Annotated in this window: 91 protein-coding genes and 11 pseudogenes; 50 read left to right on the top strand and 52 right to left on the bottom strand. The window is 69.1% G+C overall.

Annotation, left to right across the window (positions count from 1 at the left end; translation table 11 throughout):
• Window positions 1–182: 182 nt before the first annotated feature.
• Window positions 183–1741: pseudogene (locus tag ACFYW8_RS33965) on the bottom strand (NF041680 family putative transposase).
• 642 nt (window positions 1742–2383) lie between these two features.
• Between ACFYW8_RS33965 and ACFYW8_RS33970 the strand changes: the two are divergent.
• Both ACFYW8_RS33970 and ACFYW8_RS33975 read left to right on the top strand, forming a co-directional pair.
• Window positions 2384–2662, top strand: a complete 279-nt coding sequence (locus ACFYW8_RS33970) for a hypothetical protein (protein ID WP_389086811.1) — start codon at window positions 2384–2386, stop codon at window positions 2660–2662.
• A gap of 78 nt (window positions 2663–2740) precedes the next feature.
• Window positions 2741–3004 carry a hypothetical protein gene (locus ACFYW8_RS33975; protein WP_389086816.1) on the top strand — a complete coding sequence of 88 codons (264 nt, stop codon included), beginning with the start codon at window positions 2741–2743 and terminating at the stop codon, window positions 3002–3004.
• A gap of 16 nt (window positions 3005–3020) precedes the next feature.
• Here the strand turns inward: ACFYW8_RS33975 and ACFYW8_RS33980 are convergent.
• The 3 genes and pseudogenes from ACFYW8_RS33980 to ACFYW8_RS33990 form a co-directional block, all read right to left on the bottom strand.
• Window positions 3021–3292: pseudogene (locus ACFYW8_RS33980) on the bottom strand (IS5/IS1182 family transposase); the annotation flags it as partial.
• A 227-nt stretch (window positions 3293–3519) separates the two neighbouring features.
• A complete protein-coding gene (locus ACFYW8_RS33985) occupies window positions 3520–4119 on the bottom strand; it encodes a hypothetical protein (protein WP_365882684.1) in 600 nt (199 codons plus the stop codon).
• A gap of 407 nt (window positions 4120–4526) precedes the next feature.
• Window positions 4527–5012 (bottom strand): hypothetical protein, encoded by a 486-nt coding sequence (locus tag ACFYW8_RS33990; protein WP_389086824.1) that lies wholly within the window; start codon window positions 5010–5012, stop codon window positions 4527–4529.
• 737 nt (window positions 5013–5749) lie between these two features.
• Here ACFYW8_RS33990 and ACFYW8_RS33995 point away from each other — a divergent pair.
• Together ACFYW8_RS33995 and ACFYW8_RS34000 are read left to right on the top strand one after the other, a co-directional pair.
• Window positions 5750–6249 (top strand): annotated as a pseudogene (locus tag ACFYW8_RS33995) (hypothetical protein); the annotation flags it as partial.
• Between the two features lie 69 nt (window positions 6250–6318).
• Window positions 6319–6708, top strand: coding sequence for a hypothetical protein (locus ACFYW8_RS34000; protein WP_389086829.1), 390 nt, complete (start codon window positions 6319–6321; stop codon window positions 6706–6708).
• A gap of 154 nt (window positions 6709–6862) precedes the next feature.
• Here ACFYW8_RS34000 and ACFYW8_RS34005 read toward each other — a convergent pair whose 3' ends face one another.
• Together ACFYW8_RS34005 and ACFYW8_RS34010 are read right to left on the bottom strand one after the other, a co-directional pair.
• On the bottom strand, window positions 6863–7519 hold the full coding sequence (locus ACFYW8_RS34005) for an ISAs1 family transposase (RefSeq protein ID WP_389087362.1): 657 nt from the start codon (window positions 7517–7519) through the stop codon (window positions 6863–6865).
• Window positions 7520–7554: 35 nt separating this feature from the next.
• Complete coding sequence (locus ACFYW8_RS34010; RefSeq protein WP_389086834.1) at window positions 7555–8088, bottom strand: transposase family protein; 534 nt, start codon at window positions 8086–8088, stop codon at window positions 7555–7557.
• Between the two features lie 242 nt (window positions 8089–8330).
• On the opposite strand from ACFYW8_RS34010, the gene ACFYW8_RS34015 reads away from it, so the two are divergent.
• The gene (locus ACFYW8_RS34015) at window positions 8331–8822 is read left to right on the top strand and encodes a hypothetical protein (protein ID WP_389086840.1); all 492 of its coding nucleotides are present in this window, start codon (window positions 8331–8333) and stop codon (window positions 8820–8822) included.
• A 159-nt stretch (window positions 8823–8981) separates the two neighbouring features.
• Window positions 8982–9605 carry a histidine phosphatase family protein gene (locus ACFYW8_RS34020; RefSeq protein ID WP_365882868.1) on the top strand — a complete coding sequence of 208 codons (624 nt, stop codon included), beginning with the start codon at window positions 8982–8984 and terminating at the stop codon, window positions 9603–9605.
• A gap of 200 nt (window positions 9606–9805) precedes the next feature.
• Here ACFYW8_RS34020 and ACFYW8_RS34025 read toward each other — a convergent pair whose 3' ends face one another.
• Window positions 9806–10621, bottom strand: coding sequence for a MerR family transcriptional regulator (locus tag ACFYW8_RS34025; RefSeq protein ID WP_389086848.1), 816 nt, complete (start codon window positions 10619–10621; stop codon window positions 9806–9808).
• On the opposite strand from ACFYW8_RS34025, the gene ACFYW8_RS34030 reads away from it, so the two are divergent.
• Window positions 10620–10841 carry a hypothetical protein gene (locus ACFYW8_RS34030; RefSeq protein WP_389086853.1) on the top strand — a complete coding sequence of 74 codons (222 nt, stop codon included), beginning with the start codon at window positions 10620–10622 and terminating at the stop codon, window positions 10839–10841. The genes ACFYW8_RS34025 and ACFYW8_RS34030 overlap by 2 nt on opposite strands.
• Window positions 10838–11746, top strand: coding sequence for an IS3 family transposase (locus tag ACFYW8_RS34035; protein ID WP_389086858.1), 909 nt, complete (start codon window positions 10838–10840; stop codon window positions 11744–11746). The genes ACFYW8_RS34030 and ACFYW8_RS34035 overlap by 4 nt, the downstream gene beginning before the upstream one ends.
• A gap of 128 nt (window positions 11747–11874) precedes the next feature.
• On the opposite strand, the gene pqqE is transcribed toward ACFYW8_RS34035, so the two are convergent.
• From pqqE to ACFYW8_RS34085, 10 genes are all read right to left on the bottom strand, one after another.
• Window positions 11875–12951 (bottom strand): pyrroloquinoline quinone biosynthesis protein PqqE, encoded by a 1077-nt coding sequence (pqqE, locus tag ACFYW8_RS34040; protein WP_389086863.1) that lies wholly within the window; start codon window positions 12949–12951, stop codon window positions 11875–11877.
• The gene (pqqD, locus tag ACFYW8_RS34045; RefSeq protein ID WP_389086866.1) at window positions 12948–13184 is read right to left on the bottom strand and encodes a pyrroloquinoline quinone biosynthesis peptide chaperone PqqD; all 237 of its coding nucleotides are present in this window, start codon (window positions 13182–13184) and stop codon (window positions 12948–12950) included. Before pqqD ends, pqqE begins: the two co-directional genes overlap by 4 nt.
• A gap of 29 nt (window positions 13185–13213) precedes the next feature.
• Window positions 13214–13972, bottom strand: a complete 759-nt coding sequence (gene pqqC, locus ACFYW8_RS34050; RefSeq protein WP_389086873.1) for a pyrroloquinoline-quinone synthase PqqC — start codon at window positions 13970–13972, stop codon at window positions 13214–13216.
• Window positions 13969–14865, bottom strand: coding sequence for a pyrroloquinoline quinone biosynthesis protein PqqB (pqqB, locus tag ACFYW8_RS34055; protein WP_389086878.1), 897 nt, complete (start codon window positions 14863–14865; stop codon window positions 13969–13971). Before pqqB ends, pqqC begins: the two co-directional genes overlap by 4 nt.
• Before the next feature lie 11 nt (window positions 14866–14876).
• Entirely contained in the window at window positions 14877–15008 is a 132-nt protein-coding gene (pqqA, locus tag ACFYW8_RS34060) for a pyrroloquinoline quinone precursor peptide PqqA (RefSeq protein WP_389086883.1), read from the bottom strand.
• 273 nt (window positions 15009–15281) lie between these two features.
• Entirely contained in the window at window positions 15282–16274 is a 993-nt protein-coding gene (locus tag ACFYW8_RS34065; protein ID WP_389086888.1) for a ThuA domain-containing protein, read from the bottom strand.
• A 189-nt stretch (window positions 16275–16463) separates the two neighbouring features.
• Window positions 16464–18617, bottom strand: coding sequence for a PQQ-binding-like beta-propeller repeat protein (locus ACFYW8_RS34070; RefSeq protein WP_389086892.1), 2154 nt, complete (start codon window positions 18615–18617; stop codon window positions 16464–16466).
• Between the two features lie 179 nt (window positions 18618–18796).
• The gene (locus ACFYW8_RS34075) at window positions 18797–19639 is read right to left on the bottom strand and encodes a citryl-CoA lyase (protein ID WP_389086897.1); all 843 of its coding nucleotides are present in this window, start codon (window positions 19637–19639) and stop codon (window positions 18797–18799) included.
• On the bottom strand, window positions 19636–20841 hold the full coding sequence (locus ACFYW8_RS34080) for a CaiB/BaiF CoA transferase family protein (protein ID WP_389086902.1): 1206 nt from the start codon (window positions 20839–20841) through the stop codon (window positions 19636–19638). Before ACFYW8_RS34080 ends, ACFYW8_RS34075 begins: the two co-directional genes overlap by 4 nt.
• Window positions 20842–20895: 54 nt before the next feature.
• Window positions 20896–21666, bottom strand: coding sequence for an IclR family transcriptional regulator (locus tag ACFYW8_RS34085; RefSeq protein WP_164369215.1), 771 nt, complete (start codon window positions 21664–21666; stop codon window positions 20896–20898).
• Between the two features lie 209 nt (window positions 21667–21875).
• Here ACFYW8_RS34085 and ACFYW8_RS34090 point away from each other — a divergent pair, with 209 nt between their 5' ends.
• The 9 genes from ACFYW8_RS34090 (at window position 21876) to ACFYW8_RS34130 (ending at window position 34624) form a co-directional block, all read left to right on the top strand.
• Entirely contained in the window at window positions 21876–23378 is a 1503-nt protein-coding gene (locus ACFYW8_RS34090; protein WP_389086910.1) for an aldehyde dehydrogenase family protein, read from the top strand.
• Entirely contained in the window at window positions 23375–25123 is a 1749-nt protein-coding gene (locus ACFYW8_RS34095; protein WP_389086915.1) for a thiamine pyrophosphate-binding protein, read from the top strand. Before ACFYW8_RS34090 ends, ACFYW8_RS34095 begins: the two co-directional genes overlap by 4 nt.
• Before the next feature lie 5 nt (window positions 25124–25128).
• Complete coding sequence (locus ACFYW8_RS34100; RefSeq protein WP_389086920.1) at window positions 25129–26283, top strand: ABC transporter substrate-binding protein; 1155 nt, start codon at window positions 25129–25131, stop codon at window positions 26281–26283.
• A 66-nt stretch (window positions 26284–26349) separates the two neighbouring features.
• Entirely contained in the window at window positions 26350–27219 is an 870-nt protein-coding gene (locus ACFYW8_RS34105) for a branched-chain amino acid ABC transporter permease (protein WP_164369211.1), read from the top strand.
• On the top strand, window positions 27216–29054 hold the full coding sequence (locus tag ACFYW8_RS34110) for an ATP-binding cassette domain-containing protein (protein WP_389086929.1): 1839 nt from the start codon (window positions 27216–27218) through the stop codon (window positions 29052–29054). Before ACFYW8_RS34105 ends, ACFYW8_RS34110 begins: the two co-directional genes overlap by 4 nt.
• Window positions 29051–29803, top strand: coding sequence for an ABC transporter ATP-binding protein (locus ACFYW8_RS34115; RefSeq protein ID WP_389086933.1), 753 nt, complete (start codon window positions 29051–29053; stop codon window positions 29801–29803). The genes ACFYW8_RS34110 and ACFYW8_RS34115 overlap by 4 nt, the downstream gene beginning before the upstream one ends.
• A 210-nt stretch (window positions 29804–30013) precedes the next feature.
• Window positions 30014–31744, top strand: coding sequence for an FAD-dependent oxidoreductase (locus tag ACFYW8_RS34120; RefSeq protein WP_389086938.1), 1731 nt, complete (start codon window positions 30014–30016; stop codon window positions 31742–31744).
• A 172-nt stretch (window positions 31745–31916) separates the two neighbouring features.
• A complete protein-coding gene (locus ACFYW8_RS34125) occupies window positions 31917–32786 on the top strand; it encodes a shikimate dehydrogenase (protein WP_389086943.1) in 870 nt (289 codons plus the stop codon).
• A 17-nt stretch (window positions 32787–32803) separates the two neighbouring features.
• Window positions 32804–34624: a bifunctional sugar phosphate isomerase/epimerase/4-hydroxyphenylpyruvate dioxygenase family protein gene (locus ACFYW8_RS34130; RefSeq protein WP_389086948.1), complete on the top strand. Its 1821-nt coding sequence runs from the start codon at window positions 32804–32806 to the stop codon at window positions 34622–34624.
• A gap of 186 nt (window positions 34625–34810) precedes the next feature.
• On the opposite strand, the gene ACFYW8_RS34135 is transcribed toward ACFYW8_RS34130, so the two are convergent.
• Window positions 34811–35197: an ArsR/SmtB family transcription factor gene (locus ACFYW8_RS34135; protein ID WP_389086953.1), complete on the bottom strand. Its 387-nt coding sequence runs from the start codon at window positions 35195–35197 to the stop codon at window positions 34811–34813.
• Window positions 35198–35291: 94 nt separating this feature from the next.
• Between ACFYW8_RS34135 and ACFYW8_RS34140 the strand changes: the two genes are divergently transcribed.
• Complete coding sequence (locus ACFYW8_RS34140) at window positions 35292–37289, top strand: heavy metal translocating P-type ATPase (protein ID WP_389086958.1); 1998 nt, start codon at window positions 35292–35294, stop codon at window positions 37287–37289.
• Window positions 37286–37692: pseudogene (locus ACFYW8_RS34145) on the top strand ((2Fe-2S) ferredoxin domain-containing protein). The gene ACFYW8_RS34140 and the pseudogene ACFYW8_RS34145 overlap by 4 nt, the downstream one beginning before the upstream one ends.
• Window positions 37693–37863: 171 nt before the next feature.
• Here the strand turns inward: ACFYW8_RS34145 and ACFYW8_RS34150 are convergent.
• Both ACFYW8_RS34150 and ACFYW8_RS34155 read right to left on the bottom strand, forming a co-directional pair.
• The gene (locus ACFYW8_RS34150) at window positions 37864–38883 is read right to left on the bottom strand and encodes an aldo/keto reductase (protein ID WP_389086963.1); all 1020 of its coding nucleotides are present in this window, start codon (window positions 38881–38883) and stop codon (window positions 37864–37866) included.
• 29 nt (window positions 38884–38912) lie between these two features.
• Window positions 38913–39800 carry a helix-turn-helix transcriptional regulator gene (locus tag ACFYW8_RS34155; RefSeq protein WP_389087367.1) on the bottom strand — a complete coding sequence of 296 codons (888 nt, stop codon included), beginning with the start codon at window positions 39798–39800 and terminating at the stop codon, window positions 38913–38915.
• A 487-nt stretch (window positions 39801–40287) separates the two neighbouring features.
• On the opposite strand from ACFYW8_RS34155, the gene ACFYW8_RS34160 reads away from it, so the two are divergent.
• The 7 genes and pseudogenes from ACFYW8_RS34160 (at window position 40288) to ACFYW8_RS34190 (ending at window position 46403) form a co-directional block, all read left to right on the top strand.
• Window positions 40288–40659, top strand: a complete 372-nt coding sequence (locus ACFYW8_RS34160; RefSeq protein WP_389086968.1) for a DUF2255 family protein — start codon at window positions 40288–40290, stop codon at window positions 40657–40659.
• 58 nt (window positions 40660–40717) lie between these two features.
• On the top strand, window positions 40718–41755 hold the full coding sequence (locus ACFYW8_RS34165) for an alcohol dehydrogenase catalytic domain-containing protein (RefSeq protein ID WP_389087372.1): 1038 nt from the start codon (window positions 40718–40720) through the stop codon (window positions 41753–41755).
• Entirely contained in the window at window positions 41752–42552 is an 801-nt protein-coding gene (locus ACFYW8_RS34170) for a carboxymuconolactone decarboxylase family protein (protein WP_389086972.1), read from the top strand. Before ACFYW8_RS34165 ends, ACFYW8_RS34170 begins: the two co-directional genes overlap by 4 nt.
• On the top strand, window positions 42549–43388 hold the full coding sequence (locus ACFYW8_RS34175; RefSeq protein ID WP_389086977.1) for an SDR family oxidoreductase: 840 nt from the start codon (window positions 42549–42551) through the stop codon (window positions 43386–43388). Before ACFYW8_RS34170 ends, ACFYW8_RS34175 begins: the two co-directional genes overlap by 4 nt.
• Before the next feature lie 73 nt (window positions 43389–43461).
• Window positions 43462–44438: pseudogene (locus tag ACFYW8_RS34180) on the top strand (aldo/keto reductase).
• A gap of 293 nt (window positions 44439–44731) precedes the next feature.
• Window positions 44732–45034 (top strand): zinc-binding dehydrogenase, encoded by a 303-nt coding sequence (locus tag ACFYW8_RS34185; RefSeq protein ID WP_389086982.1) that lies wholly within the window; start codon window positions 44732–44734, stop codon window positions 45032–45034.
• 127 nt (window positions 45035–45161) lie between these two features.
• Window positions 45162–46403 (top strand): IS701 family transposase, encoded by a 1242-nt coding sequence (locus ACFYW8_RS34190; protein WP_389086987.1) that lies wholly within the window; start codon window positions 45162–45164, stop codon window positions 46401–46403.
• Between the two features lie 232 nt (window positions 46404–46635).
• Here the strand turns inward: ACFYW8_RS34190 and ACFYW8_RS34195 are convergent, their stop codons facing one another.
• Window positions 46636–46938, bottom strand: a complete 303-nt coding sequence (locus ACFYW8_RS34195) for a hypothetical protein (RefSeq protein WP_389086992.1) — start codon at window positions 46936–46938, stop codon at window positions 46636–46638.
• Window positions 46939–47124: 186 nt separating this feature from the next.
• Between ACFYW8_RS34195 and ACFYW8_RS34200 the strand changes: the two genes are divergently transcribed.
• The 3 genes and pseudogenes from ACFYW8_RS34200 to ACFYW8_RS34210 all read left to right on the top strand — a co-directional run bounded on the left by ACFYW8_RS34200 (window position 47125) and on the right by ACFYW8_RS34210 (window position 50341).
• Complete coding sequence (locus ACFYW8_RS34200) at window positions 47125–48246, top strand: FAD-dependent oxidoreductase (protein WP_389086997.1); 1122 nt, start codon at window positions 47125–47127, stop codon at window positions 48244–48246.
• 143 nt (window positions 48247–48389) lie between these two features.
• Window positions 48390–49436, top strand: a pseudogene (locus tag ACFYW8_RS34205) (IS701 family transposase); the annotation flags it as partial.
• Window positions 49437–50077: 641 nt separating this feature from the next.
• On the top strand, window positions 50078–50341 hold the full coding sequence (locus tag ACFYW8_RS34210; protein WP_389087002.1) for a hypothetical protein: 264 nt from the start codon (window positions 50078–50080) through the stop codon (window positions 50339–50341).
• Window positions 50342–50587: 246 nt separating this feature from the next.
• Here ACFYW8_RS34210 and ACFYW8_RS34215 read toward each other — a convergent pair.
• Window positions 50588–51082: pseudogene (locus ACFYW8_RS34215) on the bottom strand (DNA polymerase III subunit alpha); the annotation flags it as partial.
• Between ACFYW8_RS34215 and ACFYW8_RS34220 the strand changes: the two are divergent.
• Window positions 51018–51362, top strand: coding sequence for a hypothetical protein (locus tag ACFYW8_RS34220; protein WP_389087382.1), 345 nt, complete (start codon window positions 51018–51020; stop codon window positions 51360–51362). The pseudogene ACFYW8_RS34215 and the gene ACFYW8_RS34220 overlap by 65 nt on opposite strands.
• A 29-nt stretch (window positions 51363–51391) precedes the next feature.
• A pseudogene (locus tag ACFYW8_RS34225) lies at window positions 51392–51565 on the top strand (hypothetical protein); the annotation flags it as partial.
• A 76-nt stretch (window positions 51566–51641) separates the two neighbouring features.
• Here the strand turns inward: ACFYW8_RS34225 and ACFYW8_RS34230 are convergent.
• The gene (locus ACFYW8_RS34230) at window positions 51642–51773 is read right to left on the bottom strand and encodes a hypothetical protein (RefSeq protein WP_389087387.1); all 132 of its coding nucleotides are present in this window, start codon (window positions 51771–51773) and stop codon (window positions 51642–51644) included.
• Between the two features lie 606 nt (window positions 51774–52379).
• Window positions 52380–52886, bottom strand: a complete 507-nt coding sequence (locus ACFYW8_RS34235) for an RICIN domain-containing protein (protein WP_389087007.1) — start codon at window positions 52884–52886, stop codon at window positions 52380–52382.
• A 610-nt stretch (window positions 52887–53496) separates the two neighbouring features.
• On the opposite strand from ACFYW8_RS34235, the gene ACFYW8_RS34240 reads away from it, so the two are divergent.
• Window positions 53497–56196, top strand: a complete 2700-nt coding sequence (locus ACFYW8_RS34240; protein WP_389087010.1) for a LuxR C-terminal-related transcriptional regulator — start codon at window positions 53497–53499, stop codon at window positions 56194–56196.
• 307 nt (window positions 56197–56503) lie between these two features.
• On the opposite strand, the gene ACFYW8_RS34245 is transcribed toward ACFYW8_RS34240, so the two are convergent.
• Entirely contained in the window at window positions 56504–56836 is a 333-nt protein-coding gene (locus ACFYW8_RS34245; RefSeq protein WP_389087015.1) for a hypothetical protein, read from the bottom strand.
• Window positions 56837–57564: 728 nt separating this feature from the next.
• Here ACFYW8_RS34245 and ACFYW8_RS34250 point away from each other — a divergent pair.
• A complete protein-coding gene (locus tag ACFYW8_RS34250; RefSeq protein ID WP_389087020.1) occupies window positions 57565–58275 on the top strand; it encodes a DUF4232 domain-containing protein in 711 nt (236 codons plus the stop codon).
• Between the two features lie 125 nt (window positions 58276–58400).
• Here ACFYW8_RS34250 and ACFYW8_RS34255 read toward each other — a convergent pair whose 3' ends face one another.
• The gene (locus ACFYW8_RS34255; protein ID WP_389087024.1) at window positions 58401–58661 is read right to left on the bottom strand and encodes a hypothetical protein; all 261 of its coding nucleotides are present in this window, start codon (window positions 58659–58661) and stop codon (window positions 58401–58403) included.
• Between the two features lie 169 nt (window positions 58662–58830).
• Here ACFYW8_RS34255 and ACFYW8_RS34260 point away from each other — a divergent pair, with 169 nt between their 5' ends.
• Entirely contained in the window at window positions 58831–59694 is an 864-nt protein-coding gene (locus ACFYW8_RS34260; protein WP_389087030.1) for a transposase, read from the top strand.
• A gap of 314 nt (window positions 59695–60008) precedes the next feature.
• Here ACFYW8_RS34260 and ACFYW8_RS34265 read toward each other — a convergent pair whose 3' ends face one another.
• From ACFYW8_RS34265 to ACFYW8_RS34300, 8 genes are all read right to left on the bottom strand, one after another.
• Entirely contained in the window at window positions 60009–61694 is a 1686-nt protein-coding gene (locus ACFYW8_RS34265; RefSeq protein ID WP_389087036.1) for a ribonuclease J, read from the bottom strand.
• Window positions 61695–62049: 355 nt separating this feature from the next.
• A complete protein-coding gene (locus ACFYW8_RS34270; protein WP_389087041.1) occupies window positions 62050–62775 on the bottom strand; it encodes a hypothetical protein in 726 nt (241 codons plus the stop codon).
• Between the two features lie 506 nt (window positions 62776–63281).
• Complete coding sequence (locus tag ACFYW8_RS34275) at window positions 63282–63632, bottom strand: hypothetical protein (RefSeq protein ID WP_389087046.1); 351 nt, start codon at window positions 63630–63632, stop codon at window positions 63282–63284.
• 209 nt (window positions 63633–63841) lie between these two features.
• Window positions 63842–64276 (bottom strand): YdeI/OmpD-associated family protein, encoded by a 435-nt coding sequence (locus ACFYW8_RS34280; RefSeq protein WP_389087051.1) that lies wholly within the window; start codon window positions 64274–64276, stop codon window positions 63842–63844.
• A 160-nt stretch (window positions 64277–64436) separates the two neighbouring features.
• The gene (locus ACFYW8_RS34285; protein WP_389087056.1) at window positions 64437–64850 is read right to left on the bottom strand and encodes a VOC family protein; all 414 of its coding nucleotides are present in this window, start codon (window positions 64848–64850) and stop codon (window positions 64437–64439) included.
• A 107-nt stretch (window positions 64851–64957) separates the two neighbouring features.
• Window positions 64958–65623 (bottom strand): glyoxalase, encoded by a 666-nt coding sequence (locus ACFYW8_RS34290; protein WP_389087061.1) that lies wholly within the window; start codon window positions 65621–65623, stop codon window positions 64958–64960.
• Window positions 65623–66144 carry a helix-turn-helix transcriptional regulator gene (locus ACFYW8_RS34295; protein WP_389087066.1) on the bottom strand — a complete coding sequence of 174 codons (522 nt, stop codon included), beginning with the start codon at window positions 66142–66144 and terminating at the stop codon, window positions 65623–65625. The genes ACFYW8_RS34290 and ACFYW8_RS34295 overlap by 1 nt, the downstream gene beginning before the upstream one ends.
• Window positions 66145–66451: 307 nt before the next feature.
• Window positions 66452–66862, bottom strand: coding sequence for a VOC family protein (locus ACFYW8_RS34300; RefSeq protein WP_365880229.1), 411 nt, complete (start codon window positions 66860–66862; stop codon window positions 66452–66454).
• A gap of 389 nt (window positions 66863–67251) precedes the next feature.
• On the opposite strand from ACFYW8_RS34300, the gene ACFYW8_RS34305 reads away from it, so the two are divergent.
• Complete coding sequence (locus ACFYW8_RS34305; protein WP_389087073.1) at window positions 67252–68166, top strand: recombinase family protein; 915 nt, start codon at window positions 67252–67254, stop codon at window positions 68164–68166.
• 301 nt (window positions 68167–68467) lie between these two features.
• Here the strand turns inward: ACFYW8_RS34305 and ACFYW8_RS34310 are convergent, their stop codons facing one another.
• Together ACFYW8_RS34310 and ACFYW8_RS34315 are read right to left on the bottom strand one after the other, a co-directional pair.
• Window positions 68468–69163, bottom strand: coding sequence for a LuxR C-terminal-related transcriptional regulator (locus ACFYW8_RS34310; RefSeq protein WP_389087077.1), 696 nt, complete (start codon window positions 69161–69163; stop codon window positions 68468–68470).
• 82 nt (window positions 69164–69245) lie between these two features.
• Window positions 69246–69812, bottom strand: a complete 567-nt coding sequence (locus tag ACFYW8_RS34315) for a TetR family transcriptional regulator (RefSeq protein WP_389087083.1) — start codon at window positions 69810–69812, stop codon at window positions 69246–69248.
• A gap of 277 nt (window positions 69813–70089) precedes the next feature.
• Between ACFYW8_RS34315 and ACFYW8_RS34320 the strand changes: the two genes are divergently transcribed.
• Complete coding sequence (locus ACFYW8_RS34320; protein WP_389087087.1) at window positions 70090–70563, top strand: LuxR C-terminal-related transcriptional regulator; 474 nt, start codon at window positions 70090–70092, stop codon at window positions 70561–70563.
• A gap of 874 nt (window positions 70564–71437) precedes the next feature.
• Here the strand turns inward: ACFYW8_RS34320 and ACFYW8_RS34325 are convergent.
• Window positions 71438–72244 (bottom strand): alpha/beta fold hydrolase, encoded by an 807-nt coding sequence (locus ACFYW8_RS34325; RefSeq protein WP_389087092.1) that lies wholly within the window; start codon window positions 72242–72244, stop codon window positions 71438–71440.
• Between the two features lie 640 nt (window positions 72245–72884).
• Window positions 72885–73244: a helix-turn-helix domain-containing protein gene (locus ACFYW8_RS34330; RefSeq protein ID WP_365880217.1), complete on the bottom strand. Its 360-nt coding sequence runs from the start codon at window positions 73242–73244 to the stop codon at window positions 72885–72887.
• Window positions 73245–73322: 78 nt separating this feature from the next.
• Here ACFYW8_RS34330 and ACFYW8_RS34335 point away from each other — a divergent pair, with 78 nt between their 5' ends.
• The 4 genes and pseudogenes from ACFYW8_RS34335 to ACFYW8_RS34350 all read left to right on the top strand — a co-directional run.
• A complete protein-coding gene (locus ACFYW8_RS34335) occupies window positions 73323–74027 on the top strand; it encodes an SDR family oxidoreductase (protein WP_365880215.1) in 705 nt (234 codons plus the stop codon).
• A 139-nt stretch (window positions 74028–74166) separates the two neighbouring features.
• A complete protein-coding gene (locus ACFYW8_RS34340) occupies window positions 74167–75522 on the top strand; it encodes an MFS transporter (protein ID WP_389087101.1) in 1356 nt (451 codons plus the stop codon).
• 286 nt (window positions 75523–75808) lie between these two features.
• Window positions 75809–76006: a hypothetical protein gene (locus tag ACFYW8_RS34345; protein ID WP_389087107.1), complete on the top strand. Its 198-nt coding sequence runs from the start codon at window positions 75809–75811 to the stop codon at window positions 76004–76006.
• Between the two features lie 4 nt (window positions 76007–76010).
• Window positions 76011–76480, top strand: a pseudogene (locus tag ACFYW8_RS34350) (IS5 family transposase); the annotation flags it as partial.
• Here ACFYW8_RS34350 and ACFYW8_RS34355 read toward each other — a convergent pair.
• Window positions 76468–76761 (bottom strand): annotated as a pseudogene (locus ACFYW8_RS34355) (mini-circle protein); the annotation flags it as partial. The pseudogenes ACFYW8_RS34350 and ACFYW8_RS34355 sit on opposite strands and share 13 nt — an antisense overlap.
• 243 nt (window positions 76762–77004) lie before the next feature.
• On the opposite strand from ACFYW8_RS34355, the gene ACFYW8_RS34360 reads away from it, so the two are divergent.
• The 4 genes from ACFYW8_RS34360 to ACFYW8_RS34375 all read left to right on the top strand — a co-directional run bounded on the left by ACFYW8_RS34360 (window position 77005) and on the right by ACFYW8_RS34375 (window position 81581).
• Window positions 77005–78051, top strand: a complete 1047-nt coding sequence (locus tag ACFYW8_RS34360) for an LLM class flavin-dependent oxidoreductase (RefSeq protein ID WP_365880205.1) — start codon at window positions 77005–77007, stop codon at window positions 78049–78051.
• A 618-nt stretch (window positions 78052–78669) separates the two neighbouring features.
• Window positions 78670–79731 (top strand): hypothetical protein, encoded by a 1062-nt coding sequence (locus ACFYW8_RS34365; RefSeq protein WP_389087115.1) that lies wholly within the window; start codon window positions 78670–78672, stop codon window positions 79729–79731.
• A gap of 405 nt (window positions 79732–80136) precedes the next feature.
• The gene (locus tag ACFYW8_RS34370; protein ID WP_389087118.1) at window positions 80137–80715 is read left to right on the top strand and encodes a carboxymuconolactone decarboxylase family protein; all 579 of its coding nucleotides are present in this window, start codon (window positions 80137–80139) and stop codon (window positions 80713–80715) included.
• Window positions 80715–81581 carry an RNA polymerase sigma-70 factor gene (locus tag ACFYW8_RS34375; RefSeq protein ID WP_389087122.1) on the top strand — a complete coding sequence of 289 codons (867 nt, stop codon included), beginning with the start codon at window positions 80715–80717 and terminating at the stop codon, window positions 81579–81581. Before ACFYW8_RS34370 ends, ACFYW8_RS34375 begins: the two co-directional genes overlap by 1 nt.
• A 465-nt stretch (window positions 81582–82046) precedes the next feature.
• On the opposite strand, the gene ACFYW8_RS34380 is transcribed toward ACFYW8_RS34375, so the two are convergent.
• Window positions 82047–82340: a hypothetical protein gene (locus tag ACFYW8_RS34380; protein ID WP_389087127.1), complete on the bottom strand. Its 294-nt coding sequence runs from the start codon at window positions 82338–82340 to the stop codon at window positions 82047–82049.
• Between the two features lie 182 nt (window positions 82341–82522).
• Between ACFYW8_RS34380 and ACFYW8_RS34385 the strand changes: the two genes are divergently transcribed.
• Entirely contained in the window at window positions 82523–83338 is an 816-nt protein-coding gene (locus ACFYW8_RS34385) for a hypothetical protein (protein WP_389087132.1), read from the top strand.
• A 37-nt stretch (window positions 83339–83375) separates the two neighbouring features.
• Here ACFYW8_RS34385 and ACFYW8_RS34390 read toward each other — a convergent pair.
• Window positions 83376–84331 (bottom strand): annotated as a pseudogene (locus tag ACFYW8_RS34390) (transposase); the annotation flags it as partial.
• Between ACFYW8_RS34390 and ACFYW8_RS34395 the strand changes: the two are divergent.
• Window positions 84312–84524 carry a hypothetical protein gene (locus ACFYW8_RS34395; protein ID WP_389087393.1) on the top strand — a complete coding sequence of 71 codons (213 nt, stop codon included), beginning with the start codon at window positions 84312–84314 and terminating at the stop codon, window positions 84522–84524. The pseudogene ACFYW8_RS34390 and the gene ACFYW8_RS34395 sit on opposite strands and share 20 nt — an antisense overlap.
• 355 nt (window positions 84525–84879) lie before the next feature.
• Here ACFYW8_RS34395 and ACFYW8_RS34400 read toward each other — a convergent pair whose 3' ends face one another.
• Window positions 84880–85380 carry a hypothetical protein gene (locus ACFYW8_RS34400; protein ID WP_389087136.1) on the bottom strand — a complete coding sequence of 167 codons (501 nt, stop codon included), beginning with the start codon at window positions 85378–85380 and terminating at the stop codon, window positions 84880–84882.
• Between the two features lie 45 nt (window positions 85381–85425).
• Window positions 85426–85683 (bottom strand): hypothetical protein, encoded by a 258-nt coding sequence (locus tag ACFYW8_RS34405; protein ID WP_389087141.1) that lies wholly within the window; start codon window positions 85681–85683, stop codon window positions 85426–85428.
• 24 nt (window positions 85684–85707) lie between these two features.
• On the opposite strand from ACFYW8_RS34405, the gene ACFYW8_RS34410 reads away from it, so the two are divergent.
• Entirely contained in the window at window positions 85708–86136 is a 429-nt protein-coding gene (locus ACFYW8_RS34410) for a hypothetical protein (protein ID WP_389087147.1), read from the top strand.
• 286 nt (window positions 86137–86422) lie between these two features.
• Here ACFYW8_RS34410 and ACFYW8_RS34415 read toward each other — a convergent pair whose 3' ends face one another.
• Window positions 86423–87046 carry a TetR/AcrR family transcriptional regulator gene (locus tag ACFYW8_RS34415; RefSeq protein WP_365880191.1) on the bottom strand — a complete coding sequence of 208 codons (624 nt, stop codon included), beginning with the start codon at window positions 87044–87046 and terminating at the stop codon, window positions 86423–86425.
• 115 nt (window positions 87047–87161) lie between these two features.
• Between ACFYW8_RS34415 and ACFYW8_RS34420 the strand changes: the two genes are divergently transcribed.
• Window positions 87162–88340, top strand: a complete 1179-nt coding sequence (locus tag ACFYW8_RS34420; RefSeq protein WP_389087377.1) for an FAD-dependent monooxygenase — start codon at window positions 87162–87164, stop codon at window positions 88338–88340.
• Between the two features lie 1015 nt (window positions 88341–89355).
• Here ACFYW8_RS34420 and ACFYW8_RS34425 read toward each other — a convergent pair.
• The 8 genes from ACFYW8_RS34425 to ACFYW8_RS34460 all read right to left on the bottom strand — a co-directional run bounded on the left by ACFYW8_RS34425 (window position 89356) and on the right by ACFYW8_RS34460 (window position 97962).
• Entirely contained in the window at window positions 89356–90651 is a 1296-nt protein-coding gene (locus tag ACFYW8_RS34425; protein WP_389087154.1) for an MFS transporter, read from the bottom strand.
• Window positions 90648–91187: a helix-turn-helix domain-containing protein gene (locus ACFYW8_RS34430; RefSeq protein ID WP_389087158.1), complete on the bottom strand. Its 540-nt coding sequence runs from the start codon at window positions 91185–91187 to the stop codon at window positions 90648–90650. Before ACFYW8_RS34430 ends, ACFYW8_RS34425 begins: the two co-directional genes overlap by 4 nt.
• Before the next feature lie 291 nt (window positions 91188–91478).
• Window positions 91479–92354, bottom strand: a complete 876-nt coding sequence (locus tag ACFYW8_RS34435) for a PhzF family phenazine biosynthesis protein (RefSeq protein WP_389087163.1) — start codon at window positions 92352–92354, stop codon at window positions 91479–91481.
• Between the two features lie 7 nt (window positions 92355–92361).
• The gene (locus ACFYW8_RS34440) at window positions 92362–93237 is read right to left on the bottom strand and encodes a phytanoyl-CoA dioxygenase family protein (protein WP_389087167.1); all 876 of its coding nucleotides are present in this window, start codon (window positions 93235–93237) and stop codon (window positions 92362–92364) included.
• 183 nt (window positions 93238–93420) lie between these two features.
• On the bottom strand, window positions 93421–94170 hold the full coding sequence (locus ACFYW8_RS34445; RefSeq protein WP_365880183.1) for an iron-containing redox enzyme family protein: 750 nt from the start codon (window positions 94168–94170) through the stop codon (window positions 93421–93423).
• 47 nt (window positions 94171–94217) lie between these two features.
• Entirely contained in the window at window positions 94218–95534 is a 1317-nt protein-coding gene (locus tag ACFYW8_RS34450) for an acetyl-CoA carboxylase biotin carboxylase subunit family protein (RefSeq protein WP_389087174.1), read from the bottom strand.
• A gap of 32 nt (window positions 95535–95566) precedes the next feature.
• Window positions 95567–96661: a DUF1611 domain-containing protein gene (locus ACFYW8_RS34455; RefSeq protein ID WP_389087179.1), complete on the bottom strand. Its 1095-nt coding sequence runs from the start codon at window positions 96659–96661 to the stop codon at window positions 95567–95569.
• Between the two features lie 59 nt (window positions 96662–96720).
• Window positions 96721–97962 carry an acetyl-CoA carboxylase biotin carboxylase subunit family protein gene (locus tag ACFYW8_RS34460; RefSeq protein WP_389087183.1) on the bottom strand — a complete coding sequence of 414 codons (1242 nt, stop codon included), beginning with the start codon at window positions 97960–97962 and terminating at the stop codon, window positions 96721–96723.
• Window positions 97963–98625: 663 nt separating this feature from the next.
• On the opposite strand from ACFYW8_RS34460, the gene ACFYW8_RS34465 reads away from it, so the two are divergent.
• Complete coding sequence (locus ACFYW8_RS34465) at window positions 98626–99099, top strand: flavin reductase family protein (protein ID WP_389087189.1); 474 nt, start codon at window positions 98626–98628, stop codon at window positions 99097–99099.
• A 309-nt stretch (window positions 99100–99408) separates the two neighbouring features.
• Window positions 99409–100758 carry a 3-phosphoshikimate 1-carboxyvinyltransferase gene (gene aroA / locus ACFYW8_RS34470; protein ID WP_389087194.1) on the top strand — a complete coding sequence of 450 codons (1350 nt, stop codon included), beginning with the start codon at window positions 99409–99411 and terminating at the stop codon, window positions 100756–100758.
• Window positions 100759–100948: the final 190 nt, after the last annotated feature.

The following is a 100948-nucleotide window of genomic DNA, read 5'->3' on the forward strand; positions in this document are numbered from 1 at the left end:
AACTTCCACTGATCGTCGGTGAGTTGCCTACGAGTCACAACCAACGTCTTACCGGATTCCACCGCCCGAAGAGGGCAGAACCCACCAGCTGATCACGACGTCACACAGGCCCTAGCGCCAAGCCCACCACAAAGAACGTGAACAATCCCTTCCCCCTTGTCTCTGACTGTCACGCCACATTGCTATCCAACCCGACTGCCGGGGAGGGCTCGGTGCCGGGGCGGTGGTGACGTTCGACGTCGGGGCTTGGCGCCCACTTTGTGGTGGGCCGGGCGGTGTATGCCTCAGCTTGACGTTTAGTCTCGGCGGGCTTGATGCTCCTTGATCGACTCGGCGCTTTTGACCGTCTTGCCGACGTCGTGGCGCTTGGCTCGCTGTTTGTTCTTCGAGCCGGGAGGTCGCCCTGGGCCTGGCCGGACGGTTTCGGTGCGGCCGCCGGCCAGGCGCTGCCGTCGCGCGGACGTTGCGAAACCCCCGGCGAACGCGGGCGGGGGTGAGTCGGCCGGGCTCGGCCGGCTTCTCCCAGGGGCGGCGGAGGTCCGCGGCCAGCGGCCGGGCGAGGCGGAGCTGGGTGTGGGCGGCGATGACCAGCCAGGTCCACAGGTCGGCGGTGTTCGCGCGGCGGACCTTCGGGCACGTCCAGCCGAGCGTCTGCTTATCAGCCTAAAGGCGTGCTCAAGATCGAATCTGCGGAGGAATGACTGCCACCAGCGGTCCACGTCCGCGGGTGTGGCGCCGGTGGCCGAGCACCACAGCCAGACCGGTTTCGGATCGAGGTCGCCCGGCAGGCGCTCGACCCGCAGTCGCACCAACATCCCATGCAGGATGGGTAGTTCCTCTTCCACGTGCTCCAGCCAGGGCCTCGGTGGGTGAGCCGTGGGTGTATCCGGTCCCAGGCCGTCGCCTCGGCCTTGTCGTAGCGGGTGGTGTCCGTTGTGGTGGTGACGTCGGGGTGGTGCCAGGTGTCGGGCTTGGCGAGGGTGAGGACACCGCCGTGCCGGAGTGGCCGGGCCGCCCTTCGGCCCGGAGCGGGCCGGGTCCGGGTCGCGGAGCATGACCCGGTCCGAGCGCAGGCGCCCGACCATGACGGTCGGCAGGTCCGCCAGGGCGTGGGAGAGGTAGGCGACGTCGTAGCCGGAGTCCATGACGATCAGGATCTCCGGATCGCCCGGCTGCCAGTGCCCGGCCTGCATCAACGGCTCGACGACGTCGCGTAGTTGGGCGGCGGTCACGGCGGTCGCGTCGTCCTCGGGGCCCAGGCGGTCTGCGTCCAGCAGCGCAACCCAGGAGGTGCGGCCGGACTCCAGCGCGGCGACGAAGGAGTACGGCCAGCCAGGCATGAACTGGTCCGTCTTGCGGTCACCGTGTCCGTAGACGTGGCAGAACAACTGGTCCTCGCTGGTCGGTGCGTCGGGGCGAAGCCAGTAGCTCACGTCCACGGCCGGCACAACCCTGCCGTCGGCGGCCTTCGGCAGCGGCAGCGAGGCCAGGGCGCGGCGCAACCTGGTCAGGCTCCAGCCAGCCCCGGTCCAGCGCAGCGCACAGGGCGCCGTGCCCGCGCCGGTGTCAGCCGCCAGCGACAGCTCGACCAGGTCTTCACCGGTCCGTCCGTGCACAGCACCGCATCTGTGAGCTCGAAGAGCGCGTCCGCTCGGGCGTAGAGGCATTCGTGGAACTCGACCCGAGAGCGGGACAAGACACCCAACGCGTCACTTGCGGGCGCGTCGACCGGGAGACTCATGAGCAGCGGCCGTTCTCTCGTACTTCGTTACTCGACATCTCGAAGCGTGGAGAGCGACCGCCTCCGCTGTCCCGGGAAAAACTGCGGATCAGCAGGTCGGGTGACCAGCAGGGGTTGCTGACTTCGGCTCGTCAGTACCCAACAGATTTCGCATGATGAATTCACGGAAGTTTTCCGGGGTTTTCCGAACATAGCCGCACGGAACGAATGGCGCGCGCAGTTCGGGCCCTTCCTGGAGGTGTCAGGGGCGCTGGAGTCGTATCTCCCGCTGACCTTCGCGGGTCGGACCGTCCCGGACGAGTACGCCGCAACCCTGACCGCCAACTATGGACCTCCGAGTGGTAGGCGGCCGTAACGTCACGGAGGGTCTCGCCGGAGTTTCGGCGGGATGCTTCGTTGGCGTCATGGGGACCAAGGCTCCTTGTCGAGTTCCATGATCCGGCCCACGTGCTGAGCCCCGCACAGTAGTATGCTTGTGCAAATTTGAAGCCCCGTCGGGTGGTACCTGGCGGGGCTTCTCTGTGGGGCAAGGCTTCGGCGTAGTGGTGTGCTGTCCGGTTCACGCTGATTTGCCGCGCCTCGCGGTGCTCCGAGATTGGGTGGGTACATGTGTCCAGGCCTTGACCAGCAACAATGACCCTCATGGACATTGTCGTTGAGATCCATGTGCCCCTTCGGGAAGCCCCCGGCGCTCTGGAAGGTTCGTATCCCTTCCCGTGGATCGACCAGGTCGAGGACTTCCTCGCTGAGCAGGAGGCAGCGGAGGTGTATGACGATGGCGAGGAGTGCGACGAGGTGTACGTCTTCTTCATCACCGGGGCCGCTGAGGAGGTTCTCCTTGCCGTGGCGTCTGGCGCGGCTGGGCTTCCGGGCATCCCGAGCGGAGTGTTCGCGATGGTTACGAACGATGAGGCGGAGTAGACCGGCCTCGGACGACGTGTCGAGCTGCCGCTCGGTTAGGGCCTGTCCGGCCGATCATGGTCTCGTCAGGGTTCTGGCGTGTCGAAGACCAGCGTGAGCAACGAGACCGAGAGCAGGCTCTGCCTGTGGGTGGAACCTTGGGGAACTGACCATTGGATGCGTCCCGGCGAGGAGTTCACTGTGGTGACGGACCTGGAGCCTGAGGATTCACCGTTCAACGTAGTTGTTCATGCTCAGGGCATCACGGTGTGGGTGAACTCAGCCGACGACGCCACGGTCGTCGACAAGAACGGCAGCCTCGTGGCGTGCGGACATCAGCGCCCCGCCGATCTGGGATGGTGACCGGTCTCAGTGCTCGTCAGGACCGCAGCCAGATGATGAGCGCGGCCGCAGTGACGGTGCCTAGGAAGACGTAGCCGCGCTTGTCGTATCGGGTCGCGACGGCGCGGGAGTTCTTCAGCTTGTTGATGGCCCGCTCGACGGTGTTGCGCTTCTTGTACCGGTCCTCGGTGGCCGTCCGCCTCGCGATCCTTTCCGGAAGCGGGCGGCCCGGCTGTCGGCCTTCTCCGGGATCGTGTGCCGGATGCCGCGCCGCTGCAGGTACTGACGGCAGGGGCCGTTGCTGTAGGCCCAATAGGCACGTGGGTTGGCCGTTGGTCAATCCAGGCAGGGGCCGGAAGCCGACGCGCCTGATCGGCGAATACGCGGAACGCTCCGCAACCTATGCGGGGCACGCGGGGCGGGGCGTCGGCACCAATGCCCCGTCCCGCCCCGAGCCGGTTGGCTCATGCTGCGTGCAGAAATCGGACTGTGAGAGATCGCAGCCGTCGGCGTACCTTCTCCGGGCTGCTGTCAGCTCAGATCGTCGGCGTGTCGTCGATCGTCTCCTGGTGCGGTTCGACGATGAACTTCCAGCCGACGCTGGGCTCCATGAACCGCACTCGGGTGGGGTAGATGTCCAAGGCGCGGCGGTCGCGGTTCTGGCTGCTCGTGCCCTTTCGCCCGCGGGCCGGCTCTTCGAACAGGTCGACCTTGACGTCCGGCACCGCCACGACTTCCTCGTTCCAGCGCTGAACGATTCCCGCGCCGAACGCTTCTCTTGCTGCGGTGTAGAGCGACTCCAGAGATTCCTTGTTCCCGTTGGGCACGAAGAGAGCGAGGTTCAGGAGGACGCCAGCACTCTGGAGAACCTCGATTTCTTCCCCGGCCTCGTCGGCAACCCAGATCCCACGCTCTTCAACATTGTTCGGAAGAACATGAATTTCCTTACCGAAAATTGTCCTTGCGATAAAGGATCCTCCATCGAAATACTTTCCCGGCTTCGTGAGGAAGGCCGGAGCGTAGCAGTCGAGAGAAAGATCGTCCAGCTCTGCCGCGACGAAGATTTCCTCCTGGAGGCCCAATTCTGAAACTTCCTCGGATGTGAGACGTCGAGCCGTAACCTTTTCGATGTTCACGCTATTTCTCCTTCTTCGTATGGCCATGGACAGTCCGAAGATCCGCTGCTCGCGGCTTGGCCACGGCTCCACCAGTAGGCCTGGGTTGAGGCCGAGGCGAGTGGTGCCGACGGCTGAGCGCGTTGCTTGAGATCGCCGCCCCGGACAAGATCCCAGACACGGGACCCGGGCGGCAAATCTGCATGAGGAAAGGCGAAGGTGACAGCATCGCGTCCGGACACCGTGGGCTTCCCGACCCACCCCTCCGTCCCAGCGCCGATATCAGGTGATTGCCCTGCCTGGAGTGAAGGAGTAAGAGACAGGCGGGATGGGCGATACGGCCGCGGCCGGGGGAAAGGGTGCGCTCAGTCGGCTTGTGGGCCATGGCCCGGTTGAACGACTTCTTGATCGAAGCGCGGCGGAGCTGGTCAGGCGAGGGACGACCGGATCCGGTCGATGGCGCGCAGAACCTCATCTCTGTTCTTCGCGCTCTTGATCCAGGTTGGTAGCCGCGCGACGAGGGTCATCTTTTTTACCTGCGCATCCCATGGTGCTCGCTCACGCAACGGCGCCTGTACGAACTTCCGGATCAGCTCCAAATGTTCCGGGTTGTAGGCCCACAGCCAGCCTTGTCGCATCTCTGTCTGCAACCTCAACGGCAGACCGAAGTAGGGATCTGCCGCTTCGTCTCGCCCCCGGAAGAGGCGGAAGCCTCCCCCAGCAGCATCTCGCGACAGACCGCACGCCCTACAGACGAGACGGCGGCGCGCGAACACGGAAGGAACCTCGTCCGCCGCCGACGCCACCGGGGCAATGTGTGCAATCCCAGTGCACTTCGGACAGCTCACGAGTACATGATCAATGAAGTGGTACTTCGTGTGCTGGGCATCTCGGAACCGCTGTGGCGAGAGCATGACGCCAGTGTGCGACCCCTCTGCCTGACCATGCTCACGCACGGAAGAAACCGTGCCCCTTCCGTGCCCGGTCAGGCGGGGAACCTCGGGGAACCACGGTCGCTCGCGGCGACAGGACCGAAGAGAGCCCTCGACCGATCCTGCTGGTCAGAGGCTCTCCACCACTGCGGTGGGTGTGGGATTTGAACCCACGGTGACTTGCGCCACGACGGTTTTCAAGACTGTGCCCCACGTGGTGAAGTAGCCAAGACATCTGCGCGGCACTGGGTCGTAGGCTGTGCGCTGGAAGATGAGAGGGAAACGCGTGCCACGCTGGCGGTTCAGAGTCGCCGGCGTCGTTGCTGGGATCAACGTGCTGGTTCAAGCCGCGACTGCTTCCAACGTATTTCGTGCGAGTCACCGCGATCTTTCTTCTCGTCGTCGCAGGATTCTTTGCAGGCACCTTGTTCCACCTCGTGAGGAAACGCCGGGAGCCCAGCGCCGCAGCCCTCGAGGCCTGGTCCACCCCTGTGCCAGGGCGGTTTCAAGTTCCTGGCAGGGGCGGGCTGTCGGTGATGCCCCAGATCCAGACGGCGTGTTCTGGTGCGTCCCGGATCGCTCGGGTGGTCTTGGCGATGTTGTCGACTCCCAGCAGTCGTAGCCTGCCGACGCTCGGCCTCGGGATCGACCACCGCGGCGTAGCCGCGGATGACGCCGCGCGGTTCGAGCGTGCGCGAGGGGCAAACGTAGTACTGGTTAGCCCGTGTCGACAGACATCCGGCTACGACCTGTCCGGCACCGCACACCACCGTGACGCCCAGATGCGGCACGCACTCATCCGGCTCCTGCACTGGGCGAAGCGGCACAACCTGGCTATCGCCGTCGAGGATTTGGACTTCACGGCGGACAAGACCCGGGAGAGGTACGGCCACCGCAAGAAGTTCCGCAAGCTCATCTCCGGTATGTCCGGCGGCGGACGGCACGCCCCCGCACGACCGGAGCGATCGTGCGGGGCGTCGGAGCGTCCAGGCCGGACCGGGTACCTGAGGACACCGGCCCCCGTATCCCTGGACCACGGACACGATCCGTGTCACGGGACACGGCGCGAAAGTGGGCGACCAGGACATCCAGCACCGTTCGGGATGCCCGCAGCGACCAGGCATGGGTTCAAGACCCTCTCCTGCTCACTGATGAGGAACGACAGGCCCTTGATCACGATATGAATACCCGGCAGTCTCGTTCCGTCTTCACGCAGTGACCTTCATTACGTGATCGCTAACATGTTCGCCCTCCCCCCTGCCCGCTGCGGCTGACCTTCGAGGAACCAGTGACAACACCGCCTGCCTACCAAGATCCTGCCTACTCCGTACCGCCGCAGGCTCCGGTGCCGGAACCGCCCAAGAAGGGCGCCCGCGCCCTCAAGAAGCTGCTGATCCGCTTGGGTATCGGGCTGATCGCTCTCGTGATCTGGATGATCTACGACGAGGTGACCGGTGACCCCTCTACCGCCAACGCCGGTGACTGCGTCCAGGTGAGCGGTACGGACGACAACCCGGATGTGCACGTGATCGATTGCAAGGACCCCAAGGCCGCGTACAAGGTCTTGCGGGAGGACACCGGCAACGGTGACCAGTGCAAGAGCGTTCCCGGTGTGGTGGCCTGGTACACCGAGACCGGCCGCGCCGACGTGGTGCTCTGCCTGGGCAAGAACCAGTAGGCATTCGCGTGACGGAGGTTGCGAGGCCGACACCGTCGGCCTCGCAACCTGCCGAATCGCTCGTGCTCCGTTATTGCGGACCTCGTTTTCCGCAGCAATGCGATGACGACGGGTTCGGGAGCTGCACACCGTCCTGCTGTCCACCAGCGCGGTTTCAAGTTCCCGGCAGGAGCGGGCTGTTGGTGATGCCCCGGATCCAGACGGCGTGTTCGGGTGCGTCCCGGATCGCTCGGGTGGTTTTGGCGATGTTGTCGGCTCCCAGCAGTCGTAGCCTGCCGATGGCCAGGTTCCGCAAAGCGGCCATCGCGCGCGGTGCGCTGCCGGTGTGGACGGTGGAGGCGTCCTCGGCGAACACCACGTCTCTGACATGGTGGCTGGAATTTACGGTTCCCCAGTGCTCGCGTACGTATCCGCCCAGATCGGCAGGGCTGGCCTGGTGGGTGTCGAGGCTGGTGACGGCGTAGACCGTCTCCCGGGTCTGCCGCCTGCCGCTCTCCTGGCGGCGCCGGTGGATACGCAAGGCGAGCCGTGCTTCGGGGAAGGCGATCCCGCCCAGGTTCGCCGCGATGGCCATGGTCTTGACCGAGCGGGACTCCCGCCGGCCGTGCCCGGTCCCGGAGACGGTGTGCGCCACCGGCACCTGCTCCCACGGCAGGGCTTTGACCTGGGCGGACGCGGTCGGCTGGTTTCCCTTGATGACCGCGATGCAGTGGGCTTTCTTCTCCTGCACCAGCCAGCGCACCTGGTCCTTGACGCTGTGCAGGGCGTCGAAGGTGACCACGGTGCCGGCCAGATCGAGTGGTTCCAGCAGCGGGCGGAAGGCGGCTGTCTCGTTGGTCTTGGCCCCTACCCCCCCCGCTGGGCCAGGGTGACGGTGGGGGCGTGGGTGACGGCGGACAGCAGGTGCCGGTGGCGCTGCTGTCGGTGCGCGGAGCCGGACAGCGCCTTGCCGTCCACGGCGATCGTCGGCCGCGGCGTCGAGCCGGTGGCGCCGACGTCGGTGTGGTCGCGTTCGGCCAGGTAGGCGCCGATCGCGGCGTCCAGGGCATCGCCGTCGAGGGCGGCCAAGAGCCGGGGGAGGGTGGCCTGGGACGGGGCGCGGCGACGTCCGGGCAGGTGGCGGCGGATGCCGAGCAGTTCCAGGACCGTGGTGGTGGCGCGCTGTCCCCACTCGGTGATCTCGGTGATGGTCCGAGCGCCGGAGACGACTGCGCAGGCGCAGATCAGCAGCAAGCCGACCAGGGGATACCACCGTCCGCGACGTGAACGCGGGTCGGGTACGCGATGGAGGTGGGCGCGCAGGCGGCCGGTGTCGTGCTGGTGGAGGGGACCCAGTTTCGCCAGAACGGCAGGGACCGGGGAGGACGGAGCGGCAGGCACGGGACCTCGATGTGATCAGCTGGCGTAGACACCCTGACGATCACCGGTCTCGTGCCTATGTTGCCACGTCAACTCCTGCTGAGCGTGGGCGATCTACGCGATCCCGGAACTTGCAACCGCCCCGGCAGCCCGTCCGCTTCCCGCCGCGCGTGAAGTTCGCGATCATGTCCTCGCCATGATCGTTACCTCCGTCGATCCCCTGAACGATGTGGTCGTTTTCCTCAAGGAGTGCGCGAAGAGCATTGACGCCTCCCTCTCAATGCGGCGGCTGGAACGCACAGTTGACACCGGTCCCCCTTCGATCGACGACCGTCGGCCTGCGCGTCCACGCCCCGGAACAGCAGCTCGATCTGTTCCGCACTCCCGACGTCCTTCGAGCCCACCAGCAGTACTGGCGCATTCGCCGACGTCACGGCCCGGCCCTCATCGACATTTGCGAGGAGGCCACCTGTGGACTCTGGGCCGGCCTCGCCCACCGGGCCGAGATCCTTCACGACCTGGTCCGGAGCAAAGGACCCGAAGTCGAGCCGGACATGAAAGCACCCTGGCTCGCAGCAGCCGGATTCCCCGAACGCGTCGCCCTGATCCACATGTTCACCTCGCCCCACTGGGGAAAGCTGGCGATGAACGACGACTTCTACGTCTCCGCCGAAAGCATCGCCAAGTTCCTTCTGCGCTTCCCCAGCGAAAGCGCGATTCGCGGGACCAGCCGCGTCTGGCTCACGAAGACATGAAGTCGTCAGCCGCGGAGATCGAGTATCGGCTCGGCAACCCCGAAGGCGTCCCCACACTCATCGCCAACTGAGCCAGCGAAGCCGCGACGGAACTATCCACAACGAGCTCAGCGTCCATCCCGACATACAAGATCACGGATGGCGACAGAGAGCCGGGACATGACAGACACAGCCACTCGATACCTTTACCTCGCTCGGCACGGTGAAGCGTCGGAAGACGAGACGACCCTGACGGAGAGCGGCCGCCGCCAAGCCGTTCTGCTCGGTGAACGGCTCCAGAACACCCCACTTTCGGCGATCTGCCACGGGCCGCTGCCCCGGGCGGAGCAGACGGCCCGGCTGATCAGCGCACAACTTGGCGACACCCCACTGCACCAGTCAGAGTTGGCAGGCGACTACGTCCCCTACATGCCGACGAAGGAGGAACTGCCGCCGGATTCGGCCGACGCCATGCTCGCCTTCCTCGCCCAGGTTCCGGAGGAAGAGCGCAACCGCGGTCCAGCACTGGCCCGGGAAGCACTTGCAGAATTCACAGGTCCGGTCGACGGAGATCGCCCCCGCCATGAACTGGTCGTCACACACAACTTCCTCATCGGCTGGCTGATCCGAGCCGCCCTCGACGCACCCGAGTGGCGCTGGATGGGCCTCAATCACGGCAACGCAGCTCTGACGGTCATCCGATACACACCTGGCAGGCCTTCCTCCGTGCTGTTCTACAACGACATGCGGCACCTGCCCGCAGAACTGCGATGGACCGGCTTCCCGCCCGAACTCCACATCTGACCAAGAAGGCCGTTTGCCCGGACTTGAGTGAGACGACCTTGCGAAACCCATCTCACTCAAGTCCGGGCACCGCAGCTCAGTGCCGGCCCTCCGTCTGTGCGAGGGCGGGTGCAAGTGTAGGGAACCACTCCAGACTGGTGTGACAACCTGCGACTTTCATGTGGTTCAGCAGACACATCAGGGCCGCTGTCGCGCATAGTTCAGCAGTCTGGGGTTGGCGCCGAGGGCGTCGACCCTTCACTAGGGTTGAGCCTGTCGGCAGGCACTCGCTCGATGCGGGTCCAGCCCTTCCAGCCACGCTCCTTCAGAATCGCCAGCACCAGTTCGGCGCCCGGTGCGGACTTGAGCATGGTTGAGTCCATCAGGGCGACGAACTGATCGTCGAAGCCGTCGGCCCCCACCTCGCCGGCCTCCACGGCGCGAATCATCAGGCGCTCCAGGATGTCGGCGATCTCGACGATCCGTGGATCGTCGGCCTGCCAGTCGAGCGCCCCGGTGAAGAAGCTGTAGAGCCTCACCATGTCGGGGTCGTCCAGCTCCTCGTGCTTCTTGGCGATCACGGAGTCGATCAGGTGCGGCACCTGGGCGGCGATCATGATCCAGGCATCCCGCTCCAGCTCGATGTACCGCTCCCCGACGCCGAGACCGCGCAGCCGGTCGAGGTAGTCCACGACGCTCTGCGGGAGTGCCAGGTGCTCTCCGGCGGCGAGCCGGGCGAGTCGTCTGCGGGTGTCCTGCAGCCGCCGGATCTCGGCGCGCAGATCCTTGTCGATCTCCTGGACGCCCCCGGCGAACTCCTCCGGGCCGGCGTCGAGGAGTTCCTGCACCCTGGCCAGCGGCACGCCGGCATCGGCCAGGGTGCGGATCCGGATCAGTCGCACGACCGCGGCGGCATCGTAGGTCCGGTACCCGGACCGGTCGCGCTCGGACTCGGGCAGCAGCCCGATCTTGTGGTAGTGGCGTACCGCCCGTACCGTCACCCGGGCGTACGCCGCCAGCTGGCTTATGGTGAGCATGGGTGTCAGCCTGCCTCAGGCGATCTTCCGGCGAACCGCCGCGGTTGCGAAGCCGGGCGCCCGGCCGCGGGAGGCGGTGCCGTCCGCTGATCCGGACGAGCGGGTGCGGCAGTTGGAGGCCCGGGTGGCCGAGCTCGAGGCAAGTGAGCGCAAGCTCGCCACCGAGCGGGACATCCTCCGCAAGGCGGCCAAGTATTTCGCCGGAGAGACGAACTGGTGAGGAGCCGCTTCCAGTTCGTCGACGACCATCGCAACACCTACGAGGTGAAGCGGCTCTGCCAGGTCCTGGACGTGAACCGGTCCAGCTACTACAAGTGGCTCGCCGACGCCGACGCCGACGCCGAGGCCCGGGCCACCCGGCAGCGGGAGGACCGGATCCTGGCCGAGGAGATCCGCGAGGTCCACGGCGAGTCCGGCGGCGCCTACGGCTCCCCGCGAGTGACGGCCGAGCTCCGCGAGAAAGGGCGACGGGTCAACGAGAAGCGGATCGCCCGGATCATGCGGACGTTCTCCATCACCGGCATCCGCCTGCGCAGACGCGTGCGCACCACCGTCCCGGACCCGGCCACCTCACCGGTCCCGGACCTGTTCCACCGGGACTTCACCGCTACCGGGCCGGGGCGCGAATACATGGGTGACATCACGTATCTCCCGCTCGCGGGCGGGGAGTTCCTCTATCTCGCGACCGTGCTGGACTGCTTCAGCCGCAAGGTCGTCGGCTGGTCCATCGCCGACCACATGCGCACCGGCCTGGTCGCCGACGCACTGCGGATGGCAGCCTCGACCCGAGGTGGCCTGGACGGCGCCGTGTTCCACACCGACCACGGGGCCCAGTACGGATCCCGGGCCTTCGCCGGCCTCTGCGACCAGCTCGGGGTCGCACGGTCGATGGGCGCGGTCGGCACCAGCGCCGACAACGCGGCCTGCGAAAGCTTCCATGCCTCCCTGAAACGCGAGACCCTCCGGGGTGCCCACCACTACGGCGACTCAGACACCTGCCGCAGGACCGTCTTCGCCTGGCTGACCCGCTACAACACCCGCCGCCGGCACTCCGCCAACGGCCACCTCAGCCCCAACGAATACGAACACCGACACCACGCCGGTAAACTCATGCTCGCCGCGTGATCAATAACTGCGTGCCCACCTTCATGGGGGAAGGCCCGGCAACCCGCTCTGGAGCTGGCGCCTCGCCATGGGAATCGTGCTGTCAGCTGGTAGGTGCTGGGGGGTTGTCCCCTTCAGGCTGACCGTTTTTACGGCCGACGTGGGATCAGTTCGGTGACGCCGCTCGTTGCCGGCCGAGCCAAGGTTGACAGTGTCGCGTGGTCTGGAGACAGAGAGCAGGCCGGGTCGGTGCGGGTGGCATCGCCGGTCAGAGCGAAGGCCTGGCACCGGCAGCCGCCGAAGTCCTGATCGCGCCGGTCGCACGTTCGGCACGGGGAGGACATCCAGTCAGTGCCTCGATAGAGGTTGAACGGCTTGGATTTCTCCCAGATCCAGCGCAGTGGGTGATCTTTGACGTTGACCCCGTCAAGGCCGGGCAAGGTGGCAGCCGCTGGGCAGGGCAAAGCGGTGCCGTCCGGGGTCACGGTGAGGGAGACGGCCCCCCAGCCGCCCATGCAGGGTTTTGCCACTCCGTCGAAGTAGTCCGGGGCCACCCATACGATCTCCAGCTGCCCGTCGAGCCGCTCCCTCCATCTGCTGACGGATTCCACGGCTCGGGCGAGCTGGTCTCGCCCGGGCATCAGCGCCTCCCTGTTCAGGAGGCCCCATCCATAGAACTGCGTGTTGGCCAGCTCGATACGATCGGCACCCCAACGCAGCGCCAGTTCCACCAACCCGTCGATGGCGTCCAGATTATGCCGGTGCAGTACAGCATTGACACCCAGAGGCAGTCCTACGCCTTTGACGAGCCCCGCAGCAGACTCCTTGGCTGCAAACGCCCGGCTACCGGCGATCAGGTCCGAAGTATCGGCGTCGGAGTGCTGGACAGAGAGCTGGACGCTGCGCAGTCCGGCATCGGTCAAGGAGCGCAGCCGATCCGCGTTGAGGCCTGAACCACTGGTGACCAACTGGCTGTACAGGCCTGCCGCTTCGGCACCGGCAACAATGACATCGAGATCCTTGCGGAGCAGCGGCTCTCCACCGGACAGGTGGGTCTGCAGAACTCCGAGCGCTGCGGCTTGACGGAACAGCTCAACCCATTGTTGTCCGCTCAGTTCTTGTGATCGGTGCGTCAGTTCCAGGGGATTGGAGCAGTAGCCGCAGTGCAGGGGGCAGGCGTGGGTCAGCTCTGCTAGTAGGCCCCACGGGGGTGGGATCGTGCTCACCGGATCCAGCCTTTCTCACGCATCCGTTCTATGAACGGACCGACCTCCGTGTCGACGGGCGCGTGAGGGAACCGCTCCCGGAGCTCTTCGATGATTTGTTCAACCGCTCGGGTTCCGTCGCACAGTTCCACCACCTGCCGGGCACTGCCCTCCAACACCACGACCCTCTCCGGCATGAGGAGGACGTGGTTGCCGCGTGCCCTGTCGTGGCGCAGTACCACGGAGGGTGACATCTGCGGACACCATGGGCGCTCCGGGGCGCTCACCGTGTTCTCTCCGGTGTGCCGCCGTGTTCCACGCTGTCGAGCAGAGACCAGAGGACGTCACATTTGAAAGCCAGTGCCGACAGAGCCTTGTGCTGGTCGCTGCGGGTCTGCGCCCAGTCGATCACCCAGGCGAGTGCCTCGACGCCGTCCCGGCTCCCTTGCGGAACCCTGCTGCGAAAGTAGGCAAGGCCCGCTTCTTCGATCCACGGGTAGTGAACCGGGAAGGTTTCCAGACGGGTCATCATGATGTTCGGTGCGCACAGTTCGGTGAGTGAGGAGGCGACGGCCTCCAGCGCAGGGCTGAGCCGGCAGAAGTTCACGTAGCCATCGACGGCGAGTCGCACGCCAGGCAGTACATGTGCGCCCGAGACTACTTGGCTGCGGCTCAGGCCAACCGCCTCACCGAGGCGCAGCCAGCGCTCGATGCCGCCCTCGCCGTCGACCAGGCCGTCGTGATCCTGGATCCTGCGCAGCCAGGAGCGCCGCATCGACGGCTCGGGCAGCTTCGCGAGGATCAGCGCGTCCTTCACCGGGATGCTGCGCTGGTAGTGGAAGCGGTTGGACACCCAGGTGCGTAGCTCGTCGGGTGAGAGCTCGCCCCGGTGCATTCGCAGGTTGAACGGGTGTCTGTCGTGGTAGCGGCTCCTGGCCAGGTCCCGGAGCTGGGCTTCGAACAGGGTGGGGGACAAGGGCTCGTCGTCCGGTTCCTGCGCGCCTGCAGCTTCCGCGGCGTCTCGCAGCGGTGCCGTCGTCATAGGTCGATCACCATCCCGTCCTGCGCCACCTCGAGTCCTCGCTCGGCCAGAACGCCGTGCTCGGGAGCGGAGGGGTCGACCAGGGGATTCGTATTGTTGAAATGGGTGTAGAGGCAGCGGGCGGGCAGTGCGGCGAGCCGTTCGGCGGTTCCGTCCGGGCCGTCGATGGGCAGATGTCCCATGCCGGTGGATGTCCGAGTGGAGATGCCCATCCGGCGCGGCTCCTCGTCGTCCCAGAACGTTCCGTCGATGAAGGCGCAGTCGGCTCCGGCCACTGCCTTTGAGAAGTCCTCGCTCCATCCGGCGAGTGCCGGCGCGTACAGCGCAGTCGTGCCGCGGGCGGGATCGTGCAGAGTGACCGCCGAAACCCAGGCACTGTCTTCAGGTGCGTCCGCCGCGTAGCGGGGACGCTTGGTTGACAGATGTACGGCCGCGATCTCAATACCCGCGACAACTGCTGGACTCTGGTCGACCTCGGGTAGGTCATGCCAGGTGAGTGAGGTGTACGGGGTGAGGACAGTGTCCAGCGCCAGACGCTCGCGCACGGCTTGGCGCACGGGGGCGGTGGCGTAGATCTCGATGTGACGTGCCTCGCGGAGCCTCAGCAAGCCGCTGGTGTGGTCGAGTTCGGCGTCGGTGAGCAGGACTCGGACGACCGGTGTGCGTTCCTTCCCAGGCCCTGGCTGCAGTTCGCTGTGTGCCTCAAGGTGAGCTGCCACATCGGGGCCGGCGTTGACGAGGAACCAGGAGGACGGATTGTGACCCAGGACGGCGAGGGAGTCGTGGCTGCGGCGACGGTCAGGGTGGGTGCGTGCCCCGGAACAACCGGGGCACGCGCAGTTCCATTGAGGAACGCCTCCACCTGCTGCCGTGCCCGGCGTGAGCAGGCGCACGGGGCCTTCTTCTAGAGGGCGTTGAGGGAGTAGGCGGTGACCTCCATGGCCGTGTCGACGACCGTGAAGTCAGGGGTCACCCAGGCGGTGGTGGCGTTGATGGTGGTGTCGGCCTGCGGGTCTGGTGTGGTGTTGTCGAGCATCTCGGTGTCCCTTCGGGAGCGAAATAGGGGGGTCGTGGCAACTCTGTGGCTGGCTCGTGGTGGGGTGGAGGCGGGGCAGAGACCCGAAGAGCTAAGACCGCTAGATGGTCCTCATGGGCCGCCAGATGGGTTGCCTCATACGCTAGGCAGGGTGGGCTGCAGTGGCAAGGGGCGGGACGGATGCGATCCGGATTGCCGTCGGCCTCACTGCCCCGGTGGGTTGGTTGGCGGTACGGCAGGCTGTACCGCCAACCAACCCGCGCCTGATCGCCGCTACTTGCAGAAGGGCTTCATGCCGGCGGCGGACTGGATGCCGCCGACGATGAGCTTCTGGAACTCGGCCGCACCGGCGAACGAACCGTCGGTGGTGAACTCCTTGGCGTCGTGGCCGAGCGTGGTGACCCAGGAGCGGCCGCCGTCGTAGTACTGGCACCAGGCCACCGGGTGGTTGTCTCCGTGGCCGGGGTGGTTGTAGTTGCCGGCCACGCCCTTGGTGAGGGTGCTCTCGTCCACCTTGGCGAGAAGGCGCACCTTGGTCGGAGCGGGCACCAGGTTGTACCACTCGTCGGTGAAGTTCCAACGAGCGGGAAGCTCCTTGGTCGAGTTGTCCTTGCGCTCCACCGTCTGCACGGTTCCCGGCTGCGCGGCACCGTGGTCGTAGAAGTTGGCGTTGCCCAACAGGCCCTCGTACCAGGGCCAGTTGTACTCGGTGCCGAAAGCGTTGTGGATGCCCACGAAGCCGCCGCCGCCGCGGATGTACTGGCGCAGGGATGTCTGGGCGGCGTCGTCCAGCGCGTCCCTGCTGGTGGAGAAGAACACCACTGCGTTGTACTTGAACAGGGTGTTCGGCGAGGCGAGCTGGCTGACGTCCTCGGTGTAGTCGACCTGGAAGCCGCTCTTCTCACCCAGCTTGAGCACGGCGTTCTGGACCACGTTCGCGTCGGTCAGCGGCGGGTTCAGGCCGGCGCCCAGCGCGGGGCCCAGGTTGGCGTGACGGGGCCCTGCGGTGCGGGTGTAGAGGAGCACCTTGTAGCCGCTGGCCGAGTCGAAGTTGCCCCAGTCGTGGTAGCAGTCGTCGTCGAGGCCGCGGCAGACCCCGTAGTCGGGGTCGCCGAGTTCCTGGGCTCCGGTTCCGATCCGGCCGTGGGCGAAGCTGAGAGTCCCTGTCGCGAGGAGCGCCGCGACCATGGCGAGCGTCATCCCGATGGTGGCCAGGACGGCTGAGCGAGTGCTCAGGGCTCTGGCCCGGAGCGTTCTTCCTGTCATGAGAGTGCTTCCTTCTGGTGCGGATGGCATGCCGAACCGGCACGTCGGCAGGCGTGCTGAAAGAGAGGGGCTGGCGGTGGCCGCGCGCTGTCACCGGGTGCGGCGGACTACAGGGGCACGGACCGTTACGAAGGGGCGGCGGGCGGCGCCGGGATGAGGGCCGCGGCCTGGCCGAGCGCAGCGAAAGCGCTAGGAGACGACGATCTTGCCGGTGCTCTGCGGGGACACCGGGTCGTTGTAGAAGAACTCGCCGGGCGTGTCGAAGGTGTGCGTGTACGAGTCGCCGGGCATGAGCAGGCCGGTGTCGAACTCGGCCTCGAAGAAGGCGACCGCGCCGTGCGCCGTCTTGTTGGAGGCGGGGTTGGTGAAGGTCACCGTGGTGCCCTTGGAGATGGCGAGGTGCTGCGGAGACATCGCGTTCTGAGCGACCAGGTTCTCCGTGGCGCCCGGCGCGGCTTTCGCGCTGTCCCAGACGCGGCCCAGCGTGACGGTGTTGCTCGCCGTGGCGCCGCTGACCGCCGCCACACGGATCTGGTTGCGCTTCGAGGGCGGCACGGGGGCGGCCGCCGGCCCGACCTTGCCGCCGACCTTGAACGCCCAGAGGTGGTCACCCTTGGGGATGTCCGGGTAGGGCAGACCGTTTCCGCCGGCCAGGACCGCGATGTACTGCTCGCCGTCCACCTCGTAGGTCATCGGGCTCGTGTTGACGCCCGCGCCGCACTGCCAGGTCCACAGTTCCTTGCCGGTCGCGTCGTCCAGAGCGGTGAGGACGCCGTCGGGACGTCCCTGGAAGAGCACGCCGCTGGCGGTGGACAGGACGCCGTTGCCGTGGGCGAGCGACCAGTCGCCCTCCTGCCGCCAGGAGACCGTGTTGGTGCGCGGGTCCACCGCCACGACGCCGCCGGCGAAGTATTCGCCCAGTGGCCGCGCGGTGTTGACCCGGCCGCCGTGGGTGTTGGAGTACGCGGAGTTGATCAAGCCGTACCCCACGTAGACGAGCCCGGTGCGGTGGCTGAAGGAGGGAGAGGACCAGTCGGCGCCGCCTCCTGCTCCGGGGTAGAGGATGGTCGGCCGGTCCCAGTGCACTTCGAAGAGTCCGCCGGTCGCGTAGAACGGCACGGGGCGGGTGGCCTTGTCGATCCGGGGTTCCGTCTCGACGAAGGGCTCGCCCCCGGGGAAGGGCTGGGTGGGGGCGGTCTTCTGGGCCTCGTGCTGCGGTACCGGGCGCTCCTCCATGCCGTGCACGGGGTCGCCGGTCGCGCGGTCGAGGATGTAGTACATGCCGGTCTTGCTGCCGTAGACGACGACCCTGCGCTTGCGTCCTTCGATCTGGATGTCCGCGAGGACCGGCGACATCACGCCGTCGTAGTCCCAGATGTCGTGGTGGACGGACTGGAAGTGCCAGCGCCGCTTGCCCGTCTTGGCGTCGATGGCCACCAGGCAGTTGGCGAAGAGGTTGTCCCCGCCCCTCGTGGAGCCGTCAGTCCGCGGGTAGGGGTTGCCGAACGTCCAGTAGACGAGGCCGAGTTCGGGGTCGACTGCGGGGTGGATCCAGCAGACCGCACCGCCGGTCTTCCAGGTGTCGCCTTCCCAGGTGTCGTGCCCGTACTCGCCGGGGCCGGGGGTTCCCCAGAACGTCCAGACGACCTCGCCGGTGGCCGCGTTCAGCGCGTAGCCGCGGCCGCGGGCGCCGGCTGTGCTGCCCTGGGTGCCGACGTAGATGAGGCCGTCCCAGTAGACGACCGCGCCGGCCAGGCTGCCCCTGCTGCCGCCGCACTGGCCGCTGGCCGGGTCGCAGTCGGGATCGCCCTGGTCTTCGATGAGCATGGCCTTGGTCCACACGACCGTGCCGGTCTTCTGGTCCAGGGCGTAGACGGTGTTCTCGCCCGAGATGGTGAAGGCGAGACCCTGGCCGAGGGCGACGCCGCGCATGTTGGTGGTCTCGGCGCCGACGTTGGTCTTCCACCTGACGGCGCCGGTCCGCCCGTTGACGGCGAAGATGTTCTGCTGGGTGGTGGCGATGTACAGCACGCCGTCCTGTGCGACGACGGCGCACTGCTGGGCGCTGCGTGTGTCGCCGCCCTCCAGGTTGATGTGCCACGCTCCGCCGAGCTGCTTCACGTTGCGCGGGGTGATCTTCTTGAGGGCTGAGTAGTTCTGGTTGGCCAGGTTGCCGCCGGCCTTGGGGAAGTTCTTGCCCGTCGGCGTGAAGGCCTGCCGGGGAACGGGAGTTGCCAGCGTCCCGGTTCGTGATTCCGCGGCCTGGGCGGGGGTGTTGAGCATGGCAACGGTCGCTGTCGTGCCTGCTGCCGCGGTGGTGGTGAGGAAACTGCGTCTGTCCATGAACCCTCTTTCGTGGCATGACCCTGCCAGTTCCGGATCCACCTGATGGTCCGGTGGGGGCGAGGGGAAGAGAGAGCGGGAGAGCGGATCTTGGTCCGCTGTGCGGTTTACTAGACCCGCACGATGGTCGCCCGGAGGCGGTTCCATACGTTATGGACGCTGCCGACGCCTGACAAGGGCTACGACGCGGATTCCTCGACGGAGAGCGGTTCCGCGGATGTCAGACGGGCGGGAAGGACGGACCGCGGAATGGGGCCCTTGTTCCGCCGGCCCTGCCCCGTCTCCTCCCACGCGTGAGCCAGGATCCCCACCGACCGGCTCAGCACGAACAGGCCTCTGGCCAGCGGCGCAGGGAAGCCGAGTTCGGCATAGATGACGGCCGTGGCACCGTCGATGTTCATCGGTACAGGGCGGGCGCCGGCCCGGCGCTGCTGCAGTGCGCGCTCGACGGCAAGAGCGGCCTGGAGGTGGTCTCCCGCCACGACTCCGGCGGCCACGGCTTCCTCGGTCAGCCGCAGCAGCGGATCGCGGCGCGGGTCCACCGGATGGAAGCGGTGGCCGAAGCCTGGAAGGTAGCGGGATCGGGCCTGCCAGAGCGCCATGACCTCACTGGCCGCCGTGTCCCAGTCCTCTCCTGCCAGATGGAGGGCCCGGATCTCCTCCAGCATCTGCACGCACTGCTGCCCCGCGCCGCCATGAACGTCGCCGAGCATGTTGACGCCGGTGGCGATCGCACTGTTGAGGCCGACACCGCAGGTTGCGGCCATGCGTGCGGCGGCGATCGAAGGCGCCTGCGGCCCGTGGTCCACGCCCGCCACCAAAGCTGCCTCCAGCAGGGCGGACTGTCTGAGGGAGGGAAGGTCGGCGCGCAGCAGCAGCCAGATCATGTCCACGAGACCGACCGAACCGATCAGGCTCTGGACGGGCCGGCCACGCAGTTCGATGGAGCCGGGTTCGATGTGGCTGACGTCGGTGGCCCACCACTGCGCGGTCTCGTTCTGTTCCGGTGTGGGTGCACTCATGTGCGGGTTGTCTCCTTCGCCGCGCTTGTGTTGGCGGACCAGCGCGAAGCGAGTTCATCCCGTTCGTGGTTGTGTTCACCCAACAGGGGCGGCGGGGTCCGCGGCAGGAAGGCCTCGCCGTCGAAGAGCACTCCGCTGCCAAGCACCGGGAGAGCGGTGCCCGACCCGTCGGGCCTGCTGAGTTCGGCAATGAACCCCCGGTGCCTCAACTGGGGCTGATCCAGGGCCTGCGGCACGGTGAGAACCCGTGCGGCAGGCACACCGGCGGCCGTGAGCATCCGTTCCCATTCGGCTGCCGGACGCCGGGAGAGCGCGGTGTTGAGAGCTGCGTTCAGTTCCTCACGCCGGGCCTTGCGGCCTTCCCGTTCGGCGAAACGGGGATCCGTGACCAGTTCCGGGGTTCCCGCCAGCTCGCACAAGACCTCGAACTGGCGCTGCTGGTTGGCCGCGATATTCAGAGGTCCGTCCGCGGTGCGGAACGTGCCGGACGGCGCGGCGGTGGCGTTCTGGTCCCCCATCGGTTCCGGGGGAACTCCGCTGATCATGTAGTTCGACACGGCCCAGCCCATGGCGGACAGGGACGTCTCCAGCATGGAGACGTCCAGCCTGCTGCCCTGTCCGGTGCGTTCCCGGTGCAGCAGGGCAGCACTGACCGCGAGAGCGGCGGAGAGCCCGCCGGTCGTGTCGCACACCGGGAAGCCGACCCGCAGAGGAGCTGTCTCCAGCGTGCCGGTGACACTCATCATCCCGGAGAGCCCCTGGATGATCTGGTCGTAGGCCGGGGCGTCGCTCATCGGCCCGGTCTGCCCGAAGCCCGAGATCGAACAGCAGATCAGACGCGGGTTGATCCGGTCGAGCTCGTCCTGTCCGTATCCCATCCGGGACAGGACGCCGGCCCGGAAGTTCTCCAGAAGCACGTCCGCACCGGCCAGCATCTCCTCGAAGACGGCGCGATCCGCCGGGTCCTTGAGGTCGAGCTCCACGGACTTCTTGCCGGCGTTCTGGGCCAGAAAGGAGGCACCGACGCCAGCGCGGTTCAAGTCGGCGTCCGGGCCGAGGTTGCGAGCCAGATCGCCCTGCCCGGGGCGCTCCACCTTGATCACCTCCGCCCCGAGCAGCATGAGGTGGTAGCTGCAGTACGGGCCGGCTAGAACGTTCGTCAGGTCCAGCACTCTTATGTCATCGAGCGGTCGCACATCCATAGGTGGTTACTCCTCACGCGGTGCCCTCTGAGGGCACCGTCATCGACACGACGGTCAGCCCTTCGGTCCCAGGGGGTGATCGACGAATCCTTGCGACATGATCTGAGCGGCCACCTGGAGGAGGTCCTGGGCGAAGTCCTCGACCAGGTCCTGGGTGATGCGAGCGCTGGGGCCGCTGAGGGAGAGCGCGGCGACAACCACGCCCGACCCGGTACTGAGCGGTACCGCCACGGCCGTGAGGCCGACCTCGCGCTCGCCCTGACTCACCGCGTAACCCTGTCGAGCCGCCTCATCCACCCGCTCCCGCAGCCGTTCCGCGTGAGGCGCCCCGTACGGCGAGGCCTGCGCGATCCGTGTCAGCAGCGCATCGCTCGCACCGCGCAGCAGCACCTTGGACGACGCACCGGCCCACAGGGGGAGCTCGTCGCCCACCCGCACCACGTGGCGCAGCGGCTTGGGGCTCTCCTGCTGGGCGACGCACACGCGGTGGATGTCGCGGCGGATCATGACATTCGCGGTCTCACCACGCCGATTGGCCAGATCCCGCAGCACTTTGACGGTCTCTGCCGGCAATTCCCAGCCCTGACGCGCGAGATGGGCCCAGCGCCACAGCCCGGGGCCTGCGGTGAACCCCGCGTCCGTCAACCACAGCAGACCGTAGCCCTCAAGCGTCTGCACCAGCCGCACCACGGTGGTCTTCGCCAGACCGGTCGCCTCCACCATCTGCTTCAGCGAGACGACAGGCTGATCCTCAGTCAGCAGCGAAAGGATGTCCAGGGCGCGCCGGACGCTGCGCACACCATTCGGTCCCTGCTCAAGATCCATGGTTTCTCCTTCGTGGGGGTTGCCGGGTGCCCGCCGTGGGTGCGCCGCGACAGCGTCAGGTCGTCGGGAGCGGCACCCAACTGGTGCGCTACCTCAGGGTTCAACTTCTTCCGTGCTGACTATTGCCAAGCCCAACTGGCGCCCGTACGTTACACGCCAGTCCACAAGGCGGTCTATGCAAACCGCTAGATGGCTTATCTGGAGAAGTGATGCTGGAAGTCCTCCTCAAATCCGTCGCCGATGCAGACGTCGTCGACGCACCACCATTCCTCGCGGGGACATGGTCCGGTGAAGGACCAACCGCAGAACGCGCCGGCCCCTACCTGCGGCGAACCGTCAGCCGCGCCCCCACCGCCCTGCCTGCTGAGATCGAGCAGGCGGTCGCCGACGCCCGCCGGTACGCGCTCCAAGTGGCCTCACTCGCTCCTGCGGCGCGGGCCGACATTCTGCAGCGAGCTTCCGCCCTTGCCTTGGCCAACCGCGATCAACTCGCCCAGCTGCTGGCCCTCGAGCTCGGGAAACCGGTCAAGGACAGCCGCGTAGAGATCGAGCGAGTCGCCTCCACCTTCGAGGTCTGCGCCGCGGAAGCCCGCCGCATCGACGGAGAGACACTGCCGGTGGCGGGCTGGAACACCGGTGTCGGCAACAGCGCCTTCACCTACCGGGCGCCGGCCGGAGTCGCGCTGGCCATCACACCGTTCAACGCTCCCGCCAACCTCCTGGCCCACAAGCTCGGAGCCTCCTTCGCGGCGGGCAACACCACCCTCGTGAAGGCCCCGCCGCAGGCGCCCGGCATCTCCGCCGCCATCGTGGCCCTGCTCCTCGACAGCGGAATGCCCTACCAGGCCGTCCAGTTGCTGCACGGCGGGGGAGAGGTCGGTGCCGCCTTGTGCGGTGCCACCGAGGTCGACGTCATCAGCTTCACCGGAAGCGCCGCCACAGGGGCGGCCGTCGCACGCGCCGCCGGCGCCAAACGGCTTGCCCTCGAACTCGGCGGCAACGCCGCCACCATCATCTGCGAAGACGCTGACATCGACGCTGCAGCCAAGACCGCGGCACGCACCGGGTACAGCAACTCCGGCCAGAGCTGCATCTCCGTCCAGCGGGTCTACGTCCACCGCAGCCGCTACCCCGACTTCCTGGACGCGTTCGCCGCGGCCGTCGACACGCTGGTCGTCGGCGACCCGATGGACTCCGCCACAGACATCGGATCCATGGTCGATGAGGACGCAGCCGACCGCGTGGTCCGATGGTCTGCCGAGGCCCGCGAGCTGGGAGCCAGCGTGCTGCGCGGCGGCACCCGGGACGGCGCCACGGCTGCCCCGACCATCATCGCCGGCCCGCCCGCACACGCCTCGGTCGTCGTCCACGAAGTCTTCGGTGCTCTTGTCGCCGTCATGCCGTACGACGACTTCGACACCGTCCTGGGGGAATGCAACGCCAGCCGCTACGGACTGCAGGCCGGCCTCTACACCCACGACATCAACCGCATCTTCACTGCCTGGCGCCGCCTCGAAGTGGGCGGGCTGATCGTCAACGGAACGTCGAACTTCCGTCTCGACCACGTCCCCTTCGGCGGGGTGAAGGACTCCGGATTCGGGCGCGAATCGCCGCGCTGGCTCATCGACGACTACACGGTCGTCAAGACCCTCATACTCCGCGGCCTGTCCATCTGGGGCGATCGCCATGACCTCACGAAAGAGAACCAGTGACCACCGTAACCGCGGCTGAAGCCCTCGTCACCCAGCTGGAGTCGTACGGCGTCGAGTACGTCTTCGGCACCTGCGGCCACACCAACATCGCACTGCTCGACGCCCTTGGCCCCAGTCCGATCCACTTCGTCATCGCCCGGCACGAGCAGGCAGCCGCCCATGCTGCCGACGGCTACGCCCGTGCCTCGGGAAAGCCCGGCGTCCTGCTCACGCACGTCGGCCCCGGCATGATGAACGCGGTCACCGGTGTCGCCACCGCCGCCATGGACTCCGTCCCGCTCATCGTCATCTCCGGCGACATCCCCTCTTATTACTACGGCCGTCACCCGCATCAGGAGGTCAACCTCCATGCGGATGCCGACCAGACCGCGATCTACCGGCCCTTCTGCAAGCGTGCCTGGCCCGTCCAGCGCACCGCCGACCTGCCGCGGACCCTGGAGCGCGCCTTCTGGACCGCAACGTCGGGCCGGCCGGGCGCCGTACTCGTCAACGTGCCCATGGACCTTTTCTCGCGCCAAGTCGAGCCCTACACCCCCGGAACCCACGCCATACCCGACAGCGCGCTGCCCGGACTGACGGAAGAGACCGCCGAACGCATCGCCCAGGCCCTGGTCAACGCCGAACGGCCGCTCATCTACTTCGGTGGGGGACTGCGCACCCCCGAGGCCAAGCAAGCACTGCTCGCACTGGCCGACCACCTCGACATCCCCCTTGCGCACTCCCTCATGGGCAAGGGCGCCATCCCCGACCGCCATCCCCTGCTCCTTGGCATGCCGGGCTTCTGGGGCCTGGACTCCACCCACGCCCACACCAAGGACGCGGACGTGGTCCTGGCCCTCGCCACCCGCTTCGCGGAGACCGACGCCAGTTCCTGGGAGGCCGCTTACACGTGGAACTTCCCGCCGAGCCAGCTGATCCAGATCGACATCGACCCGGCCGAGATCGGCCGCAACTACCCGGTTGAGATCGGGGCCGTCGCCGACGTCGGCCACTCCGTGCGCGCCATCGACGCCGCCGTCCGAGCCCTACAGCCCGAACCTACGCGCCGCCCCGGCCTGCGAGACGCCATCGCCACGAGCCGCGCTGAACTCTTCCAGAACGCGGACGAGAACGGCGCGAGCGACAACTTCCCGCTGCGTCCTCAGCGCATTCTCGCCGACCTGCGGGCAAGCCTGCCCGCCGACACGATCCTGGTCACCGACGTCGGCTGGAACAAGAACGGCGTCGCACAGTCCTACGACCTGCCGCCCCAAGGACGGTTCATCACGCCAGGCGGAGCTTCCACCATGGGCTTCGGACCGGCCGCGGCTGTCGGCGTCCAGATGGCCCAGCCGCAGCGCACCGTGGTCGCCCTCATCGGCGACGGCGGAATGAGCGCCCAACTGCCCGCCGTGCCGATGGCGGTGGAACAAGGGCTGCCGGTCATCTTCGCCGTCATGAACAACCGCGCCCACGGCACCATCTCCGACCTCCAGCGCTCCAACTACGGCCGAGGGTACGGATGTGACTTCACCGGTCCGGACGGCCAGCCCTACAGCCCCGACTTCGCCGCGTACGGAAGGTCGTGCGGCGCCGACGGCTACGAGGTGGCAACCGCGGAGGACCTGGCCAAGGTGATCTCCACTGCGGTGGAGCGCCGACGGCCCGCAGTCATCGACATTCCCATGGTCAACGAGCCGGTCCCCACGCCCGGTCACTGGAACATCAACGACATCTACCAGGGCACGTTTCAGGACGAAGGATGATTTCCATGCGCGCAAGACTCCGTCACACCGTCACCGTTCCTGCCGTCGCTCTCAGCGCCCTTCTCGCCGCGTCCGCGTGCAGCGCCCCGGGTGACTCCTCGTCGGACGAGGCGGGCAGCAGCGGGCCGATCAAGCTTGCCGTAGTGGACGCGCAGAGCGGTCAGCTCGCTTCCCTGGGGGACTGGGAGGCCAAGGGCGCCAAGCTCGCGGTCGACGAGTGGAACAAGAAGGGCGGCATCAACGGCCGCAAGATCAAGCTGACGGTCTTCGACGACCAGGGAGACCCGACCACCGGCACCAACATCGCGCGCAAACTGGACAGCGGGAACTACATAGCGATGATTGGCACCGCCGAGAGCGCCGTGACCGTCGCCATGGCCCCCATCCTCAAGCAGGCCCAGATCCCCAATATCACCTCCGGTCAGGCGACGGCCCTGGTCGACGTCAAGAGTCCCTTCCTCTTCCTCAACGGGCCGACCAGCACCACCTACGACTCCACGCTGGCCGACTACCTGATCAACACCAAGAAGTACAAGAAGATCGCACTGATCTCCAACAACGGCTCCTACGGCAAGGGCGAGCACGACGCCTTCACCGCCGCACTGAAGAAGGCCGGCATCACCCCCGTCGCCGACCAGGTCGTCACCACCGACCAGAAGGACTTCAGCGCCTCCCTCTCGCGCATCCGTCAGGCCAAGCCCGACGTCATCTTCCTCGGATCCGAAGAGGTCGAAGCCGGCCTCATCGTCAAGCAGGCCCGCGACCTCGGCATCAAGGCCCCCTTCGTCGGCGCGGCCCCCCAGGGCACACCCGTCTTCACCGACACCGCCGGCGCCGCGAACGCCGAAGGCACCATCGTCAGCTCCCCGTACCTGAGCAACGACATCAGCGACGCCAGCCGGTCCTTCGCCGCCGCCTACAAGGCCAAGTACGGCAAGGACGCCGAACTGCACGGAGCCAAGGCCTACGACGGCACCAACATCGTGCTCACCGCTCTGAAGAACACCAAGGTGGCCACCGGCAAGAAGCTCGCCGACGAGATCCGCGCCACCAAGTACCAGGGCCTGCTCGGAGACTTCGCTTACGACGACACCGGCGTCGGCATCTTCAAGACCACCATCGGAGTCATCAAGGACGGAAAGCTCTCCGCAGCTCAGTAGGGCCGCCTCGCCCGCCAGCCCGTCGAGCCGAGAGCCGGGCTCCGCAACCGGCTTCAGGGAGCCACCATGCAAGTCACAATGCAAACCCTCGTCGGAGGGCTCAGCCTGGGCGCGATCTACGCGCTGATCGCTGTCGGCTTCTCCGTCGTCTACCGCACCATGGGCCTCGTCAACTTCGCACATGCCGACGTTGCGATGATCGGCGCCTACGCCTGCTCCACGTTCTACCTCACCTCGCACGTCCCGTTCGCCGCGGCCATCCTCATCTCGATCGTCGTCACGGGCATCATCGGTCTGGTCATCGAGCGGGTGCTGCGCCCGCTGGAGAACAAGGACTTCGACCTCATGCTGATCGGCACCATCGGCTTCGGCACCGTCCTCCAGGCGGCCGCGACGCTGATCTGGGGGACCACCGGACGGGCCATGCCCTCACCGATCACGTCCGGCCCCCTGGAGATCATGGGCGTCCGTATCCGCACCTACGACCTGATGGTCATCGCCATCACCGCGGCCTCCGTGGTCCTGCTCACGCTCTTCCTCCAGCGCACCAAGCCAGGAGCGGCGATGCAAGCGGTGGCCATGGACCATGAGGCCGCCACCGCCGTCGGCATCCACGTGGGCCGCAGCAACGCCCTCGCCTTCGCGATAGGCGCCGGCATCGCGGCGCTCGCCGGAAGCCTCGCCGGACCCATGCTCTACGTGGACGCCACCCTGGGCGGGGCCCTGGGCGTGAAGGGCTTCGCCGCAGCCATGCTCGGCGGATTCGGCAGCATTCCGGGTGCAGTGGTGGGAGGCCTGGCCATCGGGGTCCTGGACTCCTACGCAGGAGACCACTTCCAGGGCTACAGCGTTCTCGTCACCTTCCTCGTCTTCACTGCGGCCATCATGATCCGCCCGACCGGCATCTTCGGCGAGAGGACGGTGAGCCGAGCGTGAGCATCCTCAAATCAAAGCTGACGCTCATCCCGCTGGCCTGCGTCCTGGCCTACGCGCTCCCGTACGGCCTCAACAGCTACTCCATCCATGTGGTGGACGTCGCCATCATCTTCGCCCTCCTCGCCGTCGGCATGGGTCTCGTCATGGGTGTAGCGGGCCAGATCAACCTCGCCCAAGTCGCGTTCTTCGGGGTCGGGGCCTATACCACCGCCATCCTCACCACCCACTCCGGATACGGCTTCTGGACAGCCGCGATCGTCGGCATAGGGACGACGATGCTCGTGGGTCTGCTCGTGGGCCTGCCGGCCCTGCGCATCCAGTCCCACTACCTCGGCATCGTCACGCTCGGACTCGCGCTGGGATTCGTCAACTGGATCACCAACGCAGAGATCACCGGAGGGGCAGACGGGATCTCGGGCATCCCCGTGCCACCGCTCTTCGGGATCGACCTTGCCGACGAGTACATGTACTACTACCTCGAGATCGTGGTCTTCGCCCTCGCGCTCGCCTTCGGTACCTTCGTGGTGCGCACCAGGCTGGGACGCCGCCTGCGTGCAATGCGGGACGACTCCCTCGCCGCCGGCGCCATGGGCGCGGAAATTCCCCTGCTGCGTATGACTGCCTTCCTTCTCGCCAGTGCCTATGGGGGAGTGGCCGGCATCCTCTATGCCGGCCTCATCCGGTACGTGGCACCTGAGACCTTCAGCCTCAGCAACATGTTCCTGCTGCTGGCCATGGTCATCATCGGCGGCCGACGCAGCCTCATCGGCTGCGTGGTCGGCGCGGTCGGCCTCGTACTGATCCGCGAGGCCCTCGTCGACTTCGCCGTCTACGCCCAACTCGGCTACGGCATCGTCGTCGTCCTCATGGTGGTGTTCGCCCCCACCGGCATCGCGGGGATCCCGGAACGCATCGGGGAAGCCATCAACCGCCGCAGGAAAGGCGACGACGTACGCGCCCCAGAACTTGGCCTCTACCTGCCGAGCGTCATCCCCGAAGTCCAGACACCCGATAGCGGACAGGGCAACGGGCCAGCGCTCGAGATCAGCCACATCACCAAGCGCTTCGGCGCACTGACCGCGCTCAACGATGTGACGCTGACCGTGGACCGCGGAGAGATTCGCGGCATCGTCGGACCCAACGGGTCCGGCAAGACAACCCTGTTCAACGTGATCAGCGGGCTCTACCGGCCGTCGGGCGGCAGCGTCACCGGCGTCGGCCGCGACATCAGCCGGGCACGTCCCTACCAGTTGTCCCTGGCGGGAATGGCACGCACCTTCCAGAACCTGCGCCTCTTCTCTCAGATGACCGTCCGCGAGAACATCCTCGTCGTGCTCGACCGGTCCCGCACCAGCACGGTCTGGCAGTACGCCGTGTGGCCTGTCGGCGTTCTCGCCAACGAACGACGGTTGCAGGCAGAGGCCGACCACATTCTGAAGGAGTACGGGCTCACCGCTTTCGCCGACGCCCACCCTCAGGCGCTTCCGTACGGGATCCAGCGGCGTATCGAGATTGCGCGGGCCATGGCAGGGCGGCCCAGCCTCCTTCTCCTGGACGAGCCGGCAGCCGGCCTGAACGGTGAGGAGGTCGGCCAGCTCTCGGCGATCGTTCGCTCGATCCGCGATCAGGACGTCACCGTTGTCCTCATCGAACACAACATGGGGCTGGTCATGTCCCTGTGTGAACGGATCACCGTTCTCGCTGCAGGCAACGTCATCGCTGAGGGAACACCCGCCGAAGTGGCCGCGACCCCCGAGGTCATCGAGGCCTACCTGGGCGATTCAATGACGGCCGACGACATACACGTTGATGCCGCACCGGAGGTTTCACGATGACCACCACAGCTGCCCAGCCGTCCGCGGCCGACGCCGGCACGGACAGCCTCGCCGTCACCGACCTGACCGTCCACTACGGCGGAGTCTGTGCGGTCAGGTCGGTAGCCCTCAGTGTCGCCCCCGGCGAGTCCATGGGGATCATCGGTTCCAACGGTGCAGGAAAGACCTCCACGCTCAAGGCTCTTATGGGGCTTGTCCCGCGCAGCAGCGGGCGCATCACCCTTGGGAATACGGACCTCAGCAAAGTACGAGCGCGGGACATGGTCCGCCACGGCGTCGGCTACGTCCCCGAGGGCCGCCACGTCTTCCCGGGACTCTCCGTCGAGAAGAACCTGCTGCTCGGCGCCTACCACCGCTCGTGGAAGGGGGAAACGCGCGACACCCTCGCGCACGTCTACGACCTCTTCCCCATCCTGCGGGACTTCCGGAACCGGGCCGCCGGCGACCTGTCAGGAGGACAGCAGCAGATGCTGGCCATCGGCCGAGCACTCATGTCCAAGCCGAGGCTGCTGCTGCTGGACGAACCCTCGATGGGGCTTTCACCAAAGCTGATCGAAAACGTCCTGGAGATCCTCATCCACCTACGCGGCGAAGGACTTGGCCTCCTTCTGGTCGAACAGAACGCCAAACTGACCTTCGGCGTCACCAGCCACTGCCTGGTGATGGAGAACGGCTCTGTAGCCATGTCCGGCACTTCCGAAGAACTCGCACACGACGAGCGGGTACGACAGATCTACCTCGGGCTATGAGCTGCCCCAAGCAGCAGCCTTCCTGCCCGACCCGTTCGGTCTGAACACCGACCGCCGATCGGCCATTGGGCCGCGTCCTACCCGACGCGGCCCAGGCGACCAGCTGATCTACGACGAGAGTCGGCGAAGCCCGCGGCGTCCGAGCGGGGCACGCGTCCGCCCGACCCTGCCCAGCGCGGGCCCCCACGGCACCTCGATAGGAATCACCCCATGACCGACTCCTGGGACCACCAAGTCGACCTCCTTGTCCTCGGCTCCGGAGCGGGTGGCCTCGGCGCTGCCCTCGTCGGCGCCCAAGAAGGCCTCGACGTCCTCGTCCTGGAAAAGAGCGAATGGCTCGGCGGCACCACCGCATACTCGGCGGGCACCGTCTGGGCCCCCGGCCACCGCCACCAGACGGATCCTGCCGCGGATACCGCTGCAGCCCAGGACTATCTCGACACCCTCGTCGGTGACCGCGCCCCCAAGGAACTGCGCGAGAGCTACCTCATCCACGGACCGGCAATGATCGACTACCTGGAACGCGCCGGGATCAGGTTCTGGCACTCCGCGACGGCCGTCGACTACCACCCCGAAATACCCGGCCACGGCATCGGACGCGCCCTCGAACCCCGCACCTTCGATGGGCGCAAGCTCGGCAAAGACCACTTCAGCCGGATCCGCCGCCCGGTGAAGGAGTTCGCCCTCTTCGGCGGCACGCTCATGGTCCGCCGCTCGGAAGTCGACGACCTCCTTTCCGTGTTCCGCGGCTCGGCGCGCGGCACGGCCCTGGCACTACGCCTCGGCGCCCGCTGGGCAACGGACATGCTCCGCTACCCTCGCGGTACCCGACTCGCCATGGGCAACGCCCTCACTGCAAACCTCTATCACCATCTTCTGCGTCGCGACGGTGATGTGTGGTTCACGGCACGGACCACCGAACTGATCACTGATGCCGGCCGAGTAGTGGGCGCACTCATCTCACAGCGGGGACGCACAATGCGGATCGCCGCACACGCTGGTGTCGTCCTCGCCACCGGCGGATTCTCCGCCAGCCCGGAACTGCGTGCCCGCCACCTGCCCACGCCCACTGCGCAGTTCACCCGCGCGGTCGAAGGAGCGACCGGCGATTCGATGAGGCTTGCCCGGGCCGTGGGCGCCGCGACGACAGAACCCGATGGCGACAACGCCCTATGGTTCCCGAGCTCCATCGGGTGCCGACGTGACGGATCCACCGCCGTCTTCCCCCACATCTGGGACCGGGCCAAGCCGGGGATCATCGCGGTCAACGCCGCGGGCCACCGGTTCGTGGACGAGTCAGTGTCCTACCACCGCTTCGTCCGCGCCATGTACGCAGAACATGCCTCTGTCCCGACGATCCCTGCCTGGCTCGTGACCGATGCACGGGCCCTGGCCGCGTACGGACTCGGCATGATCCGCCCTCACACACCGCGCCCGCTTCTCACACGCCACCTGCGATCCGGCTACCTCCGCACCGGACAGTCGATCCACGAACTCGCAGCCGCAATCGAAGTCGATCCAGCCGGTCTCGCCCGCACCATTGCAGACACGAACGGTTTCGCCCGCACCGGTCGCGACGAAGCGTTCGGAAAGGGATCCCATCCCTACGGGCATCAATACGGCGATCCAGTCCACACACCCAACGTGAACCTCGGCCCGATCGAGCGACCACCGTTCTACGCCATCGCCGTCGTCCCGACGCCCCTCGCGACCACACTCGGCCTGCGGACCAACCACGAAGGCCGGGTACTCGACGACAACGGCGCACCCGTTGACGGCCTCTACTCGTGTGGCAACGACGCCAACTCTCCGACCGCATCGGAGTACCCAGGAGCCGGATGCCAAATAGGCGCCGCACTCACCTTCGGCTACTTGGCTGCGCGCCACGCGGCAAGATCGCTTCCAGCGTTGCCCGTCAACCATCACGACGGCCGCTCGTAGCGCATCCCCGTCCAGCCCATCGTGTCGGAGACCGCATCCCGCCCCACCGCACACAAGTCCTCGGCAAGCAGGTATGTGTCTGCCGTCCCGGGGCCCAGGCGCCATCGTGCGCGCGGAGATCCGCAAATGCACCGCCCCGACCACGTCGCCTCCTGCTGGAAGAGAGCGCACCATGCCCCCGCCTCCGACCTCGTATCTGATCGGTCTCATCGGATCCGGTATCGGCCCCTCCCTCAGCCCCGCCCTCCACGAGCAAGAAGCAGACCACCACGGCCTGCGGTTCCTCTACCGCATCCTCGACCTTGACCAACTCGACCTGGGGGCCGACGACGTCGGACACCTCGTTCACACGGCCCGCCGACTCGGCTACGACGGGCTCAACATCACGCACCCCGGCAAGCAGACGGTCATCCCACACCTTGACGACCTGTCCGAGGACGCCAGCCTGCTCGGCGCGGTGAACACCGTAGTGTTCGGTCCGGACGGCAAGTCCTGCGGCCACAACACGGACTGGAGCGGGTTCGCCACGTCGTTCGCTCACGGCCTGAAGCACGCCCCTACCCGGCAGATCGTCCAGCTCGGTGCCGGAGGCGCGGGTACGGCCGTGGCGCACGCGATGCTCACGCTCGGCGCCGGCCAACTCACCTTGGTGGATACCGAGGCGGGCCGAGCCTCGTCGCTCGCCGCCGAACTCGTCGCCCGCTTCGGCCCGGGCCGGGCGGCAGCCGCCCCCCACGAGGAACTCGCCGACCTGCTCGCGACGGCCGACGGCCTGGTGCACGCCACCCCTATGGGAATGGCGCATCACCCAGGACTTCCGCTCCCCGCAGAACTGCTGCATCCACAGCTCTGGGTCGCCGATGTGGTCTACCGGCCCCTCGACACCGAACTGCTGCGCCGGGCGCGAGCCCTCGGCTGTCGAACGCTGGACGGCGGCGGGATGGCAGTCCACCAGGCGGCGCAGGCATTCAGGCTCTTCACCGGCTGCGAGCCCGATGCCGGCCGCATGCTCGCCCACATGGCCACCCTTGTCGCCACCTAGCCAGCCAGGAGCCCTTCATGCGCACGTCCATTGCCACTGTCTCCCTCAGCGGCTCCCTGACCGAGAAACTGGAGGCCATCGCCGAGGCCGGGTTCGACGGTGTGGAGATCTTCGAGAACGACCTGCTGGGATGCCCGCTCTCCCCGGAGCAGATCCGCGCGCGGGCAGCGAGCCTGGGGCTCTCCATCGAGTTGTACCAGCCGTTCCGAGACCTCGACTCGACATCGCCCGAACGACTGCAGGCCAACCTGCGCAGGGCCGGGCACAAGTTCGAACTCATGGAACGTCTTGGCGCCGATACCCTGCTGGTCTGCTCGAACGCCTCCTCCGACGCGGTCACCGACGATGAACTCGCCGCGGAACAACTACGTCTGCTCGCCGAGAGGGCGTCGGACCACGGCATCAAAGTCGCCTACGAGGCACTGGCGTGGGGCCGGCATGTCAACACATATCTGCACGCCTGGAGGATCGTCCGGGCGGCCGATCATCCCAACCTCGGAACCTGCCTGGACAGCTTTCACGTCCTCTCGCGAGGCTCGGACCCGGGCGGCATCGAAGCCATCCCCGGCGAGAAGATCTTTTTCCTGCAACTGGCCGACGCACCGCTTCTCGCCATGGACGTGCTCCAGTGGAGTCGTCACTACCGATGCTTCCCAGGCCAAGGAGGCTTCGACCTGACGAGGCTGCTCGCACACGTCCTGCGCACCGGTTACACGGGTCCCCTGTCACTGGAGATTTTCAACGACAACTTCCGACAGGCCGACACGAAGCGAACCGCTGTCAATGCGATGCGATCTCTGATCGCGCTGGAAGACTCCGTCTCCGATGCCCTCCCCACCAGTTCCTCGCTTCCCCCGTCAACACAGCCCCACGGGTTCGCCTTCGCTGAAATCGGCACAACAGACCCTGTACGGCTCGGCAGTCTGCTTGCCGCGTTGGGCTTTGCCCGTACCGGAGAGCACGCCACCAAGCCGGTCGAGCTCTGGGAACAGTCCGGAGCAAGGGTCCTCCTCAACCGTGCGCTCCCGAACGCAGCCGGCGAAGCCGCCACCTCGCTGGTGGCTCTCGGACTCGACTCACCGGACCCGGAGCTCTCCGCCGCGCGCGCGGACGCCCTGCTGTCACCGATACTCCCGCGGTATCGGGCCCCCGATGAGGCAATGCTGAACGCCGTGGCAGCGCCAGACGGCACGGCGCTGTTCTTCTGCGACGCGGCGAAGCCGACATGGCGACAGGATTTCTCCCCACCCACCCCAACTCAGGACGGTATCGGATCCCTGCGAGCCATCGACCACGTCGTGCTTGCGCATCCCTGGGACCAGTTCGACGAGGCTGCGCTCTTCTACCGCGCGGTGCTCGGCCTGAGGCCGCACGAAAGCGTCGAGGTCGCAGACCCGTACGGGCTGCTGCGCAGCCGGGCCATGACCAACGGGGCGGGCACTCTCCGGCTGGTGCTCAATATGGCGAAGGTGGGCACGCGCACCTTGCCCGGCCAGCACATCGCCCTCGCTGACAACGACATCCGCGCCACTGCCCGTCGCCTCCTCGACCTGCCGGAACAGGTGACACTGCCGATCCCCGACAACTACTACGACGACTTACGGGCCCGCTTCGAGCTCGGTGAAGCGCGTCACCGGGAACTGCGCGAACTCGGCCTGCTGTACGACCGGGATGAACAAGGCGAGTTCTTGCACCTGTACACGACGACGATCGGCCAAGTCTTCTTCGAACTGGTGCAGCGTATCGGTGACTACCGGGGTTTCGGCATGGCCAATGCGCCAGCCAGGTTGGCTGTGCAACACGCCTCAACCCCTGCGGACCCGTCGCTCGAACGGTAGGAACTAGGCGTCCAGACCGCCGGAACGGTCACGGATACCACCGTACGGCGGCTCGACGCACACCATGGGGGCCACCACGGATGCCCCCTGAGCTCCGCCTGGGGAGTGCCCGGTACACCACCTCTGCCCCGCACGATCACACAACGACGTCCTGGACCACCTACGGGAACTCGCAGCAGCGACTGTCTAGGTGTGGGCAGCGGCCGAGACGTCTGTCGCAGGGACATCCCGCAGGCCGAGTCGCAAGTGTTCGACGTGGAAGAGGGCCTGTTCCAAGAGTTCTGCCACGTGGTTGTCGTAGAGGGCGTAGACGATGGAGCGCCCACGACGTTCTCCGGTGACCAGGCCGAGGTTGCGGAGCAGGCGGAGTTGGTGGGAGCAGGCGGAGGCCTCCATACCCACGGCTTGGGCGAGGTCGCCGACCGCGCAGGGGCCTTCCTGGAGGCGGGCCAGGATGTACAGCCGCGACGGGGTCGCGAGAGCCTGGAGGGTGGCGGCGACGTCGGTGGCCCCCGCCGCGTCCAGGCGTTCGCGGGCGGTGGCGGGGTTCTTGTCAGCAGCTCCGTGACCCATGGCGTCCCTCCTACCGGCCACACATGAAGACCTGTTCATGTGTTCCTGTGCTGTGTTGGTGTCGCCTTCTTCCGCCCTGAAGGGTCTTTTTGTCATGCCTTCTGACCTGCTTCAACGGTCCGAACGGGCAGCCCCGGCCGCTCCGCGCACGGCACCGAAGCGCCGCACCCGGGTCTTCGCCCTGGCCGAGGCCCGCTGGGCCGCCGCGGCCCTGGTGCTGTTCCTGGTCGCGCTCCCGCTCCAGCTCACCGGCGCACCCGCCTGGACCTGGGGACCGCTCTACGCCCTCGCCTACGTCACAGGCGGGTGGGAGCCGGCCTGGGCCGGACTGACGGCCCTGCGGGAGAAGACCCTGGACGTCGATCTGCTGATGATCGTGGCCGCGATCGGTGCGGCCGCAATCGGGCAGGTGATGGACGGCGCGCTGCTGATCGTCGTCTTCGCCACCTCCGGAGCCCTGGAGGCTCTGGCGACCGCCCGCACCCAGGACGCGGTCCGCGGACTGCTCGATCTCGCCCCCACCACCGCGACCCGGCTCGCCGACGACGGCAGCGAAGAGACCGTCTCCACCGCGGACCTGGCGGTCGGGGACATCGTCCTGGTGCGCCCCGGAGAACGGGTCGGCGCGGACGGCCAGGTACTGGAAGGCGCCAGCGAGGTCGACCAGGCCAGCATCACCGGTGAGCCGCTGCCGCTCGCCAAGGGCACCGGTGACGAGGTGTTCGCCGGCACCCTGAATGGGACCGGAGCCCTGCGCGTCAGGGTCGAGCGGGACGCCTCGGACTCCGTCATCGCCCGGATCGTGGCCATGGTCGAGGAAGCCTCCGAGACCAAGGCACCCACCCAGTTGTTCATCGAGGAGGTCGAGCAGCGCTACAGCCTCGGCATGGTCGCCGCGACCCTCGCCGTCTTCCTGATCCCCCTGGCGTTCGGCGCGGACCTCACTGGCTCCCTGCTGCGGGCGATGACCTTCATGATCGTGGCCTCACCGTGCGCGGTCGTCCTGGCCACGATGCCGCCGCTGCTCTCGGCCATCGCCAACGCCGGACGCCACGGCGTCCTGGTCAAGTCCGCCGTCGTCATGGAGCGGTTCGGGCAGGTCGACGCGGTCGCCCTCGACAAGACCGGCACCCTCACCGAGGGCACCCCCCGCGTCACCGACATCCGCCCCATGCCCATGGCGGGCCGGGGACTGGACGAAGACACCGTGCTGGCTCTGGCGGCCGCCGCCGAGCGGCCCAGCGAACACCCCCTGGCCCGCGCCGTCGTCGACGCCGCCCGCGCCCGTGGCCTGGCCATCGCCGGCACGCGGGACTTCACGTCCACTCCCGGAGTCGGTGTCACCGGCACCGTCGACGGCCACACCGTCACGGTCGGTGCCCCCGCCCGTCTCCTCGACGGCCACACCGACGCTGATTCCGCCCGTGCGGCGAAGGACGCGGCCAGCCTGGAGGACGGCGGCCGCACGGCCGTCGTGGTCCTGCGCGACGGCGCCCCGGTCGGCGTGCTCGGCATCGCCGACCGCCTGCGCCCCGACGCCGCCGCGACCGTCGCCGCCCTGACCCGCCTGACCGGCCGAACCACGATGCTCGTCACCGGCGACAATCCACGCGCGGCCGCCCGTCTGGCCGCCGAAACCGGCATCACCGGCGACGACGTCCACGCAGGGCTCCTGCCCCAGGACAAGGTGCACGCCGTACAGCGGATGGAGGCCAGCGGCCGCAAGGTGCTGGTCATCGGCGACGGCATCAACGACGCTCCCGCCCTGGCCGCCGCCCACACCGGCATCGCCATGGGCCGCGCCGGGTCCGATCTCGCCCTGGAGACCGCCGACGCCGTCATCGTCCGCGACGAACTCGCCACTGTCCCCAAGGTCATCGCCCTCTCACGGGCAGCCCGACGGCTGGTGGTCCAGAACCTGGTCATCGCCGCAGTCTTCATCTCCGGCCTCGTCATCTGGGACCTCGCGGGCCACCTGCCGCTCCCGCTCGGCGTCCTCGGACACGAGGGCTCCACCGTCATCGTCGGCCTCAACGGACTGCGCCTGCTGCGCGACGCCGCCTGGAACCGCGCCGCAAGGGACACGCAATGAGCCGCCGGACCAAGAAGGCGGCCTCCGCGCCGGGGGCGGCCAGGCCCACCGTCACCGTCTGCCGCGGCTGCTGCTGCGGCACCCCGGCCAAGGTGCCGCGCCTGGACCACGAGGCACAGCTCACCGACCTGCGGACCCAACTGGCCGGCGTCGCGATGGTGCGACGTACCGACTGCCTGGACGCGTGCGAGCGAGCCAACGTCATCGTCATCCAGCCGTCCGCCGAAGGTCGCAAGGCCGGCGGACGCCCCGTCTGGCTTGGGCAGGTCAACGACCCCGACGCCGCCACCGACATTGCACCTGGGTCAAGAACGGGGGCCCCGGCCTCGCCGAGGCGCCCGACATCCTCGACCTCTATACGTTCAGCCCGTCCCGACGTGTCCGCCACGAATTCGAAGACTGAGCACCGCAGCCGAGAACCAAGGTCTCACTCCACAGCGAGGACACGGATGACGGTGGCCATCCGGTGCTGCGTACTGCCCGCGAGCGCCTCCGCAGCGACCCCGGACCCGCCCTCCGCCTCGTGCTCGCCGTCCCGCGTCGACCCGTACCGGTATCTTCTTGCCCTTAACCGTCAGCGGCGTCGCTGGTCGGGGCGGAGGTCGAAGTCGCCGTAGCTGTTGTCGACCGGGTTGACGGTGACGCCGGGGGCAACGATGTCGTCGATGGCGTCGAGTACGTCTGTGGGGAGCGTGACGTCGGCGGCGGGCAAGAACGCCTCCAACTGGTCCATGGTGCGCGGGCCGATGATGGCCGAGGTGACGCCCGGGTGGTTGACGACGAAAGCGACGGCGAGCTCGATCAGCGAGAGGCCGGCCTTCTCCGCCAGGACGGCCAACTGTTCGACAGCGTCGAGCTTGCGCTGGTTGGCAGGTGTGCCCATGTCGAAGCGGGCTGTCGGGCGGGCCGCGGAGGCGGGACCCTCGGCGGCGTTCTTGCGGTAGCGGCCTGAGAGCCAGCCCCCAGAGAGCGGGCTGTAGGTAAGGGTGCCCATGCCGTGGCGGCGCACAGCGGGCAGCACGTCCTCCTCGATGCCGCGGACCAGGATGGAGTACGGCGGCTGCTCGGTTACGAACCGTTCCAGGTTCCGCTCGCGCGAGGTCCACTGGGCCTCGACGATCTGGGACCCGGAGTAGGACGAGGAGCCGATGTAGCGGATCTTGCCCTGGTGTACGAGGTCGGACAGGGCGCCGAGGGTCTCGGCCACGTCCGTGTCCGCGCTGGGACGGTGGACCTGGTAGAGGTCGATGTGGTCGGTGCCCAGGCGGCGCAGAGAGTTCTCGACTTCGCGGATGATCCAGCGCCTGGAGCCGCCCCGCTGGTTGGGATCGTCCTGGTCCATGGGCATGAAGAACTTGGTCGCCAGGAACACATCCTCGCGGCGGTCCTTGAGCGCCTTGCCGACGATCTCCTCGGAGACGCCGGCGGAGTACACGTCGGCAGTGTCGACGAAGTTGATGCCCGCGTCGAGGGCACGGTGGATGATTCGGATCGAGTCGGCCTCGTCCTCGTTGCCCCAGGGGCCGAACATCATGGCGCCCAGGCAGAGCGGGCTGACCTGGACGCCGGTGCGGCCGAGCGGACGGTAGCGCATGAGGCTGTACTCCTTGGTGAGTGGTCGGTTCAGTCGGTCCGGGAGGGAACGATGGTGCCGGCGCCGGCCCAACTGGCGAGGAGGCCGATGGCCTCTTGGTCGTGCGAGTCAGGTTCGGGCGTGTAGACGTTGATGCGCAGGCCCGGGTCAGCGGGCAAGTCCATCGCCTCGTAGGGCAGGGCGAGGTCGCCGACCAGCGGATGGTGAAGGTGCTTGATGCCCGCGCGGTGGAACTTCACGTCGTGGCGGGCCCACAGTCGTGTGAACTCGTCGCTTTTAGTGGTGAGTTCGCCGATCAGGTCGGTCAACGCCTTGTCTTGAGGTGCCCGCCCGGTCTCACTGCGCAAGAAGGCGACCGCATCGTCGGCGGCCTTGTTCCAGTCGGTCCAGAAGTCGTGGCTTGCCGGGTCCAGAAAGAGGAAGCGGGCGGTGTTGACCGGGCCGCGCTGGGCGAACAACGGCGAGTCGAAGACCGGAGCGTACAAGGCTCGCCCGAGGACGTTCGCGGCCAGGATGTCGAAGCGGCCGTTGCGCACATATGCGGGGACGCCGGTCATGGCATCGAGCATCCGCAAGATGGTGGGCCGCACGCGTGAGGCGGTCACCGTGGGCCGCCGTCCCGAAGGAGCGGCGGCACGGGCGAGATCGTAGAGGTGAGCGCGTTCGGCCTCGTTGAGTTGCAGGGCGTGTGCAAGGGATTCGAGTACCGCCTCCGAGACGCCGCTGAGATTGCCGCGCTCCAGGCGGACGTAGTAGTCCACGCTCATGCCCGACAGCAGGGCGACTTCCTCGCGTCGAAGTCCCGCGACGCGGCGATTCCCGCCGTATACCGGCAATCCGGCCTGCTGGGGAGTGATCCGTGCCCGCCGCGTGCTGAGGAATTCGCGGACCGCAGCGGCCAGGTTCTCTTTGTCGATGCCGGTCACGGTCAGGTCCCCTCGCTCGGAGGCGCAAAGCCGGGCAGTGCTTCCCCAGGAAGCCTTCGCAGCGGTGCTGGCCGAGGAGCCGGGGCCATGAGTGCCTCCTGGTCGTTGATCTGTCGGTCTTCCCACCGTAAGTCCGCCGGCCACCGCCCCGGGAGGTACTGCTGTTACCTGTAAGAGCAGTGACTCCCATACGCGAAGGCCAGCGTGTTCCCTTGGAAGGGCCAGCACGGGACGACGCAGAGACCCCAGGCGTACAACCTCCCGGTACGGCGCAGACAGCCTGGGCGGCGAGCCTGCGCGCGGCTCCTGTGGGGCCGAGCGGCGTGCCGCTCACTGCTGACGCGGGTGAAGGCCTGCCCCTGCCGGGCGAGCCGCTGCAGAGCCGAAGTCGCCGCACGGTAGCTGTGTGGAGTCGAGTGCATGCCGCCTGTACGCCGCAGGTTCCGCTGTCGTGGAAACGACGCAGATGGGAGTGATCATGACGAACTGGGAAGAAAGCGAGTTGGTTGCGGTCGGAGCGGCCGAAGAACTGGAACTCCGCTCGCAGCGGGCGGACGGCTCGTTGCGGGCTGCGGTGACGATGTGGGTGGTCCGCTCCGGCCGTCACCTGTACGTGCGGTCGGTCAAGGGCACCGCCGGGCCCTGGTACCGCGGTACACAAGCGCGACACCAGGGCAGCGTCGCAGCAGGTGGAGTGCTCCGGGACGTCGCCTTCCGCGAGGCCGACCCCGACGAATACCAGCAGGTGGACGCCGCTTACCGCACGAAATACGGGCGCTACCCGGCCATCGTCGAGCACGTCCTGACCGACCAGGCCCGCGCGTCCACGCTGCGCCTGGAACCGCGCTGACCTTCTGCGACACCGGCGCCCAACGCCAGACATTCTTTACTTGAAAGGCAAGATCAGCATGCGCGCGACCTTCATGTACGGCCCCGGAGATGTCCGGGTCGAGAACGTTCCCGACCCAAAGATCGTGGACCCGACGGACGCGATCGTTCGGATCACCCTGGCCTGCGTCTGCGGCTCCGACCTGCACCCCTATCACTCGATGGACAAGACCGACGAGGGCGCCCCGATGGGGCACGAGTTCCTCGGCGTCGTCGAGGAGACCGGCTCTGCGGTCACCGGTCTCAAGCGCGGCGACTTCGTCGTCTCGCCGTTCGCGTTCGCCGACAACACGTGCACGATCTGCCGGGACGGCTTCCACACCGCCTGCCCGCACGGCGGCTGGTACGGCGCCGGCGGCGTCGGAGGCGCCCAGGCCGAAGCGATCCGCGTCCCGCAGGCCGACGGCACCCTGGTGAAGCTGCCCGCAGACGTCGACACTGCACTCCTGCCCTCACTGCTCGCCCTCAGCGACGTCTACCTCACCGGCTACCACGCCGCCCACATGGGCCACGTCGAGCCCGGCAAGACCGTCACCGTGATCGGCGACGGCGCGGTGGGCCTGTCCGCGGTGCTCGCCTCCCGCCGCATGGGCGCCAACCGGATCATCCTCATGGGCCGCCACACCTCCCGCACCGACCTGGGCAGGGAGTGGGGCGCCACCGACGTCGTCGCGGAACGCGGCGACGAGGGCATCGGCAAGGTGATGGATCTGACCGGCGGCGAGGGGTCCCACATCGTGCTGGAGGCCGTGGGCCTGATGCCCGCCTACGAGCAGGCCTACGGCATCGTCCGCCCCGGCGGGATCATCTCTCGCGTCGGCGTCCCGCAATACGAGGAGGCTCCCGTCGGCTTCGGCTCGCTGTTCGGGAAGAACGCACAACTCGCCGGCGGTCCCGCCCCCGTGCGCGCCTATCTCGAACCCGCGATCGAGGACGTTCTCGCCGGCCGTATCGATCCCGGCCGTGTCTTCGACGCCGAGGTCAGCCTCGACGCCGTCGCCGACGCCTACAAGGCCATGGACGACCGCACCAACCTCAAGGTCGTGGTGCGCCCGTGACCGCCCGCAAGCCCAACCCGGTCGCCGCGGCCGCGCACGAGCGCCTCTTCCCCGGTCACGTCTCCACGCTCGCGGTCACGGATCCGGAGCTGATCGAGTACTTCGACAACTTCGCCTTCGACGAGGTCCTGCGCCACACCGGCGGGCTCGATGAGCGCACTCGGCTGATGACCCAGCTCGCGGCGATGATCGCGGTCGGTGCGGTCGCCGAGTACCGGGTGATGCTCGGCGCCGCCCTCACCGTCGGCGTCACACCGGTTCAGGTGAAGGAGATCGTCTACCAGGCCGTGCCGTATGCCGGGATGGCCCGCGTCTTCGACTTCCTGCACGCCACCAACGACGTCCTCACCGACCGCGGCATCGAACTGCCCCTCGAAGGCCAGTCCACCACCAGCCCGGACACCCGGATGCAGCAGGGCCTTGCGGTGCAACAGCAGATCGTCGGCGAGAAGGCCGTGGACGCCCTGTACGCGAGCGCGCCCGCGGACGAGCAGCACATCCAGCATTTCCTGAGCGGAAACTGCTTCGGCGACCACTACACCCGCACCGGCATCGACGTGCCCGTCCGAGAGTTGCTCACCTTCGCGATGCTCGCCGCGCTCGGCGGCGCGGACGCCCAGGTCAAGGGGCACGTCGCCGCGAACCTGAACGTCGGCAACACCCGCGCCGCCCTCCTCGCCGTACTGACAGGCCTGCTGCCGTTCATCGGCTACCCCCGCACCCTCAACGCCCTGGCCGCCGTCGACGCCAACGCGCCGGCCGATGCCGCCCCGACCAGGAAGAAGGACGAAGCATGACCTCCCGTACCTGGCTCATCACCGGCGTCAGCAGCGGCTTCGGCCACGCACTGACCACCCAGCTCCTGGAGCGCGGCGATACGGTTATCGGCACCGTCCGCGACCTGGACAAGGTTGCCGACCTGACCGCGAAGTACCCCGACCTCTTCCGTCCGGAAATCCTGGACGTCACCGACAGCGCCGCCGTCCGTAAGACCGTGGACGCCGCGTTCGCCGCAGGCCGCGTCGACGTGATCGTCTCCAACGCCGGATACGGCCTGTTCGGCGCCGCCGAGGAAATCTCCGACACCCAGGTCGACCACATCATCGCCACCAACCTCACCGGCTCCATCACCCTGATCCGCGCCGCTCTGCCCCACCTGCGCGCCCAAGGCGGCGGCCGCATCGTGCAGATGTCCACCTACGGCGGACAGGTCGCCTTCCCCGGCAACTCCATGTACCACGCCACCAAGTGGGGCATCGAAGGGTTCGCCGAGGCGGTCGCCCAGGAGGTCGCTCCGTTCGGCATCGGTGTGACCATCGTCGAACCCGGCGGCGCCCGGACCGAGTTCCGTTACGGCAGCGCCCAGGTCGCCGACCTGATCGACGCCTACGACGGCAACCCCGCCCACGCGTTCCAGGCCATGCTCGACCCGGCCAACGGCCTCGCCCCTGGCGACCCGCATCGGATGGCCGCCCGCATCATCGAGTCCGTCGACGTCGAGCCGGCCCCGCTGCGGATGGTCCTCGGCTCGCAGGCACTGGACGCCACTCTCGGCGTGCTGCGCAAGCGCATCGACGACTTCGAGGCCCAGCGCGACCTGGCGCCGTCCACGGACTTCCCCGCCGGGGAGTAGCTGGCCCCGCCCCGGTCCGGCGCCCGGCGGCGCCGGATGACCGCGCGTTCCAGCCGTCAGGAGAAGCACGATCATGAAGCACATCAAGCTGGGTGACCTGGAGGTCTCCCGGATCGGTCTCGGGGCGATGGGCATGTCCCACGGCCTCACCGGCGCCGGAAGCGACGACGCCGAGTCGATCCGCACCGTGCACCGGGCCATCGACCTCGGCGTCACCCTCATCGACACCGCCGAGATCTACGGCCCCTACATCAATGAAACCCTCCTCGGCCAGGCGCTCACAGGGCGCCGCGACCAGGTCGTCCTCGCGACGAAGTTCGGCCTGGCCGACCATGCCGGCGCCGGCGCGTGGAACCTGAATTCCACCCCCGCCAACATCCGCAGGTCCGTGGAGGGCTCGCTGAAGCGGCTGGGCACCGACCACATCGACCTCTACTACCAGCACCGCGTCGACCCGAACACGCCCATCGAGGAGACCGCCGGCGCCGTCGCCGAGCTGATCGCCGAGGGCAAGGTGCGTCACTTCGGACTGTCCGAGGCCCGCCCCGACACCATCCGCCGCGCCCACGCCGTCCAGCGCGTCACCGCCGTGCAGTCCGAGTACTCGCTGTGGACGCGCGGTATCGAAGACAGAGTCCTGCCCGTACTGCGGGAACTGGGCATCGGCCTCGTCCCGTTCTCGCCGCTAGGACACGGCTTCCTGACCGGCACCGTCCGCGACGAGAACGACTTCGAGGAGGGCGACTTCCGGCGCGGCAACCCGCGGTTCACCGGCGAGAACTTCCAGCGGAACCTGGCACTCGCCGACGAAGTCCAGGCCATCGCCGCGCAGGTGGGCGCCACACCCGCACAGGTCGCCATCGCCTGGCTCCTCGCCCAGGGCGACGACATCGCCCCCATCCCCGGCACCAAGCGCGTGACCGCATCGAGGAGAACACTGCCGCCGACAGCCTCCAACTGGCCCCCGAGGTTCTGGCGAAGCTCTCCAGCCTTCTCTCGGCCGCCGGCGACACCCACAACGAAGCTGGCCTGGCCATGCTGGAACGCTGACCCGCGTCCGCCCACCCCACCCCCACCTGCACGAGAGCAAGGAGCAACCGTGGAGTTCGTCAAGCCGCAGCCCACCGGCAAGGGCCCCGAGAGCTGGTTCAACGGAGACGTCTGGTTCGACGTCATCCACGCCGGCACCGAACCGTCCCGCCTGCGCGCCAACATGGTGCGCTTCGCCCCCGGCGCACGCACCGCCTGGCACCACCACGCCGTCGGCCAGACCCTGCACGTCGTCGCGGGCGTCGCCCTGATCGGCACCCGCGACGGGATCGTCTTCGAGGCCCACCCAGGCGGTGCTGGAAGCCACCGGCGGGAACGGCGTCGACGTAGCCCTCGACCACGTCGGCGGTCCCACCTTCGCCGCCTGCCTGCCCGCCACCCGCACCGACGGCGCCGTGGTCAACGTCGGCCGCCTCGACACCGCCGAATCCACCATCGACCTCGACGCACTCGCCTACCGCCACCTGCGCATCAGCGGAGTCTCCTATGGCTTCACCCGCCCCGCCGAACTCGGCGCCGTCATCGCCAGCGCAGGCGAACACCTGCTGGCCGCCGTCGCCGACGGCCTAGTACTCCAGCAGGATTTCGCTGTCTGACCTGGTCTTTCGCCGGGTGGCGGGAGTGTAGCGGGACTTCGACCGTGCGGGGGCGGTCTCACGGAGACCGCCCCCCGATCGTGCGACAACGCCGCAGGTAGTGACAGCGGCGGGGCAATCACCGAGGGTGATCACCGAGTATGCCGCCGCGCAGTGGGACCTCGAACTGGACGATCTCTTCCTGACTATCGGGCACCGCTTCGGCCGAGTCGAGCTTCGTCGCCGCATGCGCGACTACGTACGCGGGCCGCTCGCCCCGGTGGCCCGCAAGAACAGCTGGCAGTTGGCCGAGCAGGCCGGCCACCGCACGCCCGACGGCCTGCAGCACCTCCTCGCCGGAGCGAAGTGGGAGCCCGATGACATCCGCGACGACCTGCAGGAATACGTCGCCGACAAGCTCGGCGAGAACGACGGCGTGCTGATCATCGACGACACCGGGTTCATCAAGAAGGGCACCACCTCCGCCGGGGTCCAGCGCCAGTACTCCGGAACCGCCGGCCGCACCGAGATCCCCCAGAGGGGTACCCCCAGCCAGATCGGCGTCTTCGCCGCCTACGCCTCCGCCCGCGGCCGGGCTCTGGTCGACCGCGAGCTCTACCTCCCGAAGTCGTGGACCGAGGACCGGGAACGCTGCCGCACCGCAAGGGTCCCCGACGAGCGGGAGTTCGCCACCAAGGGCGAACTGGCCCGGCACATGGTGCTGCGGGCCCTCGCCTCACCGCTGCCCATCGCCTGGGTCACCGCGGATTCCGCCTACGGTCAGGACAGCCGATTCCGTCGGCTGCTGGAGCAGTCGGGTGTCGGCTACGTGCTGGCTGTGCCCAAGTCGCAGTTCAGCGTGGGCTGTTCACGGATCGAGGGTCTGTCCGCGCAGGCCCCGGACGAGGCGTGGGAGAAGATCTCATGCGGCAACGGCGCGAAGGGGCCCCGCGTCTACCACTGGGCAGCAGTGCGGCTGCCGACCGTCGCCGAGTTCGACTATCAGGGCGAGGTCCCCCATCGAATGCGATGGGCACTGGCCCGGCGCAGCATCAGCAAGCCCGACGAGATCGCCTACTACCTCGCCTACGCACCGCTTCAGGTCACCGTCCAGGAGCTGGTGCGGGTCGCCGGCACACGCTGGGCGATCGAGGAGTGCTTCCAGGCCGCGAAGAACGAATGCGGCCTGGACCAGTACGAAGTCCGCCGCTACGTGGGCTGGTATCGGCACATCACTTTGGCCATGCTCGCGCACGCCTTCCTGTCCGCCACGGCACACCAGCCCTGGGAAAAGGGGGCGGAACAGGTGAGACAACCGGGGCCGTCGGGCTCACAGTGGCGGAGGTTCGGCGACTCCTGGCAGCTTGTCGTGCCCGACCCCCGCACCTGAGCGGACACCGCGGACGACACCACGCGCTGAGCTGGTCGAACTGGCGCCGCCGACGCCAAGCAGTCGCCCGCCGCTGTCACTACCTGCGGCGTTGTCGCACGATCGAGGGGCGGTCTCCGTGAGACCGCCCCCGCACGGTCGAAGTCCCGCTACACTCCCGCCACCCGGCGAAAGACCAGGTCAGACAGCGAAATCCTGCTGGAGTACTAGTACTCCAGTCTGGTTTCGTGATCTACCCGGCGGATTCGTCGGGGGTTCGTCGTCGGTAGTGGCTGCGTCGGGCTGTTGCCTGGTGGCGTCTGCGCCAGATGGACCAGTGCAGCAGTCTGGCCGTCGACACGGCAGGCGGGTTGCAGATGGCACCGAAGAGACGGCGGATCTCCGGCACGGTCAGCGTGATTGGATCGAGGCTGTGGTCGAAGTGGTGTGGACCGGCTGGCCGCTGTGGTGCCGCGTCGGCGGCGCCGGCGGTCAGGAAAGCCAGGGCAAGCATGGCGAGCGTGATGTGCCGGTGCCAGGAGGCCCAGTGCCTCACCTGATGCCGAGTTATAGTCACAAAGTCGCGAAAAACGATGTTCCGCGGGCCCACCCGCCGGACATCGCTCGTACATCGATGCAGATGGTTCTGATCGGTGAGCGTCTCCTTGCCGAGATCGGACGTCCCGTCCGCTTTCGGCGCTGACCATCGCCGACGCGTGTCGGCGCGACAGAGGAGCGCAGCATGCAGAAGACCATCGTCATTGTCGGAGCGGGACTGGGCGGACTGACGCTCGCCCGGGTGCTTCAGGCTCACGGTGTCGCCGCGACGATTTACGAGGGTGAGGCTTCGGCGACGACCCGTGCGCAGGGCGGCCTGCTCGACATTCACGTAGAGACCGGACAGGTCGCGCTTCGCGCAGCCGGTCTCTACGACGAGTTCCTCACCCTGGTCCGCCCGGGCGAGGACGCCAAGCGCGTGGTCGACCGCCACGGCACCATCCTGTTCGACATGCCTGCGGACCCCGGTTCGGCCCGTCCAGAGGTGGATCGTGGCGAACTCAGGCGCCTGCTCATCGACTCGCTGGCGCCCGGAACGATCAGGTGGGGTCACAAGCTCGCCTCGGTCCGGCACCGTGTGGAGGGTGGTTACGACCTCACCTTCGCGGAAGGTTCCGCCACGCGCGCGGACATCGTCATCGGCGCGGACGGTGCCTGGTCGAAGGTGCGTCCGCTGCTCACCCCCGCCAAGCCTCTCTACAGCGGAACCTGCTTCATCGAGATCGCCCTCGCCCCGGGCGGCCAGGACTGTCGGGCGAGCGTGGCCGCGATCGGCGGCGGCACGCTGATGGCGGTCGCGCCGGGCAAAGGCATCATCGCCCATCGCTACGCCGACGGGCATATGCGCGGATACGTGGCGCTGAACAAGCCCGAGGGGTGGATGAGGTCGATCGACTTCGGCGACCCGTCCGCGGGCCTGCGTCAACTTGCCGACGAGTTCGATGGCTGGTCGCCGCTGCTTACCGCCTTCGTGACCCAGAGCGACGCGGAACCGTGGCTCCGACCCATCTATGCCCTGCCCGTGGGCCTCACATGGGACAGGGTGCCCGGCGTGACGCTCGTCGGCGACGCCGCGCATCTGATGTCGCCCTTCGCCGGCGAGGGTGCGAACCTTGCCATGTACGACGGCGCTGACCTGGCGAGCAAGCTGGTTGAGCAACCTGACATCGAGGTCGCGCTCACCGCCTACGAAGAGCGGCTGTTCCTGCGTAGTAGCGACGTCGCCGGCCGCTCGGCGAAGAACCTGGAGATCTTCTTCGGCCGGGAAGCACCGCAGAGCGTAGCCACTCTGTTCGATCACTCCTGATACTTCAGTCCGGGTTCGCGATCTTGTCGTGGACCCGGTGGGGAACGGGTACGGCCACCGCGTGACCATCGGGGGTTGTGTGGACTCCTGAAGATCGTGCGGTGGCCGCACGGCATAACGTAGATCCTGCCCGTTGGCGGGCGATGTTCGACCAGGTCATGGACCGGATCGCGGGCCAGTTCGGGCGAGTTGAACCCCGGGCCACGGCCCGCGCCTACCTGCTCGGACTGCTGTCGAGCGTCGGGCGGAAGAACTGTTGGCAACTGGCCGAACAGGCCGGCCATGCCCGGCCCGGGCCGATGCGGCGCCTGCTGCGCTACGCCCGCTGGGACGCCGATGCCGTCCGCGACGACCTGCGTGCCTACGCCGTCGAACACCTCGGCGCCGACGGCGGCGTTCTCGTGGTCGACGAGACCGGCTTCCTGAAGAAGGGCCGGTCCTCGGCGGGAGTGCAGAGGCCGTACACCGGCACCGCGGGACGCATCGAGAACGCCCAGGTCGGCGTGTTCCTCGCCCTGGCCACCGAGCGGGGACGGGCCCTGATCGGCCGTCGGCTCTACCTGCCCGAGCACTCCTGGTCCGATGATCCCGAACGCCGCACCGCGGCCGGGATACCCGAGACGGTGCAGTTCGCCACCAAGCCCCGTCTGGCCTCGGAGATGATCGCCGCTGCGCTGGACGCCGGCATCACCGCCTCCTGGGTGACCGGCGACGAAGCCTACGGCCAGGACCCCCAGCTCCGCGCCGCCCTGGAAACACGCGGCACCGGCTACGTGATGGCCGTTGCCTGCTCGATGCGGGTGAGGATCAAGCACGGCCGCACGCCCATCCGCGCGGACACCGTCGCCGGCCGCCTGCCCGCCACGGCCTGGCAGCGCCACAGCGCCGGAAACGGTGCGAAAGGCCCGCGGTACTACGACTGGGCCTGGATCCACATCGGCACCGACAGCCACCGGCACCTGCTCATCCGCCGCAACCGGTCGACCGGCGAACTCGCCTTCTACCTGTGCTGGTCACCCACCGAAGTGCCCCTGTCCGAACTGGTCCGCGTCGCCGGTGTCCGCTGGAGCGTCGAGGAGTGCTTCCAGGCAGCCAAGGGCCAGGTCGGTCTCGACCATTACCAGGTCCGCAACTGGACCTCCTGGCACCGGCACATCACCCTCGCCATACTTGCCCTGGCCTTCCTGGCCTTCCTGGCCTTCCTGGCCGCCCTCGCCGCCGACGCGGCCCCCGAACGGCCCGATGACGCATACCACCCCGTCCGCAGCCGCGATCCGATCACGCTGACCGTCCCGGAGATCCGACACCTACTCGTCGCCGTCTTCGACCCACCAGCCGTGACCGTGGCCAGACTGCTGCACTGGTCCAACTGGCGTCGGCGCCACCAGGCAACAGCCCGACGCAGCCACTACCGACGACGAGCCGCCGATGAACCCACTGGATAGATCACGAAACCGCACTGGAGTACTAGGCCGGTTCGTTTGGATCACTTCCGCTGGCCGAGGTTGTCGTTGATGATGTCCGTGTGACTCACCGCATCAGCGCTCTGATCTCGGCCTTCGGCGTTCTTGCCAGCGTGATGTTGCTCATTCTTGCCGTTCGTGAGTACCGCGCTGGGGCGTCGGTCCTCTGGCTCGTGGCTTGAGCCGGGATCTTTCTCAGTGCTTTGTACACGCTCGTGCGGGACGCGCGGCGGCTCCGCGCTGGGCCCACCGGCTGACAAAGCTGGACGAGCCCCGATGTCTAGCCTTACCACATGAGACGCCGCCGAAGACCGTTCGAAAACACTCCATACCAAGCCCAAAATCTCCCTTCCTAAGGAAAGGCCACCATGCCCAAGTGGATAATCACTGCACACACGTTTGACCCGCCGCCCGCGATGCGCACGGTTTCGAATATCGAAGTAAATGAGGCGGAAGCTCTCAAGGAGCTTGATGTGGTCGTAAGTACGTACAATCCCGACATCATGAAGAATGTCAACCGTCGCGAGATATACAGATACTCCGAACGCCAGTATTTTGTGCGCATTCACGGGAGTTGGAACATAGTTGAATACTTTATTCAATTGGGTGAACTAATCGCCGATTCGGAATGACCGCACCTGTTGAGTAAGACACGCTCCCGTAGCCGGTGAAGCCGCCGCCGACGGCGCGGAACTCCAGGAGCTTCTCTTCGGCGCAAGTCCGGCCCTCCCAGGAATTCAGACCGCGACATCCGCCCGGCCGCAGCGGCCCTGGCCGTCCGGGACGCTGAACCCATCGCAGATAGCCCTTAATCCGCCCCGAGGACCAGCGGGTTCCTACTGAGACTCCTCCAGGAATGCGGGAACCCGTCCACTTCGGTCGGCGTACGGATGGAGGCGGGCCCCGGCGGTCCCGTCGGCGAGGGGGCGCTGCGGCGCGGCCGGCTGGGCGGGTATCGGGGCGGGGGAGGGCGGCCGAGGAGATCGAGGACGGCCTGCGGGCCGTAGCCGCGGCGGGCGGCGGCCACCTCGTCCAGATCCCACACCATCCGTCCGACCACCGTGCGCCTCGGTGTGCGCACGCCTGGTGGGAGTCCTCGACGTCGATCGACAGGGTCTCCAGCTCCGCACTGAGCTCGTCCGGCCGGTCATCTCCGGCAGACCGCTCGGCTCCGCCGTCACCAGATCCCCACCCAGCGGCAGCTGCCCTTCGCCCGCATGGCGATTGCGGGACTGTCGGTGCAGCTCGGTCGCCTGCAGCAGCAGATCCCTGCGGGTCAGCTCACCCGCGTGCGGGCCGAGCGCGCCAATGCGGATGAGGCTCTGCGCGAGGGGCAGGGATGCCTGCCTGCCCTGCGACAAGTTCGTCACGGACGCCAGCCGCCAGGACGAGCTCACGCTCCAGCTCGACCAGACCAAAGCCCTGATCGCACAACGGCAGGCTCAATTCACGTCGCGCTACGGACAGCCCATGGGAGAGGACAATGTGTGGCTCTCCGGACGGCTCGCCGAGACGAACGCCCTGTCCAAGGTCCTCGTTGCGCTCGATCGCGTCGGCGTTCAGGAGAGCGGGATGCTTCGCGCGGTGCGCGGAGCCGGCACACCGGATCGGGCGAAGCCGTCCGCTGCCCAAGGTGAGGAAATCAAGTGGTGAGCCCTCTGCCGGAGTATCTGCACCAGGCGGTGAAAGCGCGCACCACGGACGCCGACAAGGGAGCCCGAACCGCCCTCGCTCACATGGTCAAGACCGGCCGGGCCGTCAGTTTCACCGCCGTTGCCCGTGAGGCAGGCGTGAGTACCGACTTCCTCTGCAGACACCCTCAGCTTCGAAGTGTGATCGAACGCCACCGCGCGAAGCACGGCCAGGTTCCAGGGGTGCGCCGGGCTGATGCTGAGGCGCCGCCGTCGACCTCGGCGGCCGTGCGCGCGCCTGTCACAACAACAGCAGGCCCACCGCGAGGAGATCACCCGGCTGCGGAAGGCCCTGGAGGTGGCCCACGGTGAGAGCCTCGAACTTCGGCGCCGTCTGACCCAGTACGAACCGGACTGGATAGTCATTTCCCATCTTGAATTCGCAGGCGGGAGGGGCTGGCTTGGCGGCGGTCGGGGACGAGTGCGCAAGCGGCGGGTCGTGATCATCTGTCGTGTCTCATGGGGTGGTCGTTGGAGGGTACTTCTTCGGTGCTCGGTGGGTGCCTTCCACCGTGCTCGGTGACATGGCAGCGGTTTCGATGCCGGTGGCTGGTCGGGGCAGGAGCGGGATGGATTTGCCGGTAGCGAGCCAGCAGGCGAAAGAGGACAGTCGGTTGTCCCGCCTTCGGCTGCCGCATGCGGAGGTTCGGCCGGATAACCGGCCGAACCTCCAGGAACTCCGGCCGAACCTCCAGGAATAATTTTCCATTGGCGAGTGCCTTAGGCACTCAACTCGAACAGAGCGTCCCCGCGCCCGGGGAGGCACTCGACGAAGTCGTCCCGAAGTGTGACGCCACCACCAACGCTTTCCGCCGGGCATCGTGATGCAGGAGACTCATCCCCCACGGCCTTCGTACTGGTCAATTGCCTCTTTGGCTGGAGCACAGGATCAGACAAAGACCGTGTTCACGCTCCCAGAATCCCCGTACGAGCGATCATATTCGGAGCATCGTTCTCGGTCAGAGCGTAAGGAACAGGTTCACCGCCGGTCCCACCAATCATAGGCATCGGAGGGGGCGCAGGTCTGAGTCTGCGGGATCGTGTGATTGCCGACGCTCGGGGTGGTCAGACACAGGTCGTTTTCCGCGCTCTGCCACACCGTCACGTTCGGGTTCCCTGACAGCGTGTTGCGGACTCGCCAGAGCTGGACGGCCCTGGTGCTCCCGAAAGGATCGCAAGCCGACAGCGTGACCGCTCCCGCGCTGAGTCCCGAAGGCCCGGTGATGCACCATCCAGTCCTCTGGTTGATGAAGCGGTACATGCCGCTTCCCCAGAACTCCGTGATCCACTCCTCGTCGGAACCGCTGTCGCAACTCCACATCTGGAGTTTCGCGGCGTTGTCGACGTCGCTGTCGAGGCAGTGACTCGAATTGAAGATGCGAATGTTGGTCGCACCTGCAGCCTCAGCGGGCGCGCCGGTCAGCGCGATGGCCGACACCATCAGCGCGGTGGTGACGAGCGATATCAGAGTCCGTCGTGCGGACATGAGTCAACTCCCGTTTCTCGTATGGCGGTTGATGGTACTGACGTGCAGATTCGCCGAACTTGCCCGGTGCATGCCATCCATGCCGGAAGCTTTCATTCACTGGTGCGCAGCACCCGCCAGATGGAACTGACGTTTGTCCTCACGTTGATCCTTTCTCTAACGGGAAGGCGGAAGCGGGCGGCACCGCCATGACGCCCGTCATCGGGCGGCGGCCGGTCCGGGTCCTCTCATATTTCCCACTGTTGATCCGGAAAGCGGCCACCAAAGCTGCCGCCGTGGAAAGCGTGCCCGCGCTGCCGTGGCGCGGCATGAGTAGCCGGTACTCGACCGCCCCTGCAGGCCCGTCCATCGCATCGAAGGACCCGGGTCCGTGGTCCTGACGCCGCCACGTGCGACGCGGTGTCTTCCGGACAAGGAGTGAGTAACAATTACTCAGGTGCCGCGGATACCGTCCGGCGAAGATGACTTGGGGGAGAAACAGCACGACTCCCATGCCGGTGGCGTCGGCGCAGGCGACGCAGCGGTCCGCCAGGAAGACCCACCGGGTGGTTTGGCATCCGCGACGACGGCAGTGGAGCTCGAATTGACGGTTACGGGGACAGGGACGGGGATGGCTGTCAAACCGCCGTGGCCGCTGGTCGGCCGTGAGGCGGAACTCGCCGCCTTCACACGCATCCTGGGAGACGACGCCCACCGCGGTGTCATAGTCTGCGGCCCGCAGGGCGTGGGCAAGACGCGGCTGGCCGAGGAAATGCTGGCGCATGCGGTCATGGCCGGATTTCGCGCAGGCCGGGCCGCGGCCAGCGCAGCGGCCTCCTCTGTGGCGCTGGGCGCCCTGGCCCACCTGCTGCCGGCGGGAGTGGACCTGTCCGACGCGGTAACCAGGTTCCGGGCCTTGGCCAAGGCCCTCACCGGCAGGCAAGGAGACCGCTGGGCTTTCCTCATCGATGACGCGCACCTGCTCGACCCCGCCTCTGCGATGTTGCTGCGCCAGCTGATGGACGCCCGGGCCGTCCTGCTAATAGCCACCATCGCAACGGGCGAGGCCAGGACCAGAACCCCGACCGCCGACGCGTTGCTGCACGCGGACGCTGCCGTACGGTTCGACCTGACACCGCTGTCCGACGAAGCGGTCGAAGAAGTCCTGACCCGCACGCTGGAGCGGCCGCCGGCCAAACGCGTCTGCTACGCGCTGGCCGCAGCCAGCGGCGGCAACCCCCTGTATCTGAGAGAACTGACCATCGGCGCCCTCGACAGCCGGGCGCTGCTGTCCGACGGCGACCTCACCGAGCTGTGGGAGGTAGGACAGTATCTGGGCACGCCCAAACTGACCGAGTTGATCGAGCAGCGGCTGGCGGCGGCCGGCCCGGCATCACGTACCGCTCTGGAACTGCTGGCGCTGTGCGCGCCGGTTCCGCTGGTCGATCTCGATGGGACCGCACCCCTGGAGGTTCTGGCCTCCTTGGAGGCCGCGGGGCTCATCACGGTCGCCCAGGACGGTCGGCGCACCCAGGTGTCACTGGCCCATCCTTTGTACGGTCAGGTGCTGCGTGCCAAGGTCCCCGCTCTGCGCAGCCGTCGGATCCTGCTGCGACAGACGGAACGGACCCTGGCCAGGGGCCGACGGCGGGCCGATGACGCGTTACGCATGGCCGTCTGGCAGCTGACCGCGACCGGCCGCGCCGACGCCGGGCTGCTTGGCGAAGGTGCCGCGACCGCCCTGAGGGCATTCGACTACTGCCAGGCCCTGCCCCTGCTGACGGCCCTGCCCCCGGCCGAGCACTCGACACGGACACGGCTGCTCCTGGCACAGACACGGTTCATGTGCGGGGATTCGCAGGGCGCGGAACAGTCGCTGGCCGACGCTGACGCGCACGCGGCCACCGAAGCGGAACGGGTCGCTGTCACCCTGCTCAGGACAACGAACCTGCTCCACGACGGTCGTCCGCCCACCGAGGTCCTCTCGCACAACACGCTCGTACGATCACAGGTCACCAGTCCCGGGGGCGGCGCGGACCTCGAGATGAACGAGGGCTCGATCCTCATAGCGTCAGGCCGGCCCCACGAGGGACTCGCTCTGCTGTCCGGCCTCGAACCCGCCCTCGAAAGGCACCGCAGCCGCGACATCTGGTTGCACCATGCGTCGTTCCTGCCCTTCGGGCTGGCCATGGTCGGCCGGACCCTGGAAGCCGTCGCCTGGGCCCACGACGCGCACACGGTGCACCTGAGCGACCCCGCCGTGCCGGCATCACACCCAAGTGCCCGTCTGCGGGCCGTCGTCATGGCTTTGACCGAGGCAGGGCGCCTTTCCGAGGCAGCCAGGGTCGGCGAGAAAGCTTTCGCCGACCTGGTTGCTGCAGGAGTCCTGCACAGCCGGGTGTGGCTGGCCACCCTCCTCGGACGGACACACTGGCTGGCCGGACGGGCGCAGTCGGCCCGTCAGTGGTACAGGGAGGCGATTACCGCCGCTCGCCGGATGGACCACCTCGGCGCCCGGCGCGTCGCCCTCAGCGGCATGGCAGCGGCCTGCGCGGTCACCGGAGACTTCCCCGCCGCGGAGGCCGCGCTGGCCGAACTGGCCACCGTGCGGATGGAACAGGGCACCTCGCTCGGAATGCTGTCCGCCGGCGAGGAGGAACTCGGTGCCGCCTGGCTGGCAGCCATGCGCGGCGACCTCGCCCGCGCCCGTACCCGGCTCCGGGCAGCCGCCCGGATCGCACGCGCCAGCGGACACGCGAGCAGCGAGGCGCTGCTGCTCACCGACATCGCCCGGCTGGGCGGTGCCAAAGACGTGGCGGCGCCGCTCGCTGCCCTCTCCGACCGCTGCGACGGTGCCCTCGCGCCCGCACGATCCCAGTTCGCCGCAGCCCTGGCCAACGACGACCCCGAGCAGCTCATCGCCGCCGCTGCCCGTCTCGAAGCCGTGGGCACCATGGTCCTGTCCGCCGAAGCGGCCACCGCCGCCTGCGCGGTCCTGCGCCGGCACGCACTGCACCGCAGAGCCGCCGCGGCCATGGCCAGCGCCGAGATGGCACTCACTCACTGCCAGTCCGTCACCACCCCCGTGCTCGCCACCGCCATCGGCACCCGCTCCCTCACGTCACGGGAACGAGAGGTCGCCCTGCTGGCCGCGTCCGGTGCCACGAGCAAGAGCATCGCCTCCTCCCTCACCCTCTCCGTCCGAACGGTCGACAACCATCTCCAACGGGCGTACACCAAGCTGGGCATCACCAGCCGCCACGAACTCGCCGCCCTCCTCGTTGCCCGCTTCGCAGCACGATCCGCGCCCATTGAGGGCTGTTCGTCTTGAATTCGCAGGCGGGAGGGGCTGGCTTGGCGGTGGTCGGGGGTGAGAGCGCGGGCTGCGGACTTCAGGCCGTGATCATCCGTCAGATGCCCGCTACGCAAAGAGCCTCCGGCAGGTTGGCAGTCTGCGACGAACAACCAAGGCCCCGCCGAGGACGCTGAACCCGCGGTCCACCAGACCCGGGCCAGGATGCGAGCACCCGAGTGGGCGGCAGCTTTCACCGCAGAAACGATCAACTCCGCGCCGCTCACCCGTGCGCCGGCGAGCAAGGGACCGCTACCGCTATGGGCCAGCGGCGGCTGCCGTCGGGTCAGTCGTGCAGCGGACGGAGGTGGGGGTGGAGGTAGCGCCAGTCCAGGGCGATGTTGCGCAGGGCTGCGGTAACTGCGGGCCCCAGATCACCGGTGGCCACGAGCTCCTCGCGCAGGAAGTCGCTGCCCCGTCGCATGTCTCCCGTGCCGGTCCGGGGGCCGAGGAAGTCGGTGTTGAGGGTGTCCTGCAGCGACGTGACGTCCTTCCCGCCGGGGGCGATGTGCAGCTCGATGGGCGGTGTCGGCAACGCGGCGGGGCCCAGCAGTTCCAGGCTGAGGGCGGGCAGGGCGTCGTGGGCCAGGGAGCGGACCGCCTTGTAGCAGGCCTGCATCCGAGCGCCGCGCCCACCGCGTTGAGCCCCTGGCCGTTGTCGTCGTTGCGTAGATGGAGCGGCCACGAGGCCGGAACGCCGTCGGTCTCGGCAGGGGAGGAGGTGATCAGGATGCCGTTGCCGGGCTGGCGGAGGTCCAGGTGCTGCATCCCGGCGGTGGAGTGGAACGCGGTGCCGAACCACTCCGTGGTCGGTCGGCCGCTCTCGCCCCGTGGGCGGCGCGCGGCTTCCTCACCGACTCCCCGCCAGCTGATTGGTCATGGAGAAGGCCGCCGGGGACCCCGTTCCTGACGGTCGGGCCGGCCGGGCCGCGTTCAACCCTGGGGACGCCGGGGGAGGTGTGGCTGGATGGTCCGGTACTCGGGGCCGGGCTTGGGCGTGACATCACCGGCGCCGGCCGGGGTGGTGCTGAGGGTGTTGGGGCTGGGTGTCGCGGGGGTCACGTGCGCGGTGGACCGCTGGTGAACCGTTTCGCGGATGGGCGGGGGCGCCTGGTGGCCCTGCTCTGTGCCGCAGCAGCCGAAGGCGCTGCGGCACTGACGGGTACGGCGTGAACACCGGTGTTTCTGGGCCCAGTTGTCTTGTTACCGAATGCGGACAGAACCGGGTGAACGATGCTTGTCCCGGCGTCATCTCATGGGGTGTAGCGAAACAGCCGATGCGGCCGGCCGCCCTGCGAAAGCAAGGGAAGGTGCCGTGTCCTGACAGATCATGGGGGAGCTTTCATCATGACCACGTACCGTGCCCGTCGTACCGCCCGTACCGCCGCTCTGGCCACCGTCACCGCCGCGCTGGCGCTGGGTCTGACCGCCTGTGGCGGCGCCGACGGCGGCTCGAAGGCGGCGGGACCCGACCACAGCGCGGGGACCGCCCAGAGCCGGTCCGCATCCGGCGGGGACGCCAAGGGCAGTGCGGCGCAGGCCAACAGCAGTGGTGACACCAAGGAAGGGGCGCCCTCGGCGACTGCCGCGGGCGGGGCGCAGGAGATCGCGAGCAAGAGCACAACGGCCGGCGCCCGGCAGTGCCACGGAGACGAGATGCTGGTCACCGCGGTGCACCGGTTCGCCGGCCAGCAGGGCGACCACCTGCTGCTCACCGCGGTGAACGAGGGCACCAAGCCCTGCTGGGTCACCTCCTACCCGGCCGTGGTACTCGACTGGAACACCAACAACGTCGCGCTGCCGCACTCCAAGAAGGACGCCCCGGGCGGCGACAAGCACATCACGCTCCAGCCCGGAGGCAAGGTATACAGCGCGGTGAACCTCTTCGACTACGGCTCCAAGAACCACACGGCGCAGTCGCTCGCCTTCGCGCTGCGCGGCGAGGAGGGTCGCCCCGGCCCCTTCTACTCCGTCGTCAGCAAGGGTCAGAACCAGAAGTTCACCTGGAACGAGGCCGACGTGCTGAACTGGAACGCCAAGAAGCCGTACGACTTCTGACGGTTCACTGGTAGACGCCCTGACCTACGGCGGCAAGCCGAGGCCGGACCGGTCTCTGCTCCGATGGGCTGGACTTGCGCGTGAACGCCAGGATCGGTCTGTTCCTCCGACGCCATTTTCCTCGTCTACGCGGCCTTGCGGGGGCGGGTGACCGCGTATCCCGCTGGCCGCGGCCGGGACGACCGTCGTCGCTCCCGGTCGGGCAGACCGGACCACCACGAGACAGCACGGGGCCTGGCCGTGGGGACGCGGCCGGGCCCCGTGCTGCTGCACCCGACGTCTACCGGCACCAGTACTTGACGCTCGGCGTCGTTGCCCTCGACCAGCTTGCGCAACGCCACGACCGCGAGCATGATCCCGGCCACCTCCAGGGGAAAGCCCGGCATGCCCGCGGTGTCGGTCGGCTGGAGACCCTCATGACAGGGAAGCCCCACAGGGCGCGGTCCAGGTCGAGAACACCGCTGGTGACCGGCGTGGGGGCGGTCGCGAGCATCGTGTTCACGGTCCTTCACTAGGCTCCCTGGAGTTGTCGGATTCGACGGCTCTGGAGGGGACTTGGACGAGGAGTGCGGCAATGGGTGGAGAGCCGAGTTCTACGACTTCCTCAAGCCCCCGCCGAGCCTGATCGACGAGAAACTCACATCCCTCGCGTCCTTCGGCGACATCCATGTACGAGCCGCCCGGAACGCTGATCGGCACGGTACGCCGGGGCAGCCGGAGGGTCTGCTGTCGCTGGATGCGATCGGTCCCGACGAACGTCGGCTGCTGTTCTGTCGCACGGCTGAGGGACCGGAGCCGCTCGCGTTGTGGCTCGAGCCGAGCGGGCTGCCGAAGAAGCCGGACGGGTGGGAGGGCACCTGCCAGGCCGCGAACGCCCGGATCGCCGAGAAGTGGGTGCGGTGGACGGCGCCGGAGCTTGAGGGCGAGGAACGCAAGCGCCGTAAGGAGCTGTGTCCGCTCTGGGCCCGGCCCCACATGTGCCGGCATTCTTTTGCCCTGAAATGGTTCTCTTTGCTGTCGATGGTGTGGCAGCCGTCGGTTAACGGATTCACGGCCCGCGAACTTGCCGATCTGCGGGAGCAGTTCGGTGACGTCTGGTACGCGTTGTCCGAGCGCGACTTCATCGCGTTGATCGACGGCACCCATCGCCTCGTCAAGGTGCCGATCGTGCTGGTCTGGGACCGGCTCAGCACTCATGTCTCCCTTGCCATGCGTGAGTTGATCGCCGAGTGTGAGTGGCTGACGGTGTTCGTGCTGCCCGCGTACTCGCCGGACCTGAACCCCGTCGGGGGGTATGGGCCCACGTCAAGCACAGCCTGGCCAACCTCGCCGTGGTCTCCCTCGACCGGTTCGAAATCCTGGTCCGCAACCGGCTCGAACGCATCCAGTACCGGCCCCACACCCTCGACGGCTTCATAGCCGGCACTGGCCTGATCCTCGGCAATCCAGCGTCACCTTGACGAGCCGAAGTCAGGTAACGACTCCCACTGGGCGAATAGATGTGCCGGGCCCACCGGGACCCGGCACACACTCGAGTGAGATCCGTACGAACGAGTTCCGCCGCCGTGCCGCGCCCGCCAGTATGGAACAGGTGGCAATGTCACCCCTTCGCTGCCCGAGTGTCATCGGCTGCGACCGACTGCGTGGCGACTCCTCGGGCGGCTGCTGACTCCCGTGCCCGGCTTCGATACTCGCGAGGCCGGCCCCGGCAGTCAGGGGCCGTGCTGCCGGGCTCAGGCGTCGATGATGACGGGGATGATGAGGGGCCTTCGGCGGTAGGTGCGAAACGCCCAGTTCGCCACGGCGCGGGCGATGAGCTGTTCGAGTTGGTGCGCGTCCCCGATGCCTTCGTCGGCGGCGGTGGCCAGGGTCTTCTCGATGACGGGGATGACCGGCTCGAAGGTGGTGTCGTCATGGGCGAAGCCGCGGGCCAGGAAGTCGGGGGTTTCGGCGAGGGCGCCGGTGTCGGCGTCGACGATCGCCACCACCGTGACCACACCCTCTTCCCCAAGCGTGCGGCGGTCCTTGAGGGAGGCTTCGGTGACGCCGCCGACTTCCATCCCGTCCACGTAGACGTTGCCGGCGGGGACTTTGCCGGTGATGGACGCGCGGCCGTCGACGAGGTCGACGACGACGCCGTCCTCGGCGATGACGACCCGGTCGGGGTCGACGCCGGTACGGATGGCGAGGTCGCCGTTGGCCTGCAGGTGGCGCCATTCGCCGTGCACGGGCATGACGTTGCGGGGTTTGACGATGTTGTAGCAGTAGACGAGTTCGCCGGCGCTGGCGTGCCCGGAGACGTGGACCTTGGCGTTGCCCTTGTGGACCACGTGGGCGCCCCACCGGGTGAGTCCGTTGATGACGCGGTAGATGGCGCTCTCGTTGCCGGGGATGAGGGAGCTGGCGAGCAGGACGGTGTCGCCCTTGCCGATACGGATCTGGTGGTCGCGGTTGGCCATCCGTGACAGCGCGGCCATCGGTTCGCCCTGGGAGCCGGTGCACACCAGAGTGATCTTGTGGTCCGGGAGCTTCTCCAACTCCTTCGTGCTCACGACCAGACCGGAGGGGACCTTCAGATAGCCCAGGTCACGGGCGATGCCCATGTTGCGGACCATCGACCGGCCGACGAAGGCGACCTTACGGCCGTGCTGGTGGGCGGCGTCCAGAACCTGTTGGATGCGGTGCACATGGCTGGCGAAGCTGGAGACGATGACCCGGCGCGGCGCGGTGCGCAGCACCTGCTCGATCGCCGGGTTCAGCTCACGCTCGGAGGTGGTGAAGCCGGGTACTTCGGCGTTGGTGGAGTCGGTGAGGAACAGGTCCACGCCCTCCTCGCCGAGGCGGGCGAAGGCACGCAGATCGGTGATGCGGTCGTCGAGAGGGAACTGGTCCATTTTGAAGTCGCCGGTGTGCAGCACCATCCCGGCGCCGGTGCGGATCGCGACCGCGAGGCCGTCCGGGATGGAGTGGTTGACCGCCACGAACTCGCAGTCGAAGGGGCCGAAACTGCGCCGGTCGCCTTCTCTCACGCGCACCGTGCGCGGCCGGATGCCGTGTTCCTTGAGCTTGGCTTCCAGGAACGCCAGCGTCAGCTTGGAGGCGACGATGGGAATGTCGGACCGCTCGCGCAGCAGGTAGGGCACGCCGCCGATGTGGTCCTCGTGGCCGTGGGTGAGGACCACGGCCACGATGTCGTCCAGCCGGTCCCGGATGGAGGTGAAGTCCGGAAGGATTACGTCTACGCCGGGCTGGGTCTCTTCGGGGAACAGCACGCCGCAGTCGACGATGAGCAGCTTGCCGGCGTGCTCGAAGACGGTCATGTTGCGGCCGATCTCGCCCAGGCCGCCTAGGGCGATGACCCGCAGCCCTCCTTCGGGAAGGGGCGGAGCGGCTTTCAGCTCGGGGTGCGGATGACTCATGCCTGGACGTTACCCGGAGATTGGGACGAGGTGATCCATTGCCTGGGCGATCTCTTCCTCCTGTCGAGCGGATCGAGCGGTGCTGGCAGCAGGCCAACGACCGCCTCACCGGCCGCCTGCTGGGCTCCGGCTCCTAGGGCGGCCCTAGGGCGGGCCTAGCTGCGTGTGACGGCCGGCTCGATCGGCGGGCCGTCCGCGGGCCGGTGAAGGACACTCGACGACGACCGATGCTGACGACCATCGACAGCTGAGTCGCAGGTCGCAGCGTTGATCGATTACACGGCCGCAGGTCAGGGACCCGGCCCGTCAGTTCTTCGGCTCCTCGGGCGCTCTGCAACGTTTTTTAAAAGGTTGATCACAGCGGTCCGTTGCGCACCCCGCGATGTCCGGGCGGAAGTGCAGTGCCCGGAGGGACGAATCTGTATCCGCCACCCACGACCGGGTGAGAAGAGATGATGAGGCGGTTCATAATCTCTTCGAACCAGGCGGCAGCGATCTGGCCGAGACGTTCCGGGGAGCCGGCGGCACTGAGCGGCGCCACATCCCCGGTTGGTTCCGGAGTCTGGTAGTTCTGGCTGTGGCGTTCGCTGCAGAAGAGCCGGTTACCGATGACAGTCGCGCCCAACGTCATGAAGATCAGGCCCCTCTCCCTTTCACGTCGATCGACCAGATTCGCTATGAGCGTGAGAACCTCTTCCCTCCGGTCCAGCGCCTCGTCCAGCGCAGTGTGGTAGGCCGTGTGCTCAGCTGGGGGCTCCCACCGGGACTCCCGTGCGGCAGGGTGTACGTCCTCCTGGTCGTCTTCGTCCGGCCCGAAAACGAGCACGACGGTGTCACTGGGTCGACATTCCGGCCAGGAGCGGGCGGACTCCCTCACGACGTCCACGACCGCCTGCTGTCGGCTGTTCAGTTCGTCGTCCTCGAACCAGTCGTCATACACGCACATGAGGTTACGCGGGCGGCAGAAGATGCGGACCACTTGGAGCTGTGCAGCAGCGAAGTACAGCAACCATCGCGACCACAGCCGACCGCCGCCGGCCAGAGCCGACCGGATGACCAGCCGGCAGACCTCAGCGACCACCCTGCCCGTAGTTCGCATCGAGAGGTCGTGGCACGGTCTTTGGGCCATGCCACTCGCGTGCCAGAACGCACGGGGACTCACGGGGAACCAAGGTTCGCCTCGGCGATGCCGACAGGCGGCGCCCAGGAAAGGGAATCCCAAGGTCACGCCAGTGATCGCCCAACCTCGCTCCTAAAGCGGGCGTCGCAGATTCGAATCCTGCCCGGGCTAAAACAGCAGGGCTGGCCCAAGCGGTCTTCCTCTCCGACCCGTCCCTCGTCATCTGAAGGCGAACGGCTCTGTTCCGGGCAGGGCCGCTAGCCGTGCTGAACAGGAGTTGCGATCTGGGGATACTTCGGTCTCATCGGCGGTCTGCGTCGTCATGCCAGGTCAACGACGCGGATCGCCGTGCTGCACTCCACCCATCGGGTGACGCGCTGGGCCTAACGGGCCGGTACTGAGCCAGAGCCGCGATGCTGGCGCCCTCGGCGTCGCGCTGTGGCGCTGCGGCTGGTGGTGCCGGGTGCTCACTCGGTGTCGGTGTAGTCCAGGAAGTCGGCGACGGCGGGTATACCGCGGCGGCGGGCGAGCTTCTTGCGGAGGTCTTCGAGGGTGTGGGTGCCGCGTGCGGAGGTGACGCCGCCCATCCGGTCGACGGCATCGTGCGCGGTGGCCACGGCGGCGTCGACGTCACCCAGGTTGAGGTGGGCTTCGGCGAGCCGGGCCAGGTAGATGGCGTGACCACGGGGGAAGGCGTCGCCGTTGTAGGCCTCCTGGCTGGTGTGGACGGCGGAGGCTTCCAGGAAGTGGACGACGGCCCGCTTGGGGTTGCCCAGGTTGAGGGCGGAGCTGCCGATGAGCTGGACGGGTAACCCCACTCGATGAACTTCACGGAGTACGCCGCGCTGAATATTGTGTCGCCCGGCCAGTGCTTGGTCACGGTGCCCAGTATGAACTCAAAGGCCAGGAACCGGTACAGACCGGTCATGAGTGGCTTCGGCATGCTTGTCTCTTCAGCGGGAATTTGGGCAGGGTCGGGCCTTTGCGCGGCGGGTTCACAGCCGCGCGGAGTCTCGTTTGTCGGGGGTCAGTCCCGCAGGGTGGCGATGGCCTTCTCGATACGCCGCTGACGTGTCTCGGGTTTCTTCGCGCTCTCGATGGCGCGTACATGCTCGCGCTTGCGGCCGTGGGCAAGGTTGTCGTACGCGGCGCGGGCGAGCGGGTCGTCGTCCAGGGCTTGTGCGAAGTCCGGGGGCTCGACGACGACGCGCGGCTCGGTGTCGAGCTCCAGCTCGACCTCGGCCTCCTCGCCGATCTCGACACCCGCGGCCTGCCGGTTGGCGTTGCTGAGGCCGAGCAGGTGGCGGCCTCGCAGGATGGCGACCCGGCTCTTCCAGGAATGCCCGTTGACAGTGATCGTCACCGGTGGCCGGGCGCCGCCGTCGAGCGCTGCTACCACCTCGGGCGGAACCTCCAGGCCCCGCATGGGCTCGGGTGGCTCGACGTGGGCCCGAAACTTCATGATCTTCCATCCTTCTGTTGTTCTGCCGGCCCACCGCGGATCCGGCCTGCTCGGCTCCGATCGCCGCTCCCGCTTCCCCCGCCGGAACCATCGCCGTGTCCGGGACGGCTGCGGCACGCGCCGCAGCCGTCCCGGACGGCTGTGAGGCAAGAGAGCGCGGCTACTCCGCGTAGGGCTGGTCGGTTCCTTGGGCGCTGTAGCCGACACTCCAGATGTAGCCGTCCGGGTCGGCGAAGGTGCCGCCGTACCCGCCCCACGACAGAGCGCCGGCGGGCTTGAGGACCGTGGCGCCGGCCTTCTGGGCCTCCGCCATGATCTCGTCGGCCCGTGTCTGGCTGCGGACGACGTAGGTCAGAACCAGTCCGCTGAAGCCGCTGCCTTCCGGGTCCGTGCCCACCTGGTCGGCCAGACCCTCGCGAGCGTAGAAGCCGACCGGCGAGGCGCCGTCCGGTGCGAAGAACACCGAGATGCCGAAGTCGCTCTGGATCTTCCAGCCGAGTCCCTCGGTGTAGAACTGCTTGGCCCGCTCCATGTCCCGGACACCGAGGAGGATCGAGCTGACGTGCGCCTTCATGCCTTGCTCCTTGGACTGTAGATGTATGCGTGCCGGACAGTCGGGCCAGGGCCCGGCTGTCAGGTCGGCGTGTGTTCGCCGGTCAATCGGTAGGACAGGGTCGGGAGTCAGGACGGCGTGGCGGCGAGCGGCTCGGCGGTCTCCCAGGCGAAGCCGTCCGGGTCGGTGAAGGCGTCGGCGGTGCTGCCGAGGACGATGCGGTGCGAGCCGGTGCCGTCGGCGGGGACGCCGAGGTCCTTGGCCAGGGCGCGGCGCTTGTACAGCGCCAGCGTGAGGGGGCTGGTCTGACCGGGGGCGAACTCGGCGTACTTGCCGCCGAAGCTCTTGGCCACGGTCAGGCCCCGGCCGGCGTACAGCTGCTTGGTGGCCTTCACGTCCTCGACGCCGATCAGCAGGACGACCGCGTCGATCTCGCGGGTGGCGGGGCCGGTGTTCTTCTTCTCCGAGGTCGCGATCTTCCAGATTGTCCCGTCCGGGGCCTGGACGACGCCGCTGTAGCCCCACAGCGACTTCTCGGCGGGCTTCAGCACCGTGGCGCCGGCGTCCACGGCGGCGCTGACGAAGCTGTCGACGGTGGCCGGCCCGGTCACCGTGAGCGCCAGGGTGAAGCCGCGGAATCCGGTGGAGTGCGCCTCGGACGCCCGCAGGCGTATGTGCGTGTCCACGCCGAAGGCGCTGTAGAAGCGGCGGGCGGCCTCAAGGTCGGCCACCTCAAGGGTGACGGACGCGAGGGATGTGCGGGCTGCGGTGGAAGTGGTGGTTGCCATGACCATCACGCTAGGGGCTGCGCGGCGGCCGGGGCTTCTCGATTCCTGACCGGTCTTGAGACTTGCTTCGCCACGCACGCCGGCATCCCCTCCACCTTGATCGCCGGCCCCGCATCGCGGGTCGTACCCGCCGCATCGGCATGGTCGGCCGCCGCTTTTGCCGCCTGGCGCCGCAAGGCCCCGGGCGGCATGCCGACCAGCTCGGTGAAGCGGGTGGTGAACGTTCCCAGCGACGCGCAGCCGACCGCGAAGCAGACCTCGGTGACGCTGAGGTCGCCCCGCCGCAGCAGCGCCGTCGCCCGCTCGATGCGACGCGTCATCAGGTACGTATACGGCGCCTCACCGTAGGCGGCCCGGAACTGCCGACTCAGGTGCCCGGCGGACATGTTCACATCACGGGCGAGCGCCTCCACGTTCAGCGGCTGCGCGTATTCCCTGTCGATCCGGTCGCGGACACGGCGCAGCCGCGCGAGATCAGCCAGACGCTGCGCCTGCACGCGCGCACGCCGCCATTCAGGCTTACACATGAGACCCCTCCCCTTCGTCTTTCATCTTCCATTTCCATCGGCGCCTTCGAGCGTCCGGGTGCCCGCCTCGGCGGGCACCCGGACGCTCGGTGGTGTGGACCGGCCCGCCGGACTCGACCAGCCGCCGGTCGAGCAACTGCCGGACAGCAGCGGGACGGAGCCCGGGCTCATGACCGGTTCGACGAGGACCCGGACGCGGCCCCGGCGGGCGACCGGCGGGGCAGGCACTTTCGCTCCGGTGCGCCGCCGCGTGGCTTATGGGAGGCCGCGAGGCCGGCCCGCACGGCCGCATCGATACCTGCACGGCTCAGCGCAGCTCCTGGATACGGACCAGGTTGCCCGCGGGGTCGCGGAACGCGCAGTCGCGGACGCCGTACGGCTGCTCGGTCGGCTCCTGGACGACCTCAGTATCACCGGCCTGCACCTTCTCGAACACGGCGTCGAGGTCCGGGGTGGCCAGCAGGATCCAGCCGTAGGTGCCCTTGGCCATCATCTCGGTGATCGTGCGGCGCTCGTCCTCGGTGATGCCGGGATCGGCGGCAGGCGGCGCCAGAAGGATCGACGTGCCCGGCTGACCGGCCGGGCCGACCGTGATCCAGCGCATCCTGCCCTGCCCGACATCGCTGCGGACCTCGAAGCCGAGGATGTCGCGGTAGAAGGCGAGCGACGCGTCCGGGTCGTCGTGCGGAAGAGAAGTCGCGTGAATGGTGATGTCCATGGTGGGCAGGCTAGAGGCGGCTCCGTGAACCGTGCTTCTCGATTCCTGATCGATCTGGACACGCCCGGACGTTCACGGGCATGGCACGCGGAGCGCACTCGCTTCCCGCGACGGTGCACCCGATGCCCCGTCAGCCGCCCTCCAGGGGCAACGGAGACTTGACGCCGGTCTTTCGTTCCGGCATATCACCCTCCCCGCCCTGGCTTGCGCCGCGGGCAGCATCGTTCGAGTGTCGGAAAACGATCGAATGACGACAGGCGCGGCGGGCGTCCGACGAACCCGGGCTTTTCGGGGCTCGTTGGCGGCGCGAATCCGATCAGATCCGATGACGGCTGATGACAGGGTCTGATGACACCTGGGTCCGATGCGCCGGCAAGGAGCGAGGAAGCGTGGCCAATCTGGTCTGCAAGAGGATGTCGGCCGATCGGCAGTCGACCGCCCGGCAGAACCTCGTCCTGGACGAGGCCGGGATCGAGGAGCCGATCGTCTTCGAGGAGGAGCCCGGAACCTCCAGCCGCCTCCACCCGCTGGAGCGGCCGAAGTTCGGTGAGCTGCTCACGTACGCGCGTTTGGGCGACACCGTGCACATCTCCGAGATGTTCCGCCTGGTGCGCGGCACTGGGCACATTCTCGACGTGCTCGATGTCCTCCATCGTGACCAGGTGGCGCTGCGTATCCACGACGGCGCGTTCTCCGCGATGGACCTCACCGCACGCCACCCCCGCACCGGGGAACTGCTGTCCACCGTGAAGTTCATGGTGCAGACCCTCGCCGCCGCCGGTGAACTCCAGCGTGACCTCCAGCGGGAGCTGACGCACGAGGGGCTGCGGGCCGCCGAGGCGAAAGGCGACAAGGGCGGGCGCCGCCCGGCCGTCCCTGCCGCGAAGGCTGACGCAGTTCGCACCGCGTACCTGGAGGGTCGGTCCATCGCGGCCCTCGCCCGCGACCACGACGTCAGCCGCGGCGCCATCCGTACCGCAGTCGCCGGCCTCCTGCCCGAATACACGGCCGTCGGTCAAGGCGCTCCGGCTCTGGAACTGCCGGTCGTCCTCGGCATGCCGGGCAAGGTCGCGGACTTCCTCCGCGCCGCCGAGCTGGAGCCCGCCGAGCGGGCCGCGCTCGACCAGGGCGTGACCGTACGGCGCGGCCAGGGCTACACCCTGCGGGTCAGCACCGAGCCGGAGGTCCACCGCCAACTCCTCGGCCGCTGCCAGCCGCTGGGCAACGCCACGGCGATCCCGACACAGCGCAAGGCCCGCCGCGAGTACGCAAACCGCGTCAACACGCTCCGGGCCGACAACTGAAATCACACGCTGTCAAAACTTCTGACAGCAACACCGGTTCTCTGGTCCGTTCCTACCGGACCCCCGTATTTCGTCAGTTCCTTCCGGGAGGGGTTGTTGTTGTTGTTGTTCGTGGCAGATGTTCTGGCGGGGTCCGGTGCGGGTGTTTCGGGGTGGTGCCTGCTCGTGCGGTGATCATGTGTCCGGGGTCCGGGGGCGGGTTTGGGGGGTGGGGTTGTCCGGTGTCCGGGTGTTGTCCCGGGGTTCGGGGGTGGGTCCGGTTCGGGGTTCGGGGGTTGGGGTGGGTGGTGTGTGGGTGTGTTCAGGTGGCTATGCGTAGGGGGTGTGGGGTGTGGGTGTGGGTGTGGTCGGGGTGGATGAATCGCATGTGGGCGGCTTTGTTGACGGCGTCGAGGCGGCTGACGGCGTCGAGTTTGTCGAAGATGTTGCTGAGGTGGCGTTTGACGGTGCCTTCGGTGATGCCGAGGCGGGCGGCGATCTGGCGGTTGCTCAGGGCTGCTGCTGCGTGGCTGAGGACTTCTATCTCGCGTGCTGAGAGGTCTGGTCCGGTGGTGGGGTCGGTGCGGTTGGTGTGTGGGGGGCGTGGGTGCAGGGGGAGGGTCACGGTGCGGTAGGCGCGGGTTTCGCGTTGTGCGTGGACGGCGTCGATGAGGGCGTTGTAGCCGATGCTCTTGTGGAGGTAGCCGTGGATGCCCAGGTCGAGCAGGGACTGGACCAGGCGTGGCTGGTCGAGCATGGACAGGACGAGTACGTGGCAGGCGGGTATGCCGTGCAGGAGGCGGTTGACGAGGGCTTCGCGGTTGTCGGCGGTGGTCATGTGGATGTCGAGGACCACGAGGTCGGGGCGGGTGCGGGTGACCAGGGGGAGCAGTTCTGCGGTGCGGCCGGTCTGGCCCACGACCTCGACGCCGGGCTCGGTGTCCAGCAGCGCGCACAGGGACTCGCGCAGCAGGCTCTGTTCGTCCGCGATCACGACACGTATGGGTGCAGGGGGCATGGCGGGCGGTACTCCTGTGTCCGGGCCGGGTGAGTGGCCGGCGCGCCTGGGTGGACAGGGCGGGAACCGGGGTGGCGGTTCTTCAGGGGGTGTTGAGCAGTTTCAGGGCGATGTCGGTGACTTCTTGTGCGTCGCGGGGGCGGGGGCGCAGTTCTTCGGGGGCGGCCGCGCCGGCGCCGGCGCAGGCGAGTGTCAGGAGGCAGCCGGCGATGAGGTGCGGCGGGTGGTCGGCGGTGGCTGCTCCTTCTTCCTGGGCGGCCCGTACGGTCTCGCTGGTGTGCCGGAGCAGGTCGGACAGGACGGTGGGCGGCTGCGCGGTGGGGTGTGAGGCGTGCAGCCGCAGTGCCGCGCGCAGCCGGATGTCCGACCGCAGCCGTGCGCCGAACTCGCCGACGAGCCGGCGCAGTGTGTCCACCGGGTCCGGTGCTCTGCTGTCGGGGTGCAGGGCGGACAGGGCCAGGGCGCCGTATGCCTCGAGCGCGGCCGCGACCGCCTGTTTGGAGGTGAAGTGCCCGTACACCGCGCCCTTGGTCATGCCGACCCGGTCGGCCACCGCCTGCAGTGTCGTGCCTTCGTGGCCGTGCGTGGCGAACTCCTCGGCGGCGGCGTCCAGAATGCGCTCGCGGGTCCGCTGGGCCCTGTCCTGCATCCCGCCTCCTCCTTAAAAAAACCTTCTCGAAGGAATCATATGGGGGGAGGGCGGGCCGCCGCAACGGCGGCGCACGGCCGGATGTGCCTTTGAGCGCGCCGGCGTGTGACGGAAGTCGTAGCGGCGGCGGCCCGGGCGGTCGGGCGTCCTAGGTTCCTGGCGCAGGGGCTGCGCACCGCGCTGCTGCCTGCAGTCTGCTGACACAGCGTCATCATCCGTTGCCGGCAACGGCCCTCTTTCCGCATGTCCTTGGGGAGAAGCAAGGAGGAGGCTAGACGTGGAAGAAGAACCGGCCGCGAGACTCACCTGCCGGGAGCTGGATGTGCTGCCCCTGCTGGCCTGGGGGCTGAGCAACCGGCTCATCGCCCGCAGGCTCGGTATATCCGAGAAGACCGTGAAGAACCATCTCGGCAGCATCTACTTCAAGATCGGTGCCACCGACCGTACCCAGGCCGCCCTCTACGCCCGCCATGCCGGTCTGGCCGTCCCCGGGCAGGCGGCTGTGTCCGCTGCGGCGCCCGTTCCCGCCCCCGGGCAGGACGTGTTGTCCGCCGGGGACGCCCTGACCACGCGTGAGCGGGGTGTGCTGCGCCTGCTGGCCTGGGGGCTGAGCAACCGGCTCATCGCCCGCAGGCTCGGTATATCCGAGAAGACCGTGAAGAACCATCTCGGCAGCATCTACTTCAAGATCGGCGCCACCGGCCGCACCCAGGCCGCCCTCTACGCCCAGCACGTCGGCCTCGCTTCCTGAGCGGCCCGCAGCGGGATCCTCTTTTCGGGCACCTGTGCCGCACGGGCACGGGGGAGCCGGAGCACCGCCGCGCGCAGCGCGATTCCCGCTCCGGCCCCGCCCGCCTGCCCGCCTGCCGCCCGGCCCGCCCGCCGGCCGCCCGGCCCGCCCGCCGGCCGCCCGGCCCGCCCGCCTGCCGCCCGGCCCGCCCGCCGGCCGCCCGGCCCGCCGGCCGCCCGGCCGCGCCGCCCGCCGGCCTGCCCGCCGGCCGCCCGGCCCGCCTGCCGCCCGGCCGCGCCGCCCGCCCGCCGGCCTGCCGCGTCGCCCGCCCGCCGGCCGTCCGTGTCGTCGGCCGGCCGTGGGGTCGCTGTCGGCGGGTGTGCTGGGTGCGGCTCGTCGGGGTGCGGCCCGGCCGCGTGCAGCGCGATTCCTGCTCCGGCCCGGTGCGCCCGCTCTCCCGCCGCCCGCCCCGCCTGCCCGCCCGCCTGCCGCCCGGCCGCGTCGCCCGCCTGCCCGCCCGCCGGCCTGCCGCGTCGTCGGCCGGCCGTGGGGTCGCTGTCGGCGTGTGTGCTGGGTGCGGCTCGTCGGGGTGCGGCCCGGCCGCGTGCAGCGCGATTTCTGCTCCGGCCCGGTGCGCCCGCTCTCCCGCCGCCCGCCCCGCCTGCCGCCTGCCCGCCCGCCTGCCGCCCGGCCGCGTCGCCCGCCTGCCCACTGGTCGGCCGGCCGCGTCGTCGGCCGGCCGTGGGGCCGCTGTCGGCGTGTGTCCTGGGCGCCGCGGCTCGTCGGGGTGCGGCCCGGCCGCGTGCAGCGCGATTCCTGCTCCGGCCCGGTGCGCCCGCTCTGCCGCGGTCCGGCCCGGGTGTGTGCCGGCCGGTGCGGGCATGGCCGTTCGCCGTCAGTTTTCCCCGGTGAGGAACTGCCGTACCAGTTTGCCCGCCTCGTTTCGGCACTCCTCGAAGTAGGCGTGGCGGGCGTGCGGGAAGAGGTGGGTGCGGGCACCGGGGATCCGGGAGGCGAGCAGCGCGAGGTTGTCCGGCGGGGTCAGCCGGTCCTGGCCGCCGTGGAGGATCAGGGTGGGTGCCGCGATGCGCGGCAGTTCGCTCCAGGCGTCGTGCCCGTTGCTGGCGATGAGGTGGCCGCGGCGCGCGTGGGCCGGCATCCGCGGGTCGCCCAGGGTGTGGTAGGGGCCGGGGTGCGCGGCCCGCCACAGGGGCGTGTACATCAGGTCGGCCAGTACCCGGCGTACCGCCTGCGCGTCCGGCTGTGCGAGGGAGCGCCGTACCGACGCGTCGCGTTCCACGGCGTGCGCACCGCCCGGGGAGGTGCAGCCCAGGACCAGGCGGCCCACCCGTTGCGGGTGGCGGATCGCGAGGTGCTGCGCGACCCGGCCGCCCATCGAGGTGCCGTACACGTCGGCGCGTGCGATACCGAGCGCGTCCAGGACCGCGACGACGTCGTCCGCGAACTGCCGGACGCAGTACGGCCCCTCGGGTTTGCCGCTGTCGCCCGTGCCGCGCAGGTCCAGGGTGAGGGTGGAGCGCACGGTGTGGAAGTCCCCGCGCACGCCGTCCCACCAGTGGTGGTTGTTCGCCTGCCCGGCGAGCAGCACCAGCGGCGGTCCCTGCCCGTGGTGCTGGTAGGCCAGGGCGGTGCCGTCCTGGGCGCGGGCGAAGCCCGCAGCCGGCCGGTCGTGTCCGGTCATCGCCGTCCTTCGCAGGGGCCCGCGGGCATGCGGGCGGCGCCTGGTGTCATCGGAACTCCTGCGGGGGACACCCCGGCCTTCGCCTTCGGGCCGGGGCGGGGCGGGCCGGGGGCCGGTTTCCGCCGGCGGGGGAGAAACGCACTCCCGCAGAGCGGGGCGGCGGCCCGGGATCCGCCGCCCGGGGCGGATCGCGGTGCCCCGGCCGGCGGGTCCGGTCCGTCACCGGCGGCGGGCCGGCGGATCCGGCCCGGGCGGCGGGCAGTTCGAGGACTCCGGCCCGTACCCGGGGGCCCCGGACTGCCCCGGGGGCGGGAAGGAGCCCGCATTCCCCGGCCGCGCCGTTGCCGGGGCGGTCCCGGGGCCGCGCCCTCCCGGTGACGGGACCGGGAGGGGGAGCGGGAGAGGGGGCTGCCCGGGTACGGGCAGGGGCAGCCTCGCACGGCAGGCCGGGCGCACCGCTGCCGGGCGGGTGCCGGCCCGGCCCGCCGGTACGGGTGCCGCGGCGTCGGGTGATCGCCCGTGGGGAACCTGACGCGTGATCGCCCGTGAGGAGCCTGCCGCGTGATCGCCGGTGAGGAGCCTGCCGGGCCCCTGTGCCCCGGCCGCGGCCGGGGTGCAGGCCGGCGGCCGGGGTGCAGGGTCACAGAACCGGCTGCCGGCACCGGGCCGCCTCGATGTCCGGGACGTGTTCTTCGGCCCAGAGCCGCACGGCGCGCAGCGGGACGAGCAGGGAGCGGCCCAGCGGTGTCAGGGCGTACTCGACGCGGGGCGGGTTCTCCTCGTACGCGTGGCGGCTGACCAGGCCGTCGGCTTCCAGGGAGCGCAGGGTCTCGGTGAGGGTCTTGGGGGTGATGCCCCGGATGTGCCCCTTCAGTTCGGTGAAGCGGCGGGGGCCCTCGTCGAGGGCGTTGACGACGAACACGGTCCACCGGGCGCCGATACGGTGCAGCACCGTGCGGCTCGGGCAGGTCGCTGCCATCACGTTGTACGCCTTGCCCATCGCCGCTCCCAGTTTCGTTGAAGATACCGGTATCAAAACCATACCGTGGCACCCGATCCTACGAAAGGGAGTCGGGACATGGAACGGATCCTGGTCATCGGCGGTGCGCGGGCGCTCGGCGCGGCCGTGGCGAGGCGTGCGGCCAAGGACGGGTACGAGGTCGTCGTCGGGGCCCGCGACCTGGCCGCGGCCGACGCGCTGGCGGGCGAGATCGGCGCGACGGCGGTGCGGGTCGATCTGCAGGACGAGTCGACGCTCGCGGCCGCGGCCAGGCGGCTGGACGACGGAATCGACCACATCGTGACGACCGGCTCGGCGCCGCACGACGTTCGCGCCACCGAGCTGGACCGCGACAAGCTGCTGGCCGCGTTCACGGCGAAGGTGGTCGGCCCGATGCTGGTGGCCAAGCACTTCGCGCCCATCCTGCGGCCGGCCGGGTCGATGGTGCTGTTCTCCGGTGTGGTCGGCTGGCGCCCCGGGCCCGGATCACTGGTCAAGGGCGTCACGAACGGTGCGGTCGAGTACGCCGCGCGCCATCTGGCGGCGGATCTGGCACCGGTACGGGTCAATGCCGTCTCGCCCGGTGTCGTGGACTCGGGCGCCTGGGACCGCCTCGGTGAGAAGAAGGCCGCCCTGCTGAGCACGAGCGCGGGCAGGACCTTCGTCGGACGCCACGGCGAGGCCGACGACGTCGTCGAGACGGTGATGTGGCTCCTGCGCGCGGGTTTTGTCTCCGGCGAGACGATCCACGTCGAGGGCGGCGCCCGCCACACGTCCGCCTGACCGGCAGCCGCGTGCGTCAAGCCGTGCCGGGCAGCGCCCGTGAGCGAGGAAAGCACCCGCCGGCCCGGCCGGCGACGGACGGCGTTCTCGGCACGGGGGCACCCGGACACGTCATCACCCGAGCCGAAGGGACAGCCAGTTGGACACCACGAGTCAGCGCCGGCGGAGCGAACCGGCCCAGACAACGGCCCGGACAGCGGCCGTCACGGCGGAAGGGACGGCGGCCGTCACGGCGGCCGTCACGGTGGAAGGGGCGGGCGCCGGGGGAGGGGTGCCGGCCTGGCTGGTGGCCCGGGGCCTCCTGCCCGAGACGAGTCCCAAACGCGCCTTCGCCGCCGCGACCTTCATCAACCAGATCGGCAAGGGCCTGTTCATCTCCGGGGCCGCGCTGTTCTTCACCCGCTCCGTGGGCCTCCCGGTCGCCCAGGTCGGATTCGCCCTGGGCACCGCCGCCCTGATCGGGCTCGCCGCCGGCATCCCCGTGGGCCACCTGGCCGACCGGCGCGGCCCGCGCGAGGTCTTCCGCCTCGCGATCGTCGTGCAGGCCCTCGCCGTGGCGGCACTGGTGGTCGTGCGCTCGGTCCCCTCGCTGATCGCGGTCCTGTGCGTGGCCGAACTCGCCACCGCCGCCGGCCAGGCCGCCCGCGGCCCGCTGACCCGCGCCCTGGGCGCCCCGAACCCCACCCGCTACCGCTCCTACCTGCGCGCCCTCAACAACATCGCGCTCGGCTGCGGAGCCCTCGCGGCCGGCGCCGCCGTCCAGCTGGACACCAGGGCCGCGTACGTGAGCCTCATCCTCGCCACCGCCGTCGCGTTCCTCGTCTCCGCGGCCCTCATCTCCCGTGTCCCGTCCGTGGCACCGCTCGACGCCCCGGCGCAGGGCGGCCGCTGGCTGGCCCTGAAGGACAGACCGTACGTGGTGCTCACCGTCCTGGACGGCATCATGTCCATCCAGACCCAGGTGCTGATCTTCGCCCTGCCGCTGTGGATCATCGGGCACACCCAGGCGCCGCGATGGTTCGTCGGCGCCAGCGTGGCGGTCAACACCGCCCTGGTGGTCTGCCTGCAGGTGCGGGTCAGCCGCGGTGTGGACAACAACGCCGCGGCCGGCCGGGCAGCGCGCCGCGCGGGGGCGGCGTTCCTCCTGGCCACCGCTCTCATCGCCGCGGCGGGCGGTGCGCCCGGATGGATCGCCGTGGCCGTCGTCGTGCTCGGCGTGGTCGTCCACACCGTGGGCGAACTGTGGCACAGTGCCGCCTCGTTCGAGCTGTCCTTCGGCCTCGCCCCGGAACACGCACAGGGCCAGTACTCGGGCCTGTTCGCCATCGGCCAGGGCCTGTCCGGCGCGGTCGGCCCGCCGCTGCTCGGCCTGGTCTGCATCGGCTGGGGCGAGCCGGGCTGGCTCGTCATGGGAGTCCTCTTCCTCGCCGCCGGCCAGGTTGTCCCGCTCGTCGTGAACTGGTCCGACCGCCTGCGTGCGCACAACCCGGGCTAGAGCCGGGCCAGAGCGTGTCTCCTTGATCCGCCGGCCGGTCGACCGGATGTGTCCGTCCGGTGAGTGGTCGCTGATGCGATGCGGGACCGGACCGAGCCGCTGATGCCGGCCGGTCCGGTCCGGTCCGGTCCGGGCAGCAGGTAATGGCCTTGCTGCGGTGGTGGGGCTCAGCGATGCTGGACCGGTGCCGGGGCAGAGGAAGAGGAAACGTCAGAGGCAACGTCAGCAGCAGGAGCAGGCACAGCGGGCGGCCGCTCGCTTCGCGCCTGACGCGGGTCGCTGGGAGGTGCTCTTCGAGACTCAGGACGAGCCGCAATGGCGTGCTCACCTCCGCCGTCTGCGAGCCTCGGACACGCAGATCGACTGGACGGCGGTGCGGGTGGACATGCTCTGCGGGCGCCTGGTGCAGCAGACCACCTACCGGCTGAGCCTCTTCGTGCCGAACTCCGCGCCCGATTCCGGCCAGGGACCGCCCGGTAATTGATCTTGTGACTGGTAGGGGTGAGTCGACCGGCACGGCGTGGGAGCGGACAGAGCCCTTGTTGCCGCAGGCGGACGGGCGTGGCCGTCCGCCTGCGGCAAGATCACCGGCAGGTGGTCGACGGGGTGCTGTGGCGGCTGCGGACCGCAGCCCCCTGGCGTGATCTGCCTGAGCGGTACGGGCCGTGACGGACCGTCTGCGAGCGGTTCGCCCGCTGGGAGGCGGACGAGACCTGGACGGACCTGCGGGAACACGTCCAGGTCCACGACGATGCGGTGGGCCGGGTGGAACGGACCGTCCCGATCGACTCCACGATCAGCCGGGCCCGCCGGCACGCGGCAGGTGCCCGCGAAAAAAAGGGGGGACACGAACAGGGATGAACCGGAAGGTCCGGGCCGCGCGCAGGCGCGCCGGGCCCTCGGCCGGTCCCGAGGCGGGCTGACCGCCGAAATCCCCCTTGCCGTCCCGGCTGCCGGTTCGCGGCAGCGGGCGCTCTGCCCGGCGTGTTCGCCGGGCAGAGCGTGAGCGGGAAGCCGACGGCGGGACGCATCTCGCGGTCGGGGTCCTCCCCGGTCCAAGGGGCCCCGGTCTTCCTCGCCGGGGAAGACCACATGGAACCGGTAGTACTCGACCCGGCGCAGCTGGTTGATCACCTTGCTCATGGTCATCAGCGGTGAGCCCGGCAGGAGCGCCTTGCGGGCGTTGTGCGCAAAGACTCCGTCGCACGACGTGGCGCGGGCGGTGTCACGTGCGCAGTCGGCACGCCGGGGGGCTGGGACCTAGGTCCTATTTTGACCGGGCCCATCCCGTGCGAGGCTGAGGCAGCGCGAACAACACGTTCGGGAACCACCCGGGTATTCGCCAGGACCGATTTCCGTTCACTGGCCGACTGTTTCTCGCCTACCGCGGCCCGGGCGTCAGATTTTGAGCGATCGGAAGGTGAAATCTTGGACGCCAGCCGCTTGTCAAGCCAGCCGCGGTCGGATTCGAACGAGCTGAGAGTGCACTGGAACTCGCCGCTCAGCGGGCAGCAGAAGGCGTCGGGAAAATACAAGGTCGGCCGGCTCGACTTCGACGGGATCGTCGAATTCGCACAGGAAGCGGACCAGCTGGGTGTGGATTCGCTCCTCATGGGGATCGGCGCCCACATGCCTGATCCCCTCCCGATGCTCGGCGCCCTGGTCCGCGAGACCCGACGCGTCAAGTTCCTCCTCGCCTACCGCCCCGGACTGCTCTCACCGACGCTCTTCGCCCAGGTGGTCAACACGGTCTCGTGGATGTCGGACGGGCGGATATCCCTCAACCTGGTCGCCGGTGCCTCCCCGGTCGAGCAGGCGTATTACGGTGACTTTCTCGCCCACGACGAGCGCTACGCACGCTCCAACGAATTCCTGGACGTTCTCCACGGACTCTGGCGCGGTGAGACCCCGCTGTCCTACGAGGGCGAGCACTATCGCCTCAAGGACGCGGAGATCGGCCTGGGGTACAAGGGCGGAGGCCGTCCCGAGATATACATCAGCGGGGCATCCGAAGTGGCACAGCAGACCGCCGTCGACCACGGCGACTGCTGGCTGCGCTACGGCGACACTCCCGAGGGAATGGCCGCGGCGGCGAAGCCCGTGCTGGCACAGGGCGGCCGGGTGGGAACGCGCATGCATGTGCTGGCGAGGGAGACCCGCGCGGAAGCGCTGGCGGATCTCGCACAGATGATGGGCGATCCCGACGAGGAACACCGCAAACGGATCGCAGAGGCCGTGGCCTCCTCCGATTCCGTGGCAGTCAAGACGTCCTTCCAGCTGGCCGAGACCGCGGAATCCGACTGGCTCTCTCCCATGCTGTTCTCCGGTGCCGTGGCGTATCGCGGCGGGCCGGCCCTGTGCGTGGTGGGCAGCTATGAGGAAGTCGCCGCGTATCTCTACGAGTACAAGGCCGCCGGGATCAGCGAGTTCATCTTCTCCGGCTGGCCGACCCGGGAAGAGATGCAGATCTTCTACACCCGTGTGCTGCCGCTGCTGCGCCGGCTCGAACGCGCCGGGCAGAAGGTGTGAGGGCTGTCCGGGCCTGCCGGGGGCAACTGCGCCGGCGGCGCGGGGACGTGCGGTGGCGCGCGGGCGGCACCTCGAACCGTTCCCGTGGACTGAGCGGGCCTGGGGCCTGATGCCAGGACCCCGGCCCGGCCGGCCGAACACCCCGGACGGTATCGGGCGTTCTGGCTGCCCGCGCTCGCTCCGTTTGCTGCCGCCTCCGCGCCCGCTCCGTGCCCGCTCCGTGCCCGCTCGGCGCCGGCTCCGCGCCCGTTCCGCGCCCGTTCCGTGTCCGGGCGGCACGGATCGGGTCCGTGGTCCGGGTATGCGGGGGCGGGTTTTGATCTGGGCAGGTCGCTGACCGACGCTCAGTGGCCGCAGGCAGACCTGCACATACCGGCAGACCGCTTCGGTACCCGTGCAGACGGATGTGCACCGGGTCGTGAACACTTCATGCCCAAAGTGCTGGGCGCGAGCCCACCTCGTCTTGTCAACGGGGCTCTCAGGCCGGGCATACTCAAAGGCTCGGCTCGCGTCCCGAAGGCCAACTCCTGCCGGTCTGCTGACTCGGGGAAGCTGTGTGGTGTCAGCTGACGTGGATCGGTACGCCCATTGTCAGACGCTGCTGGCAGCATCACCGCTGTGAACGCCATCTTCACCACCCCACCGCAGCCGGTCGACGTCACCGCGCTCTTCCCTCAACTGGCCCCGCTGGCGCGCACGGCGACCCGGCTGCACCCGCGGCCGGGGTCGCCGTCCGTGCACGACAGCTCCGTCGGCGGCCCGCTGCTGTGGCCCGCCGGCGAGCCCTGGCCCCACTGCGCGGGACCTCATGTGCGGTACGGGCGGAGCCTGGCCTTCTCACCGGATGACGTCCGGTGGGAGCGGCGCATCCGGGCGGAACTGGCCGCCCGGCCGCACAGCGATCCCAGCCTCCCCCTGGCCGCCGGGTACACACCCGAGGAGGCGGCGATCGCGAAGCGGATCAAGGCCGGCCGCCCGTGGCCCGAGGGCCCCGTCGCCATGCTGCCCATGGCCCAGCTGTACGTGCGTGACATCCCCGACCTGCGCCCGCCCGGGCAGTCCGCGGCCGATCTGCTCCAGGTTCTCTGGTGCCCCTTCGACCACCCGGCGACCCCCACGACCGCGCTGCGCTGGCGGTCCACCGCCGAGATCACCGACGTGCTCGACGCACCGCCCGAGCCGCCCGCGATACAGTTCCGCGGCTACCTGCCGGAGCCGTGCCTGCTCGCACCGGAGCAGATCACCGAATACCCCAACCCTTTGGAGCTGAGCAAGGAGCTGCGGCAGGAACTGCGCGACTGGACCAGGTGGCAGGCGGCCGGAACGGCGGTGGACAGTTCCTACTCGGTCGCTCCGGATGAGTTCTACGCGAGCCGGCTGTCCGTCGCCCCCGGCTGGAAGGTCGGCGGCTGGACCCGCTGGGGTCTCACCGACCCCATGCCCCGGCGCTGCCAGGAATGCGGCACCGAGGCTGACCCACTGCTGACCATCGCCAGCTCCGAATGGAGTGCGAACACCGAGAGCTGGGCCCCTGAAGAAGACCGGGCGAACCTCACGTCGCCTCTCTCGCTGTCTCCATCGCAGAACCCCGCCGAGCTCGACATCGCCCGGGGCTACAACCTGCAACTCCACGCCTGCCCTTCCTCCCCGGACCATCCCCACATCGAACTGGTCCAGTGACCGGTCGCGCAGGACCGAACCCGCCGATGCCGGTCGGTGGCTGCGCCGCCTTGACGCACAGCAGCGGACGCCGTCGCTCCTCGCCGGGGGCACCCGCAGACGGACCAGACCGAGTGAGACGACGAGCGAATCGGACCAGATCGTTTGAGACCGGTACCGGATCGGCTGAGACGGGACACCCGCCTCGGCCGCCCGTCACCCTGCTGGGTGTCCTCTGTCATCCAACCGAGGCTTTTGACAGCGAACCCAGCCGTTTCAGCTTCTACGACAGTGAACCCAGTCGTGCGGGACGACCAGGCACTGCAGTGCTGACGATCTATGCGTAGCGGTGGTTGTCACATTCGCGGGCCCGGCGGTGTCTTCATGCCGAACAGCCAGACAGGCAAATCTACTGAGGAGAACGTCATGGCGCTCCGCGTTCCGAAGGCCGAGCTCAGCACCGAGATGAGCGAAAACATGATCAAGCAGCTCGGCGCCGTGGCCGAGCCCGTCGAGGTGGTGTGGCACAACCCCAAGGTCGCCACGTCCAACTTGGAGTTCTCGGCCAAGCTGGGCGAGTGGGACGCGGCCGACGCGAGCCTCAAGTCGTTCGCGCACATGGCCGTCGCGTCCCAGGTCGGCTGCGGCTGGTGCCTCGACGTCGGCTACTTCCAGGCGCAGAACCAGAGTCTGGACCTGACCAAGGCGAGCCAGGTGCCCCGCTGGCGGGAGTCGGAGGTGTTCACGCCTCTGGAGCGGGACGTCCTCGAGTACGCCGAGGCCATGACGAACACGCCCCCGACCGTCACCGACGAGATACACGCGAGCCTGCTCGACCGGCTCGGTGCGGCGGCGATGGTCGAGCTCACCGCGTACATCGCCTTCGTGAACATGGCGGCCAGGAACAACAATGCGAACGGGATCTCATCGCAGGGCTTCTCCGATGCCTGCGAGATTCCACTGGCCGCGCGCCCTCAGAACTCCGGCGCAGCGTCGACGTCATGATGGCCGAGGACCCGTTCGTCGCTCATCGCAGCCTGCTGTTCACCGTCGCCTACGAGATGCTCGGATCGGCGGCCGACGCGGAGGACGTGCTGCAGGAGTCCTGGCTGCGGTGGGCCGACGTCGACCAGTCGCAGGTGTGCGAGCCGCGTGCGTACCTCGTCAGGACCGTCACGCGGCAAGCGCTCAACCGCCTGCGAACGCTGTCGCGCAGCCGCGAGGAGTACGTGGGTGAGTGGCTGCCGGAACCGGTGCTGACCAGCCCTGATGTTGCCGAGGACGTCGAGCTCGCGGAGAGCGTCTCGATCGCGATGCTGACCGTGCTCGAAACGCTCGGGCCGACGGAGCGGGCGGTGTTCGTGCTCCGCGAGGTCTTCGAGATGCCGTACGGCGAGATCGCCGAGGCCATCGGGAAGTCCGCAGCCACGGTGCGGCAGATCGCGCGGCGAGCCCGCGAGCATGTGGCGGCCCGGCGGCCGCGGGTACGGGTGAGCCGGTCGGAACAGCAGGCCGTGGTGGAGCGGTTCCTGGCCTCGTTGCGAACCGGGCAGTTGCAGGAGCTGCTGGAGGTTATGTCGCCGGACGTGGTCCTGATCGCCGATGGCGGCGGGCTTGCGGCCGCCGCTCTGGCTCCGATCCACGGGGCCGAACTGGTGGCGACGGTACTCGCGCGCGCGAACCAGGTGGTGGCCGCCTTCGAGACGACGACCGTGTGGCTCAACGGCGCGCCTGCGGGCCGGTTCGAGATCGACGGCGAGCCGACCGCGGTGAGCCTCGTGGTGGAGAACGGGCGGGTCACCCGGATCTACCTGATGAGAAATCCCCAGAAGCTGACGCGGCTCGATGAACTGGCCGAACTCGCCAGGTAAGCCCGCTGCTGCTCTGGCATCGTGAGTGTTCCGGGTGGTGAGAACCGCCCGGAACACTCACGACCGCACAGTGGTCGGTGATCAGAGGTCGACGTACAGGGCGCTCGATCAAGAGGCAGCAGGCGGGCCGCGTCGGCTTCCGGCTGCTACGGAAGCGCGTGCTGCTCGGTGCCGCCAGCCGTCGAACACCGACTGGTGTCAACGGGACGTCTACCTGACCGTCTTCACGAAAATCTTTGAAGAGCCATCACGCCTGGCCGGCAACACCCCGTTGACACCCAACCCAGTCGGGCCAGGTCAGCGCGCTGCACACGACTAACTTCGCTGTCAAAGGACATAGCTCATGCCGCTCCCCTTTTCCAGCGGCAACGGCGGACCCCCGCCGTGACGGCGGGGGTCCGCCGTTTCCGTCAGCGCGGCGGGCATCTTCTCAGCGTCCCTGAAAAACGGGCCACGGGGAGCGGTTCAGAGAAGTCTCTGCGGGGCCTGCAACAGGTCGACGGGGGCGACGTTGCATGCAGCCCTGGGACTGCCGAGCAGGTGGCCGCCGATGCCCTCGCCTTCCGGCAGCGGCACCAGGCAGCGGCCGGCAGCGCCGGCCGGCGATGCACCGTAGGTGTTGAGGATGCCGCCGGCATCTCCCGAGACGGCGGTGTCGCCGTTCCTGGTGCCGAAGTCGGTGCCGTCGGCATGGGCGCAGGTGGGTAGGGCCACCGCGAACAGTGTGGCCACGGCGAAGGTTCCAAGGGGAGCGGTCAAGCGCCGGATCTTCATGGCCTGACAACGGCCGGGCCGGTGGAACCGTCACGGGAGGTTCAGACACCGCTTCTGAGCTTGTTCTTTAAGGTCGGACCGGGCCAGTGGCGACATGCAGCACCGGGTCGCCGCTGGCCCGAACAAATCCGTTGGCACCGAGACCTTCAGGTGACAAGACTGCGCTGGTGACCACCCTGCCGCCGTTGCCCGGCCCGTTCCCTCTGCCGGTACAGGACACGCGTACCCGCGACGTCGTCCTCGACTATGCGGACATGCACGCTCTGGTGGCCGGCCTCGTTCTGCCCAACGGCGCGTCGATGTACGTTATGAGCGCGCTGGAAACGTCTCGCGAGCTCATCCGACACTCCTACTACCGGTACGAGTTCGCCACCGTCGCCGTCACGCATTCCCTGTTCGCCCTGGAGAACGTCCTCACCGAGCGTCTGGCCATCGACGAGCCACTCTGGCACCTGATTGAGCGGGCCGCCGATGCGGGGCTCATCACGGTCGGCCTCGCCGCCGAACTCGACCGCAGCCGGCTGCTGAGAGACCGGCTCACGCAGGGCTCCGTGACAAGTGCCGCTCTCCAGCAGGCCCAAGCCGTCGCCATGGTGCGTGCTGTCTTCGATGCCATCTCCCTGCTCGTTCGCCCACCGTCCGCGGCAGAGACGACAGCCGTCCGCATGAGCGGAGCACAGCCTGAAGACCGGCTCGCCCGGCTGTCGGAGGAACATCGGCGTGCCCTGTTCCCCGACGGTTTCCGCGGCGTGGACATTGTGGGTGTGGAACTGATCCTCTTGGACGCCGACGTCGCCGGCCTCATCCAGAGGGAGCTGAACGGCGGGCTCGACGACAACGGCATCGTCAACCTCTGGTCGTGTATCGCCGACCTCGACAAGATCGTTCCCTTGATCAACTCGGCTTACTGCGCCTCCTACTTCGCGAAACTTCGGACGATTGCCAAGCTCGCAGCAACACGCTACATCCCCACCGCGACCTGACCCGTGGAGTCGAAATCGGAATCTCGCACGACCCTCGTCAGGATCTGACCCGGTCACGTTCCTTGATGGTCCCGGGCCGTCCGGCTGTTTTGCCGACGTCGTAGCGGGTGGCGGGGTGTCGGTCTTTCGAGCCGGGCGGTCTGCCGGGGCCGGGCCGGTCGGGTTCGGGCGCACGGGTGGGGCAGGGCAGGGCAGGTTCGGGCGGAGGTCTCTGAACCCCCGCCGGACTCGGGCGGGGGTGCGTCGGCCGGGCTCGGCCGGCTTCTCCCAGGGGCGGCGGAGGTCCGCGGCCGGCGGCCGGGCGAGGCGGAGTTGGGTGTGGGCGGCGACGACCAGCCAGGTCCACCGGTCCGCTGCCTCGGGCGTGCGGAGTTTCGGGCGGGTCCAGCCCAGCGTCTGCTTGATCATCCGGAAGGTGTGTTCCAGGTCGAACCTGCACAGGAACGCCTGCCGGCGCAGGTCGACGTCCTCGCCCGACAAGCCGGTGGCCGACGTCCACAGCCAGACGGGAAGTGGATCGTGGCCGCCGGGCAGGCGGTCGACCTGAAGGCGGATCAACGTGCCCTGGATGACCGGGAGTTCGCCGGTGTGGTCGATCCAGGCAGAGCGGGTGGTCGGACGGGGATGGATGCGGTCCCAGGCCATCGCGCGAGCGGTGCCGTAGCGGTCGGTGACCTGCACCGTCGCGGCATCGGGCTCGCCCCAGGTGTCGGGCTTGGCGAAGCGCAGCTCCTTGCCTTGCTTGGGCGGCCGTCCGCCCCGTGAGGGTGAGATCCAGGGGGCCGGGACGGGCTTGCGCATCACGCGGTCGGTGCGCATCCGTCCAAGGACCTCCACCGGCAGTCCTTCCAGGAGGTAGGCCATGCGCGGGGCGTCACAGCCGGCGTCGAAGACGATCAGGATGTCGCGGTCGTCCGCCTTCCAGCGGCCCGTGCCGATGAGGTCCCCGATCACGCGGCGGACCTGGGCCGCGGTGACCTCGGCGACGTCGTCGGCGACCCAGGTCCTGCTGGGACCGGCACAGTCGCCGCGCGCGTTCGGCGAGTCCTTCGGCGACATGGCCCCACCCTTGCAATTCCAGGCCGAGCCGTATCAGGACCTGCTCACGCCGGCGCTGCTGTGGCGGGCCGACGACGCCGGGACAGCGGCTTCGCCAAGAAGCTCGACGCCGGCCAGAGACCGCTGAACGGGCCCACGCCCGACCGGATGACCCCGTCGAACGCGGTGCGGCCACCGCCGGACGCCGCCGGGTCTTCCGGTCTTCCGGCACACTCGCTGCGGCCCGAACCGGCTGGTGCGCCACCGCCGGCCGCAGTCACCCATAGCGGCACTCGGTACCGCCTCTGGCTGCCTTGCCGGGGTTCGCGGCCACGCCCCGTGGAGTCCTCCGCCCTGCCGCGCTCGGCACCGGACACCACGGACTTGCCCGGCACGACGCGAAAGCGACCGCCTGGGGCCGGCCGCACCCGGTTCGCGCCGGTGACTTCCGTGCGGTGGCTACGCGGCATGACAGGCGCGGCTACGTGTTCCTCGGCACTGTCTCAGCTGCAGCTGTCATCGTGCGGCTCCGCCCATGACCGGCCACTCGTGTTCAAGCCGAGTGCGCAAGCGCGGCCGACGGCGGCGAACAGTATGAGTGGCAGCTCCTTGTCGGCCTGGCCGATCGCCAGCGCGAGCCAACGGCCGCTGTCGGGGAGCGGCCACACGCGCATGCTCACGGCCTGTTGGCTGAGGTGGTCGAGCGGCTCGGGCACGGGCTCGCCCTCGCAGCCGGCACTGAGATACGGTCCGAGGTCCACGACGAACGCATTGCCCCACCGAGTCGTCAGGTGTGCCGCCAGGTCGTCGAGGCAGGCCCGCAGTCCGGCTTCGGCCTCAGCCCAGGCCTGCCCGTCGTCGTCATCCCAGAAGTCCCGGCTGACCTGCAGTTCGCGCACATGATGCTCTGGTCCACCGTCCCCGGAGGCGTCGGCACAGGCCGCCCCCGGGAACGGCTGCACGGCCAACGCGTCAATCGTCGAGAGGTACTTCTCCGTGGTCATGGGCGCAGGTTATGGGACCGCGCAGACATCGGACCGCGCAGACAACTACTGCCGGCCGTGCGCACCGGCCAATGACCGGCCGGACAGCTCCTGGAAGGCTGGACAGCCGCCGTAGCCCGTCGGCTCCGGCAGCGCTACGGCGGGGCGCGGCGTCCGCAGCAGCGCCACGGCCTCCTCGACCCGGCCCGGCTCCACCGGCAGCGAGCCGAGAGTCCGCCGGTGGTCCAGGCGGTCCGCGTCCAGGAGGGCGGCAGCCTCCCGCGGGCGTCCGGCGCCGGCCGACAGACCAGCCAGGCTCTCCACCGCGTACGGACTCCCGCCCTCGGGGTGCGCCCGGGCCCCCTCCACCGCCTCGTCGAGCTGTCCGCAGGCGCGTCGGCCCTGTCGGCCCTGCGCCGCGCCTTCGCCGGCGCGGCCGCGGATGCCGACCCGGTCGCCGGGTTCTGCGGTCCCGGCTTCGCCCGGATGGTCGCCGGCAGTCACACCCTCGTTGCCCGGCTGCGCGACCTGCACGACCTGCGGGAGGCCGCCCTGGCGGACGCCCTGGCCGACGCCGCCGGCGCACCCCGCGGCGACATCACCGCCCGCACCGCCGCCGCCCTGCTCGGCGCGGTGCACCGCACCCTGTTCCGGCGCATCCAGGAACTCACCCTCGCCGGCCAGGACGACGCCCGGATCAGCGCCACTGTCATCGCGGAGGCGGACGGCGCCTTCGGCCTGCTGGAACCCTCGCTCGCCGGCTACGCCGCCGCGTGAGCCGGGCGTCGCCCGTCGGCGTCGCGGCGCCCGGCCCGTGGCGGCGGACGTGATCGGCCGGAACGGCCGCGCCCCCAGGGGCGCGCCGGACGGACGCCGGCGCCGGGAAGCGGACGTCTCCCGGCACTTGTGAGCCGCTCCGGGAGTGCCCGCATCGGGTGCCGGGTGCCGGGTGTCGGGTGCCGGGTGCCGGGTGTCGCCGGTGACGGCGGTGGTCCGGCCGGCAGGGCGCCCGCTTCCCGGCCCTCTCGTCCTTCGCGGGTGTCCGGGATCCCCTGCCGGCTGATCAGCCCGTGCCCGGCGCGGGTCCCGCCAGGCCGTGCAGCAGCAGGGCGGTGAGGGTGTCGACGATCTCCTCGTCGGTGGCCTGCGGGCCGTCTTCCCCGGCGGTGATGACCGCGAACCCGAGGGTCGAGACCATCGCCCCCATGGCCGCGGCGACCAGCGCGGGCTCGCCCGGGAGCCGGTGGCCCTGCCGGCGCAGCCGGTCCAGGTGCTCGCGCAGGGTGCTCGTCTCCTCGGCCAGGTTCGCCCATGCGCGGCCCTCGCCGGGCGGGCCGGCGAAGGCCGTCTGCACCAGGGCCACGACCACCGGCAGGTGGTCGCGGATCACCCGCCAGGCGACGGCCAGATGCTCGCGAAGCTGCCCGGGATCGGTCAGGTCGTGGTCGGCCGGGTGGCCGTCCGCGCCGATCTCCGCGTCGGCCTGCGCGTCCAGGTCCCGCAGCAGGGCCTGGAGCAGGGCGTTCTTGTCCGCGAAGTGGGCGTAGAAGGAGCCGGTGGCCCGTCCGGCCTCGCGGGTGATGTCGGTGATCTTCGTGTCGAGATAGCCGCGCTCGGCGAACAGCCGCCGTGCCGCGTCCTTCAGTGCCGCCTCGGTCTCGGCAGCCTTCTCCTTGCGTACGCCCATCGGGTGGGAGCTCCGTTTCGGACTTGACGGTTGGCCGTGCACGACATCATAGTGAACCCCGGTTCGATGAATTCATATTCACTGAATGCTGATTCATGGAGGATGCGTGAACGTCATGGTCATCGGCGGCGGAGTGGCCGGAGCGGCGAGTGCGATAGCGCTGCGGCAGATCGGGGCGCAGGTCACGCTCTACGAGGCATACACCGAACCGGCAGGCCAGGTGGGTTCGTTCCTGAGCCTGGCATCGAACGGTCTGCGGGTGCTGCGCTCCCTGGAGGTGCTGGAGCAGGTGCAGGAGGCCGGGATCGATGTGCCGGGCCAGCGCATGTGGTCGAGCTCGGGCAGGCTGCTGGGGGATGTCCCGCGGGGCCGGCTGCGCGGCGACACGCTGCACAGCGTGACCCTGATGCGCGGCGCGCTGGTCCAGACGCTGCGCGCGAAGGCGCTGGCGGCCGGTGCGGTCATCGTCACCGGCGAGCGCCTGGTGGATGCGGTCACCACCAAGGAGGGCGTACGGGCGGTCTTCGCGAGCGGCCATACGGCGCAGGCGTCGCTGCTCCTCGGCGCGGACGGCATCTGGTCGGCCACCCGGCCGCTGCTCGACCCGAACGCGCCCACCCCCGAGTACGCCGGCCTCTACAGCATCTCGGGCATCGCCGACGGCATCGAGACCGAACCCGGCATCTTCAACATGACCTTCGCCCGCAACGGCGCCTTCATCCACCTCGCCGCCCCCGGCGGCAAGGTCTGGTGGTCGGCCCAGGTCTCCTGCCCCGCACCGCCGGAACTCGGCCTCACCGACGGGCAATGGCTGCGCCGCCTCGCCGGGCTCTACCGGCACGAACAGGTGCCGTCCGCGATACTCGGGGCCACCGACGAACTGCACCGCCCCACCCTGATGCACAGGCTCGACGCCGTCCCGGTCCGCCAGGGCGGCCGCATCGCGCTGCTCGGCGACGCCGGCCACCCCGTCGGCGCGGGTCAGGGCGCGTCGATGGCCTTGGAAGACGCCCTGGTCCTGGCGCAGTCGCTGGCCGCGAAACCCTCGGTGGCGGCCGCCCTGTCGGCGTACGAAGCTGCCCGCTCGGCCCGCATCGCCAAGATGGTCAAGGCGGCCTCGGACAACCGCGACGCCAAGACGGCCGGCCCGCTCGCGCGGCGGATGCGCGACCTGGTGATGCCGGTGGCGGTCCGCCTCTTCTACGAGAAGGCCACGGCCTGGCTCTACACCCACGACTGCGGCGAACTGCCGGCCGGCCGGACGGGCGGGGACTTTCGGGCCCGTAGTGCATGACGTCGGCCTTCATCGGGTTGATCGCGCCGCTGTGCCACGTCCTGCGCGGTCTGCCGGGGGCGGGGAACGGCCAAGAGCGCCGGGCCGAGCCGCTCGTCCATCTCCGGCCGGGGTGCCGTACGGGGTGAGGTCCGGCCAGAACAGAGCGGCGGCCCGCGCCGGTCCTTGCCGGACAGCCTCCTCGCCCCGAGGTCTCGGACGGCGAGCGCGACCGGGACGAGCGGACACGCCGGGCGCCTTCCACCGCCGTTTTGCGGGGCCGCCGCGCGATCGGTCCCGGGCCCCGGGGACCTGCCCGCGCCGTGCGGGACGGTCAACAGGGCCCGAAGCCGGCTCCGCCGCGCGGACCTGCGGTCCGCCCTGAAGAAGGCTTCGTCATCCCGGCCGGCAGCCGGGACACAGCGCCGGTGCGCCCTGATGACGCCGCCGGCCTTCAGTCACGGCCCGGCGGGGAGAACAGCAGCGGGTGCCGCGGACCGGCAGGCGACGGGGGACTCGGCCGGGCCTGCCCCTGCGGCGCTCCGGTCGCGGCCCTCGCGGCCGGCTGTTGCGGGCCCTTCGAACTGCCCCTCGACCCGTCCGGACCTGCGCGTTCCGCCGGCAGGACCGCGAAGCGCGAGCGGACGACGTGCGCGACAGGCCCGACGGAACCCGTCCACCCGGACTTCTTCACGACTGCTTTGCGTGGAACGCCGGCTGCCTTGACGCCGCCGCTGCCCGGACGCCGCCGCCGCCCGGCTCCGTGCCGGGGGCCGCGACGTCAAGGACGAGACGCCGTCCGCCTGCGCCCGCTCAAGGACCGGCACATCGGCTTCCCGGGCCGCTGCCTGTCCAGCGTCAAGGCCCGCAGACCCCCGGGCAGGGCCTGCGCCCCTTCCGGGCCCCGGACGCCTCCAGGGACGGCGGGGACCGAGGGCCGGCACGCCCGGCTGGCACGCCCGGCCGGCCCGGCTGCTCGTCGCGCCCGCGGGGGGCTTGCCCCCCGGACCTGTTGTGGCGTGTTCGCGGCAGGGCGTCACGCCCGGCCGGGTGCACTCTCCTGGGCGGGATCCCTGGATGCCGGGTGCTCCGGGGCGCCAGCCGGGGCGGCGGCACGCAGCGCCGCTTCGACCCGGCGGTTGCTGGTCATGGATGCCGTGACGGCCGTCATCGCCAGGAGGAGGCCGGCGGCGGCGTAGAGCGGGGTGCGGATGTCGTAGGTGGTGGCCAGCCAGCCGCCGAGGAAGGCGCCGACGGGGGCGGCGCACATGGCCAGCATGCGGGAGGTGGAGGCGACCCGGCCCATGAGGTGGGCGGGGACGATCGCCTGCCGGAGGGAGGGCGCGAGCACCATCGTGGCGCCCATGCCGGCTCCGCAGACGGCGAGCGCGAGGCCGGCCACGTACGGGTTCGGGGCAGCGGCCAGGCCCAGGATGGCCAGCCCTTCGACGGCGGCCGTGCAGGTCAGCGCGGTGCCGGTGCCCAGTCGTCGGCCGAGGAAGGAGGCGATGCCCGCGCCGAGAAGACCGCCGGTGGCCTCCGCCGTGAGGAGCAGACCGAAGCCGTAGGTGTCGATGCCCAGGCGTTCGTGCGCGAAGAGGGCGAGGACGGTCTCCACGGCGAGGAAGGAGATGTTCCCGACCGCCGGGCGGAGCGCGAGCCCGAGCAGCACCCGGTCCCGGAAGACGTACGAGGCCCCGGCACGCGCCTGGCGAAGCAGCGACTCGCGGACCTCCGGAACGGGCCGGGGCATGGCGGGCAGCGTGCGGACGAGCAGGGCGGAGAGCAGGAAGGACACCGCGTCGGTGAGCAGCGGAACCGCCCGTCCGAGCGCGAGCAGCGCACTGCCCGCCGGCGGCCCCGCGAAGCCAGACATGGCGGTCTGGGCGCCACGCAAGCGGGAGTTGGCGCGCTCCAGGAGTGCGGGGTCGCGGCTGAGCAGATCCGGCAGGTAGGCGGTGGCGGCCGTGTCGAAGAAGAGTCCGCCGATGCCGAGCAGGAAGGCGACGGCCGCGAGCAGGGGAATGCTCAGCGTGTCGAGCGCGGCCGCCGCGGCGGGTATCGCGAGCAGCACCGCACGGGCCGTGTCCGCGACCCACATCGTGCGCCGGCGGTCCCAGCGGTCCACCAGCGCACCGCCGAGCACCCCGAAGAGCAGCCACGGCAGCGTCCCCGCGGCCGTGACGACGGCGAGCGCCATCGGATCGCGCGTCAACGTCAACGCGATCAGCGGCAGCGCGGCGTGCGACACCCCGTCACCGAGCGAGGACACCGTCTGCGCGGTCCACAGCCGTCCGAACCCGGTCGGCAACTTCCGCATCTCTGAAGTCACTTGGTGCCCCCCTTGGTCTGCTCGCCCTGTGCCGGGTGGAAGAGTGCGAAGACGAGTGAGGAGTCCGGCAGCGACGGATCGGACAGCTTTCGGTACTCGTCCGCCAGTGCCTGCAGCCGCGCCCCCAGCTGTGCGAACTGCTCGTCGGTGAGCCGCAGATGCGCCATCCGCACGTGCCGCTCGCCGTCCGCCTGCGACGCCTCCAGGTCCGCCACCGCATGGCGCATCAGCACATCGGGCCCTCCCTCGCCCGGGTCCGGCAGCGCGATCGACCCGGCGGCCATGGCGTAGTACCGCTCGGTGACGCCCCGCACCTTCCGCGTCCGCACCACCTTCACCAGGCCGGCCCGCTCCAGCAGCCGCACGTGATAGCTGGAACTCCCCTTGGCGAGGCCCACCCGTTCGGCGATCTGTGTGATCGTCGCGGGCTCGAAGCGGAGCACGGCCATGATCCGGTGACGCGTGAGGCTGGAGACGGCGCGCAGCTGTTCGTCCGTGGTGACGTGAAACGTCTCGGGAAGATCGTCGGTAGGCACACGAGCAATGGTCAACGATTCTTGACCATTGCGCAAGGGGATCCGCGCGGACCTCCGGAACCTGCTGTCCGGCGCACGAGGCCTTCTGCCGGGGCCCCGCCCGCCGCCGGTTTGGGGAGCTGTCGGGAAACCGTCGCCGCGGCCGGCGCCTTCCCGGTGCGGGGCCGGCCCGCGGGCTCGGCACTGCGCGTGATCGCTGACGGCGTACGGCCGAAGGCGCCAAAGCCGCGCGGGGAGCCGCCCGGCCGCCGGCCGTCCGGCAGGGCCCGTCACGGCGGCTTCACGGCGGCTTCACGGGAGCCGGCGGGCCGGATGTTCCGTCAGGACCCGTGCGGTGCCGCCGAGTTCGATCCGCAGATCCGGTCCCGCGGTGGCGGTGGCGGTGGCGGTGATGGTGGCGGGGCTGTCGAGGGCGTCGCCCATGTCGACGGCGATCCGCTGGACGCCCCGGCCGGCCAGGTGGGCGGCGAGACAGGCCGTGCTGTTGGCGTTGGCGAGGTCCTCCGCGACACCGATCGAAGGGGCGAACATCCGGGCCGCGAGCGCGCCCTGGGGCGAAGGCGGGGAGTGGACATACGCGCCGAGCAGGCCGAACCGGTCGCAGGCCGCCTTGAGGCGGTCGAGGTCCGGGCGCAGCGCGGCGAGCGCGGCCCGGGTGGGGACCGGCACCAGAACGCGTTCGCGGCCCACGCCGGCGACCCGCACGTCCGGCCCGGCCTCGGCCGGGCCCAGACCCAGGGCCGCAAGGACGAGGGCGCGTTCCTGCGCGGTGGGTTCGCGCAGGTTGACGGGCCCGGGGTCGAAGGCGGCGGTGAACAGCTCGCCGGCCCGCTCGGCCCGCCCGGTGAAGACGCGCCCCCCGGCACGCAGGACGGCCCGGTAGGACCCGCCGCCGTGCCGGGCCGCCAGGAGGGCGAGGGCGGCGACCGTGCCGTGACCGCAGGCGGGCAGTTCCCCTGCCGCGGTGAAGAAGCGCAGCTCGGTCGCGTCGCCGGCGTGACGTACGTACACGGCGTGCGAGGTGCCCCGGGCGAGGGGGATGCGGCGCCGCTCGTCGTCACCCGGCGGCGGGCCCTCGGCGTCGTCCTCCAGGACGACGGCCGTGGGACTGCCGCCCGCGCCGCCTCGCAGGCAGGCGCGGACGACCGTCACGTTCGGCGTGTTCACGGGGCGCTCACTTCGCCTCCTCCAGCGTGGCGTACCCGGTGGCCGCCGTGGTCTTGCCCGCGCCCTCCTGGAGCTGGAAGAGCGAGCCGAAGGGGCGCTCGGCGAGCGGCAGCCGCCACGCCCCGGCTTCCACCCGTGCCGTGTCCGACACGCTGCCGCGCAGCAGTTTCACCCCGGGCTCGTTGTGGCCGGCGTGCGGGCCGAAGTGGATCGGGTAGGCGTCGGCCGCCCGGTAGGCGGGCAGGAAGGCGCGGCGGTAGCGGTCGGAGCGGTTGGGGGAGGAGTAGTGCAGCAGCAGGGGGTGGATGAAGACCACGCTGCCGGCGGGTGCCTCGATGGGCACGGCGAGCGCCGGGTCGGGGGCGTCGGCAGCGGCCACCTTGCCGCGGAAGTGGCCGTCGAGGTAGTGGTCGGCCAGGCCGTGCCGGTGGGAGCCGGGGACGGCCTGGAGGGCGGAGTTCTCGGTGGTGGTGTCGTCGAGGTAGACGAGGGCCGTCACCAGGGCGGTGTTGGTGTGGGGGTAGTAGGCGAAGTCCTGGTGCCAGTCCACGACACTGCCCACGTGCGGGGCCTTGAGGTGGAGCTTGCTGTAGTGGAACAGGATGTCGGGGCCGATGAGTGCCTCGACATGGTCGAGCAGCCGGGGGTGGGCGGCGGCCCGCTCGAACGCGGAGTGCGCTTTGGTGGGTGACCAGATCCGGCGGGCCAGGCCGTTGTCGCCCGGCTCCACTTCGGCGACGGAGCCGATGTCGGGGACGTCCAGGATCTGGGTGATGGCGGTGTTGAGCTCGGCGACTTCACTCGGACCGAAGAGACGCTCGGCGACCGCGAAGCCGTTCTCGCGGTACTCCTTGACGAGCGTGTCCGTGTCGGGCATGGACATGCGCGGGGTTCCTCTCTGGCGGGGGTGGCGGGGGCGGCTGGGGTGGCGGGGGTGCGGTCCGCAGGGGGCCGCCCGGCGGCTGCCCGCCGGACCCGCGAGGGCTCACCGGGCGCCACCGGCCGGCATCGCGGCCGGGCCCCGCGCGCCGGTCCTGTCGTCGCGCGGGGCCCCGGGACACCGGAGTCACACGGCGGTCTGCGCGTGCTTGGCGACGGTGTCCTGGTAGATCTCCCGGAAGAACATCGCGAGGATCTCCTGGACGTCGTCGATGTAGGTGAACACCTTCTGGAAGTCCTCCTCGCTGAAGATCAGCTGGTGGAGGATGTCCCACATCTCCTGGGAGTGGTCTTCGGTGGTGTCGACGTGCAGGTGGGCGGCCTGCCCCTTGATGCTCTCCTTGCCGAGCCGCTCCCGGAGGTTTTCCACGATGGCCGGCTGGAGCTTCATCTGGGTGTACTCCACCAGGTAGTTGGAGACGACCGGGACGAGGACCGACTCGTGTTCCAGGGCGTAGTAGAAGAAGCCCTCGAAAAGGCGGGTGGAGAGGTAGGGCTCGGTGGCGAGGATCTCCTCCTCGGTGACGCCGGCGGCCGCGGCGTCACCGATGTACAGCCTGTCGTGGAGCATCTCGTCGGCCTGGTACTGGGCGTAGTCGCGGGCGGCCCTGGGCGAGACCTGGGCGATCTTGTAGATGGCCTTGGTCTGGCTGACCCGGGACAGGCGGATCCGCCACACGTGCTCGATGAGGGTGCGCCGGTAGTACGCCTGGTGGAGCTCGGGCTCGCTCAGGTGGGACGCGAAGGGGACGGTGTCCTTCCACTCCTCCATCTTCTTGTCCATGTAGCGGTCGAGCTCGGCCTTCTTCAGACGGCTCTGCTCCTCGTTGTAGAACGGCTTGGGATGGGTGATCCCGGTGTTCTGTACGCGGTTCATCGCGTTCTCCTTCGTATTCGCCAGAGGGTTCGCGGGGGGCGTCGGGGTCAGCGGTAGCGGACGTGGAAATGCTCGGTCGCGTGCCGGTCGAGGAAGGCGGTCTCGGCCTCGAGGTCGTCGGCCGCCACGTCCCACAGGGCGTCCATCAGGCAGATCGCCCGGTCGGACACCTCCAGTTCGGTTCCCTGCGCCACATGCACGCGCAGGATCCGGGGCGCCCGGGTGGGCGGGTCGAAGCGGATCGCGTCGACGGTGCGCCCCTTTTCTCCGTACTTGCTGAGGAACACGGTCGCCCGGGTGGGCGCGCCGGTGCGCAGGGCCTCCAGCTGGGAGGCGCGGGTGAGCCGGTCGTGGAAGGCGTCCCGTTCGCCGTCGGCCAGCAGCAGGCCTTCGGGCCACAGGTCGAAGAAGGACAGCCCGGTGACGGTGCGGACGCTGGCGTCGATGAGACTGCCGCCCATCCGGGGGTTGATCTCGATGATCTCCCAGCGCTTCTTCGACTCCCAGTACTTGACCTCGATGTGGAAGGCGCCGGCACTCAGCCCGTGCCCGGCCAGCGCGGCCAGGCAGCGGGTGACGAAGTCGGCTCCCTCCAGGACGAGTTCGGGTCCCAGGGAGGCGGGCGGGCTGACCGACATCCCCTCCAGGGTGGTCCGCTCCAGGCGTTCCACGCGGGCCTTCTCGTGGACGCACAGGTGGTGGACCTGCCCGTCGAGGACGAACGTCTCGAAGCTGAACTCCGGGCCCTCGACGTATTCCTCGGCCAGGAAGTCGTAGCGGTCCATGAAGATCGCCCGCATCTGCCGGTCGGCGCGCATCTGCTCCTGGATCGCGGGCAGGTCGGCCAGGTCGTCGACGCTCTGCAGGATGAAGGCCGCGAAGGACGCGGCACCGCGCACCGGTTTGACGAACCAGCGGGCGCGGGGGTCGAGTTCGGGGGTCGTGCCGGGGGTGAGCCGGTGGACCCGGACCTCGCTCAGCCCCTCGGCGAACAGGTGGCGGCGCAGTTCGTACTTGTCGAGGCACAGGCGCAGTGCGGGCGCGGCGGAGTCGCGTGCGCCGAGCCGCTCGTTGAGTTCGGCCATCAAAAGCCGGTAGCCCTCGAAGGTGGCGAGGGCGGCCTCGACCCGGTAGCCCCGGTCGGCGAGTTCGCGGACGGCCTTGTCGACGTCGCCGGGGTGCAGTTCGGGTTCCTCGGTGACCACGCAGTCCGCCAGGTGGCGGCGGGTCGCCTCCAGGACCTCGGGCCTCTCCGGCCGGGAGCTCACGGCGACCAGGGCCAGGCCGAGGCCGGCGGCGGCCGCGGCGACCTCCTCGGTGTACGACTTGCCCTGGTGCATGAGGAGCAGGATCGCTCTCTTCATCGGTGCATCTCCTCGCAGTTGCGGGTCCGCGCTCAGCCCTGGCGGGCCGGCAGCCGGTCCGCCGTCTCGCGCTGGTGGGCGCGCAGGATGTCCACGAGCCGGCCGGCACCGCCCTCACGGATCGGGTCGACGACGGGCAGTCCGGTATCGGCCTGGAGCTTCTCCGCCTCGCGGCGGTAGTCCTCGTCCGTGAAGCCGACGCTGTTGACGCTGATGGCCGTGACCTTGGCGGGCCGCAGTACGCCGCTGAGCTCCTCGTTCATGCGGATGATCTCGGAGATCGGGGGGATGGGCGTCTCCCAGACCTTGGTGCGCTCGGCGCCCAGGCGGTGGCAGAAGACCAGGGCGTGCGGCAGGGAACTGTGCAGGATGGTGAGGGCGACACCGCTGCCCTGGATGTGGTTGAGGCCGGCCTGGCCCTCGACCACGACCCATTCGTTGCCGGCGGCGGCCTCCATGACGACCTGTTCGACCGCGCCGCCCATGAAGTCGCCGGGCACCGCGTCGACCGCGACACCATGGCCGGAGATCAGAATGCCGCTCTGGCCGGTGGCCGCGAAACCGGTGGGGATGCCGCGGCGGTTGGCCTCGTTCCAGATCTCCAGGCCGGTGGTCTTCTTGCCGATGTTGCAGTCGCTGCCGCACGTGTGGATGATCCAGGTGTCCAGGTCCAGGACACGGGCCTTGTTGAGCGGCGCCTTGGGGGCGTCCTTGGTCTCCCAGACGGTGATGCCCTTGTCCCGGACGGCGCGGGCGATGTCCGGGTCGTCCGCGAGACGGTAGTGGATCGAGTTGATGATGTGCAGGCCGCTCTGGACGGCCGCGAGGAAATGCGGCTTCCAGCCGGAGGGCAGCTCGGCGGAGTGCAGCCCCTTACCGACGATCATGACCTCGGGGTTCAGGTGCAGAGCGTGCTCGACGCGGCTGACGATCGGGATCGGCCCGCCGTAACCGAGCACGTCCTGGACGGTCTGGCCGGCCTTGCGGCTGTCGATCACGGCGACGCACCGGTCCCCGCGGTAACGCAGCAGCGAGGCGCCGATCTTGCTCGAGAAGAGCCCGAAGCACCCCTCGGCGAACAGCACGAATTTCTTGTCGATCAGCTCCGCATGGTTCAACTGAGCCATGTCTTCCTCCACGGACTCGACGGGTTCGGTTGCGGATGGCACGAGATGGTCCGGGCGCCCTAGGGGACGGGCTCGGTCGTCAGGCAGAACCGCGCGAGCGCCCGGCGCACCGCCTCCTCGATCTGCTCCTGGGTGCCGCCCCGGAAAAGGAAGCGGCCGCCGTGGAGCGTGGCGTAGGAGCCGGGCCGGGCGATGAGAACCTCGCCCGCCCCCGGCACCAGCTCCCGGTACACGCAAGGAACTTCACCCAGCAGCGAAGTGGTGGCGGTGATCTTGCGGGGCAGCGGCCGGGGACCGGGGATGATCAGCCAGCCGCCGCTCTGCTCCAGGACGGGGGCGGGCAGGTCCACCGGGCGGCCGAGCAGCACGTCGACCCACAGCCGGAACAGATTCACGCCGTGGACGTCGTGGATGACGTACGGCACGTCGGCCCCCGGCACCCGGGCGCCGACCTCCAGGAACACCAGCTCCTCGCCCGTGTCGAAGAGTTCGAGGTGGAAGGCGGAGCTGTGCAGGCCGAGCGCGGCCAGGCAGCGCACGGCGAAATCCTCGCAGCGCTCGCGCACCGCGGGATCCGTCTGGAAGACCGAGCCGAGCGGTTCACCCAGCAGCTCGAAGTCCAGGCAGGTGGAGACGTAGCGCGACGTACACAGGAACAGCGGTTTGCCCGCGGCGTCCAGGACACCGTCGACGTGCAGGATCTCGCCCGCCACGAACTCCTCGATCTCCAGGCCGTGCAGGCTCCCCGCCGCGCACAGGGCCCGCAGCTCCCCGGCCGAGGCGACCTTGCGCACACCCTGGCTGCCCGCCCCCCGCACCGGCTTGACGATCACGGGGTAGCCGAACTCCTCGGCAGCCGCCAGGACCTGCTCCCGGCTGCGGCAGGACGCCCAGCGCGGCACCCGCAGGCCGGCCCGCGACAGCGTCTCCTTCATGACGGTCTTGTCGCGGAACCGGGACGTCTCCTCGGGCCTCGAGCCCGCGATGCCGTACCGCTCGCGCAGGGTCGCCGCGAGGTCCAGGAGAGACTCGGAGAAGCCGATGACATGGTCGAACGGGCCCTCGTCGCGGACGACGGCGTCCACAACACCCAGGACACCGTCCAGGTCGTCGAAGTCCGCAACGACGTGGACCCCTTCGGCGTCGGCGGGCACTGCGCTCAGGCCGCCCTCGTCGCAGATATAGGTGACGCGGTCGCTCTGCGGGCGAAAGAGGATCTCGGGAGCGGCGAGGCGGTTCTCCCAGCGTCGCTCGTCGGCGTACAGGGGCCAGCGGTTCAAAAACAGAATGGCGCCGGACATGGCTGTCGTCCTCACGGTTCACTCAATGCACGGACGTGCCCGGCCGGGGCGGCCGGTTGACGGCGGCGGCGGGCTTTTCGGAACCGGAGAATGAAACCCGGACCTGAATCCCGGGAACGGCCCCCAACGCGCCGATCGCGCTGCCTCAGCCTCGCACGGGAGGGCCCCGGCCAGAATAGGACCTAAGTCCCAGCGCCCCCGGCGCCGGACGGCCGAGTCCCGTTCGGCCGGCTTTCCCGGCCGTGCTCCGCCCGCACGTCCGGGACCGCGGCGGGCGGCAGTGCGCGGGCGCGGTGATCCGTGCCTCCACCCGGCCGGCCACGACGGCACACAGGGCCCGGACCGCCGCACACCGCACATTCCATGGGCAGATGGGCCTATTGCCCGCCCGCCGCACGGGACACACAATTCCTGTCGTGCCCCCCGCCGCCGCAGGAGGACTGCCGTGCGCGCAGGAAGCCCAAAATTTTTTGAACTGCCGTCCTGCCGCCCGGCACGGAAGCACCCGATAGCGGGACGCCATGTTCCCGCTTCGCGGATATCGCCGGCGCCGCGCGCGGCAAAAGGGGGCACGGCTCTGCAGCTGGGACTCGAAACCGGACTCGATTGCGCGGGACAGGTGGTGGTGCTGCCGTGACGGAGGCGACGCAGACGATACGGCGGGTGAGCTCCGAGGACTTCCGGGCGGCGATGGCCCGGTTCGCGGCCGGGGTCGTGGTGGTGACGACCCTGGGCGACGACGGGGTGCCGCGCGGCTTCACCGCCAGTTCGTTCTGTTCGGTGTCGATGCACCCCCCGCTGATCCTGGTGTGCCTGGCGAACTCGGCCGACTCCCACGCGGCGTTCACCTCCTGCGAAAACTTCGCGGTGAGCGTGCTGGGCCCCGAACACAGGCCGCTGGCAGAACAGTTCGCGACCAAAGGCGCCGACAAGTTCGCATCGCAGGGCCTGTCCCTCACCCCCGCCGGACTGCCGGCCGCAGCGGGCGCGCTCGCCGAGCTGGACTGCCGCACACACGCCCGCCACCCGGCCGGGGACCACACGATCCTGATCGGCCGGGTATCGGGCGCGCGCCTGGGCCAGGACACCGCAACCCCCATGGTCTATTACGACAGGTCCTTTCGGCTCCTGGCCTGAACGAGAGCCGGACACCCCGCCGGCAAAGAAGGCCCGGACCACCGAACACCGCACATTCCATGGGCAGATGGGCCTATTGCCCGCCCGCCGCACGGGACACAGAATTCTTATCGTGCCCCCACCGCCGCAGGAGGGCTGCCGTGCGCGCCAGGAAGCTGTCCGAGAACTGCCGCCCTACAACCGGCATGGAAACGCCGAAACGGTGAGACGACACGTTCTCGCTTTGCGGACACCACTGGCCCGGACGTCAAAGCGACATCGCTTGCACAGGTATCAGACGGCGAATGATGGGAAACGGGAGATACGAGGATGCTGCTGAATGTCGATCCGATCGATTCCTTTTCCGGAACGTTCCGCGTCCCTTCTTCGAAACCGGAGACGCAACGGGCCATTCTGACCGGCACACTGGCCGAGGGCACGTCACGGGTATTCAACGACCTCCGTTGCGACGAGACGGAGACCATGAAGAACGCCTGCCGCGCCTTCGGCGCCAAGATAACCGAGCACGACGGATACCTGGAGATCCAGGGCATCGGAGGATCATTCCCCGACCTCGGGCGCGTCATCCAGTCCCGCGGCTCGGGCCTGGTCTTCCGCATCGCGACGGCGCTGGCCTCCGTACAGCCCTCACCCGTCGTGGTGACCGGCGACGCCACCCTGCGCAACCGGGTCATGGAGCCCCTGCTGCAGGCACTGCGCGAACTCGGCGCGGACATCGAGTCGATCGTCAGCGAGAACAAGGCCCCCGTCGTCAACTGGGGACGCAGCCTCAAGGGCGGCACCTGCCGGCTCCCGGGCGACATCAGCTCGCAGTTCATCACCGCCGTCCTGTTCGCCGCACCGCTGGCCGACGGCCCGGTGGAGATCGAGGTCACCGGCGAGGTCTACTCCCAGTCCTACATCCGCCAGACCCTGGCGAGCCTGACCGACGCGGGCATCAAGGTCTCCGCGTCGGAGGACCTGCGCCACTACCAGGTGGAGCCCTCCTCCTACCAGGCCCAGGACATCACCATCCACGAGGACTACACCTCCGCCTCGTACCTGCTGGCCGCCGCCGCGCTCTTCCCGGGCCGCACGGTCCTGAACAACGTGTACGGCGACAGCATGCAGGGCGAGTTCGCGATCGTGCCGATCCTCCAACAGCTCGGGGTGAGCGTCACCTTCGACCGGGACACCTCCTCGCTGACCGTCGACAACCCGCAGGGCAGCCTGTGCGGCGACTTCGAGGTGGACACGCGGGACTGCCCCAACATCGTGCCCACGCTCGCCGCCCTGGGAGCGTACGTGCAAGGCAGCCTGCGGGTGACCGGCGGACGCCTCACCCGCTTCCACAAGGCCTCACGCATCGAGGCCATGGCCGCCGAACTCGGCCGCGCGGGCGTGGACATCGAGGTCCTGTACGACGACGGCGTCTGCGACGGCTTCGAGGTCCGCGGCGCACGGACCTACCCCGGCGCAGTGACCCTCTCCAGCTGGGGCGACCACCGCATCTTCATGTCGCTGTTCGTGGCCGGCCTGCGCATGCAGTCCGCCAACCGGTTCTCCGGCTTCGAAGACGTCCGGCTGTCCTTTCCCACGTTCCTGGAGGAATTCGCCACGGCAGGAGTACGGACCACGGCCGTCGAGGAGGAGAACGTGCCCGCCGAGGCCGTCGGCTGACCCTGCCCACCCCGGCCCGGCGGTCGCACCACCGGCCAGGGCACAGGCGCAGGCGCGCGGGCCGGAACTCGCCCGCGCGCCCCCCCCCCCCCCCCCCCCCCCCCCCCCCCCCGCCCCCCCCCCCCCCCCCCCCCCCCCCGCCCCCCCCCCGGGGGCGCCCCCCCCCCCCCCCCCCCCCCGCCCGCCGCCG

Source organism: Streptomyces sp. NPDC002742, from assembly GCF_042888885.1.
Classification (GTDB): domain Bacteria; phylum Actinomycetota; class Actinomycetes; order Streptomycetales; family Streptomycetaceae; genus Streptomyces.

Coding starts and splice junctions, on each gene's coding strand:
- ACFYW8_RS33970 (WP_389086811.1), top strand. CDS start 2,384: ATGGACATTGTCGTTGAGATCCATGTGCCCCTTCGGGAAGCCCCCGGC.
- ACFYW8_RS33990 (WP_389086824.1), bottom strand. CDS start 5,012: ATGCTCTCGCCACAGCGGTTCCGAGATGCCCAGCACACGAAGTACCAC.
- ACFYW8_RS34020 (WP_365882868.1), top strand. CDS start 8,982: ATGACAGACACAGCCACTCGATACCTTTACCTCGCTCGGCACGGTGAA.
- ACFYW8_RS34030 (WP_389086853.1), top strand. CDS start 10,620: ATGGGTGTCAGCCTGCCTCAGGCGATCTTCCGGCGAACCGCCGCGGTT.
- ACFYW8_RS34025 (WP_389086848.1), bottom strand. CDS start 10,621: ATGCTCACCATAAGCCAGCTGGCGGCGTACGCCCGGGTGACGGTACGG.
- pqqD (WP_389086866.1), bottom strand. CDS start 13,184: ATGTCACCCTCCGTGGTACTGCGCCACGACAGGGCACGCGGCAACCAC.
- pqqC (WP_389086873.1), bottom strand. CDS start 13,972: ATGACGACGGCACCGCTGCGAGACGCCGCGGAAGCTGCAGGCGCGCAG.
- pqqA (WP_389086883.1), bottom strand. CDS start 15,008: ATGCTCGACAACACCACACCAGACCCGCAGGCCGACACCACCATCAAC.
- ACFYW8_RS34065 (WP_389086888.1), bottom strand. CDS start 16,274: ATGACAGGAAGAACGCTCCGGGCCAGAGCCCTGAGCACTCGCTCAGCC.
- ACFYW8_RS34070 (WP_389086892.1), bottom strand. CDS start 18,617: ATGGACAGACGCAGTTTCCTCACCACCACCGCGGCAGCAGGCACGACA.
- ACFYW8_RS34075 (WP_389086897.1), bottom strand. CDS start 19,639: ATGAGTGCACCCACACCGGAACAGAACGAGACCGCGCAGTGGTGGGCC.
- ACFYW8_RS34080 (WP_389086902.1), bottom strand. CDS start 20,841: ATGGATGTGCGACCGCTCGATGACATAAGAGTGCTGGACCTGACGAAC.
- ACFYW8_RS34085 (WP_164369215.1), bottom strand. CDS start 21,666: ATGGATCTTGAGCAGGGACCGAATGGTGTGCGCAGCGTCCGGCGCGCC.
- ACFYW8_RS34090 (WP_389086910.1), top strand. CDS start 21,876: ATGCTGGAAGTCCTCCTCAAATCCGTCGCCGATGCAGACGTCGTCGAC.
- ACFYW8_RS34100 (WP_389086920.1), top strand. CDS start 25,129: ATGCGCGCAAGACTCCGTCACACCGTCACCGTTCCTGCCGTCGCTCTC.
- ACFYW8_RS34105 (WP_164369211.1), top strand. CDS start 26,350: ATGCAAGTCACAATGCAAACCCTCGTCGGAGGGCTCAGCCTGGGCGCG.
- ACFYW8_RS34115 (WP_389086933.1), top strand. CDS start 29,051: ATGACCACCACAGCTGCCCAGCCGTCCGCGGCCGACGCCGGCACGGAC.
- ACFYW8_RS34120 (WP_389086938.1), top strand. CDS start 30,014: ATGACCGACTCCTGGGACCACCAAGTCGACCTCCTTGTCCTCGGCTCC.
- ACFYW8_RS34125 (WP_389086943.1), top strand. CDS start 31,917: ATGCCCCCGCCTCCGACCTCGTATCTGATCGGTCTCATCGGATCCGGT.
- ACFYW8_RS34130 (WP_389086948.1), top strand. CDS start 32,804: ATGCGCACGTCCATTGCCACTGTCTCCCTCAGCGGCTCCCTGACCGAG.
- ACFYW8_RS34135 (WP_389086953.1), bottom strand. CDS start 35,197: ATGGGTCACGGAGCTGCTGACAAGAACCCCGCCACCGCCCGCGAACGC.
- ACFYW8_RS34140 (WP_389086958.1), top strand. CDS start 35,292: ATGCCTTCTGACCTGCTTCAACGGTCCGAACGGGCAGCCCCGGCCGCT.
- ACFYW8_RS34150 (WP_389086963.1), bottom strand. CDS start 38,883: ATGCGCTACCGTCCGCTCGGCCGCACCGGCGTCCAGGTCAGCCCGCTC.
- ACFYW8_RS34160 (WP_389086968.1), top strand. CDS start 40,288: ATGACGAACTGGGAAGAAAGCGAGTTGGTTGCGGTCGGAGCGGCCGAA.
- ACFYW8_RS34165 (WP_389087372.1), top strand. CDS start 40,718: ATGCGCGCGACCTTCATGTACGGCCCCGGAGATGTCCGGGTCGAGAAC.
- ACFYW8_RS34175 (WP_389086977.1), top strand. CDS start 42,549: ATGACCTCCCGTACCTGGCTCATCACCGGCGTCAGCAGCGGCTTCGGC.
- ACFYW8_RS34200 (WP_389086997.1), top strand. CDS start 47,125: ATGCAGAAGACCATCGTCATTGTCGGAGCGGGACTGGGCGGACTGACG.
- ACFYW8_RS34210 (WP_389087002.1), top strand. CDS start 50,078: ATGCCCAAGTGGATAATCACTGCACACACGTTTGACCCGCCGCCCGCG.
- ACFYW8_RS34220 (WP_389087382.1), top strand. CDS start 51,018: ATGCGGATGAGGCTCTGCGCGAGGGGCAGGGATGCCTGCCTGCCCTGC.
- ACFYW8_RS34230 (WP_389087387.1), bottom strand. CDS start 51,773: ATGGGAAATGACTATCCAGTCCGGTTCGTACTGGGTCAGACGGCGCCG.
- ACFYW8_RS34235 (WP_389087007.1), bottom strand. CDS start 52,886: ATGTCCGCACGACGGACTCTGATATCGCTCGTCACCACCGCGCTGATG.
- ACFYW8_RS34240 (WP_389087010.1), top strand. CDS start 53,497: ATGGCTGTCAAACCGCCGTGGCCGCTGGTCGGCCGTGAGGCGGAACTC.
- ACFYW8_RS34245 (WP_389087015.1), bottom strand. CDS start 56,836: ATGCAGGCCTGCTACAAGGCGGTCCGCTCCCTGGCCCACGACGCCCTG.
- ACFYW8_RS34250 (WP_389087020.1), top strand. CDS start 57,565: ATGACCACGTACCGTGCCCGTCGTACCGCCCGTACCGCCGCTCTGGCC.
- ACFYW8_RS34255 (WP_389087024.1), bottom strand. CDS start 58,661: ATGCCGGGCTTTCCCCTGGAGGTGGCCGGGATCATGCTCGCGGTCGTG.
- ACFYW8_RS34265 (WP_389087036.1), bottom strand. CDS start 61,694: ATGAGTCATCCGCACCCCGAGCTGAAAGCCGCTCCGCCCCTTCCCGAA.
- ACFYW8_RS34280 (WP_389087051.1), bottom strand. CDS start 64,276: ATGAAGTTTCGGGCCCACGTCGAGCCACCCGAGCCCATGCGGGGCCTG.
- ACFYW8_RS34285 (WP_389087056.1), bottom strand. CDS start 64,850: ATGAAGGCGCACGTCAGCTCGATCCTCCTCGGTGTCCGGGACATGGAG.
- ACFYW8_RS34290 (WP_389087061.1), bottom strand. CDS start 65,623: ATGGTCATGGCAACCACCACTTCCACCGCAGCCCGCACATCCCTCGCG.
- ACFYW8_RS34295 (WP_389087066.1), bottom strand. CDS start 66,144: ATGTGTAAGCCTGAATGGCGGCGTGCGCGCGTGCAGGCGCAGCGTCTG.
- ACFYW8_RS34300 (WP_365880229.1), bottom strand. CDS start 66,862: ATGGACATCACCATTCACGCGACTTCTCTTCCGCACGACGACCCGGAC.
- ACFYW8_RS34310 (WP_389087077.1), bottom strand. CDS start 69,163: ATGCCCCCTGCACCCATACGTGTCGTGATCGCGGACGAACAGAGCCTG.
- ACFYW8_RS34315 (WP_389087083.1), bottom strand. CDS start 69,812: ATGCAGGACAGGGCCCAGCGGACCCGCGAGCGCATTCTGGACGCCGCC.
- ACFYW8_RS34325 (WP_389087092.1), bottom strand. CDS start 72,244: ATGACCGGACACGACCGGCCGGCTGCGGGCTTCGCCCGCGCCCAGGAC.
- ACFYW8_RS34330 (WP_365880217.1), bottom strand. CDS start 73,244: ATGGGCAAGGCGTACAACGTGATGGCAGCGACCTGCCCGAGCCGCACG.
- ACFYW8_RS34335 (WP_365880215.1), top strand. CDS start 73,323: ATGGAACGGATCCTGGTCATCGGCGGTGCGCGGGCGCTCGGCGCGGCC.
- ACFYW8_RS34370 (WP_389087118.1), top strand. CDS start 80,137: ATGGCGCTCCGCGTTCCGAAGGCCGAGCTCAGCACCGAGATGAGCGAA.
- ACFYW8_RS34375 (WP_389087122.1), top strand. CDS start 80,715: ATGGCCGAGGACCCGTTCGTCGCTCATCGCAGCCTGCTGTTCACCGTC.
- ACFYW8_RS34400 (WP_389087136.1), bottom strand. CDS start 85,380: ATGACCACGGAGAAGTACCTCTCGACGATTGACGCGTTGGCCGTGCAG.
- ACFYW8_RS34415 (WP_365880191.1), bottom strand. CDS start 87,046: ATGGGCGTACGCAAGGAGAAGGCTGCCGAGACCGAGGCGGCACTGAAG.
- ACFYW8_RS34420 (WP_389087377.1), top strand. CDS start 87,162: ATGGTCATCGGCGGCGGAGTGGCCGGAGCGGCGAGTGCGATAGCGCTG.
- ACFYW8_RS34440 (WP_389087167.1), bottom strand. CDS start 93,237: ATGTCCATGCCCGACACGGACACGCTCGTCAAGGAGTACCGCGAGAAC.
- ACFYW8_RS34445 (WP_365880183.1), bottom strand. CDS start 94,170: ATGAACCGCGTACAGAACACCGGGATCACCCATCCCAAGCCGTTCTAC.
- ACFYW8_RS34450 (WP_389087174.1), bottom strand. CDS start 95,534: ATGAAGAGAGCGATCCTGCTCCTCATGCACCAGGGCAAGTCGTACACC.
- ACFYW8_RS34455 (WP_389087179.1), bottom strand. CDS start 96,661: ATGGCTCAGTTGAACCATGCGGAGCTGATCGACAAGAAATTCGTGCTG.
- ACFYW8_RS34460 (WP_389087183.1), bottom strand. CDS start 97,962: ATGTCCGGCGCCATTCTGTTTTTGAACCGCTGGCCCCTGTACGCCGAC.
- aroA (WP_389087194.1), top strand. CDS start 99,409: ATGCTGCTGAATGTCGATCCGATCGATTCCTTTTCCGGAACGTTCCGC.